Origin of the sequence: Pseudomonas sp. R1-1, from assembly GCF_051132135.1 — a bacterium.
Classification (GTDB): Bacteria; Pseudomonadota; Gammaproteobacteria; order Pseudomonadales; family Pseudomonadaceae; genus Aquipseudomonas.
In genome coordinates this window covers 2,638,945-2,752,427 of sequence record NZ_CP071663.1, presented here as the reverse complement: position 1 = coordinate 2,752,427, position 113,483 = coordinate 2,638,945, and the positions used below count along the sequence as shown (strand labels likewise).

General features: G+C 60.7%; 108 protein-coding genes, 1 tRNA gene and 1 pseudogene (1 of these 110 running past the window's edge). 68 read left to right on the top strand and 42 right to left on the bottom strand.

What is annotated here, in order from left to right:
* Positions 1–621: 621 nt before the first annotated feature.
* Positions 622–5,763, bottom strand: coding sequence for a trifunctional serine/threonine-protein kinase/ATP-binding protein/sensor histidine kinase (locus J3P75_RS12545; protein ID WP_434710826.1), 5,142 nt, complete (start codon positions 5,761–5,763; stop codon positions 622–624).
* Positions 5,764–6,021: 258 nt separating this feature from the next.
* Here J3P75_RS12545 and J3P75_RS12540 point away from each other — a divergent pair, with 258 nt between their 5' ends.
* From J3P75_RS12540 to J3P75_RS12515, 6 genes are all read left to right on the top strand, one after another.
* Positions 6,022–7,014: a response regulator gene (locus J3P75_RS12540; protein WP_434710825.1), complete on the top strand. Its 993-nt coding sequence runs from the start codon at positions 6,022–6,024 to the stop codon at positions 7,012–7,014.
* The gene (locus J3P75_RS12535) at positions 7,011–7,421 is read left to right on the top strand and encodes a response regulator transcription factor (RefSeq protein ID WP_434710823.1); all 411 of its coding nucleotides are present in this window, start codon (positions 7,011–7,013) and stop codon (positions 7,419–7,421) included. The genes J3P75_RS12540 and J3P75_RS12535 overlap by 4 nt, the downstream gene beginning before the upstream one ends.
* Before the next feature lie 190 nt (positions 7,422–7,611).
* Positions 7,612–9,471, top strand: coding sequence for an ABC transporter ATP-binding protein (locus J3P75_RS12530; RefSeq protein WP_434710821.1), 1,860 nt, complete (start codon positions 7,612–7,614; stop codon positions 9,469–9,471).
* Positions 9,472–10,119: 648 nt separating this feature from the next.
* Entirely contained in the window at positions 10,120–10,362 is a 243-nt protein-coding gene (locus J3P75_RS12525; RefSeq protein ID WP_434710819.1) for a hypothetical protein, read from the top strand.
* Positions 10,359–10,526: a hypothetical protein gene (locus J3P75_RS12520; protein ID WP_434710817.1), complete on the top strand. Its 168-nt coding sequence runs from the start codon at positions 10,359–10,361 to the stop codon at positions 10,524–10,526. The genes J3P75_RS12525 and J3P75_RS12520 overlap by 4 nt, the downstream gene beginning before the upstream one ends.
* Positions 10,523–11,056, top strand: a complete 534-nt coding sequence (locus J3P75_RS12515; RefSeq protein WP_434710816.1) for a DUF4142 domain-containing protein — start codon at positions 10,523–10,525, stop codon at positions 11,054–11,056. Before J3P75_RS12520 ends, J3P75_RS12515 begins: the two co-directional genes overlap by 4 nt.
* Before the next feature lie 12 nt (positions 11,057–11,068).
* On the opposite strand, the gene J3P75_RS12510 is transcribed toward J3P75_RS12515, so the two are convergent.
* A complete protein-coding gene (locus J3P75_RS12510; protein ID WP_434597810.1) occupies positions 11,069–11,299 on the bottom strand; it encodes a hypothetical protein in 231 nt (76 codons plus the stop codon).
* A 399-nt stretch (positions 11,300–11,698) separates the two neighbouring features.
* Between J3P75_RS12510 and J3P75_RS12505 the strand changes: the two genes are divergently transcribed.
* A complete protein-coding gene (locus J3P75_RS12505) occupies positions 11,699–13,111 on the top strand; it encodes a homospermidine synthase (protein ID WP_434710815.1) in 1,413 nt (470 codons plus the stop codon).
* 21 nt (positions 13,112–13,132) lie between these two features.
* Positions 13,133–14,122, top strand: a complete 990-nt coding sequence (locus J3P75_RS12500; protein WP_434710814.1) for a ribonuclease Z — start codon at positions 13,133–13,135, stop codon at positions 14,120–14,122.
* A gap of 55 nt (positions 14,123–14,177) precedes the next feature.
* Here J3P75_RS12500 and J3P75_RS12495 read toward each other — a convergent pair whose 3' ends face one another.
* On the bottom strand, positions 14,178–14,687 hold the full coding sequence (locus J3P75_RS12495) for a ferritin-like domain-containing protein (protein ID WP_090283019.1): 510 nt from the start codon (positions 14,685–14,687) through the stop codon (positions 14,178–14,180).
* 101 nt (positions 14,688–14,788) lie between these two features.
* Positions 14,789–15,673 (bottom strand): manganese catalase family protein, encoded by an 885-nt coding sequence (locus J3P75_RS12490; RefSeq protein ID WP_434597801.1) that lies wholly within the window; start codon positions 15,671–15,673, stop codon positions 14,789–14,791.
* 861 nt (positions 15,674–16,534) lie between these two features.
* Between J3P75_RS12490 and J3P75_RS12485 the strand changes: the two genes are divergently transcribed.
* Together J3P75_RS12485 and J3P75_RS12480 are read left to right on the top strand one after the other, a co-directional pair.
* On the top strand, positions 16,535–16,813 hold the full coding sequence (locus tag J3P75_RS12485) for a hypothetical protein (RefSeq protein ID WP_434710812.1): 279 nt from the start codon (positions 16,535–16,537) through the stop codon (positions 16,811–16,813).
* Positions 16,810–17,931 (top strand): carboxylate-amine ligase, encoded by a 1,122-nt coding sequence (locus J3P75_RS12480; RefSeq protein WP_434710811.1) that lies wholly within the window; start codon positions 16,810–16,812, stop codon positions 17,929–17,931. The genes J3P75_RS12485 and J3P75_RS12480 overlap by 4 nt, the downstream gene beginning before the upstream one ends.
* Before the next feature lie 21 nt (positions 17,932–17,952).
* Here the strand turns inward: J3P75_RS12480 and J3P75_RS12475 are convergent, their stop codons facing one another.
* Positions 17,953–18,123, bottom strand: coding sequence for a KGG domain-containing protein (locus J3P75_RS12475; protein WP_206416421.1), 171 nt, complete (start codon positions 18,121–18,123; stop codon positions 17,953–17,955).
* Between the two features lie 348 nt (positions 18,124–18,471).
* On the opposite strand from J3P75_RS12475, the gene J3P75_RS12470 reads away from it, so the two are divergent.
* The 5 genes from J3P75_RS12470 (at position 18,472) to J3P75_RS12450 (ending at position 21,456) form a co-directional block, all read left to right on the top strand.
* The gene (locus J3P75_RS12470) at positions 18,472–18,651 is read left to right on the top strand and encodes a general stress protein (RefSeq protein WP_093101985.1); all 180 of its coding nucleotides are present in this window, start codon (positions 18,472–18,474) and stop codon (positions 18,649–18,651) included.
* A gap of 254 nt (positions 18,652–18,905) precedes the next feature.
* A complete protein-coding gene (locus J3P75_RS12465) occupies positions 18,906–19,253 on the top strand; it encodes a general stress protein (RefSeq protein ID WP_203421840.1) in 348 nt (115 codons plus the stop codon).
* A gap of 160 nt (positions 19,254–19,413) precedes the next feature.
* The gene (gene msrA, locus J3P75_RS12460; protein ID WP_434710809.1) at positions 19,414–19,923 is read left to right on the top strand and encodes a peptide-methionine (S)-S-oxide reductase MsrA; all 510 of its coding nucleotides are present in this window, start codon (positions 19,414–19,416) and stop codon (positions 19,921–19,923) included.
* 137 nt (positions 19,924–20,060) lie between these two features.
* Positions 20,061–21,272 carry an MFS transporter gene (locus J3P75_RS12455; RefSeq protein ID WP_434710807.1) on the top strand — a complete coding sequence of 404 codons (1,212 nt, stop codon included), beginning with the start codon at positions 20,061–20,063 and terminating at the stop codon, positions 21,270–21,272.
* Positions 21,247–21,456, top strand: coding sequence for a hypothetical protein (locus J3P75_RS12450; RefSeq protein WP_434710805.1), 210 nt, complete (start codon positions 21,247–21,249; stop codon positions 21,454–21,456). The genes J3P75_RS12455 and J3P75_RS12450 overlap by 26 nt, the downstream gene beginning before the upstream one ends.
* Before the next feature lie 9 nt (positions 21,457–21,465).
* Here J3P75_RS12450 and J3P75_RS12445 read toward each other — a convergent pair whose 3' ends face one another.
* Both J3P75_RS12445 and J3P75_RS12440 read right to left on the bottom strand, forming a co-directional pair.
* Entirely contained in the window at positions 21,466–21,876 is a 411-nt protein-coding gene (locus tag J3P75_RS12445; protein ID WP_434710803.1) for a cupin domain-containing protein, read from the bottom strand.
* 120 nt (positions 21,877–21,996) lie between these two features.
* Positions 21,997–22,896 carry a transcriptional regulator GcvA gene (locus J3P75_RS12440; RefSeq protein WP_434710801.1) on the bottom strand — a complete coding sequence of 300 codons (900 nt, stop codon included), beginning with the start codon at positions 22,894–22,896 and terminating at the stop codon, positions 21,997–21,999.
* A gap of 109 nt (positions 22,897–23,005) precedes the next feature.
* On the opposite strand from J3P75_RS12440, the gene gstA reads away from it, so the two are divergent.
* The 3 genes from gstA to J3P75_RS12425 all read left to right on the top strand — a co-directional run bounded on the left by gstA (position 23,006) and on the right by J3P75_RS12425 (position 26,835).
* The gene (gene gstA, locus J3P75_RS12435) at positions 23,006–23,617 is read left to right on the top strand and encodes a glutathione transferase GstA (protein WP_434710799.1); all 612 of its coding nucleotides are present in this window, start codon (positions 23,006–23,008) and stop codon (positions 23,615–23,617) included.
* Positions 23,618–23,703: 86 nt separating this feature from the next.
* Positions 23,704–24,084 carry a RidA family protein gene (locus J3P75_RS12430; protein ID WP_434710798.1) on the top strand — a complete coding sequence of 127 codons (381 nt, stop codon included), beginning with the start codon at positions 23,704–23,706 and terminating at the stop codon, positions 24,082–24,084.
* A 762-nt stretch (positions 24,085–24,846) separates the two neighbouring features.
* Positions 24,847–26,835, top strand: a complete 1,989-nt coding sequence (locus J3P75_RS12425) for a peptidase U32 family protein (protein ID WP_434597758.1) — start codon at positions 24,847–24,849, stop codon at positions 26,833–26,835.
* Between the two features lie 112 nt (positions 26,836–26,947).
* Here J3P75_RS12425 and J3P75_RS12420 read toward each other — a convergent pair.
* Positions 26,948–27,022: transfer RNA gene (locus J3P75_RS12420), tRNA-Gln, on the bottom strand.
* A gap of 318 nt (positions 27,023–27,340) precedes the next feature.
* On the opposite strand from J3P75_RS12420, the gene J3P75_RS12415 reads away from it, so the two are divergent.
* Positions 27,341–28,369: an alpha/beta fold hydrolase gene (locus J3P75_RS12415; protein ID WP_434710797.1), complete on the top strand. Its 1,029-nt coding sequence runs from the start codon at positions 27,341–27,343 to the stop codon at positions 28,367–28,369.
* 227 nt (positions 28,370–28,596) lie between these two features.
* Here the strand turns inward: J3P75_RS12415 and J3P75_RS12410 are convergent, their stop codons facing one another.
* The 4 genes from J3P75_RS12410 to J3P75_RS12395 form a co-directional block, all read right to left on the bottom strand.
* A complete protein-coding gene (locus J3P75_RS12410; protein ID WP_258449014.1) occupies positions 28,597–28,953 on the bottom strand; it encodes a DUF6124 family protein in 357 nt (118 codons plus the stop codon).
* A gap of 50 nt (positions 28,954–29,003) precedes the next feature.
* Positions 29,004–29,378 (bottom strand): DUF6124 family protein, encoded by a 375-nt coding sequence (locus J3P75_RS12405; RefSeq protein WP_434710795.1) that lies wholly within the window; start codon positions 29,376–29,378, stop codon positions 29,004–29,006.
* A gap of 832 nt (positions 29,379–30,210) precedes the next feature.
* Entirely contained in the window at positions 30,211–31,221 is a 1,011-nt protein-coding gene (locus J3P75_RS12400; protein WP_434710793.1) for a GlxA family transcriptional regulator, read from the bottom strand.
* A gap of 71 nt (positions 31,222–31,292) precedes the next feature.
* Positions 31,293–32,198, bottom strand: a complete 906-nt coding sequence (locus tag J3P75_RS12395) for a LysR substrate-binding domain-containing protein (protein ID WP_434710792.1) — start codon at positions 32,196–32,198, stop codon at positions 31,293–31,295.
* 115 nt (positions 32,199–32,313) lie between these two features.
* Here J3P75_RS12395 and J3P75_RS12390 point away from each other — a divergent pair, with 115 nt between their 5' ends.
* The 9 genes from J3P75_RS12390 to J3P75_RS12350 all read left to right on the top strand — a co-directional run bounded on the left by J3P75_RS12390 (position 32,314) and on the right by J3P75_RS12350 (position 39,825).
* Entirely contained in the window at positions 32,314–32,715 is a 402-nt protein-coding gene (locus tag J3P75_RS12390; RefSeq protein ID WP_434710790.1) for a RidA family protein, read from the top strand.
* A 72-nt stretch (positions 32,716–32,787) separates the two neighbouring features.
* On the top strand, positions 32,788–33,345 hold the full coding sequence (locus J3P75_RS12385; RefSeq protein WP_434710788.1) for a helix-turn-helix domain-containing protein: 558 nt from the start codon (positions 32,788–32,790) through the stop codon (positions 33,343–33,345).
* Positions 33,346–33,420: 75 nt separating this feature from the next.
* Positions 33,421–34,011, top strand: coding sequence for an HD domain-containing protein (locus J3P75_RS12380; protein WP_434710786.1), 591 nt, complete (start codon positions 33,421–33,423; stop codon positions 34,009–34,011).
* 365 nt (positions 34,012–34,376) lie between these two features.
* Positions 34,377–35,240 (top strand): putative selenate ABC transporter substrate-binding protein, encoded by an 864-nt coding sequence (locus tag J3P75_RS12375; protein WP_434710784.1) that lies wholly within the window; start codon positions 34,377–34,379, stop codon positions 35,238–35,240.
* The gene (locus J3P75_RS12370; protein ID WP_434710782.1) at positions 35,237–36,034 is read left to right on the top strand and encodes a phosphonate ABC transporter ATP-binding protein; all 798 of its coding nucleotides are present in this window, start codon (positions 35,237–35,239) and stop codon (positions 36,032–36,034) included. Before J3P75_RS12375 ends, J3P75_RS12370 begins: the two co-directional genes overlap by 4 nt.
* Positions 36,028–36,852: a PhnE/PtxC family ABC transporter permease gene (locus J3P75_RS12365; protein ID WP_434710780.1), complete on the top strand. Its 825-nt coding sequence runs from the start codon at positions 36,028–36,030 to the stop codon at positions 36,850–36,852. Before J3P75_RS12370 ends, J3P75_RS12365 begins: the two co-directional genes overlap by 7 nt.
* Complete coding sequence (gene phnE, locus J3P75_RS12360) at positions 36,849–37,616, top strand: phosphonate ABC transporter, permease protein PhnE (protein WP_434710779.1); 768 nt, start codon at positions 36,849–36,851, stop codon at positions 37,614–37,616. The genes J3P75_RS12365 and phnE overlap by 4 nt, the downstream gene beginning before the upstream one ends.
* Positions 37,617–37,805: 189 nt before the next feature.
* Positions 37,806–39,485 carry an MFS transporter gene (locus J3P75_RS12355; RefSeq protein WP_434710777.1) on the top strand — a complete coding sequence of 560 codons (1,680 nt, stop codon included), beginning with the start codon at positions 37,806–37,808 and terminating at the stop codon, positions 39,483–39,485.
* Positions 39,486–39,603: 118 nt separating this feature from the next.
* Positions 39,604–39,825: a hypothetical protein gene (locus J3P75_RS12350; RefSeq protein WP_434710775.1), complete on the top strand. Its 222-nt coding sequence runs from the start codon at positions 39,604–39,606 to the stop codon at positions 39,823–39,825.
* A 246-nt stretch (positions 39,826–40,071) separates the two neighbouring features.
* Here the strand turns inward: J3P75_RS12350 and J3P75_RS12345 are convergent, their stop codons facing one another.
* Both J3P75_RS12345 and J3P75_RS12340 read right to left on the bottom strand, forming a co-directional pair.
* Entirely contained in the window at positions 40,072–40,809 is a 738-nt protein-coding gene (locus tag J3P75_RS12345) for a DUF72 domain-containing protein (RefSeq protein WP_434710774.1), read from the bottom strand.
* Complete coding sequence (locus J3P75_RS12340; protein WP_434710772.1) at positions 40,806–42,593, bottom strand: thiamine pyrophosphate-requiring protein; 1,788 nt, start codon at positions 42,591–42,593, stop codon at positions 40,806–40,808. Before J3P75_RS12340 ends, J3P75_RS12345 begins: the two co-directional genes overlap by 4 nt.
* 238 nt (positions 42,594–42,831) lie before the next feature.
* Between J3P75_RS12340 and J3P75_RS12335 the strand changes: the two genes are divergently transcribed.
* The gene (locus tag J3P75_RS12335) at positions 42,832–43,335 is read left to right on the top strand and encodes a cupin (protein WP_434710770.1); all 504 of its coding nucleotides are present in this window, start codon (positions 42,832–42,834) and stop codon (positions 43,333–43,335) included.
* Between the two features lie 3 nt (positions 43,336–43,338).
* On the opposite strand, the gene J3P75_RS12330 is transcribed toward J3P75_RS12335, so the two are convergent.
* Positions 43,339–43,608 carry a DUF2798 domain-containing protein gene (locus tag J3P75_RS12330; protein WP_434710769.1) on the bottom strand — a complete coding sequence of 90 codons (270 nt, stop codon included), beginning with the start codon at positions 43,606–43,608 and terminating at the stop codon, positions 43,339–43,341.
* Between the two features lie 127 nt (positions 43,609–43,735).
* On the opposite strand from J3P75_RS12330, the gene J3P75_RS12325 reads away from it, so the two are divergent.
* From J3P75_RS12325 to J3P75_RS12315, 3 genes are all read left to right on the top strand, one after another.
* The gene (locus J3P75_RS12325) at positions 43,736–44,668 is read left to right on the top strand and encodes a LysR family transcriptional regulator (protein ID WP_434710767.1); all 933 of its coding nucleotides are present in this window, start codon (positions 43,736–43,738) and stop codon (positions 44,666–44,668) included.
* Between the two features lie 72 nt (positions 44,669–44,740).
* The gene (gene yghU, locus J3P75_RS12320; RefSeq protein ID WP_434710765.1) at positions 44,741–45,580 is read left to right on the top strand and encodes a glutathione-dependent disulfide-bond oxidoreductase; all 840 of its coding nucleotides are present in this window, start codon (positions 44,741–44,743) and stop codon (positions 45,578–45,580) included.
* A gap of 1,006 nt (positions 45,581–46,586) precedes the next feature.
* Positions 46,587–47,783 carry a GAF domain-containing sensor histidine kinase gene (locus J3P75_RS12315; protein WP_434710764.1) on the top strand — a complete coding sequence of 399 codons (1,197 nt, stop codon included), beginning with the start codon at positions 46,587–46,589 and terminating at the stop codon, positions 47,781–47,783.
* 749 nt (positions 47,784–48,532) lie between these two features.
* On the opposite strand, the gene J3P75_RS12310 is transcribed toward J3P75_RS12315, so the two are convergent.
* The gene (locus J3P75_RS12310) at positions 48,533–48,874 is read right to left on the bottom strand and encodes a hypothetical protein (protein ID WP_093101244.1); all 342 of its coding nucleotides are present in this window, start codon (positions 48,872–48,874) and stop codon (positions 48,533–48,535) included.
* A gap of 86 nt (positions 48,875–48,960) precedes the next feature.
* Positions 48,961–49,605: an ATPase gene (locus J3P75_RS12305; protein ID WP_434711275.1), complete on the bottom strand. Its 645-nt coding sequence runs from the start codon at positions 49,603–49,605 to the stop codon at positions 48,961–48,963.
* 165 nt (positions 49,606–49,770) lie between these two features.
* On the opposite strand from J3P75_RS12305, the gene J3P75_RS12300 reads away from it, so the two are divergent.
* The 3 genes from J3P75_RS12300 to J3P75_RS12290 all read left to right on the top strand — a co-directional run bounded on the left by J3P75_RS12300 (position 49,771) and on the right by J3P75_RS12290 (position 51,898).
* Complete coding sequence (locus J3P75_RS12300; RefSeq protein ID WP_434710762.1) at positions 49,771–50,019, top strand: hypothetical protein; 249 nt, start codon at positions 49,771–49,773, stop codon at positions 50,017–50,019.
* 218 nt (positions 50,020–50,237) lie between these two features.
* A complete protein-coding gene (locus J3P75_RS12295; protein WP_434710760.1) occupies positions 50,238–51,395 on the top strand; it encodes a GGDEF domain-containing protein in 1,158 nt (385 codons plus the stop codon).
* An 8-nt stretch (positions 51,396–51,403) separates the two neighbouring features.
* The gene (locus tag J3P75_RS12290) at positions 51,404–51,898 is read left to right on the top strand and encodes a PaaI family thioesterase (protein WP_434710758.1); all 495 of its coding nucleotides are present in this window, start codon (positions 51,404–51,406) and stop codon (positions 51,896–51,898) included.
* Between the two features lie 261 nt (positions 51,899–52,159).
* Here J3P75_RS12290 and J3P75_RS12285 read toward each other — a convergent pair whose 3' ends face one another.
* Together J3P75_RS12285 and J3P75_RS12280 are read right to left on the bottom strand one after the other, a co-directional pair.
* Positions 52,160–52,618, bottom strand: coding sequence for an REP-associated tyrosine transposase (locus tag J3P75_RS12285; protein ID WP_434710756.1), 459 nt, complete (start codon positions 52,616–52,618; stop codon positions 52,160–52,162).
* Between the two features lie 203 nt (positions 52,619–52,821).
* Entirely contained in the window at positions 52,822–55,017 is a 2,196-nt protein-coding gene (locus J3P75_RS12280) for an OsmC domain/YcaO domain-containing protein (RefSeq protein ID WP_434710755.1), read from the bottom strand.
* 219 nt (positions 55,018–55,236) lie between these two features.
* Here J3P75_RS12280 and J3P75_RS12275 point away from each other — a divergent pair, with 219 nt between their 5' ends.
* Positions 55,237–57,858 carry a bifunctional diguanylate cyclase/phosphodiesterase gene (locus J3P75_RS12275; RefSeq protein ID WP_434710753.1) on the top strand — a complete coding sequence of 874 codons (2,622 nt, stop codon included), beginning with the start codon at positions 55,237–55,239 and terminating at the stop codon, positions 57,856–57,858.
* 2 nt (positions 57,859–57,860) lie between these two features.
* Here the strand turns inward: J3P75_RS12275 and cydB are convergent, their stop codons facing one another.
* From cydB to J3P75_RS12255, 4 genes are read right to left on the bottom strand one after another with little or no spacing between them, the layout of a single operon-like run.
* Positions 57,861–58,862 carry a cytochrome d ubiquinol oxidase subunit II gene (gene cydB / locus J3P75_RS12270; RefSeq protein ID WP_434710751.1) on the bottom strand — a complete coding sequence of 334 codons (1,002 nt, stop codon included), beginning with the start codon at positions 58,860–58,862 and terminating at the stop codon, positions 57,861–57,863.
* A gap of 12 nt (positions 58,863–58,874) precedes the next feature.
* Positions 58,875–60,251, bottom strand: coding sequence for a cytochrome ubiquinol oxidase subunit I (locus J3P75_RS12265; protein ID WP_434710749.1), 1,377 nt, complete (start codon positions 60,249–60,251; stop codon positions 58,875–58,877).
* Positions 60,252–60,259: 8 nt separating this feature from the next.
* Complete coding sequence (locus tag J3P75_RS12260; RefSeq protein WP_434710747.1) at positions 60,260–60,649, bottom strand: VOC family protein; 390 nt, start codon at positions 60,647–60,649, stop codon at positions 60,260–60,262.
* Between the two features lie 22 nt (positions 60,650–60,671).
* Positions 60,672–60,887, bottom strand: a complete 216-nt coding sequence (locus J3P75_RS12255; RefSeq protein WP_434710745.1) for a hypothetical protein — start codon at positions 60,885–60,887, stop codon at positions 60,672–60,674.
* Positions 60,888–61,149: 262 nt separating this feature from the next.
* Here J3P75_RS12255 and J3P75_RS12250 point away from each other — a divergent pair, with 262 nt between their 5' ends.
* From J3P75_RS12250 to J3P75_RS12240, 3 genes are all read left to right on the top strand, one after another.
* Positions 61,150–63,276 (top strand): TonB-dependent receptor family protein, encoded by a 2,127-nt coding sequence (locus tag J3P75_RS12250; RefSeq protein WP_434710743.1) that lies wholly within the window; start codon positions 61,150–61,152, stop codon positions 63,274–63,276.
* 94 nt (positions 63,277–63,370) lie between these two features.
* A complete protein-coding gene (locus J3P75_RS12245) occupies positions 63,371–63,730 on the top strand; it encodes a hypothetical protein (protein WP_434710741.1) in 360 nt (119 codons plus the stop codon).
* A 54-nt stretch (positions 63,731–63,784) separates the two neighbouring features.
* Positions 63,785–64,816 carry an alpha/beta hydrolase family protein gene (locus J3P75_RS12240; protein ID WP_434710739.1) on the top strand — a complete coding sequence of 344 codons (1,032 nt, stop codon included), beginning with the start codon at positions 63,785–63,787 and terminating at the stop codon, positions 64,814–64,816.
* 67 nt (positions 64,817–64,883) lie between these two features.
* Here J3P75_RS12240 and J3P75_RS12235 read toward each other — a convergent pair whose 3' ends face one another.
* Positions 64,884–65,465, bottom strand: a complete 582-nt coding sequence (locus tag J3P75_RS12235; RefSeq protein ID WP_434710737.1) for a TetR/AcrR family transcriptional regulator — start codon at positions 65,463–65,465, stop codon at positions 64,884–64,886.
* Positions 65,466–65,582: 117 nt separating this feature from the next.
* Here J3P75_RS12235 and J3P75_RS12230 point away from each other — a divergent pair, with 117 nt between their 5' ends.
* Positions 65,583–67,025, top strand: a complete 1,443-nt coding sequence (locus J3P75_RS12230) for an amidase (protein WP_434710736.1) — start codon at positions 65,583–65,585, stop codon at positions 67,023–67,025.
* Between the two features lie 91 nt (positions 67,026–67,116).
* On the opposite strand, the gene J3P75_RS12225 is transcribed toward J3P75_RS12230, so the two are convergent.
* A complete protein-coding gene (locus tag J3P75_RS12225) occupies positions 67,117–67,743 on the bottom strand; it encodes a hydrolase (protein ID WP_434710735.1) in 627 nt (208 codons plus the stop codon).
* Positions 67,744–67,967: 224 nt separating this feature from the next.
* On the opposite strand from J3P75_RS12225, the gene J3P75_RS12220 reads away from it, so the two are divergent.
* Entirely contained in the window at positions 67,968–68,864 is an 897-nt protein-coding gene (locus J3P75_RS12220; protein WP_434710733.1) for a LysR family transcriptional regulator, read from the top strand.
* A gap of 18 nt (positions 68,865–68,882) precedes the next feature.
* On the opposite strand, the gene J3P75_RS12215 is transcribed toward J3P75_RS12220, so the two are convergent.
* Positions 68,883–69,320 carry a DNA methylase gene (locus tag J3P75_RS12215; protein ID WP_434710731.1) on the bottom strand — a complete coding sequence of 146 codons (438 nt, stop codon included), beginning with the start codon at positions 69,318–69,320 and terminating at the stop codon, positions 68,883–68,885.
* 271 nt (positions 69,321–69,591) lie between these two features.
* Here J3P75_RS12215 and J3P75_RS12210 point away from each other — a divergent pair, with 271 nt between their 5' ends.
* The 3 genes from J3P75_RS12210 to J3P75_RS12200 all read left to right on the top strand — a co-directional run bounded on the left by J3P75_RS12210 (position 69,592) and on the right by J3P75_RS12200 (position 73,534).
* On the top strand, positions 69,592–71,157 hold the full coding sequence (locus tag J3P75_RS12210) for a sensor domain-containing diguanylate cyclase (RefSeq protein ID WP_434711273.1): 1,566 nt from the start codon (positions 69,592–69,594) through the stop codon (positions 71,155–71,157).
* Between the two features lie 83 nt (positions 71,158–71,240).
* The gene (locus tag J3P75_RS12205; RefSeq protein ID WP_434710729.1) at positions 71,241–72,218 is read left to right on the top strand and encodes an AraC family transcriptional regulator; all 978 of its coding nucleotides are present in this window, start codon (positions 71,241–71,243) and stop codon (positions 72,216–72,218) included.
* A gap of 188 nt (positions 72,219–72,406) precedes the next feature.
* Positions 72,407–73,534, top strand: a complete 1,128-nt coding sequence (locus tag J3P75_RS12200) for a mechanosensitive ion channel family protein (RefSeq protein WP_434710728.1) — start codon at positions 72,407–72,409, stop codon at positions 73,532–73,534.
* 48 nt (positions 73,535–73,582) lie between these two features.
* Here the strand turns inward: J3P75_RS12200 and J3P75_RS12195 are convergent, their stop codons facing one another.
* On the bottom strand, positions 73,583–75,502 hold the full coding sequence (locus J3P75_RS12195; RefSeq protein ID WP_434710726.1) for a tyrosine-protein phosphatase: 1,920 nt from the start codon (positions 75,500–75,502) through the stop codon (positions 73,583–73,585).
* 801 nt (positions 75,503–76,303) lie between these two features.
* Positions 76,304–76,540: a hypothetical protein gene (locus tag J3P75_RS12190; RefSeq protein WP_434710724.1), complete on the bottom strand. Its 237-nt coding sequence runs from the start codon at positions 76,538–76,540 to the stop codon at positions 76,304–76,306.
* A 155-nt stretch (positions 76,541–76,695) separates the two neighbouring features.
* Between J3P75_RS12190 and tspO the strand changes: the two genes are divergently transcribed.
* From tspO to J3P75_RS12145, 9 genes are all read left to right on the top strand, one after another.
* A complete protein-coding gene (gene tspO, locus J3P75_RS12185) occupies positions 76,696–77,139 on the top strand; it encodes a tryptophan-rich sensory protein TspO (protein ID WP_434710723.1) in 444 nt (147 codons plus the stop codon).
* The gene (locus J3P75_RS12180) at positions 77,136–78,092 is read left to right on the top strand and encodes an alpha/beta hydrolase (protein ID WP_434710722.1); all 957 of its coding nucleotides are present in this window, start codon (positions 77,136–77,138) and stop codon (positions 78,090–78,092) included. The genes tspO and J3P75_RS12180 overlap by 4 nt, the downstream gene beginning before the upstream one ends.
* A 195-nt stretch (positions 78,093–78,287) precedes the next feature.
* On the top strand, positions 78,288–79,283 hold the full coding sequence (locus J3P75_RS12175) for a TRAP transporter substrate-binding protein (protein WP_434710721.1): 996 nt from the start codon (positions 78,288–78,290) through the stop codon (positions 79,281–79,283).
* Positions 79,284–79,345: 62 nt separating this feature from the next.
* On the top strand, positions 79,346–79,978 hold the full coding sequence (locus tag J3P75_RS12170) for a TRAP transporter small permease (protein WP_434710720.1): 633 nt from the start codon (positions 79,346–79,348) through the stop codon (positions 79,976–79,978).
* Positions 79,975–81,258 (top strand): C4-dicarboxylate TRAP transporter large permease protein DctM, encoded by a 1,284-nt coding sequence (gene dctM / locus J3P75_RS12165; protein ID WP_434710719.1) that lies wholly within the window; start codon positions 79,975–79,977, stop codon positions 81,256–81,258. Before J3P75_RS12170 ends, dctM begins: the two co-directional genes overlap by 4 nt.
* Before the next feature lie 69 nt (positions 81,259–81,327).
* On the top strand, positions 81,328–82,278 hold the full coding sequence (locus J3P75_RS12160) for a TAXI family TRAP transporter solute-binding subunit (protein WP_434710718.1): 951 nt from the start codon (positions 81,328–81,330) through the stop codon (positions 82,276–82,278).
* An 81-nt stretch (positions 82,279–82,359) separates the two neighbouring features.
* Positions 82,360–84,387, top strand: coding sequence for a TRAP transporter permease (locus tag J3P75_RS12155; protein WP_434710716.1), 2,028 nt, complete (start codon positions 82,360–82,362; stop codon positions 84,385–84,387).
* The gene (locus J3P75_RS12150; RefSeq protein ID WP_434710714.1) at positions 84,384–84,773 is read left to right on the top strand and encodes a DUF1850 domain-containing protein; all 390 of its coding nucleotides are present in this window, start codon (positions 84,384–84,386) and stop codon (positions 84,771–84,773) included. The genes J3P75_RS12155 and J3P75_RS12150 overlap by 4 nt, the downstream gene beginning before the upstream one ends.
* An 88-nt stretch (positions 84,774–84,861) precedes the next feature.
* A complete protein-coding gene (locus tag J3P75_RS12145) occupies positions 84,862–86,187 on the top strand; it encodes an SDR family oxidoreductase (RefSeq protein WP_434710712.1) in 1,326 nt (441 codons plus the stop codon).
* 35 nt (positions 86,188–86,222) lie between these two features.
* Here the strand turns inward: J3P75_RS12145 and J3P75_RS12140 are convergent, their stop codons facing one another.
* The 4 genes from J3P75_RS12140 to J3P75_RS12125 form a co-directional block, all read right to left on the bottom strand.
* Positions 86,223–87,167, bottom strand: coding sequence for a methyltransferase (locus tag J3P75_RS12140; protein ID WP_434710710.1), 945 nt, complete (start codon positions 87,165–87,167; stop codon positions 86,223–86,225).
* 14 nt (positions 87,168–87,181) lie between these two features.
* A complete protein-coding gene (locus tag J3P75_RS12135) occupies positions 87,182–88,555 on the bottom strand; it encodes an iron-containing redox enzyme family protein (RefSeq protein WP_434710708.1) in 1,374 nt (457 codons plus the stop codon).
* A gap of 201 nt (positions 88,556–88,756) precedes the next feature.
* Entirely contained in the window at positions 88,757–88,909 is a 153-nt protein-coding gene (locus J3P75_RS12130; protein WP_157720699.1) for a hypothetical protein, read from the bottom strand.
* A 35-nt stretch (positions 88,910–88,944) separates the two neighbouring features.
* Positions 88,945–90,120, bottom strand: coding sequence for a zinc-dependent alcohol dehydrogenase (locus J3P75_RS12125; protein ID WP_434710706.1), 1,176 nt, complete (start codon positions 90,118–90,120; stop codon positions 88,945–88,947).
* A gap of 364 nt (positions 90,121–90,484) precedes the next feature.
* On the opposite strand from J3P75_RS12125, the gene J3P75_RS12120 reads away from it, so the two are divergent.
* Together J3P75_RS12120 and J3P75_RS12115 are read left to right on the top strand one after the other, a co-directional pair.
* Positions 90,485–90,739, top strand: coding sequence for a DUF6555 family protein (locus J3P75_RS12120; protein WP_394502883.1), 255 nt, complete (start codon positions 90,485–90,487; stop codon positions 90,737–90,739).
* Complete coding sequence (locus J3P75_RS12115; RefSeq protein ID WP_434710704.1) at positions 90,736–90,978, top strand: hypothetical protein; 243 nt, start codon at positions 90,736–90,738, stop codon at positions 90,976–90,978. Before J3P75_RS12120 ends, J3P75_RS12115 begins: the two co-directional genes overlap by 4 nt.
* 59 nt (positions 90,979–91,037) lie before the next feature.
* Here the strand turns inward: J3P75_RS12115 and J3P75_RS12110 are convergent, their stop codons facing one another.
* Positions 91,038–91,265, bottom strand: a complete 228-nt coding sequence (locus J3P75_RS12110; RefSeq protein WP_090283861.1) for a PLD nuclease N-terminal domain-containing protein — start codon at positions 91,263–91,265, stop codon at positions 91,038–91,040.
* A gap of 207 nt (positions 91,266–91,472) precedes the next feature.
* On the opposite strand from J3P75_RS12110, the gene J3P75_RS12105 reads away from it, so the two are divergent.
* A complete protein-coding gene (locus J3P75_RS12105; protein WP_434710702.1) occupies positions 91,473–91,703 on the top strand; it encodes a hypothetical protein in 231 nt (76 codons plus the stop codon).
* A gap of 32 nt (positions 91,704–91,735) precedes the next feature.
* On the opposite strand, the gene J3P75_RS12100 is transcribed toward J3P75_RS12105, so the two are convergent.
* Positions 91,736–92,629 carry a LysR family transcriptional regulator gene (locus J3P75_RS12100; RefSeq protein ID WP_090283865.1) on the bottom strand — a complete coding sequence of 298 codons (894 nt, stop codon included), beginning with the start codon at positions 92,627–92,629 and terminating at the stop codon, positions 91,736–91,738.
* A gap of 95 nt (positions 92,630–92,724) precedes the next feature.
* Between J3P75_RS12100 and J3P75_RS12095 the strand changes: the two genes are divergently transcribed.
* Complete coding sequence (locus J3P75_RS12095; RefSeq protein WP_434710700.1) at positions 92,725–93,891, top strand: MFS transporter; 1,167 nt, start codon at positions 92,725–92,727, stop codon at positions 93,889–93,891.
* A gap of 99 nt (positions 93,892–93,990) precedes the next feature.
* Here J3P75_RS12095 and J3P75_RS12090 read toward each other — a convergent pair.
* The 5 genes and pseudogenes from J3P75_RS12090 to J3P75_RS12070 form a co-directional block, all read right to left on the bottom strand.
* Positions 93,991–94,088 (bottom strand): annotated as a pseudogene (locus J3P75_RS12090) (transporter); the annotation flags it as partial.
* A 94-nt stretch (positions 94,089–94,182) separates the two neighbouring features.
* Entirely contained in the window at positions 94,183–95,478 is a 1,296-nt protein-coding gene (locus tag J3P75_RS12085) for a DUF1254 domain-containing protein (RefSeq protein ID WP_434710698.1), read from the bottom strand.
* An 89-nt stretch (positions 95,479–95,567) separates the two neighbouring features.
* Positions 95,568–96,575, bottom strand: a complete 1,008-nt coding sequence (locus J3P75_RS12080) for an NAD(P)-dependent oxidoreductase (RefSeq protein ID WP_434710696.1) — start codon at positions 96,573–96,575, stop codon at positions 95,568–95,570.
* Positions 96,576–96,705: 130 nt separating this feature from the next.
* Positions 96,706–97,938 (bottom strand): NADH:flavin oxidoreductase/NADH oxidase family protein, encoded by a 1,233-nt coding sequence (locus J3P75_RS12075; protein WP_434710694.1) that lies wholly within the window; start codon positions 97,936–97,938, stop codon positions 96,706–96,708.
* A 56-nt stretch (positions 97,939–97,994) separates the two neighbouring features.
* Positions 97,995–98,234 (bottom strand): hypothetical protein, encoded by a 240-nt coding sequence (locus J3P75_RS12070; protein WP_434711404.1) that lies wholly within the window; start codon positions 98,232–98,234, stop codon positions 97,995–97,997.
* Here J3P75_RS12070 and J3P75_RS12065 point away from each other — a divergent pair.
* Positions 98,166–98,903 (top strand): type 1 glutamine amidotransferase domain-containing protein, encoded by a 738-nt coding sequence (locus J3P75_RS12065; protein WP_434710692.1) that lies wholly within the window; start codon positions 98,166–98,168, stop codon positions 98,901–98,903. The genes J3P75_RS12070 and J3P75_RS12065 overlap by 69 nt on opposite strands.
* Positions 98,904–98,940: 37 nt before the next feature.
* Positions 98,941–99,945 (top strand): acetoacetate decarboxylase (ADC), encoded by a 1,005-nt coding sequence (locus J3P75_RS12060; RefSeq protein ID WP_434710691.1) that lies wholly within the window; start codon positions 98,941–98,943, stop codon positions 99,943–99,945.
* Between the two features lie 15 nt (positions 99,946–99,960).
* Here the strand turns inward: J3P75_RS12060 and J3P75_RS12055 are convergent, their stop codons facing one another.
* Positions 99,961–100,440, bottom strand: a complete 480-nt coding sequence (locus J3P75_RS12055; protein ID WP_434710689.1) for a MerR family transcriptional regulator — start codon at positions 100,438–100,440, stop codon at positions 99,961–99,963.
* 342 nt (positions 100,441–100,782) lie between these two features.
* Between J3P75_RS12055 and J3P75_RS12050 the strand changes: the two genes are divergently transcribed.
* The 3 genes from J3P75_RS12050 (at position 100,783) to J3P75_RS12040 (ending at position 105,526) form a co-directional block, all read left to right on the top strand.
* Entirely contained in the window at positions 100,783–103,494 is a 2,712-nt protein-coding gene (locus tag J3P75_RS12050; protein WP_434710688.1) for an AAA domain-containing protein, read from the top strand.
* Positions 103,495–103,673: 179 nt separating this feature from the next.
* Positions 103,674–104,795 (top strand): SMP-30/gluconolactonase/LRE family protein, encoded by a 1,122-nt coding sequence (locus J3P75_RS12045; RefSeq protein ID WP_434710686.1) that lies wholly within the window; start codon positions 103,674–103,676, stop codon positions 104,793–104,795.
* 371 nt (positions 104,796–105,166) lie between these two features.
* Positions 105,167–105,526 (top strand): DUF6124 family protein, encoded by a 360-nt coding sequence (locus J3P75_RS12040; protein WP_434710684.1) that lies wholly within the window; start codon positions 105,167–105,169, stop codon positions 105,524–105,526.
* Between the two features lie 345 nt (positions 105,527–105,871).
* Here J3P75_RS12040 and J3P75_RS12035 read toward each other — a convergent pair whose 3' ends face one another.
* Positions 105,872–106,882, bottom strand: coding sequence for a zinc-dependent alcohol dehydrogenase family protein (locus J3P75_RS12035; protein ID WP_434710682.1), 1,011 nt, complete (start codon positions 106,880–106,882; stop codon positions 105,872–105,874).
* Between the two features lie 172 nt (positions 106,883–107,054).
* Here J3P75_RS12035 and J3P75_RS12030 point away from each other — a divergent pair, with 172 nt between their 5' ends.
* Positions 107,055–107,969 carry a LysR family transcriptional regulator gene (locus tag J3P75_RS12030; RefSeq protein WP_434710680.1) on the top strand — a complete coding sequence of 305 codons (915 nt, stop codon included), beginning with the start codon at positions 107,055–107,057 and terminating at the stop codon, positions 107,967–107,969.
* A gap of 169 nt (positions 107,970–108,138) precedes the next feature.
* Entirely contained in the window at positions 108,139–108,768 is a 630-nt protein-coding gene (locus tag J3P75_RS12025) for a DUF3885 domain-containing protein (protein ID WP_434710678.1), read from the top strand.
* Between the two features lie 106 nt (positions 108,769–108,874).
* Here the strand turns inward: J3P75_RS12025 and J3P75_RS12020 are convergent, their stop codons facing one another.
* Positions 108,875–109,447, bottom strand: a complete 573-nt coding sequence (locus J3P75_RS12020; protein WP_434710676.1) for a TetR/AcrR family transcriptional regulator — start codon at positions 109,445–109,447, stop codon at positions 108,875–108,877.
* Positions 109,448–109,631: 184 nt separating this feature from the next.
* Between J3P75_RS12020 and J3P75_RS12015 the strand changes: the two genes are divergently transcribed.
* The 4 genes from J3P75_RS12015 to J3P75_RS12000 form a co-directional block, all read left to right on the top strand.
* Entirely contained in the window at positions 109,632–110,291 is a 660-nt protein-coding gene (locus J3P75_RS12015) for a glutathione S-transferase (protein ID WP_434711271.1), read from the top strand.
* Between the two features lie 301 nt (positions 110,292–110,592).
* Positions 110,593–111,048 carry a (2Fe-2S)-binding protein gene (locus J3P75_RS12010; protein ID WP_203418363.1) on the top strand — a complete coding sequence of 152 codons (456 nt, stop codon included), beginning with the start codon at positions 110,593–110,595 and terminating at the stop codon, positions 111,046–111,048.
* Positions 111,048–113,303: a molybdopterin cofactor-binding domain-containing protein gene (locus tag J3P75_RS12005; protein WP_434710674.1), complete on the top strand. Its 2,256-nt coding sequence runs from the start codon at positions 111,048–111,050 to the stop codon at positions 113,301–113,303. Before J3P75_RS12010 ends, J3P75_RS12005 begins: the two co-directional genes overlap by 1 nt.
* Before the next feature lie 17 nt (positions 113,304–113,320).
* Positions 113,321–113,483, top strand: partial view of a c-type cytochrome gene (locus tag J3P75_RS12000; protein ID WP_434710672.1) — the 5' end (the start) only. 1,190 nt of this gene lie beyond the right edge of the window; only the first 163 of its 1,353 coding nucleotides appear in the window; its start codon is at positions 113,321–113,323; its stop codon lies beyond the right edge, outside the window.

Below are 113,483 nucleotides of genomic sequence, written 5' to 3'. Positions count from 1 at the left end.
GGGTTCCGCCCTGACGGCGGGTCACCTTTTTCAAACGCCAAAAAGGTAACCCAAAACGCTTGCTCCTACGTACGGCCCTCGCAGGCTCGGGTCCCTTCGCTGCGGGATCGCTCCGGGCGCAGCGGCTACGGTTTGCTTCGCTGCACCTACTTCCGCTGTGTACGACTTCGTCGTACGGTCGCTGCGCTCCCACGCCCGGATCAATCCCTCCGCTCAGCCTTCCGATGTCGCTGGTTAGGCAAGATCAAGATCAAGAGCACTCGAGCTGGCGCTCATTGTAATGAGTGGTTAGGAGCGGGTGGTTGGCTTGGGATTTGCGGTGGATTCGCCCCTCACCCCAGCCCTCTCCCGAGGGAGAGGGAGCCGATTTTGGTTGGCTTCGAAGTTGAGTACGACTCGGTATTGCACGTTGGCATCTCTCTCACATCCACCGCAGTCAGTCCCCTCTCCCTCCGGGAGAGGGTTAGGGTGAGGGGCTGTTGATTTTCAAAAGTCGCATTCAGCTCGGTATCGCACGTCAGCGTATCTCTCACATCCACCCCGGTCAGTCCCCTCTCCCTACGGGCGGTCCGACGTTTCGGGAGGGTTAGGGTGAGGGGCTTTTGATCTTCGTCGCGGGTTTCAACTGTCGCCCGGCAGCCCAAGCGGCAACGTGAACCCGATCCGTGCGCCCTCTTCGCTGTCTTCCACTTGCAGTGTGCCGCCGTGGGCGTGGATGACGGTTCGGCAGATGGCGAGGCCCATGCCCATGCCGTTGCCTTTGGTGGTGTAGAAGGCGTCGAAGATGTGTTCGCGCTGGGCTTCGGCGATGCCGGGGCCGTTGTCGTGGAAGGTGATGTGGAGGTGTTGTTCGAGTCGTGTGGATTCGATGATCAGCTGGCCGGGGCGGTCGTGGCTGGCGATGGCTTCGAGGGCGTTGGTGATCAGGTTGTAGATGACTTGCTGGATCTGTACGCGGTCGACGGCGACGTTGCAGCCGGCGTTGAGGCGGGTTTGCAGGGTGGCGTTGCGGTTGTGCAGGTCGGTGGCGGTCAGCTGGATGACTTCGCTGATCAGTTCGTCGATCGCGGTGGGCAGGCGTTTGAGTGGGGCCTGTTTGGCCAGGGCGCGCAGGGCCTGGACGATTTCGCTGGCGCGGGCGCTGTCGGCGCGGATGTCTTCCAGGCCTTGAATCGCTTCGTCCAGGTCCGGCGTGGTGCGTTTGAGCCAGCGCAGGCTGGCCGAGGCGTTGGAGGTGATGCCCAGCAGCGGCTGGCTGATTTCGTGGGCGATCGAGGCGGACAGTTCGCCCATCATTTTCAGGTGCGAGTTGCGCGCCAGTTCGGCGCGCGAGCTGCGCAAGTCGGCTTCCATCTGTGCGCGCAGGCGGTTGTCTTCGACCAGTTGCGCATAGAGCCGGGCAGTCTGCAGCGACACCGCGGCCTGGGAGGCGAGGATTTCCAGCATGGTCAGGCGTTCGGCGTTGAACAGTTTCGGCACCAGGCGGTTTTCCAGATATACCAGCCCGATCAGCGTGCCCTGCTTGAGCAGCGGCAGGCACATCATCGAGCGTGTCTGCCGTGGTTGCAGATCGGCGCTGTAGGCCTCGGGGCATTGCGCGCTGGCGTCGTCGAGCACCAGTGGCGTGCGCGTGCGCATGGTTGCGTTGAGTACCGAGACCGGGGCCATGTGTTCGAGGGGGTGGTCGGTGGCCTGGGTCACGCGCACGTTGCCAGACTCGATAAACGCCGCCGCGGCCGGTTGCAGTTCGCCGTCGGCCACCAGCATCAGCACACCCTGATCGGCACCGGCATGGATCATCAGGTGATTTATCAGGGTTTCGACCAGGCGGTCGAGCAAGACTTCCTGCGACACGGCGCGAGCGGCCTCGATGCCCACTTGCAGATCGAGGCGTGCGCGGGTGACCGGAGTCACCGTTTCCAGCGAATGCTCAGTGGCCAGGAAAGGATGCAACGACTGCAACTGCTGCGCCTTGGCTTCTGCGCCCCACAGCGCATAACAGTCGCGGGCGACGCGCAAATGGTGATGGGCGCCGGACACCAGATCATTGCGCAGGCAGATTTGCGCCAGTTGTTCGTGGGCCAGCGCCTGTTCGTGGATGAACCCGGCAGCGGCCGCGGCGATCTGCGACTGGTCGAAGCAGCGGATGGCGACCAGGCCTTCGCCGCGCACCCGGGCGATGGCGCCCTCGATCAGCAGTAACTTGTTGGCGAAGGTCGAGGGATTGAGCTCGACCCACGGCAGGAATCGCTGCCGGTGCTGCTCCAGCCGTTGCAGTTTTTCGCGAGCATCACCCGGTGCTTCGTCACTGGCCAGCGCCAGACTGTAAAACAGGTAGTAATCGGCCAGGTTGATGTGCGCCGGCAGCGACCAGGCCAAGGCGCCGGCCGCTTCGAAGCGCCGCAAGGCATACGCCATGTCGCCAAAATAAAACGCGGACATGCCCGAGTACAGCCAGCGCCAGAACAGCGTGGGCTGCGACACGCGCTCACGGTCCAATGGGCCGAAGCGATCATGTTCCAGCCCGTCGAGATCAGTGATCGCACGCGGCGCCGGGCCGTTGCGCAACTCGCTGGCGAAGGCCTGCTGTGCGAGCAGAATGCGCTCGATATCGATGTAATGAAACTGGCGGACCCAGGCCAGACCGTGCTCCAGTTCGTTCAGCACGCTGGGCAAGGGCTCGCCCATGAACAGCAAATCGGAAGCGATGTGGTTGCAGGCATAACACGACATGCCGAGGTCACCGCCCGCCTGCCCGCACTCGAACGCGGCGAAGGCTTTTTGCCGGGCGTAAGCCAGTGGCCGGGTCCACGGGCTGACCTGATCGAGCGCGACCAGCGTCGCCGTGCGCCCGGCTTCATAGCCATGCAGATCGGTGAGTTGCAGCGCCAGTTCGGCATAGGCCTGACCGTCAACATACTCGCCGTAGCGATCAGCGATCATCACGCCAAACCAGGCGAATCCGTAACCACTGCTGGGCGTGGTGCCATGCAGCAGCGTCAGTTCGACCATTTTTGCCAGGTGCAGAAACGAGATGTCGTCGTTGACGAAGAATGAAGAAATCAGCGTACTGAGCAGTTCCATGGCCGCTTCGATACGCGGATCGTCTGCCGGCGACAGCGCGCTCAGATCGGCGATCCGACGCGTGCCGCGCAACTGGCGCACGCGCTCGCAAGCCTCGGTCATCTGCGCCCGTGAAGGCTTGCGCGCAAGGGCGATATCCAGCAGCGCCAAGCCGCTAAGCGCTTCGCTGATCGCGCCTTGGTAATCGGAATGCAAGGTGCGCAAACTGGCACGCAATCGATAGGTTTTCGCCCGGTCCAGCGGCGTGGCCGCGTGGTGCAGGCAATCGTCGAGACGCTGCTGCGCGCTCGGCAGATCCGCCAGCAGCATCACGCATTCGGCAGCCAGCCAACGGCTGGCGAAAGCCTGCGGATACAGCTGTGTCCAACCGTTATCGCCGAGCAGTCGCTCGGCGGTGTGCAAATAGTCCAAGGCCTGATCGACGGCGGCGGTGTCGCGGGCGCGCTCGGCGGCCAACACCAGTAACCTGATGAAATCGGCGCGCCGCTGGCTTTCGAGCGTGGCGGTGTCGATGTGCTGAATCTGGCTGGCGATTTCGAAGACGTGCTGATCGATCTCCTCGCTCCATTCCTCAAGCATGGCGACGGCGATGCGTGCGTGCTCGGCGGCACGGCCTCCGGGCGCTAGCAGTTGCGCCGCGGCCTCGAGCACGCGGTCGTGAGGAAACAGCAGTTGGCTGTTTTCGCGCAGAAGGAATCCGCCATTGAGCAGATATTCGACGTCGCGCGCCAGTTGCGGCGGATCGCCCGGCAGCAAACGCTGCAGCAACGCTTCGTCACAGCGCCCACCGACATAGCCGGCGCTGCGCAAAACCTCCCGCGCCGAGGCAGGCAGGCGCTGCAAGCGCTGCACCATCAGGTCGGCGACGTTGTCGGCGTAGCGATAGCCAGCCAGAGCGCTTGGCGCCCACGCCCAGCGATGCTGCGCCGCATCGAATTGCAGCAGGTGCTCATCCATCAACGCCCGCGACACCTGGCTGACGAACAGCGGATTGCCGGCAGTCTTGAAATGTACCCCTTCGGCCAGGGCCTGGAGGTTGTCGACCTCGGCGTCGAGTTCGGCCTCGATCAATTGCGCGACCGCCTGCACCGACATCGGACCCAGCTCGATACGCGACACCGGCAATGCCGACTCGCGACACAACTCACCGAGCAAGCCGCCCTCACCGCTCAGCACGGCGCTTTCATCGTCGCGATAGGCCAGGATCAGCAGCAGATGCCGCGGCGGGCGCGCGATGAAAGCCTTGAGAAAGGCCTGGGTCGAATCGTCGGCCCATTGCACATCATCGATAAACAACACCAGCGGACGCCCCGGCTGGGCGAACACTTCCAGCACATCGAGCAGCGTGCGGCTGACGCGATCGAGTGCATGGCGGGCCGGCATGTTCGGCAGTTCAGCAGTGACGCCGATCAGCAACTCGGCCTCCGGGACAAGGTCCACCAGCAGGCGGCCGCGACCTTTGAGCACCTCGCTCAGTTGCGCGCTGAGCGCCTGCATTTCCAGCGCCGGTTTGCCGAGCAACTGCGTGACCAGCGAACGAAAAATCTGTGCCAGCGGGGCAAAAGGAATGTCGTTGTGCAACAGGTTGATCTTGCCGCTGGCCCAGTAGCCCGGCGCCTGCCCATGAATACTCTGATGAATCAGTGTCGACTTGCCCGCCCCCGGCGCGCCGGCGACCAGCAAAACCCGGGCGACGCCGTCGCTGCGTACGCGCTGGATCTGTTCGAGCAGTTGCGCGCTCTCCGCCTCGCGACCGAACAGCAACTCGCCACGGGTGGTTTTCGTCAGCGCATCGAACGCGCCCAGGCGAAACGCGTCGATCCGTCCGTGTTCACGCCACTGGCGCAGGCACCAGGCCAGATCCGCGGCCAGTGACTTGAGGCTTTGGTAACGCGCGTCCGGCTCTTTGGCCAGGCCCTTGAGCAGCACCTGACAAAAGCCTTGCGGCAAATCCGCGACGTAGACGTCAGGCGACACTGGCTGGACGGCGGCGTGCACGTGCCGCCATTGCGCCGCATCGCGGGCCGTCAGCGGTGTGCGCCCGGTGAGCGCCTGATAGAGCATGGCCGACAAGGCATACACGTCGCTGCGTTCGTCGTTGCCCGCCACGTCACGCTGGACTTGCTCCGGGGCCAGATAAGGCCAATGCTCGATGCCGGGCACCTCGTCGCTCGACAGCTCGGACGCGGCGGTGTGTACGCCCAGCAACCGGACCGCGTCGTCGGCGCTGACCATCAGGTGCCATGGCAACAGACCGACACGACGACAATCCGCCTGGCCGCTCAGTGCCAGCGCGTTGGCCGCCGCCACGGCAATGTTCAGCACCCGAGCCAACGGCAGGCCATCGTCAGTCATCAACTGCGCCAGCGGTATCCCCCACGCGGGATACACCAGCAGCGGACCGTCGACCGAGCCGACATGCGCAACCGGGGCAATCACCCACTCGGCGGGCAGGCGCAGATGAAAATCGCGCTCCAGGCGCTTGCACACGGTCGGGCGCTGAATCGGCGCGCGCACGGCGAACCAGCGTTTGAACGTGCGGCCGTCTTCGAGGCTGTACCACGTCAGTTCGCCATCGCGCCGCCACAGACTGAACCGGCAGCTGTCGAGCCATGCTTCATCGTGCCGCAAGGCATCGGGCGGACAAGACACTGGACTGGCAGGAGGTGTGGCGGGCATTGGAATCACCGCTGGAAACAGGTTTCGGGGCCGATCCGTGAGTATACGCAACGGCTTTTGTGCATGGGCCACTCGTCGCCCGGGTGTCCGCCTGCGGCCCCACAATGGCCGTCCAGAGCCTCGCGCCGCGGTTGGACAAGCCGAAAACTGCGGCTGTTATCCCTCGGGATAATTGCAATATGCCGAGCGCTCACCTAGCGTACGGCTCTCATGAACCGGCGCCCCGCCGCTCATTTCCATCGCAGCGCAGAGGCAAGCATGATCCGACTCGGCCAGGCCACGATCTCCCTGGAGCGGCGCGAAGCCTTTCTTGATGGCCGGCCGTTGCGTGTCGGCGGCCGCGCGTTCGAAGTACTCTCGGTATTGATGCAGGCCGACGGCCGGATTGTCAGCAAGGACGAGCTGATCAATCAGGTCTGGCCCGATATCGTCGTCGAGGAAAACAACTTGCAGGTGCAGATTTCCGCGCTGCGCAAGCTGCTCGGGGCCAAAGAAATCATCCAGACGGTTGCCCGTCGAGGTTACCGATTATTGAAAGACCGCGAACCCAAACCGCCCGCCTTCAGCACCGTCGCCCCGCCCGTGCCTTTAGCGCAACAACGGCCGCCGGTCGATGCGCAATCGGTGCCGGTGTTCATCGTCGATGACGAGGCGTGCGTGCGCACGGCGCTGAGCCGACTGCTACGTGCCGAGGGCATCGAACACCGGATTTTCGAGTCCGCCGAAGCACTGCTCGAAGCGCCCCTGCAAAACGGTCCGGCGTGCCTGCTACTCGATGTCAGCCTGCCGGAAACAACCGGGCTTCAGCTGCAAGCGACGCTCACCGAGCGCGGGCATCCTTGGCCGGTGGTCTTCATGACCGGCCACGGCACCATCCCGATGTCGGTGCAGGCGATGAAAGCCGGGGCGGTGGAGTTCCTGACCAAACCGTTCAACGACGATGAACTGCTCGATATCCTGCGCACCACCCGCCAACACGCGGCGACTGCCTACGAGCAATGGCAGCGCGTGCAACAGACCCTGCAACTGGCCGCGCTGCTGACCCCGCGCGAGCGTGAAGTACTGCCGTTGATTGTCGCGGGGCTTGCCAACAAGCAGATTGCCAAACAGTTGGGCACCAGCGAAGTCACCGCCAAAGTCCATCGCAAACACATCATGGCGAAGATGCAGACGCGCTCGCTGGTCAACCTCGTCGAACTCTACGGGCTGATCAGCAGCGCGCGGCCACCCGGCCCATCGAGCTCGTCGTGAACAGCGCGACTGACCGCCCTGCGGCGGTCGACAGCCGTCACGCGACCGTTGTCTGCATCGTCGATGATGATGCTTCGGTGCGCAAAAGCCTGTGCAATCTGCTGCGCTCGGTGGGTTACCACGCGCAGGTCTATGACAGCGGCGAAGCCTTTCTCGCCGAACAGCGTTTCGACGAAATCGCCTGTCTCCTGCTGGATTTGCGCATGCCCGGGCTGTCCGGCATCGACGTCATGCGCGAGCTGCAACGCCGCGCCCGACGCTTCCCGGTGATCTGCATGTCGGCCCATTGGGACGAGGCAACGCTGGCCGAATCCGGCCACTATCAAGCCGTGCACTGCCTGAGCAAACCGTTCGAAGAAGAAGCCTTGTTGCAGGCGCTCGAGTCGGTGGTGCATCGCCAGCACTGAGCATTGGCCCTTCAGCATTGCGGTTTTTTTCGCCTCCGAATCCCCACGCGTCAGCCTCGGCAAGCGCAATCAATTGGCACTGCGGACACGTTTCAGGGTCAGTTCAGGTGACCTGACGTTTACCGGCATACCCTCAAGGGCGCCGTTAAATGGCAGAATCCCCCGACCTTGATCCTTTTCGGAGAGCGCAATGCTTCGCGTGTTTGAACGTAGACTCGATCCCTTCCCGCCTGATGAATTGCCGCCACCGCCGGTGGGCCTGACGCGTTTTCTGTGGGCGTGCACCCGCGGCGCGCGCGGTTATATCCTCGCGCTGGCCCTGCTCAGCGCCGGTGTGTCGATCTACGAAGCGTGGCTGTTTTCCTTCCTCGGCCAGGTGGTCGACCTGCTTTCGACCTGGCAGGCCGGTGGCGGCGTCAGCCCAGAGGAAAGCCGCGTGTTGTGGGGCATCGGCATCGTCCTGCTGGTGAGCATCGTGCTGGTTGCGCTGCGCACGATGGTTCAGCACCAGATCCTCGCGATCAACCTGCCGCTGCGCCTGCGCTGGGATTTTCACCGCTTGATGCTGCGGCAAAGCCTGTCGTTCTTCTCCGATGAATTTTCCGGGCGAGTCACCACCAAGGTCATGCAAACCGCGCTGGCAGTGCGTGAAGTGCTGTTCACCCTGATCGAAATCGCCCCCGGCATCGGTGTGTACTTCATCGCCATCATCGCCCTCGCGGGCGGCTTCGCCCTGAAGCTGATGCTGCCGTTTATTGCCTGGGTCGCGCTGTTCGCGCTGGCGATGGTGTACTTCGTGCCACGCCTGGGCAAAGTCGGCCAGGAACAGGCCGACGCGCGCTCATCGATGACCGGGCGCATCGCCGACGCCTACACCAACATCACCACGGTGAAACTGTTCTCGCACTCCAAACGCGAAGCGCATTTCGCCCGTGCGGCAATGGAAGATTTCAAGCTCACCGGGTTTCGCCAGATGCGTCTGGTCAGCCAGTTCGAGATCGTCAACCAGGCCTTGGTGGTCGCACTGATCATCGGCGCCGGCGGCTATGCCCTGTGGCTCTGGCACCAGGGCCAGGTCGGCGCCGGCGCGGTCGCGGCGATCACCGCCATGGCCTTGCGCATCAACGGCATGTCGCACTGGATCATGTGGCAGATGACCTCGCTGTTCGAGAACATCGGCACCGTGCAGGACGGCATGGCCACCCTCACCCGTGGCCCGAAAGTCCAGGACGCAGCGAACGCCGGCGTGCTGGTACCTGGCGGCGGCGCGGTGTCGTTCGACAACGTCAGCTTCAATTACAACGGCGAACGTCAGGTCCTCGACGGCTTGAGCCTGCACATTCGCGCCGGCGAAAAAATCGGCCTGGTCGGCCGCTCCGGCGCCGGCAAATCAACGCTGATCAACCTGTTGCTGCGTTTTTACGACGTCGACAGCGGGCAGATCCGCATCGACGGCCAGAACATCGCCGAAGTGACCCAGGACAGCCTGCGCAGCGCCATCGGCATGGTCACCCAGGACACCTCGCTGTTGCACCGCTCGATCCGCGACAACATCGCCTACGGCCGCCCCGACGCCAGCGACGAAGACATCCGCCGCGCCGCCGCCAACGCCCAGGCCGACGGCTTCATCAACCAACTGAGCGACCGCCAGGGCCACAGCGGCTACGACACCCTGGTCGGCGAGCGCGGCATCAAACTCTCCGGCGGCCAGCGCCAACGCATCGCCATCGCCCGAGTCATGCTGAAAAACGCCCCGATCCTGCTGCTCGACGAAGCCACCAGCGCCCTCGACTCCGAAGTCGAAGTCGCCATCCAGGAAAGCCTCGACGAAATGATGCAAGGCAAAACCGTCATCGCCATCGCCCACCGCCTCTCCACCATCGCCGCCATGGACCGCCTCATCGTCATGGACGAAGGCCGCATCATCGAACAAGGCACCCATGCCGAACTGCTGGCCAGAAACGGGATTTACGCAAGGTTGTGGCAGCATCAGAGCGGCGGGTTTCTGGGCGAAGATCAGGGGTTTGCGGCGACGGTGGATCAGGCTTGATCCGGCCTGTTCAAGTCAAGATCAACAGCCCCTCACCCTAACCCTCTCCCGGAGGGAGATGGGACTGATCGAGTTGGATGTGAGAGATACGCCGAGCAGGGATATCGAGATGAATCCAGCACTTGAAAAGCACACCGATCGGCTCCCTCTCCCTCGGGAGAGGGCTGGGGTGAGGGGCAGTCACACCACCAATCCAAAGCCATGCGACGCTTCTCACCACTCAATAGGCCGAGTGTCAGCTCGCCTGCTTTTGATCTTGCGTCACCGGCGACGTCGGAAGGCTGAGCGGAGGGATTGATCCGGGCGTGGGAGCGAAGCGACCGTACGACGAAGTCGTACACAGCGGAAGTAGGTGCAGCGAAGCAAACCGTAGCCGCTGCGCCCGGATCGATCCCGCAGCGAAGGGACTCGAGCTTGCGAGGGCCGTACGTAGGAGCAAGCGTTTTGGGTTACCTTTTTGGCGTTTGAAAAAGGTGACTCGCCGTAAGGGCGAAACCGCCAGAAACACCACCCGCAGCAACGGATATTCACCCAAAACCCGACGTCACCGCCCCCCAAAAAAAATCAGCCAAAACCAACCGTACGTCGCCCCCAAGGAACACCCCGCCAACCCCCTCCTCTACCCAACAAAGGCCGAGGAGAAACGCCATGTACAACGAAACCAAAATGCTCGCCTACAGCCAATGGCACGACCTGCTCACCAACACCACCAGCTTCAGCGAACCCGAAGACCGCTACGACGAACTGCTCCGGCTCGCCGACGACTACCGCAGCCGCGGCATCATCGACACCCCCGAACGCAACACCCTGATCGAAATCGCCACCGCGGCCTACACCCGCTCGGTAACCGCCGCCACAGCCCATTCAAACCACTCAGGAATCAACCTATGACCGGTGAAAAATCCAACCAGGCCCCAACCACGCCGAGCACCGAAGCCGATGGCCTGACCGACGATCAACGCGTACGCCGCGAAAACAACGACCAGCAACAAGGCGCCCGCGTAACCCCAGGCCCGGCTGATAAAGAGCGTGAACCGGAGGTTGGCCGAACATGAACAAGCTCGCAGTAAAAGCCTTCGCCACGCTGGTCCTGAGCCTGCAGACCATCGCCTTGTGTTACGCCGTCACGCTCAACGCTTTTGTCGAAGAAGCGGCGCAACAAAGCCTGTTCCAGAACAACGCCTCACGCATCGCTCTGGAAAACAGCGCCTTGCCCGAAGTACGCGAGTTCGCCAAGAACCAGATCACTGAACACGGTCGGTTTTATCCGAAGCTGCAACAGCTGGGGCAGACGCTGCGCATGGACGTTCCCGCCGAACCGTCGGCAGCCGGGAAAGCCAAGCAATTGCGCCTCGAATCGCGCGATGAATCTTTCGACCGCACCTACATCGACAGTCAGGCCGAGACCCTCGAACAGAAGGTCATGCTGTTCAAGAAAGAGGCGATGTCTTCGGAAAACCCGCAGCTCAAGACCTTCGCTCAATCAGCGCTGCCAGGGATCGAAAAGCAGGCGCAAGCGGCCAAGGCGCTTCAGGAAAAGCTCAAGCCTTCGGCCGGGAAACTGATTGCCCCGACCAAGCCTTGAGCGGCGGCGCTCTCAGTCGATAGGCCCAACGTTGATGGTCATGTCTTCGCCCAATCCCTGGACTTTGGCGAGGACGTCGACCGGGGTTTCGCTGGAAAAATGCACGACATAGCCCATGCCGCTGCCGTCTTCCTCGATGGCGCTGACCCAAAGTTCAACCTCGTCGGCGTCCAGCCCCAAGGCCTGGCCGAACTGGCGGTTGCGGTGGTCTGAATCGGTTTCGTCCATTGGGTAGCGGGTCATTGGGTGATCTCCGGTTTTTTGGGGGGTTATGGCGATGGACGTTCTGGTTGGGTGAGCGTTCGATTTTTTTGGGTTGATTGTTGATTCGTTGTTGCGGGTAGAGGTGTACGGCTTTGGTGACGGCAGTGAGGCTTCCCCTCATCGGAACGCCGCCCGCCCCGCCCTCTCCCCCAGGACAGGGAGCCGATTTGGGTGGTGTTCAGAATTTGTATTCGACGCGATATCACCGAAACAGCGCGCCTCGCCCATTCACCTCGATCAGTTCCCTCTCCCCTTGGGAGAGGGCTAGGGTGAGGGGCTTTTGATTCTGGCGCTCGATCGACCAATTTTTCGCACCGCCAAGCCTGCCCATGGTCGCAATTAAAACAGCCCACGCCTCGCAGCTTCAGGGAGACGACCATGCCCTCAATCCAACGACAACCGTTCGCCGGTCGCTTGCTGATGATCGGTTATGGCTGCATCGGCCGTGGAGTGTTACCGCTGTTGTTGCGCCATATCGAGATCGACCCAGAGCAAATAACCGTAATCTGCCCTGCCGACAGCGCCGGCCAAGCGGTGGAAGAATATGGCGTGCAGGTAGAGAAACTGGCCCTGACCGAAACCAATTTTCACCCGTGTCTGGCGCCGAAATTACGCGCCGGGGATTTCCTGCTGAATCTGTCGGTGGAGGTGTCCAGCCAGGCGCTGCTCGCGTTTTGCCAGGCACGCGAAGTGCTTTATCTGGACACCTGCACCGAGCCGTGGGCCGGCGGTTACGACAGTCAGCAACAGCAACCGCAAGCCTGCACCAATTACGCGTTGCGCCACGGCATCCTGGCGCTGCGCGGTGCCGATGACACCACTACTGCGGTGCTGACCCACGGCGCCAACCCAGGCCTGGTATCGCACCTGCTCAAACAGGCGCTGGAAAACCTGGCAGCCGACAGCGGCTATCACGGCCCCGCTTGCACCACGCGCGAGGACTGGGCACGGCTCGCTCAGGCCTTGCAGGTCAAGGTCATTCACATCGCCGAATACGACTCGCAGTACAGCGCGCAACACAAGCAGTTGGGCGAGTTCGTCAACACCTGGTCAGTCGAAGGTTTCATTGCCGAAGCCTGTCAGCCGGCGGAACTCGGTTGGGGCAGTCATGAACGGGCGCTGCCTGCCGATGCGCGGCGTCATCCTTATGGCAGTCAGGCGGCGATCTATCTGCAACGGCCGGGTGCGGCGACGCAAGTGCACACCTGGACGCCGAGCGCCGGCCCGACCCTTGGCTATCTGGTCACCCACAGCGAGGCGATTTCCATTGCCGAATACCTGACGCTTGGCGATGGCGCGCACCCCGATTACCGCCCCACCGTGCATTACGCCTACCGACCTTGCGACGATGCGCTGCTGTCGTTGCACGAACTCGCCGCACGGCAGTGGCAAGCGCAACCGCAGCAACGCTTGCTCGACGATGACATCGTCAGCGGGCGCGACGAACTCGGCGTACTGTTGCTGGGGCATGACAAAAGTGCTTACTGGTACGGTTCGCGGTTGAGCATCGATGAGGCCCGCGCGTTGTGCCCGCACAACAGCGCGACGTCGCTGCAGGTCACCGCGGCAGTCATGGCCGGTGTGGTCTGGACAATGCGGCATCCCAACCGGGGCATTCTCGAGCCCGATGAAATGCCGTACCGTGAAATCCTCGAACTGTGCCGGCCCTACCTCGGCCAGGTGCAAGGTATTTACAGCGACTGGACGCCGTTGCAAGGTCGGAACTCAGGCTGGCAGGCGGCGGTCGATGGCGACGATCCGTGGCAATTTGCTCATTTCCGTTTCACCTGATGATTGCGAGAGAACACTATCGTGGACTTGTTGTTTCTGGGCACCTCTGCCGGCGTGCCAACCCGTGAGCGCAATGTCAGCGCCACGGCATTGATCGAGGCGTCGGGCAGAGGCTGGTATCTGATCGACTGTGGTGAAGGCACGCAGCACCAAGTGCTGCGCACGCCGTTGTCGCTGAGCGAATTGCGGGGAATTTTCATCACCCATGTCCATGCTGACCATTGCCTGGGCCTGCCCGGTTTACTGGCAAGTACCGGCATGTCCGGACGATCGCGACCGCTGGATATCATCCTCCCGGCGGCATTGCATCCGTGGCTGACATTGAGTCTCGCGGTGACTCATTCCCACTTGCCGTTCGAAATCCATCTGCACGCCGTCGAGACGCTGGATCACTGGCGCAACGGCAACGTTGAAGTCAGCCCGGTCAAGTTGTCGCACCGCGTGCCGTGTCACGGTTACGTCTTCACCGAAGCCGATCCGGCGCCGCGTCTGGATGTACAACGCCTCGACGCTGAAGGCATCGAACGCGGTCCGCTGTGGGGTGAACTGGCCCACGGCCAGGATGTGCTGCACGACGGGCGATGGCTGCGTGCCCAGGACTATCTTCTGCGGGCGCGCCCGCCGCAGCGCATCATTGTCTGCGGCGACAACGACCGCCCGGAACTGCTGGCAGAGGTTGCCGCCTCGGCCGATGTGTTGGTGCACGAGGCGACGTTCATCCAAGCGGCCATCGATAAAACCCGCGCCAGCTACGGCCATAGCAGCGCCGCAGCGGTCGCCGGTTTTGCCGAAGCGGTGGGCGTGCGCAATCTGGTGCTGACGCACTTCAGCGCGCGCTACCAGGCCAATCCGGCGCAACATCCGTCGATCGAAGACGTGCGCAACGAGGCGGCAGCGCTGTACAACGGGCACTTGATTCTGGCGCGTGACCTGCAGCGCTATCACTTCGATCAGCACGGTCAGTTGCAGCCGGTGATGCGAAACCCTGTGCCCCGCTCGCACGATAAATGAAAATTAAAAAACGTCCGCTCGCCTGGCGAACGGACGTTTCGGTTCCACGGTGGGGTTACTTCTTGGCTTCCTTGTCGGGGTCAGCCGAGCGAGCCAGAAACGCCTCGGTCAGCTGTGGCAGGTGCTTGAGCAGCCAATCGGCCATGGCCACTTCCTGCGGCAGAATCGACTCACAGGCCTTTTTCGTCTGCGTATCGCCAGCCGCTTCGGCGGCAGCAATCAACACGGTGTAGCTGGCGATTTCCATGTTCTCGAACACGTAACCGGCCATCGCGCCCTTGATCACCTCATCGCTCATCAACGAGCCGCCCACGGCCTGACCGAACGCCATCAACTTGCCGCCCAGATCCTTGATCGTCGACGAATCGCCGCCCAGTCGTTGCAGGCATTCATCGATGAGTTTCTGCTGACCGAGGGTTTCTTCAATGTGCTGGTCAATCCGCGCTTTCAGCTGCGGGTAGTGTTCCAGACGCTTGGATTGCGCCTTGAGCATTTGCTCGGCCTGTTGCTCCATGGCATGAGCGTCACGCAGCCAGTCGAGCAGATTTTCCTGTGGAGTGGCCATGGTGGAATCCTCTTCTTGATGGTTTCACAGTGGTCCCGCTCAAGCGCGCCACGGGATGATGTGGCTCGCTTGAGCGGAGTTCGGCGGGCAGTGTTGCGCTGTCACAGCGACGGCGGAACCTGCGTACCGGCGCCCAGATCCGCACCGGTGACCGGCTCGCTGTTGGGATCGGACATGGTGCGGGTTTTCATTTTCTCCAGCAGCGCTTCGTCGGCAGTGTCCAGCTCGACGGTCGCCAGACCATCGCCGCCATCCACCGCCGGTGTTGGGCTTTCGACAAACTCCCAATCGTCACCCTGATTCCATGGCCCGCGCATGCTCTCGGTGCCATGGGACATGTTGAAGTAGACGTTGGTGAACTCCGGCATGCCGGGTTTCTTGCCTTGCGGGAAGTTTGGCTGAATCGCATGCAGGGCTTTTTCAAAGGACAACTGGTGCGCGATCTCCCGGGTCATCAAGAAGCCCAACGCTTCCTTCACGCCGGGATCGTCCGTCACGTTCATCAACCGCTCATAAACAATCTTCGCCCGCGCCTCAGCCGCGATGTTGGAACGCATATCGGCGGTCGGCTCACCAATGGTGTCCACGTACGCCGCGGTCCAGGGCACGCCCGCCGAATTGGTCAACGGCGAACCCGCGCCATACAACAGGCTGGTGATGTGCGAATCGTTACCGGCACCGTTCAACGAACGATACAGCTCCCCCTCCTCTTCAACGCCTTCGGCCATCTTGCCTTTGGCGCCCTTGTTGAGCATGACAATGATCGAACCGATCACCTCCAGATGGCTCAGCTCCTCGGTGGCAATGTCCAGCAGCAAATCCTTGCGCCCCGGATCATCCTCAGCCAACGCCTGAGTGAAATAGCGCGTAGCCGCCGCCAACTCACCCTGCGCCCCCCCGAACTGCTCCAGCAAAAGATTCGCAAGTCCAGGATTGGGTTGCGCAACACGAACGGTGTATTGAAGTCGCTTGTTATGTAGAAACATGACAAATCTCCTCAGTCTGAATGAGTGTGGCGGTCTCAACGGTTAAGTCACTGCCCACTCCTTTGTGAAGCATTGGCTGCGGAGAAAATTTCAAAAAATATTCGGGTTCAGGACAAATGGTTATGTCGTGGGAACAAGCGAAACGGGGGTTGCGGGTTCGCTTGTTTGGGTGATTTGCGTCATTGAAAGCAGAGGTCTCATGAGTGCAAATCAGGCAAGAGGAGACAGCAAGATCAAAAGCCCCTCACCCTAGCCCTCTCCCGGAGGGAGAGGGAACTGACCGAGTTGGATGCAAGAGATCCGCCGACCTGAACTACCGAGTCGAACGCAAATTTCGAATCCAACCAAAATCGGCTCCCTCTCCAGGGGGAGAGGGCTGGGGGGAGGGGCAGCCACACCGTAACTCTCAAGCCAACCACGCGCTTTTCACCACTCCTTACAATGAGCGCCAGCTCGAGTGCCCTTGATCTTGCCTAACCGGCCCCATCGGCAGGCTGAGTGGAGGGACCGACCCGGGCGTGGGAGCGCAGCGACCGTCTGGCGCAGCCAGACACAGCGGAAGTAGGTGCAGCGAAGCAAACCGTAGCCGCTGCGCCCGGATCGGTCCCGGAGCGAAGGAACCCGAGCCTGCGAGGGCCGAACGCAGGGGCCCAGACCTTTGGTTCCTTTGGGGCGTTTGCCAAAGGGACTCGCTGTAAAAGCGAAACCGCCAGACGGCACACCCGCAGAAATGGATATACACCCAAAACAACCAAAGCCTGGTCGGCCCAGAGGCCGCCAAGGCACCCGCCTCATCACTTCCCTTGAACCTCCACGAACCCCGAGCGCTCACAAAGAAAACAACCCGCGAGCCAGCCCCTCATGAATGCCTATAAAAACCTGCTGACAGCCGAACAACAAACCCGCCTGCAAGCCCTCGATACCTGGCATCGAACACTGCAAGACCGCAGCCTGCGCATGGACTGCCCCGATCGCTACCACGAAGAACTCCTGCGCCAATGCGACGAAATGGACCGCCTTGGCATCATCACCTGGCAAGAATGGCAAGAACTGCGCAGCGAAGCCGACCAGGCCTACCTGCACGCCATCGCCGGCCACGACTACCACGGCCCCAACAATGCCCAGCGAGCCCAGCCATGACCGAACCGCGCTTTGGCATCGAAGAAGAATATTTCGTCACCGACCTGCACACCCGCAAAATGGTCGGCGCCCCTGCTCCCGAGGCTCGTCAGGCCTGCCAGCAAGCCATCGGCGCATCATTCGCCAGCGAAATGTTCCAGGGCCAGTTCGAAATCGCGTCCCCCGTATTCACCGACTTCGTCGAAGCCAGCGATTACCTGACCGGCGCACGTCAGGCCCTGAACAACACCCTCAAACCTTTCGGCCTCGGCCTGCTCAGCGTCGGCAGTCACCCACTGGCCGACTGGCGCGAACAGATCCCCACCGACGAACCGCACTTTCACCAACTGTTCGACACCTACGGCCACGTCGCCCGGCGCAGCGTGCTGTCGGGCCTGCATGTGCATGTCGAAGTACCCGAACAACACGACCGCATCAAAATCATGAATGAAGTGCTGGCATGGACGCCGTTGCTGCTGGCCCTGAGTTGCTCATCGCCGCTGTGGGACGGTGCCGACAGCGGCTACAAAAGTTATCGCCAGGCCGCGTGCGACGAGTGGCCACGCATGGGCGTGCCGCCGTTGTTTGCCGATCAACAGGCGTATGACGATCACGTTGGTTTTCTGACCCGCGCCGGCGTGATCAACCAGCCCAGCCAATGCTGGTGGGGCATTCGCCCGGCCGTGCGCTACCCGACCCTGGAACTGCGCATGACCGACGCCTGCCCTCGCGTAGAAGACGCGCTGACCCTCGCCGCATTCTTTCGCGTGCTGGTTACACATGCGTGCAGGCAGCCGCACCCGGGCTCGACCTATGACGCCTCAGCACGCTGGATACTCGAGGAAAACCGCTGGCGCGCCAAGCGCTGGGGACTTGATGGACAGTTCATTGTCGCAGGCCAGGACAGCCCTTGTTCGATCAGCCAATGGCTAGCGCTGGCTGAGGAACGCTACGCCGAAATCGCCGGCGACCTGCGCATGCCGACCTTGTTCGAGCGCGCCAACAGCATCATCAATGAAGGCACCAGCGCCGACCGGCAATTGGCAGTGTTCAATCAAGCCCTGCAGCAACCACACGGTTCAAGTTCGGCACTGGCGCAAGTGGTCGATCATTTGCTGGAGGAAACCTCGCGCAGTTGACCGACCTTCAAGCACACCGTCTCAATCACCCTTGCCGGTGCGAGTGCCGCCATGGCTGTTCTGCCCGCCCGTGCGCGCCTTTTCGGCTCGGTCGAGTTTGACATCGACCGCCGTGCCGCCCTTCTTCCCGGCTTCCTTGATTTTTTGTGGATCGTCGGCGAATGAATGTCCACTTTGATGTTTGCTGGTCATGGCAATGTCCTCGCGATCAGTTCCTGACTGTCAGTTTCCTGTGCTGCACTTGCACCCTATCAACCGAACTTTGCGCTTGCCACCCATGCACTCACCCTACTGACGAAAGGCAATTAAACGCAACGAAGCGAAGCTCTAACATGCACAGCGACAATCATTTCAATATCATCAAACTTATACGAAGCGGCGCTTCAAACAGCGCCCTGTATAAGTTTCATCGCGAACGATACCGTTCATCGGGCACCGAAAAAAATCTTCAAACGTTTTTCCCCGGCGCGTTATCCGAGTAAGTGTCCGTTGCATAAATGGGCAACTAAAGAAATCCTTCATTGATATTGGAGAGCTATCATGACTACAGGTAATAAAAACCCGGGCAACTTCGCCAACGATCGTGAGAAGGCATCCGAGGCGGGTAAAAAAGGCGGCCAGGCTTCCGGCGGCAACTTCGCCAATGACCGTGAAAAAGCTTCCGAAGCAGGCCGTAAAGGCGGCCAGAACAGCCACGGTGGCGGCCGTAAGTCGTCTTGACCGGCGGCATAAGGGCAGCCTTGCTGCCCTTCGAAATCAAACAGCTGGAACGGTCATCAGCGTGAAAGGCAGTTTTCATGTCTGATGAGCGTTCCAACTGATTGACAGTCGAACCCAAGCCAACCGGCAAGTAACGAGCATTGCAACAAACAACATCAGGCAGTATCCACGGCATTTGTCCGAACAACTTCAGCGCGCAACTAAGCGCAGCCTGAATTCGAATCAATGCTTATATATGCAAGAGGTGTTTTAAAATGGCTCAAGACAAACAAGGCAGCATGTCCGTAAGCGAAGCAGGTAAAAAAGGTGGGGAAGCAACATCGGCTTCGCATGATAAAGAGTTCTACCAGGAAATTGGCAGCAAAGGCGGCCAAAACAGTGGAGGCAACTTCAAGAATGATCCGGAGCGTGCAGCCGAGGCCGGTAGCAAAGGTGGCCAGAACAGCGGCGGCAACTTCAAGAACGACCCGCAACGCGCGTCCGAGGCCGGCAGCAAAGGCGGCCAGAACAGCGGTGGCAACTTTGCCAATGATCGCGAAAAAGCCTCCGAAGCCGGGCGCAAGGGTGGCGAAAACAGTCATGGTGGTGGGCGCAACAGCTAATGCGCCATTTGCAGGGGAGCATCGCTCCCCTGCCGTTTATCCAACGCAAGACAACTTCCCTCGCAATCCCCCACCGCTTTCTACATCGCCGCACCTTGGAATTGGCCAACTCGCCCTCATAACCATGACAATCCCCAACGTTGTCAGAGGAACCCGCGCCATGACCCATCAAACCGAAACTGCGATTCTTGCCGGCGGCTGCTTCTGGGGCATGCAAGACCTGCTGCGACGTTACCCGGGCGTGCTGCAAACCCGCGTCGGATACAGCGGCGGCGATGTGCCGAACGCGACCTATCGCAACCATGGCACCCACGCCGAAGCCATCGAAATCACCTTCGATCCCGCAGTGATCAGCTACCGCCAGATTCTCGAATTCTTCTTCCAGATTCACGATCCGAGCACGCTCCACCGTCAGGGGAATGACCTTGGCCTGAGCTATCGTTCGGCGATCTATTACCTCAACGACGAGCAACACGCCGTTGCCAAAGACACCGTCGCCGACGTCGACGCCTCAGGTTTGTGGCCAGGCCGGGTGGTGACTGAAATCGAACCGGCCGGATCTTTCTGGGAAGCGGAACCTGAACATCAGGATTACCTGGAACGGATTCCCAATGGCTACACCTGCCACTTCATTCGGCCGAACTGGAAACTGCCCAAGCGCAGTAGTTGAAGACAACTCCAGGTGCTTGCACAGGTGAACGATTGATCGCGCGGCGGTGAGCGACGTAATCTCAACTCCGGCCAAGGATTGGTGTACTGTCTCACGGCTCGTCGCACGGCCAGACAGGCAATAAAAGGGAGCTCATCTTGCGCAAGGATTATCTGGCGTTCTTCACGTCGCTGTTTCTGTCGCGCCTGGCCGATCAGATTTTGCTGTTCATTGTGCCGCTGGTGGTCTTCCAGACGACCAACAGCGCTTCCTGGGCCGGTCTGGCATTTTTCGTCGAATCGCTACCGCGTTTTCTCGCATTTCCACTATGTGGAGCGCTGTGCGATAAGTTTTCACCGATAAAGATCCTCCATATCAGTCAAATCTATCGCGCACTGCTCTGCCTGCTGGCCGTGGGCATGTTCACTGTTTTCGGCGGCATGGCCTGGGTTGTGGTGTTGTCAGCGGTGTGCGGCGTGCTGACCACTCAGGGAATCATGGCGCGCGAAGTGCTGATGCCGCATATCTTCCAGCACTACAGTTACACCAAGACGTTGTCCTATTCGCAAATTGCCGACCAGACCGGATTGGTTCTCGGGCCGTTGGTGGCAGCGCTGCTGCTCGAAGTGTGGGCCTGGCACAGGGTGGTGCTATGGATCGCCGGTCTGTTTCTACTCGCGGATCTGAGCATGCTGGTATGGCAACGCCTCAGCCGAATCACCCTGCAAGTGTACGAACAGCATCAGGACATATGGCTACATCCACTGCGCATCGCGTTCAGGCATATACATGAGCTGGCAGAGTTGAAAAAAATCATCTTGCTGGCCGTGGGGGTCAATTTGATCGTTGGGGTCACGCTGGCGACTTCAGCCGCGATGGTGCTCGGCGAGTACGGCGCCGGCAAAGACGCTTACGCCGGTTTGCAAGCGGCCGGGGCTATAACAACAATCGTGATTCTGTTTTTCCTTGCCAGAGTGGAACTGCCGCAGCGGCTACTTGGCGGGCTCGCGTATTCAATGATCGCCGCTGGCGCTCTTGTCAGTGCTCTGAGTCCGAATCTGGCCGGTTATGTAGTGGGGTTTCTGCTGATTGTCGGCTTCGACAAGATGTTCAATATCTACATGCGCAGTATTCGTCAGCGCGTAATACCGCCCAAAGACTTCGGCAAAACCGTCGGTGTGATCACCTTGTTCAACAACCTGTCGCAACCCTTGGCGGGTTTGCTGGTAGCCCTGCTGGCCTCCAGCGCAGGCACACAAGGCGTGATCCTCATCCTGGCTGCGCTGACTATGCTGCTGGGCGTCACAGCGCTATGGTGGTTTGCTACCAGCCGAGGAACCCTGAATGCCGAAAAATCCCCTCACTCCTAAAGAGCCGGCCAGCGCCGCCGATATCGAGCGCTCGATCCAGGCCCTGAACCGGCTGGCCGAGCGCCTCTGGGGCGAGGATCGTGTCGCCGAGGCCAAGGCTCTGCTCGATGCGCTCGATGCCTTGAACCGCGCACTCGATCGCATCCGCATCGGCGAAAGTCGCCGGGCGGCGACTCTGCATTGAGGCATCGGCTTACGGCTTGAGGATCAGCACCGGTTCGCCCTTCTTGAGGATATAAGTCGCCAGTTCCGACGCCTTGTCCTTGCCGACGTTTTTCGCGACATGCGCCACGCCTTCCGGAATGAACAGCGACTCCCCCGCCTTCAACGTCACCGGCGCCCTGCCCTCCAGTTGATATTCGAACGTGCCGCTGATCACGTAAGCGACTTCAACGCCCGGATGTGCATGGCGCGGCGAGGTCACACCCGGTTCGAAATCGACGCGGGCCTGAACCACTTCGCGGTCGGCGGCACCGAGATCCTGCTTGACCAGATCGGTGCGGCTCAAGCCTTGCTGCCAGCTCTTGGCCGGGGCGTCGGCCGCGTGGGCGATGCCGATCATCGAAGCGAAAATGGCGCTGGCGAGTAACAGTGAACGTTTCATATGTAGCCCTCTCAATCAGTGATGTGGTGAGGGCTACTGTGCAGGTTGCGTGTAGGGTGGATGTGTCGTGGAACCTGAGTTTGGTGTTCAGCCGTGTACAGCGTGCAAACAGATACACGCTTATACAAAAGTGCCAGTGGTTTTCGGCAATGCCAACAGCCAGGACCTGAACGCAGCGATCTTTTCGGCCTGCGCGGTCTCAACAGGCGCGACCAGATAAAAGCCCAGCGCATCCCGCAAGCGCAATTCGAAAGGGATCACCAGGCGCCCGGCGCGCAGATCGTCGGCGACGTAGGTTGAGCGGCCGATGCACACGCCCTGCCCGTCCACCGCCGCCTGCACGGCCATCAGCGCCAGATCGAATGTCAATCGCGGCCCCTCCGCCAGTTGCGGCGCCTGGCCGACGGCGCTTAGCCAGCTCGCCCAGTCTCCCGCCGTCACGCCGCTGACTTGCAGCAAAGTGTTATTCGCCAGATCCGCCGGCGAGTTCAGGCTCTGGGCCAGTGCCGGACTGCACACCGGAAAGATTTCATCGGACATCAGGAAGTCAGCCTGCAAGCCCTTCCAGTCGCCGTGCCCGTAACGAATCGCGGCATCGATGCCGCCGCTGCGAAAATCCACCCAATCGGTCGACGCACTGATGCGCACATCGATAGCGGGAAAGGCCCGCTGAAACGCAGGCAGTCGCGGCAACAACCATTTCGATGCGACCGATACCAGTGTGCTGATGGTCAACACGTTGTTGTTGTCGAACGCCAGTAGCTGTTCAGTGGCAAAGCGCAAATCCTGAAAGGCCGAGCGCACGCCGGGTAAATAGGCCTGCCCGACCTCGCTCAGCGCCAGGCCGTCGTTGCGCCGCAAAAACAGCGGGCTGCCCAGTTCCGCCTCGAGTCGGCGGATCTGATGGCTGACCGCAGTCTGGCTGACGTTCAGTTCTGCGGCAGCCTTGGTGAAACTCATGTGCCGGGCGACGGTTTCGAAGGCGCGCAGGCCATTGAGCGAGGGAAGTCTGACAGTCATGGGGTTGGGCTGGCTCATGAGATTTTGTCATACGCTAGCACTGCAAATGACCTTTGCCAAAGCGCTTGCCGCAACCGATTCTGGCGGCCCCGCTCAACAAGGAGTTGCCATGAAACTGTATTTCGCCCCGATGACCTGCTCGCTCTCGCCACACATCGTGCTGCGCGAGTTGGGTTTGCCTTTCGAACTGGTCCGCGTGAATAACCAGAGCAAGCGCACCGCCGACGGCCACGACTTTCGAGAGATCAACCCGAAGGGTTATGTCGCCGCGCTGGTGCTGGATAACGCTGAAGTGCTGACCGAAGGGCCAGCGATCCTGCAGTTTCTGGTCGATCAAGTGCCGGGCAACTCGCTCGCACCGGCGGCTGGCACCTGGCAACGCGCACGCTTGCAGGAACACTTGAATTTCATCAGTTCGGAGATTCACGGCGGCAGTGCGCCGCTGTTCAACGCGGATATTCCTGAGCCGGTCAAAGCGATATTTCGGCAAAAGCTGTCCAAGCGCCTCGACTTTCTCAATCGCCAGCTGACGGATCAGGATTATTTGATGGGCGGTTTTGGCGTGGCGGACGCTTACCTGTGTACCGTGCTGATGTGGTTGCCGACGTTCAATATCGCTATCGAGGACTGGCCGGCGTTGGCCGTCTATATGCAGCGCATCGGTGATCGGCCCAGCGTGCAGTCAGCGCTGGCGGCTGAGGCCGCGGCGCTGCCGGTCTGAGCAAACGTTGGGTGATCGGAACGGGCCTTGTCGACGTCGAGTCTGTAAACTGCCGCGATCTTCACTCGCTCAAACAAGGGATTCCCATGGCCAACCAAGACATCACCTTCACCCCCGATCCGGACGCCGACTCGATTTCTTCCGACGTGGCGACCTTCGGCGGAATCATGGTTTCCACCCAGATCCCGACCCGCGCCGACGGCAGCCTGGAGCTGGGCGATATCACCACCCAGAGCGAATGCACCCTGCAAGCGCTGAAAGTCGCGCTTGAACGTGCCGGCAGTTCGATGGACCGGGTCATGCACCTGACCATTTACCTCACCGATATGGCCGATCGCGCGGCATTCAACGAGGTGTACCAGCGCTTCTTCGCCAAGCCATGGCCGGTACGCGCGGCAGTGGGCGTGGCGGCGCTGGCGGTTGAGGGGATGCGCGTGGAAGTCACCGCGATGGCGGCCAAGGGCTGACCTGACCTCTGCAACACCCTACAACCCTGTGGGAGCCAGCCTGCTGGCGGTAGCGGTCTGACATTCAACATCGATGTTGGCTGAACCACCGCTATCGCGAGCAGGCTCGTTCCCACAGGTTTCGCGGTGAATTCGAGCTCCGGGGCAATACACAAATCCACTGTGGGAGCCAGCCTGCTGGCGATAGCGGCCATGCGCTCAACATTTATGTTGGCTGAACCACCGCTATCGCGAGCAGGCTCACTCCTACAGGGGTTTTGTGTTGGGCTTGAATTTTGTGGCAGCGCAAGGCCCTTGTGGGAGCCAGCCTGCTGGCGATGGCGGCCTTGCATTCAACATAGATGGTGGATGAACCACCGCTATCGCGAGCAGGCTCACTCCTACAGGGGTTTGTGCTGGGCTTGAATTTTGTGGCAGCGCAAGGCCCTTGTGGGAGCCAGCCTGCTGGCGATAGCGGCCATGCCTTCAACATTTATATTGGCTGAACCACCGCTATCGCGAGCAGGCTCACTCCTACAGGGGTTTTGTGTTGGGCTTGAATTTTGTGGCAGCGCAAGGCCCTTGTGGGAGCCAGCCTGCTGGCGATGGCGGCCTTGCATTCAACATAGATGGTGAATGAACCACCGCTATCGCGAGCAGGCTCACTCCTACAGGGGGTTGTGTGATTCTTGAGTTCTGTGCCATCGGGCAGCGCGGGCGTGCCGGCCGCGCGTTTCGCGGGTAGAATGCGCGCCTAACCGTGACAGCCTGACTAAAAAAACTATGTCCTTGCCCAAGCATCATCTGGAATTGCTCAGCCCTGCCCGCGACGTGGCCATCGCCCGTGAGGCGATCCTGCACGGCGCTGATGCCGTGTACATCGGCGGCCCGAGCTTCGGCGCGCGCCACAACGCCTGCAACGAAGTCAGCGAAATCGCCGAGCTGGTGGAATTCGCCCGGCGCTACCATGCGCGCATTTTCACCACCATCAACACCATCCTGCACGACAACGAACTGGAGCCGGCGCGCAAGCTGATCCATCAGTTGTACGACGCCGGGGTCGACGCGCTGATCGTTCAGGACCTGGGCGTGATGGAGCTGGACATTCCGCCGATCGAACTGCACGCCTCGACCCAGACCGATATCCGCACCCTGGAGCGGGCGAAGTTCCTCGATCAGGCCGGTTTCTCGCAGCTGGTACTGGCGCGCGAGCTGAACCTGCAGGAAATCCGCGCCATCGCCGACGAGACCGACGCTGCCGTCGAGTTCTTCATCCACGGCGCGTTGTGCGTGGCCTTCTCCGGCCAGTGCAACATTTCCCACGCGCAGACCGGGCGCAGCGCCAACCGTGGCGACTGCTCGCAGGCCTGCCGTCTGCCGTACACCCTGAAAGATGAAAAGGGTGGCGTGATCGCTTACGAAAAACACCTGCTGTCGATGAAAGACAACAACCAGAGCGCCAACATCCGCGCACTGGTCGAAGCCGGTGTGCGCTCGTTCAAGATCGAAGGCCGCTACAAAGACATGGGCTATGTGAAAAACATCACTGCCTATTACCGCCAGCGCCTCGACGACGTGCTGGAAGATCGCCCGGACCTGGCCCGCGCATCCAGCGGCCGCACCGCGCATTTCTTCCTGCCCGATCCGGAAAAAACCTTTCACCGTGGCAGCACCGATTATTTCGTCACCGATCGCAAGATCGACATCGGCGCCTTTGACTCGCCGACCTTCACCGGCCTGCCAGTCGGTACGGTCGAGAAAGTCGGCAAGCGTGACATGCAAGTGGTCACTCATGAGCCGCTGTCCAACGGTGACGGCCTCAACGTGCTGGTCAAACGCGAAGTGGTCGGTTTCCGCGCCAACATCGCCGAAGCCAAGGGCGAGTTCGAAGAAGATGGCGAGAAGCGCTACCGCTACCGCGTCGAGCCGAACGAAATGCCCGAAGGCCTGTTCAAGCTGCGCCCGAATCATCCGCTGAACCGCAACCTCGACCACAACTGGCAACAGGCGCTGCAAAAGACCTCGTCGGAACGTCGCGTGGCCCTGAGCTGGCTGGCGCGCCTGCGCGAGGAACAGCTGGAAATCACTGCCACCAGCGAAGAAGGCATCAGCGCCAGCGTCACCCTCAACGGGCCGTTCGGCGTGGCCAACAAGCCTGAGCAAGCGCTGGAACAGTTGCGCGATCTGCTCGGCCAGCTCGGCACCACCCAGTACCACGCCACCGACATCAAGCTCGATGCGCCGCAGGCATTCTTCATCCCCAACTCGCAGCTCAAAGCCCTGCGCCGTGAAGTGATCGAAGCCCTGACCGCTGCTCGCGTTGCCGCGCATCCACGGGGCAGCCGCAAGGCCGAAACCAGCCCGCCGCCGGTGTACCCGGATTCGCACCTGACCTTCCTCGCCAATGTCTACAACCAGAAGGCGCGCGACTTCTACCACCGTCACGGCGTCAAGCTGATCGACGCGGCGTACGAAGCCCACGAAGAGCCGGGCGAAGTACCGGTGATGATCACCAAGCACTGCCTGCGCTTCTCCTTCAACCTGTGCCCGAAACAGGCCAAAGGCGTGACCGGCGTGCGCACCAAAGTCGCGCCGATGCAATTGATCCACGGCGATGAAGTGCTGACGCTGAAGTTCGATTGCAAGCCGTGCGAGATGCACATCATCGGCAAGATGAAAGGACACATTCTCAACCTGCCGCAACCGGGCAGCGTGGTCGGCCACATCAGCCCCGAAGACCTGATGAAAACCATCCCGCGCGCACCGCACTGAGTGCCTGGTCTGCGCGGTGCTTCGCCGCCGCGCAGGCTGGTTTGCTGTGCCTTGCCAAATCGCAGGCATAAAAAAACGCCAACTTCTTGCGAAGTTGGCGTTTTTTCGAATATGGCAGGGGCGGCTGGATTCGAACCAACGCATGGCAGGATCAAAACCTGCTGCCTTACCGCTTGGCGACGCCCCTACTGCTCTTTCCAGCGGCCCGTTGGGTTCGCTGTGAGAACGGGGCGCAATTTACCAACATTGTTTGGCTTTGGGAAGCCCGGCGTGAAATATTTTTTGTTTTAAAACAGCGACTTAATTTTTACCCCCGTAAAACCGCCCGCGCCCGCCCCGTTCCACCCGTCGTGTATCACAGTGTGTACCCGCGCATCGACGATACGGCGCCTTGCAACACGGCTATTGTTCGACACAGCCCGGATACGTCCATCCGCTCAAATGCACTCACGGTTTCAAGGTTTCATTCAGCCCCTTGACCAAGGCATGCACAGGAGACGTCCCCATGAAAAAGGCACTGCACACCCGTAAAACCGCACTCGGCTTGTCGATACTGGCGCTGTCGCTGGTCGGCACTGTCGCCAGCGTTCAGGCGCAAACCGCCGAACCGGCTGCGATCAGCTATTCCGCGCCCTCGCCCTTCGGCCCGCTGAAACATGTGAAGGCCGGCGTGCTCGACGTCGCTTATGCCGAAACCGGCCCGGCAAACGGCCCGGTGGTGATCCTGCTGCATGGCTGGCCCTACGACATTCACAGCTACGACGAAGTCGCGCCGCTGCTGGCCGTCAAGGGCTATCGGGTGCTGATGCCCTATGCGCGCGGTTACGGTGATACGCAATTCCTGTCCAAAGACACTCTGCGCAACGGCCAACCGGCGGCGCTGGCCAGTGACGTCATCGACTTCATGGACGCACTGAAGATCAAGCAAGCCGTGCTCGGCGGCTACGACTGGGGCGCGCGTTCAGCGGACATCGTTGCGGCGCTGTGGCCGGAACGCGTCAAGGCGTTGGTGGCGGTCAGCGGTTACCTGATCGGCAACCAGGCCGCCGGGCAAAACCCGCTGCCGCCAAAAGCCGAATTGCAATGGTGGTACCAGTTCTACTTCGCCACCGAACGCGGTCGCGCCGGTTATGCGAAGAACACCCATGACTTCGCCAAACTGATCTGGCAAACCGCCTCGCCGCAGTGGAAATTCGACGACGCGACCTTCGATCGCAGCGCCAAGGCCTTGCAGAACCCGGATCACGTCGAGATCACCGTGTTCAATTACCGCTGGCGCCTCGGCCTGGTGCAGGGTGAAGCGCAATACGCGGCGCTGGAACAGAAACTCGCCACCGCGCCGTCGATCAGCGTGCCGACCATCACCCTCGAAGGCGACGCCAACGGCGCACCGCACCCGGCACCGGAGGATTACGCCAGGCGCTTTACCGGTAAATACCAGTTCCGCTTGATCAGCGGCGGCATCGGGCACAATTTGCCGCAGGAAGATCCGAAGGCGTTTGCCCAGGCTGTCATTGATGCCGATCATCTGTAGAAACAAAAAGCAGTCAGCCGCAACGGCTGACTGCTTGATTGTTTAGTGGCGGGGTCGAGGTTCGAGGGATGGTCAAGCGCAGTGTAAAAGCTTGCAGATTCTTTGCCTGAACTGGCGTTATCGCGAGCAGGCTCACTCCTACAGTTTGAAATGCGTTCCCCTGTAGGAGTGAGCCTGCTCGCGATGACGCCCGTTCAGACACCCTCAAGCCCGACAAGCGTTCGCGATCACTCGGTTGGCACAACCAGATCCAGCGCCTTGTTCACCGCCAACTCACCCAACATGACCACCTGCGCAATGCCCAGCAAGGTCTGGCGGTGCGAGCCCTCCAATACCCCCGCAAAATTGCCGAGCATGACCGTAGCGGATGCCAGGGAACCGCTAGCATTGGTCAGCAACGTCTCGGCGTCCGATTGCGGGTTGACCATAAACAGCGGGCTGGGCGTATAGGGCGTGGCCATGATCGCGGCGGGCAACAGGTAATGGTCAAGCGCACGCTCCGCCGCTTCGTGAAGCTTTCGCGAGTTGGGGGATGCGTACGGCGAGGCCGGGTCAGTGAGCGGTGCTTCGGGTGGCTTGGACATCAGCTGCAACTCCAGACAGGAGCCCCTCGAGGCTCGTTGACAGATAATCGTCACTGCGACGAGTTGGGCAAGCGCTGATTGTCCAGCACGCGGTTTACCGTCAGCTCGCTGAGCATGATCACCTGTCGCAGGATGAGCATTTTTTTGCGCTGGGAACTGTCAATCGAATCGGCAAGCTCACGGGCCATGTCACTGGCCGAGGACAGCGTTTCCGTCGCCTCGACGAGCAGCGTTTCGTTATCCACGGTGGGGTCGATGAGGTAGATCTTGCCGGTATTGCGCGTGGGTATCGAAATCTTGTGCGCCCCGGGACTGAGGTAGAAGTTGATGGCGCGATCGGCGGCGTCTTTGATGTTTTGGGGTTCGAGCGCGGCGTCGTAGGGGATTGGATCGGTGTCTGGCGGGTTGGGCGTAACTTTGAACATGGCTAATTCCAAATTAGGGCTGCGACCGATCTCTACTAAAAGAAGGGTGGCAGCTGTGCGCAGGTTAGTAGACCGGTGGAATTAGCAAAACCGGCGCGCCCGAGAGCGCCCTACGCACAACCGCCATCAAGTGCAGGAATAGACGTACCTGACTGATGGGCTTATGCGCCGCTAATACCATACGGGCTACTAAACCCGACCACTGATGGGCAGTGGCAGGTAAACGATAGAGTCCCGGGCTTAAGCGCACAAGCCGGCGGATTCTGGCGTACGCGTAGGCAACGGCGCAAGGAGTTGTAGCCGCTATGGCGTAACAGTTGGTGTGGTTTAAACGCTGGCGCGCGGTGACGTTTAAGAGCCACCCTCACCCTCATCCCCTTGGAGAGGGAGCCGATTTGGATTGGCTTTGAAGTTCGCGTTCGACTCGATATTTCTTGTCGGCCAGTTCGCGCATCCACCACGGTCAGTTCCCTCTCCCTTTGGGAGAGGGCTAGGGTGAGGGGCTTTTGATCTTGCACTTTTTTTCTTCCTGCCGATGAGGCCGGCACGGCAAGATCAAGGGCACTCGAGCTGGCGCTCATTGTAAGAAGTGGTGAGCACAGCGCTTGGCTTGGTTTTGTGGTGGATTTGCCCCTCACCCCAGCCCTCTCCCCCTGGAGAGGGAGCCGATTTGGATTGGCTTTGAAGTTTGTGTTCGACTGGTATTTCTTGTCGGCGCAGCTCGCGCATTCACCACGGTCAGTCCCCTCTCTCCGGGAGAGGACGGGGTGTTTGGGCGAGGTACGCCGATTTGAGATACCGAGGTGAACTGGGAAAAGTAAAAGCGTTGGTGCTATTTGACCAAGCGCTTCTCTTTGGAAGGCCGATACCCGAAATAGGCGCTGTAACACTTGCTGAAATGACTCGGCGAGACGAACCCGCAGGCCACCAGCACTTCCACTTGCGACAGTTCGGTGTGTTGCAGCAGGCGGCGTGCTTCGGTGATGCGCAGTTCCAGGTAGTAACGCTGCGGTGTGGTGCCCAGTTGCTCCTTGAACAGGCGCTCCAGTTGCCGGCGAGAACGTCCGGCGTACACCGCCAGTTGCTCCAGCTCCAGCGGTTCTTCCAGGTTGGCGTCCATCAGTTTGACCACTTCACGCAACGGCGCGCTGACGCAGAGGTTTTCGTCCGGTTTGATCCGCCGGTAGCGCGATTCCTCGAACGCGAGAATGTCCTCGACACCCTCGACCAGCGCCTTGCCGTGCAGGCTCTTGATCCAGTCCAGCGCCATATGGAAAGCCCCCGACGGGCTCGACGCGGTGAGGCGATCACGATCGATTACATAAGGTTCGCTGCTGACATGGGTGGCCTTGGCGATTTCGGTCAGTGCCGGACGATGCTCCGGGTGAATCGCGCAGCGGTAGCCGTCAAGCAGCCCGGCGCGGCCGAGGAACCACGAACCGTTCCACAACCCGGCCAGACTGACGCCCCGCTCCGCTGCCAATCTGAGCAAATGCACAAACCCATCGCTCGCGCGCAGCTCGGTGCGATAACCGCCGCACACCACCAGCAGATCCAGCTCTTCGAGCGCAGCGGCGTCAAGGCGTGCATCGGGACGGATCACCAGCCCCAGATCGCTGATGACCTCGCCCTCGCCTAGCCCGAAGGTGCGCGAGGTGAACAACCCCGGGCGCAACAGATTGGTGGTCACCACGGCGTCCAGTGTCTGTGTGAAGGCCGGCAGTGAAAAGTGTTCAAGCAGCAGAAAACCGGTGCGCGTCAGCTGCACGCTATCGCTATGTTCATTCAGATAGCGGAGGTTTTTGCCCTTCATGCCTCCGCTGAATTGGCGTCGTTCGGTCAAGTTTCAGTCCATCGGTCATGTTGTTGTGCGCCGATAGTTGGTCGGAAGCGGTAAAGAGTCAATCGGGCTGTTCACGTTGACGTATTGCCGACAACCTCGACCACCCAATCAATGAACACGCGCAACTTCAGGCTGACATGCCGGTTGGGCGGATACGCCACGTACAGCGGCATCGATTCGAGCTGCCAGTCTTCGAACAGCGGCACCAGTTCGCCCCGCGCTTCGTGGGCGGCGGACATGTATCTGGGCAACCACAACACGCCCATCCCGGCCAGGCCCGCGGCGAGATAGGCATTGCCATCGTCGACCGCCAGGACGTGGCGTCCCCTGATTTGCAGCCGTTCCTGAGCATTGTGCAAGGCATACGGCACCGGTTTACCGGTGCGCGCCCAGAGAAACCCGACCACCCGGTGGTGCGAGTCTTCCAGATCTCGAGGATGCACTGGCGTGCCTGCACGGGCCAGATAGGCCGGTGCAGCAAATACCCCCAGCTGTAAATCGGCCAACTTACGCGCCATCAACGACAGATCCAGCAATTCGCCCCCGCGCACCACGCAATCAACGTTCTCATCAATGATGTCGACGATGCGGTCGCTGACGCCCATGTCGATCTGAATGTCCGGATACCGCGCATGGAACTCCGGCAGTGCGGGCACCAGAATATGCCGCGCGAAGGGGCTCGGCACATCGATACGCAATCGCCCCGACGGCACCGCCGCAACGCCCGGCAGGCTGGTCTCCGCGTCGTCCAGTTCGGCCAGCAGCTTGACCACTCGCAGGTAATAAGCGGCGCCATCGGCGGTGACGTTGACCTTGCGTGTGGTGCGGTTGAGCAGTTTGACCCGCAAGCGTGCCTCCAGCTGTTGCACCAGCTGGGTCACAGTGGTCTTGCTCATGTGCAGGGTTTCTGCCGCTTTGGTGAAGCTCCCCGCCTCGACCACCCGGGCGAAGGCCTGCATTGCGTCAAAACGATCCACGGTGCGCGCCTCGATTGTTTGGAATTTACAAACAGTGAACGCCAAGCTTGCGCGTTTATCGGCCCGCTGCAAATACCTAAAGTGGCGCCATCACCTCACTGATGGAGACACCCTGATGACTCAGCGCGACGTTGTTTTCCCGCCCACCCGCCGCACGCTCTACGAGCGCCACCGCTATTCGCCGGCGATTCGCTCGAACGGTTTCCTGTTTGTGTCCGGGCAAGTTGGCAGCACCGAAGACGGCACGCCAGTACCGGATCTGAAAGATCAGGTACGCCAGGCGTTCCATAACCTCAATGCGATACTGGATGAGGCCGGCGCCAGCTTCGAGGATGTGATCGACGTGACGATATTCATCGTCGACCCACAATCGAAATTCGAGACGATCTGGAATGTCGTTCTGAGCGAATTCTGGGGCGATGCACCGCACCCGACGGTGACGGCGGTGGGCGTGACCTGGCTGTACGGGTTCGATTTCGAGATCAAGGTGATCGCCCGGTTGCCGGACGCTGGCTGATCGTCAGGTCGATTTGCAGCAGGGGCCGCGATTCTTCAGACTGTCGGCCCCTGCTGCTTTCTGACCATCGACATGCCTGAAGCCTTGCTCAAACCCGCCCTGCCAGGCACTGCCCTGCGACGCTGGCGCCGGTTGCACCGGATCAAGCAGGACCATGCTGCGCAACTGTTCAACGTCACGCAGTCGACTATTTCGCGTTGGGAAAGCGGCGCTTTGCTGATGGATCCGTCGGCGCACCTGCAGTTGGAGCAACTGCTGACCGCGCGCCTCGACACGGCTGGCGATCAAGCCCTTGCCCGGCTTATTTGCGATAGCGTGCGGCCAGTGCATCTTGTCTGCGACCTTACGCACCGGTTACTCGCCTGTTCCCCTGCCCGTGCCGCGCAATTCGCCAGTCCGCTAAGCGAACTGCTCGGTCAGTCGCTCTGGCGTTTTGTCACGCCTGAAATTGCCCGCCATGAACGAGCACTCGATGCCCTTGGCTGGCGGGAAGTCCAGGCACCGCCGGCGCTGGAGTTCGCCACCGGCAGCAACGATTCCGAGCTCGTGCCGATTCGCCAGAGCCTGTGTCGCTGGACGCGCATCGCCTTGTCCGACGGCACTGCGGCACGGCTGGTCGAGACGCTCTGAACGCATATTTTATGCGTGGACGCTGCAGCCTCCCGGTCCTAGGCTTGCCTTTCGGTCAACCCCAAGGGCAGGTTTATGGATCTTGAAAAAATCAGCGGGCGTCTTGAATTTCTCCGCGAGGCTGAAAGACTCAAGGACGTGCTCAGAAGCGCACACACCTCCAGCGGCCGACCCGAAAGCACCGCCGAACACAGCTGGCGCCTGTGCCTGATGGCAATGGTGTTCGCTGACGAATTGCCCGGGCTTGATCTGCTGAAAATGCTGAAAATGTGCGTCATTCATGATTTGGGCGAAGCGCTTAACGGTGATATCCCGGCCGTCGATCAAGCGGCGTTCCCGGACAAGGGCGCGCAGGAGCGAACCGATTTGCTCTTGCTGATGCGCTCACTCGACGAACCGCTGAGAAACGAGATTCTGGCGCTCTGGGATGATTACGAAAACGCTGAGTCCGCCGAGGCAAGAGCGGTCAAGGCGCTGGATAAGTTGGAAACCCTGCTGCAACACACTCAGGGGTTCAATCCGGCAGATTTCGACTACCGCTTCAATCTCACCTACGGCCAGAAACACACCAGCGTCGCGCCGGTTTTCGCTGCATTGCGCACGCTTATCGACCGCGACACCGAAGGCAGAATCAGCGAGCGCATGCCGCGCCACGACCAGGACTAAATACCCGGACATAGCCGACCGGTTGCCAAGGCCAGCCGTGTCTGGTTGCATAGCCATCCTCAATCACGGGCTCACCTGAGGCATCTGATCGTTCCCACGCTCTGCGTGGGAATGCAGCCCGTGACGCTCCGCGTCACTGGACGCAGAGCGTCCCTTGAGGCATTCCCACGCGGAGCATGGGAACGATCGCATCTTTTTATCTTCAACAAAAAGGCCCCGAAGCTTTCACTCCTGGGCAGAGCGCCTGACCAAGGCGCTGGCCTTTGTGCGTGTACATACGTATAACCTCGCCGACTCGTCTACCCTGAGTGTGCGTCACACGTCGCGACTTCAGTCTTTTGGACGCTTACGAAACGGAGAATTTCATGCTCAAACGAACCCTGGCACTGACCGCCGGCCTGGCCCTGTCTATGTCTGCGCTGATGGCGCAGGCCGCTGATGTGTTGCGCGTCAGCGCCATTCCCGATGAAGCGCCGACCGAACTGCTGCGCAAGTTCGAACCGCTGGGCGCGTATCTGGAACAGCAACTGGGCATGAAGGTGCAGTTCGTGCCGGTGGCCGACTATCCGGCCGTGGTCGAAGCCTTGGCTACCGATCGCCTCGACATGGCCTGGCTCGGTGGTTTCACTTTTGTTCAGGCACGTTTGAAGACCGAGTCGACGACGCCAGTAATTCCGCTGGTACAGCGTGAGCAGGACGCACAGTTCACCAGCAAATTCATCACCGCCGACCCGAACGTCAAAAGTCTCGCTGATCTCAAGGGCAAGACCTTCGCCTTTGGTTCGGTGTCGTCGACCTCCGGCAGCCTGATGCCGCGTTACTTCATGCTGAAAAATGATGGCATCAAGCCGGAAGCGTTTTTCAGCCGTGTCGCCTATTCCGGCGCCCACGACGCCACCGTCGCCTGGGTGCAGGCCGGCAAGGTCGACGCCGGTGTGCTGAACGCCAGCGTCTGGCAGAAACTGGTGGCTGCCGGCAAGGTCGACACCAACAAGGTCAAGGTCTTTGCCACCACGCCGACCTACTTCGATTACAACTGGACCGTGCGCGGCACCCTTGATCCGGCGCTCGCGGCGAAACTCAAGCAAGCCTTCCTTGATCTCGACCCTGCCAAGCCTGAGCAGAAGAAGATCCTCGATCTGCAGGCCGCCAGCCGCTTCATCGACACCAAACCCGAGAATTACAAGGGCATCGAGGAAGCCGCCCGCGCCGCCGAATTGTTGAAATGACTCTACGCCTCAACCAGGGCAGCCTGCGCCATGCCAATGGCGTCGATGCCCTTCGTTCTGTCGATTTACAGATTGCCGCGGGCGAGCAAGTCGCGATCATCGGTCCGTCCGGCGCCGGTAAATCGAGCCTGCTCAACCTGTTGGCCACCGCACTGCGGCCCAGCAGCGGTGACATCGAAGTGCTCGGCGAACGCGCCTGGCACTTGTCAGCCCGCCAGCGCCAACGCCTGCGTGCGCGGATCGGCCTGGTGCATCAGGCGCCGCCGCTGCCGCCGCGTCAGCGTGTGGTCACAGCCGTATTGGCCGGCAAGCTCGGCCAATGGAGTCTGGGCAAAAGTCTGTTGAATCTATTGCATCCGCTGGATGTGGCCGGCGCGCGCGCGGCATTGGCCCGGCTGGATCTGGGCGACAAGCTGTTCGCACATTGCCAGCAATTGTCTGGCGGCCAGTTGCAGCGCGTCGGCATCGCCCGCGTGCTGTATCAGGCGCCAGAAGTGTTGCTGGCCGACGAACCCGTGTCGGCGATGGACCCGGTGATGGCCGGGCATACCTTGTCGGTGCTGTCGCGCCATGCCCGCGAGCATAACGTCACCCTGGTGGCGAGCCTGCATGCAGTGGACCTGGCGCTGTCGCACTTCCCACGCATCATCGGTCTGCGCGACGGACAGATTCTGTTTGATAGCCCTTCGGCGGACGTCAGCCACGAAATGCTCGACGCGCTGTACGCCAACGAAAAATTGCAGTCGCCGACTGCGGCGGTGGCGCCGCTGACTGTGCAGATCCCGCGATGCTGAAGGCCGATTCACGCGACCCGGCCGCCTGGCCGAGACTGCTTCTGACGCTGTTGGCGATTGCCCTGCTGTGGCCGGGCATTCATTTGAGCGAACTGAATCTGGGCGTGTTGCTGCCTGACAGCCAGAACGAGATGGGCCGCTTCGTCGCGCAGTTCTGGCCGCCGGCGCATGACGCCGCGTTCATACAGATTCTGCTGACCGCGACTCTGCAAACCCTGGCCATTGCCACGGCCGGCATGGCCTTGGCGCTGCTGCTGGCGGTGCCGGCCAGCCTGATCGCCAGCCGCGCGTTGTCACTGTCGGCGGCGTCACGGGGCGGCGTCCCGAGTCGCTGGGGACGGCTGCTGCGCTGGCCGGTGCGCGGCTTGCTGATTTTCCTGCGCAGCGTGCCGGAGATCGTCTGGGCGCTGCTGTTCGTGCGTGCGGTCGGCCTCGGCCCGGCGGCAGGCGTGCTGGCGATTGCCATCACGTACAGCGGCATGCTTGGCAAGGTCTACGCGGAGATTTTCGAGTCCACCGACCAGCGCCCGGCCCACGCTTTAATGCAGGCCGGCAGCGGTCGACTGGCGGCGTTCGCCTACGGCACGCTGCCCAATGTCGCGGCGGAGCTGCTGTCTTACAGCGTTTATCGCTGGGAATGCGCGATCCGCGCTTCGGTGGTGATGGGCTTTGTCGGCGCCGGAGGCTTGGGTCAGCAGATCGACTTGTCGATCCGCATGTTCGCCGGTGGCGAAGTGGCGAGCATGCTGCTGATGTTTCTGCTGCTGGTGCTGATGGCTGATCAGTTCAGCCGTTTGCTGCGCTGGAGGCTGGCATGAATCGCCTGATCAACCTGCTGCTGATCGCGGCGATCGCCGTCGCGGTGGTTGCTTCGTTCAGCTATCTGGGGCTCAACCTCGGCGAACTGGGCAGCGCGGCCAGTCTCAAGCAGATGGGCGCTTATGTGCAGCGCTTTCTCAGCCCGGACCTGAGCGCGGACTACCTCAAAGCGATTCTCCACGGTTCGCTGGAAACCCTGGCCATGTCGGCGCTCGGCACGTTGCTCGCCGCGGTGTTCGGCATCGTCGTGGCGCTGCCCGCCGCCGGGCGTTTCGGCTGGCCGCTGCAAAGCCTTTCGCGCCTGTTGCTCAATGGTTTGCGGGCGATTCCGGAACTGGTCTGGGCGGCGCTGATGGTGTTGGCCGCCGGCCTCGGGCCCAACGCCGGCACCCTCGCCCTCGCCTTGCACACCACCGGCGTGCTGGGTCGGCTGTTCGCCGAAGCGCTGGAAAACACCCCGCCGCAGCCGGCCGAAGCGATCCGTTTGCAGGGCGGCAATCCGCTGCTCGCGTTCTGCTACGGCACCCTGCCGAACCTTGCGCCGCAACTGCTCGCGTACATGCTGTATCGCTGGGAAAACAACATCCGCATGGCCAGCGTGCTGGGCTTTGTCGGCGCCGGCGGGCTGGGGCAGATGCTCTATGTCAGCCTCAGTCTGTTTCAGGAAGCCCAGGCCAGTACGGTGATTCTGGCGATGCTGGTGCTGGTGTTTCTGGTCGACTGGCTGAGTGCCTGGAGCCGCCAGCGTTGGGTCAAGGCCTAGCGTTTACAGGCAGCTCAGTGGATATCTGGCAAAAGCTGATTATGCTTGAGGAAACCTCGCCGCCCGGCGAGGCGGTCAGACTGTGCACGCGACACGCGACAGCAAGGGCGATTTTTGCCACAAGGCCAGAGTGAACAAGCAGTAACGGGGGACTCCGGCCTACAACAATAAGCACAACGGAGAACACCCATGGCCTCAATCGACACAGCATCCACCGGCAGTCCACCGCGCAGCGGCGGCATCACCAAGGAAGAGCGCAAGGTTATCTTCGCTTCGTCCCTGGGCACGGTTTTCGAGTGGTACGACTTTTACCTCTACGGCTCACTGGCGGCGATCATCGCCAAGCACTTCTTTGCCGGCGTCAACGAAACCACTGCATTCATCTTTGCCCTGCTCGCCTTTGCGGCGGGCTTTGCGGTGCGGCCGTTCGGCGCGATCGTGTTCGGCCGGCTCGGCGACATGATCGGGCGCAAACACACTTTTCTGATCACCATCGTGATCATGGGCGTGTCCACCGCCATTGTCGGGTTGTTGCCCAGTTACGCGACCATCGGCGTCGCCGCACCGATCATCCTGATCATCCTGCGTTTGCTCCAGGGTCTGGCGCTGGGCGGCGAATATGGCGGCGCTGCGACTTACGTGGCCGAGCATGCGCCGCGCAACCGTCGCGGATTTTTCACCTCGTGGATTCAAACCACCGCCACGCTCGGGCTGTTTCTGTCGTTGCTGGTGATTCTGGCCTGCCGCACCGCGCTGGGCACGGAAGCGTTCGAAGCATGGGGCTGGCGGATTCCGTTTCTGCTGTCGATCCTGCTGCTGATCGTCTCGGTGTACATCCGTCTGCAACTGAGCGAGTCGCCGGTGTTCCAGAAAATGAAGGCCGAAGGCAAGGCGTCGAAAGCGCCGCTGACCGAATCCTTCGCCCGCTGGGACAACCTCAAAGTGGTGATCATGTCGCTGCTCGGCGGCACGGCCGGGCAAGCGGTGGTCTGGTACACCGGGCAGTTCTACGCATTGTTCTTCCTGTTGCAGACACTGAAAATCGATGCGCAGACTGCCAACCTGCTGATCGCCGGTTCGTTGATCATCGGCACGCCGTTTTTCGTGATCTTCGGCAGCCTCTCCGACCGCATCGGGCGCAAGCCGATCATCATGATCGGTTGCATTCTGGCGGCGCTGACTTACTTCCCGATCTTTAACGCGCTGACCCAGTACGGCAATCCCGATGTGTTCGTGGCGCAGGATAAAAACCCGGTCAAGGTGATCGCCAATCCCGACCAGTGCTCGTTCCAGTTCGACCCGGTGGGCAAGGCCCGATTCACCAGTTCCTGCGACCTGGCGAAGACGCTGCTGGCGAAGCGCGCGATCCCTTATGAAAACGTCGACGCCGAACCGGGCACCGTGGCGCAAGTGCGCATCGGCGACAAGGTCATCGAAAGCTTCGAAGGCAGCGCCCTGCCCGCCGCCGAGTTCAAGGCGCGCAACGACGCCTTCACCGCCAATCTCGCCGCCGCGCTGAAGGAAGCCGGTTACCCGGAAAAAGCCGATCCGGCGAAGATCAACTACCCGATGGTGCTGCTGTTGCTGACCATCCTGGTGATCTACGTGACCATGGTCTATGGGCCGATTGCGGCGTGGCTGGTCGAACTGTTTCCAACGCGCATCCGCTACACCTCGATGTCGCTGCCCTACCACATCGGCAACGGCTGGTTCGGCGGCTTCCTGCCGACGGTGGCCTTCGCCATGGTCGCGGCCACCGGGGATATCTATTACGGCCTGTGGTACCCGATCGTCATTGCCGTGATGACAGCGGTGCTCGGCACGTTCTTCCTGCCGGAAACCAAGGACCGCGACATTCTCAAGGACTGATCGGCGTCACGGCGCCCGCTTGCAACGAGCGGGTGCCATTCGCTCTCAACCGGCTGAAAAAGATCGAACCCGCCGCTTTGTGATGCCTCCAATGGTTACACCAATGGAGGTCATCACCATGAACAGCAACCACAACGACAAAACCCCGAACGGCCCACCTACCGACACCTCTGGCAAACCGGTGAATGTGGTCGAGCGTGCTCTTGAAGATCGCGATGAAACCACCGAGGGCGTGGACAAGGTCATCACACCGTCGTCGACTCGTGTGAAGGAGCAGGATGCCGGAGAGCTGCAGCGCAAGGTGGATGAGATCGAGCGCAAGGTGGCGGATGGCAACTGAGGTGGTTTGGTCAGTGTGAGTTGGAATGGGCTCGGCGCTGAATGTTCTTCGGGTTCGAGACCGTCGGCCCTCACCCTAGCCCTCCCGAAACGTCGGACCGCCCGGAGGGAGAGGGAACTGACCGCGATGTCTTCCGTCCTACATCGACCTGAAAGACCGAGTCGATTATGGATTCAAAGCCGATCGTTCAAGTCGGTGCAGCTCTCGAATAATCCCCATTCGGTCCCCTCTCCCCCTGGGAGAGGGCTAGGGTGAGGGCTTTCGCAGGCTCAACGCATTCCCCAACGCAGCCCCACCCGCCGTGTTATCAAAAATGCACCACGTCTCCACTCCTTGCGCCGCCTCGGCCAACAACCGGCGCCCGAGCACCTGCAGAAAATCCGCCGAATAATCGCTGAAATAAATCCGCGGCGATCCATGCAACCGCCAATACCGCACCCCCGCCCAGCCGCGCGGTTCGCTGTCGGTACTGATGCGCGAGGGATCCACCGCTGCCTGAGCGATTCGATGACTGACCAGCATCGGCTCAGCCGCCACCCAGGATTCGTGACGCGGCTCCAGCACCACCGCACCGTCAAAGCGCTCACGCAACGCACAGAAAAACCCGTCTGCCTCAACCGCATCAAACCCCAGCGACGGCGGCAACTGCACCAGCAGACACCCGAATCGATCCCCCAGCCCGCCGCACTGCGCGAGAAATTCGTCGAGCAACGTTTCGCAATCAAGCAAGCGCCGCTCATGGGTGATCTGTTTGGGCATTTTTACCGAAAAGCGAAAACCGTCCGCCACCGAGTCAGCCCAGCGTTCGTAGGTCTCGCGTCGATGCGCACGGTAGAACGAGCTGTTGATCTCCACGGCATTGAGCCGCGCCGCATAGCGCTGCAAATGCGTGCCGACCGAGGGAAATTGCGGCCAGTATTCACGGCCCAGACTCCAGCCGGCACAACCAATCAACAGTTTTGCTTGACGCTCATCGCTGTTCATTTCTTGCCTGGCAACACCGCGCCGAGGACTTGCTTGGCGGTTTGCACAATCACGCCGGCCTCGTCCGGGTCGCCTTTGAGCAGCGTGCTCGCAAACTTCTTCGCCTGCTCCAGCTTGATGTGTGGCGGTAGCGGCGGCACGTTCGGGTCGGTCTTGAATTCGATCAGCACCGGCACGTCCGAGGCCAGCGCCTGCTCCCACGCGGCGGCGACGTCCTCCTCACGTTCGACATAAATACCCTTGAGGCCAATCGAGATGGCGAACAGGTGATACGGCACATCGGGAATGCTTTGCGAAACCTCGAACTTCGGATCGCCCTCCATCACCCGCTGCTCCCAGGTCACCTGATTGAGGTCTTCGTTGTTGAACACCGCGCAGATCCATTTCGGGCTTGCCCACTGCCGCCAGTATTTGGCGACTGTGATCAGCTCGGCCATGTTGTTCATCTGCATCGCGCCATCGCCAACCAGCGCGATGACCGAACGTTCGGGGTAGGCGAACTTGGCAGCAATCGCGTAGGGCACGGCGGCGCCCATCGAGGCAAGACCGCCGGACAGCGAGCATTTCATGCCGCGGCGGGTTTTCAGATCGCGTGCGTACCAGTTGGCGCACGAGCCGGAATCGCTGGTGATGATCGCCTGCTCGGGCAGGCGTGGTGACAGCTCATAAACCACGCGTTGAGGGTTGATCGGATTGGCTTTGGCCATGGCGCGTTTTTCCAGGGTTTTCTCCCAGGTGCCGCGCCAGCCTTCGATTTTCTTGCGCCATTTGCCCGCGTCTTTTTTCTCCAGCAGCGGCAACAGCGCGGCGAGCGTTTCTGCTGCGTCGCCGACCAGGTTGACCTCCATCGGGTAGCGCAGGCTGAGCATGTCCGGTTGCAAATCGATCTGCACGCCACGGGCCTGGCCCTCTTTGGGCAGGAATTCCGAATACGGAAAACCTGAACCGATCATCAGCAAGGTGTCGCATTCGCTCATCAGCTTGTAGCTCGGCTCGGTGCCGAGCAGGCCGATGCTGCCGGTGACCCACGGTAACTCGTCGGGTAATACGGCTTTGCCGAGCAACGCCTTGGCCACCCCGGCGCCGAGTTTTTCCGCCACGGCAATCACCTCATCGGTCGCCTGCAACGCCCCGGCGCCGACCAGAATGGCAACTTTCTCGCCGGCGTTGAGCACCTCGGCGGCGCGCTGCAGATCCGCCTCGTAAGGCAGCACTTTCGGCTTGCTGTAACCGACGCCGGAATGCGCGGTGCCGTGGGCCCTCGCCGGTGCTTCGTAGGGCAGATCCTGCAAATCATTGGGCAGAATAATCGCCGTCACTCGCCGTTCACCGACCGCAGTGCGTACCGCGCGATCAAGCAGATGACGCACCTGCGACGGCGCTGAGGCCTGCTGCACGAACGCGCCGGCGACGTCCTTGAACATCGACACGAGATCGAGTTCTTGCTGGTAGTGACTGCCCAGCGCGGTGCGTGCCTGCTGACCGACGATGGCCAGCACCGGCATATGGTCCATCCGTGCATCGTAAAGACCGGTGATCAAGTGAGAAGCGCCAGGGCCGGACGTGGCGATGCACACGCCCAGTTCTCCGGTGAATTTGGCGTGGGCCGAGGCCATGAACGCGGCCATTTCCTCGTGCCGCGCCTGGACGAATTCGATCTTGCCCTGCGCCCGGCTCAGCGCACCGAACACGCCGTTGATTCCGTCGCCCGGGTAGCCAAAAATGCGCGTCACGCCCCACTCGCTGAGCCGTTCGACCAGAAAATCTCCCACTGTCATCGTCATCTTGATCCTCGCCTTTCACCGTTTAAGGGTGCATTTGCGACGCGGCACGCGCCGGCAGGTGTATGGGTCTGGACCATCGACGGAACGGCGAAGTTTCGATGAATTTGCACTGGCGAGCGATTCGCCAGCGAGACTGGATGACGCATCGGTGAGCCTTTTGTCAGCCACTCGACGAGTTTTTCTGAGGCGTTTGCCCTCCCCTGCGGTCGACAGCACAACGACCGCCGGAGGACGAACGATGACTGACGTAACTAGCTTTTTGCTCGAGCGTAACGACTGGGTACCGAACAATCCGCAATTGCCGGTGCTGGTGTATTCCAACGCATTAGCCCTCGAAGGCGACGACCCGGCCGCGCTGTTCGAAAAGACCTTTCAGGCCAACGGCTGGCCGCCGCAGTTTCGCTACCACGTCTACGATTTTCACCACTATCACACCCAGGGCCATGAGGTACTCGGGGTCGCCCAGGGTCATGCGCGGCTGATGCTCGGCGGGCCCGGTGGACGTGAGGTGCAAGTCAGTGCCGGCGATGTGTTGCTGCTGCCGGTCGGCACTGGCCATTGCAGCCTTGAATCCAGCCCTGACTTTCTCGTGGTCGGCGCGTATCCGCCGGGGCAGCAAGGCGATATCTGCACGGACGCGCCGAGTGCCGAGCAACTTCAGAACCTCGCGAACCTGGAGTTCCCGCAGCGGGATCCGATGCAGGGCGAGCACGGCGCGCTGTTGCAGCACTGGGCCAGATAGCGCTCAGCGATGCGGGTGCACGGTCAGCGCGACGAGTCTGCTCACCACTGGCCGAACCACCAGAATGCACAGAAAGGCCACCGGCATCGCCAGTTTGTAGGCGTGCAAGGCATTGCTCAGGTAATCGTTATCAATGCCGGCGTTCGCTGCGGTGATCACCAGCGACATGAGAAAGGCCATGATCGTCGCCATGTACAACGCAAACAAATACGGCGTGGCGCGCGGCGAGAGCTTGGGGCGGCTGGAAATGGCGGTTTCGGTGGCTTCACTCATAGGGCTTTTTTCCATTGGCGTTGACAGGGAGCCTGCACCTTAGCAACGCCGCAGACAGGCAACTAGACGGCTAGCGGCAGGTACTTTATAAAGCACAACTTACGAATCTGCGGTGCACACCTCCTGAATGAATCTTCTCGCGGCGATTGCCAGTTTTATCAAAGTGGTGGAATCCGGCTCGATTGTCGGCGCCGCCAAATCGCTGGGGGTCAGCGCGGCGGCCGTGAGCCAGACGCTCAACCGTCTCGAAGCGCATCTGGGCGTGCGCCTGCTGCAACGCACCACGCGGAGCATGGCGCTGACTGAGAACGGCGCGGTGTATTACGAAAAGGTCAGGCAGATTGCGGCGGATCTGGAATCCGCGCAGAGTTCGATCTGCGGCGATCAGGAAGAACTCAAAGGACGTCTGGTCATCGCCTCCACCGCCGCGTTCGGCCGGCACGTGCTCGCGGGCCTGATCGCTGGATTCGCCGCGCAACACCCAGGCCTGCTGATCGAGCTGTCGACCACCGACGGCAAGATCAACCATATTCAGGATGGCATCGACCTGAGCTTGCGCATCCGCCCGCAACTCGAAGACGGCATCGTCGCGCGCAAGCTGGTCTCGCTGCCCTTCATTCTTTGCGCCGCGCCGGCTTATCTTGCGCGCGCCGGTTGGCCGCAATCGCCTGATGACTTGCAACACCACGCCTGCCTGGCCTTTCGTTACCCGCTGGACGGGCGCTTCCTGCGCTGGGGTTTTGTCCGCGACGGGCAGCGTTATGACGCGCCCATCCAGGCCAGCGCGATCAGCGACGATATCGACGCGCTGACGCAAATGGCCGTGCATGGCGCGGGTATCACCCGTCTGGCCGAGTTCGTCGCCGCGCCGTATCTGGCCAGCGGCCAATTGTTGCCGTTGTTCGACAACCCGCACAGCGCAGTCACCGAGCCGATGGATATCTTCGCCTGCGTGCAGGAACGCGCCGCGATGACGCCCAAAGTCCGCGCATTCCTCGCGTACCTGACACAGCAACTGGCCGCACGCTGGCCGATGCACGAGTCAGCTGCCAGCAACTAACTCTGGCATGCGCCGGCAATTTTCCTTACGGTGATCATCTACTTTCAGCCTGCCCACGATGAGGTCCGATTCATGAGCAATGCGCCTTACGTTCCGCCCAAAGTCTGGAAACACGAAGCCCCGTCCGGCGGCCACTTCGCCAGTATCAACCGCCCGATCGCCGGGCCGACTCACGACAAGACCCTGCCGGTCGGCAAACATCCCTTGCAGCTGTATTCGCTGGCAACGCCCAACGGCGTGAAAGTGACCATCCTGCTTGAGGAATTGCTGGCGCTGGGGCATGCCGGCGCCGAATACGACGCGTGGCTGATCCGCATCGGCGAGGGCGATCAGTTCTCCAGCGGTTTCGTCGAGATCAACCCGAACTCGAAGATTCCGGCGCTGCTGGACCGTAGCGTCGAACCACCGATCCGCGTGTTCGAATCCGGCTCGATCCTGCTGTACCTGGCGGAAAAATTCGGCGCCTTCCTGCCCAAAGAACCCGCCGGACGCACCGAAACACTCAACTGGCTGTTCTGGCAGATGGGCTCGGCGCCTTACCTGGGCGGTGGCTTCGGGCATTTCTACGCGTATGCTCCGGAAAAACTCGAATACCCGATCAACCGCTTCACCATGGAAGCCAAGCGGCAACTGGACGTGCTCAATCAGCGTCTTGCAGAGAACGCCTACCTGGCCGGTGACGAGTACAGCATCGCCGACATCGCGGTGTGGCCGTGGTACGGGCAACTGGTGCGCAACAACGTCTACTCCGCCGCCGAATTCCTCGCCGCGCACGAATACACCCACGTGCAGCGCTGGGCCGAAGCCATCGCCAAACGCCCGGCAGTGATGCGCGGCCAGCGGGTCAATCGCACCTGGGGCGACGAAGCCAGCCAAGTGCCTGAACGCCATAGTGCAGATGATCTGAACTGAAATCGCCATCGTTACAGGCTGACCGCGTTCCGGCTGAAAGAACGCGGTCAAACTGTAGGAGCTTGCCTGCAAGCGATAGCGGTTGAACATTCAACATCGCATTGACTGAAAGAAAGCCATCGCCAGCAGGCTGGCTCCCACAGTTGGGCCAGGTACATCTGACAGATTTTGATTGGCTGTCAGACCGTCATCGCTGGCAAGCCAGCTCCCACAGAAACCGAGTACAGCCAGCAGGCCGAGTGCCCAGCTCGCCTGCCTTTGATCTTGATACCAGCGATGTTGAAGGCCGAGGCTGAAATCAGTCTGAAAATCAAAAGCCCCTCATCGGAACGCCGCCCGCCTATCCCTCTCCCGGAGGGAGAGGGGACTGATCGAGGTGGATGCGAGAGTTACGCCGACAAGAAATACTGAGTCGAATACAAATTTCCAAGCCAACCCAAATCGGCTCCCTCTCCAGGGGGAGAGGGCTGGGCGGGCGGCGTTCCGATGAGGGGCAAATCCACTGCAAATCCAAAGCCATGCGCCGCTTCTCACCACTCAATAGGCCGAGTGTCAGCTCGCCTGCTTTTGATCTTGATCCACCGGCGACATCGGAAGGCTGAGTGGAGGGATTGATCCGGGCGTGGGAGCGCAGCGACCGTCTGGCGTAGCCAGACACAGCGGAAGTAGGTGCAGCGCAGCAAACCGTAGCCGCTGCGCCCGGATCGATCCCGCAGCGAAGGGACCCGAGCCTGCGAGGGCCGAACGTAGGAGCAAGCGTTTTGGGTTACCTTTTTGGCGTTTGAAAAAGGTGACCCGCCGTAAGGGCGGAACCTTAAGCCGCCGTTACCGCAGCAACGGATATGTACCCACATCAAAAAGTGTGAAAAGTCCGCCAACAGTTCCCAACATCAATAACAAGGGCGCCCCGGAACCGCCCGCAGGGCCCTGTTTCCGCTACCCACTGTTAGTCATCAACCGCAATCCGCGATAGTCTCCCAGCGAATTCCTCAAGAAGCATCGCACCATGACCGACCCGGCATTTGCCCCCGACATCGAAGCCATCAACCGCATTGACGCGGTGCCGGTGATCCTGAGCATGGTCAAACACCTCACCGGCATGCGTTTTGCCGCAGTGGCCCGGGTTACCGAGCGCAACTGGGTAGCCTGCGCCGTGGATGACTCGATCGATTTCGGCCTGTTGCCGGGCGGCGAACTGGTGCTCGAATCGACCATTTGCCATGAAATCCGCCAACACCAGCAACCGGTGATCTTCGGCCAGGCCAGTGCCCACCCGATCTTCTCCGTGCACCACACGCCGAAGGCCTACGGGCTGGAAAGCTATATTTCCATCCCGATCATTCAGGCCAACGGCAACTTCTTCGGCACTCTTTGCGCGATCGACTCGGTGCCGGCAAACCTCGACGAACCGGCCATCGCCAAGACACTCACGCTGTTCGCGCAACTGATTGCCATGAGCCTCGACACCCAGAATCGTCTGGAAGCGACCACCGTCGAGCTGAGCAACGCCAACGAACTCGGGCGCCTGCGCGAGCAATTCATCGCCGTGCTGGGCCACGACCTGCGCACCCCGCTGAGCGCCGTGCGCATGAGCGCCGACCTGCTGCACAGCAGAACCGAGGACAAGCGCTCGCTGAACCTGATCGCGGCGATTCGCAACAGCTCGGTGCGCATGGGCGTATTGATCGAGAACATCCTCGACTTCGCCCGCGGTCGCCTGGGCAGCGGCATCCCGGTGCAGCGCAAGTTCGTGCGCGACCTGAATCAGGTGTTGCAACTGAGCGTCGCCGAAGCGCAGGCGGCTTATCCGCAGGCAACGTTTGTTAATGATCTGGATTTGCCGACAGGGGTCTACTGCGACGCCCTGCGCATCAGCCAATTGCTCTCCAACCTGCTGAGCAACGCCGCCACCCATGGCTCGAACAGCGCGCCGATCGTCCTCAAGGCCTGCGCCGAAAACGACGAGATTGTCATCACCCTGACCAACCACGGCACCCCGATTCCGGCGCAATTGTTGCCGCGACTGTTCGAACCCTTTACCCGCGCCGAAGCCGAGCAAAGCCGCGAGGGTCTGGGCCTGGGGCTGTACATCGCCGCGCAGATAGCAGCCGCGCACAACGGCACGCTGCACGTGACGTCAGACGCCGAAGCGGGAACCTGCTTCACGACAAAATTCCCGGCCCGCCTCCATCCCTCACCCTAGCCCTCTCCCGAAGAGAGAGGGAACAACCGCGGTGGATGGACGAGATACGCCGACGTGAAATACCGGGTCGAATGCAGACTTTGAAAGCAAAATCAAAAGCCCCTCACCCTAGCCCTCTCCCAGAGGGAGAGGGGACTGACCGTGGTGGATGCGAGGAATACGCCGACCTGGGATACCGAGTCGTACGCAATTTTCAAAGCCAAAGCAGATCGGCTCCCTCTCCTAGGGGAGGCGGCTGGGCGGGCGGCGTTCCGATGAGGGGCCGCCACACCACAAACCCAAAGCCATCACACCCGCTCCTAACCACTCAACAATGAGCGCCAGCTCGAGTGCTCTTGATCTTGATCTTGCCTAACCAGCGACATCGGAAGGCTGAGTGGAGGGATTGATCCGGGCGTGGGAGCGCAGCGACCGTACGACGCAGTCGTACACAGCGGAAGGAGGTGCAGCGAAGCAAACCGTAGCCGCTGCGCCCGGATCGATCCCGGAGCGAAGGGACCCGAGCCTGCGAGGGCCGTACGTAGGAGCAAAGCCTTTTGGTTCCTTTTTGGCGTTTGAAAAAGGGACTCGCCGTAAGGGCGAAACCGCCAGAAGCCACCCCCGAAGCAACGGATATGGCCCCAAAACAACCAGAGCATGGTCGGCCCGAAGGCCGCCAAGACACAAAAAAAAACCCCACAACCAAAAGGCGTGGGGCAAAGGAATTGGTTGGTTGCGGCCAACCAAAGGAGCTCAGCCAAATCAAAAAATCAGATGCAATCCTGCGCCGCCCGCTCAAAACTCGACGGCAACAAATTCGACGCCAGCAAATGCCGCTCATAAATGAACACCTTGCCGCCATTCCCCGCCTTGTAAGCCTCAAGCACGTTGTCCGCGGAAATCTTGCTCGGCACCACGATCCGATAACTGCGCTGGGTCTGCGAAACCGTCGGGTGCAGCGCACTGCCCTGCAACTTGGGCACCACGCACTCGGCGTACTGCTCAGGAGTCTTGCTGGTCTGCAAGGTCAGGCTCGGATTGTTCGGTGCCGAAGCACAACCGGCGAGCAACAAGGAAGCGACAGCCATGGCAGGAACGAATAAAAGACGCATCGGGGTAATCCTGAAAATAAAGGTTCGGTTCAACCGGCAACGGTCCAGCCTCACGGAGCCGCCGTTGCCATTTATGTTTTGAGAGATCAGCTCGACGCCACCAGGGCCTTGAGCGACACATCGAATTGCTTCAAGGCATCGAATTGCAGGTCGCGCTGTTTGTCGATCTGCGCCGCAATCGCCGGCGCGGCCTGGTCATGCACCCACACCGAAGGCAGCTGTTTTTCCACCGCCCCTTCAGCCTTGCCAATGTACTGCAGGTCGGCGTCGTAGAAACGTGCGGTAAAGCGCGCCTCGACCAGGCTGTTACGCTGGGTCAACAAGCGGTTGAAGGTGTCGAGCTTGACCACCACGTCCGGATGCGCCTGCACCAGCGCATCGAGGTTGTCGTAGACCGTCACCGACAGAAACTGCTGTTGCAACGAACTCACCAACCAGTCGATCGCCAGCTCCGGATCGGAGCTGCCGACAAACGCTTCGCGAATCCGCGAATCCAGCGCATCTTTCGCGCCGTTGGCCGCCATGTCGTGGTACCGCTCGAGGTATTGCAGGTTGTCCAGGGTGTTCGCACTGAGCAACACGCCGACGGTTTGCGAAGGCTGCAAGGTCGCGCTGCTGCCACCCAGGCTCTGGAAGTGGCACGCCCCGGCGTCGGCTGCGTAGGTCGGTGCGGTAAACATCGCACCCGCGGTCAGCAGGGCGAGCAAAGCCAGTCGGGGCAGGATGTTCATCGCGCAATTTCCTTGAGCGGCGTGGTCGATGGAGGCGATTTTCCACCGATTGCCGGCAAAGCAGAACTTGCGTTTCTTGATGGTCACTATTACTTCTAGCAATAGTTGCGCTCGCGCAGACTGCGAGACACTCCAATACAACGACAAAGACCCGTGAGGTTTGCCTTGAGAACGTTTGACCTGATCCGTGACGCCGTTTTTCCCGAATATCGCGAGCGCGTGGCCGAGTATCTGGTGCAGTACGAAAGTGTCTTGCTAGACAAAAACCGTCGCGATCCACAACTGATCAAAGACACTGCCAACCAGTTGCGCGGTTACCTGCGCGGGCTCAACACCACGCGCGTGTTGGGTATGGCTTATTGGGAGGAGCTGGATCGCCGAGTGGTGGACACCTGGCTCGCGCCCACGCCATGACCGTCTAGACTTGCCGGCAGGTCGAGATTCCCGATGAGCAAGGTCAACGAGGCGGTCGACCACCTGCGCAGCGGCAAGGCGCGCTATCGCGTGGTGCTCGACTCCAGTCAATAAAGCCAAGGCGCGGCGGTGCACGCCGACCGCGCCCTCTGCGAAAAATCTGCCCGAACGCTTACAATCGCCGGTCTTACCGCCCAATCAGACAGGCCCGCCCGGAAATGCTGCTCGACCCGCCAACGATGCTCACCATCACCATCGCACTTGCAGCCGCTGCCGCGCTGTACCTGGCGGTCGAATGGCGCAGTATTCGTGAATCTTCGCTGCTGTTCTGGAGCGCCGGTTTCGCCACTATCAGCGTCGGCTCGACGCTCGCCCTGATGCGCAGCAGCGGCTTCCTGTGGCTTGGCATCTGGTTCGCCAATGGCCTGCTGATGACCGCGCACTTCTTTTTCCTGCTGGGCGTTGCGCGCTTTACCCAGACGCGGCTGTCGCCGGCCTGGTATCTGGTGTTCCTGATCTGGCTGGTGATGCTCCTGTTACCGGACGGGCCGCTGTGGTCGAAAGCCATGCTGGTGGCCAATTCGCTATTGGTGGCGATCCCGACGCTCAAGGCCAGCTCACTGCTGCGCCCGCACGGCAAATCGCTAAGTGTCGGCGCGGTGCAACTGCGCTACGTGCTGCTCGGTCATGGCCTGTTCTACGTGGCCAAAGCGCTGACCGTGGTGATACCCGGCACGTTGATCGATCTGGCGGCGTTTCGCGGTGAGATCATTCAGATTTCCCTGGTCGAAGGCGCGATGGCGATCATGTTGATCGCGTTGTCGATGACCGGCACCGAACGCTATCGACGGGAAGAGCAGATCGCCCGCCTCGCCGAGCGCGACCCGCTGACCGCCCTGTACAACCGCCGCGCGCTGGAAAAACGTGCACCGCGCCTGCTGCAACAGGTGTCGCCGCAACAGCCAGGCGCCCTGCTGCTGATCGACATCGACAACTTCAAACTGGTCAACGACCACTACGGCCACACCGCTGGCGACCGCTTGCTGATCGCCCTGAGCGAAATGATTCTTGCGGCCCTGCCGCGCAATGCACTGACCGCGCGGCTCGGCGGTGACGAGTTTGTCATTCTGTTGAACAACGCTTCCAGTGAGCGCATCGTCGAACTCGGCGACACCCTGCGCGACCAATTTCATGCCATGGCGTCACAGAGCTTCCTGACGCCGTCCGCCGTCACTCTGAGCATCGGCGCCACCGCGTTCGACACGGCCCCGGCCAGTCTCACGGCACTGATCGAACAAGGTGATCTGGCGCTATACGAATCCAAACGCGGCGGACGCAATCGCCTGCGTCTGACCGGGCTCACCACTCCAGGATAATAAAAACTATGTCCAGCCTCGACACGCCACTGCAAGATCTCGCTGCCCCCGAAGGCGTCTGCTACGGCTGCGGCGGCCGCAACCCGCATGGCCTGCACGTCAAGAGCCGCTGGCACGACGACGGCGTCCACGTCATCGCCGAGCACCTGCCGGACGGCCAATATTGCGGCTGGCCGGATCTGGTCTACGGCGGCCTGATCGCCATGCTGGTCGACTGCCACTCCAACTGGACAGCGATGGCCTACCACTACCGCGCAGAAAACCGCGAAGCCGGCAGCCTGCCGCGCATCGACTGTGTCACCGGCAATCTGGGCATCAAATTCATCAAACCGACACCGATGGGCGTGCCGCTGATCTTGCGAGCCAGGGTTGATGGTGAAGTCGGGCGCAAGACGCGAGTGATTTGCGAAGTGTATGCCGGGGAAGTGCTGACGGCAGTGGGCGATTCGGTGTTTGTACGCGTGGATACTGGGCAGTTGGCGGATGCGGCGCATGGGCGTTGAAGCCTGGTATCAAAATTCTTTGCGACAGACTGACAGACCGGGTTGCCTTCATCGCTAGCAGGGCTAGCTCCCACAGGTTATATGAGCGCCTCAGGCAATGTGTTCCGATCCCGGGAGCCATCACAACATTCTGATCGACGCATACCTTGTGGGAGCGCCTCAGGCAATGGGTTCCGATCCCGGGAGCCATCACAACATTCTGATCGACGCATACCTTGTGGGAGCTAGCCCTGCTAGCGATGGCGGCAACCCGGTCTCAGCTCAAACCCAGATAGCGCCCCACAGCGGATAATCGGCAAGCTTTTGAACCAGCCCTGCTCGCAACGGGTTGGCTACAACATAGCGCGCGACGTTCACCAGTTCCTCCTCACGCCTCAAGGCCCGGTCATGAAATCCTTTCTGCCAAAGCACCATCCTAGAGCCGGAATCCTTGTTCACCGCTTTAGTACTCAACGACTTGGTTTTCTGCATCAGATCGCCCAACGACCCTTGCTGTAGCTCTACCAACCAATGGAAATGATCAGGCATGACGACCCATGCCAATGAATTGACCACGCCATGATCATGCGCACTCTGCAACTGCTCCGCTACCAGGCGCCCCAGAGCGAAGTCCCGGAATACCGGGATGCGGCGGTACGTGTTGGTGGTCAGCAAGTAGATGCGGTTGCATTCAGCGTAGCGGCCGTGACGCAGACGGTGTGATGAAGGTGAATCGGGCATTCCGTGCCCCTCCCTTAAGTGTTCAGGAGAAGGCTAGTTGGCTTGAATGACTACGCATCGGCAGACGTTTGGCAGGATGTGTCTGGTGAATGGCAATCGCTAGCAGGCTCGCTCCCATAGGGATTTTTGGAGTATTGACGGGATGTGTCAGAAAATGAATAGGGCGTTAAAGAAGCACCCGACGGTGCTTCTTTAACGGGGAATCAGCGCGCAAATGCCGCCCGCGCCGAGTGCAACTTCCTGTAGCTCTCAATCAAACGCAAATGCCGATCCAGCCCTTCCAGCTTCATGCTCGTCGGGGTCAGTCCGTAGAAGCGTACGCTGCCGTTGACCGAGCCAATCGCTGCGTCCATGCGCTCGTCGCCGAACATGCGGCGGAAGTTGGCTTCGTAGTCTCCCAGCTCTAGATCCTCGTCCAGTTCCATTTCCAGCACGACGTTGACTGCTTGATAGAACAAGCCGCGTTCGACGGTGTTGTCGTTGTATTGCAAGAAGGCTTCCACCAGATCCTTGGCTTGTTCGTACTTCTGCAGGGCGAGGTAGATCAGCAGGCGCAGTTCGAGGATCGTCAGTTTGCCCCACGGCGTGTTGTCGTCGAACTCAATGCCGATCAGCGTAGTGATGTCGGTGTAATCGTCCTGTTCGCTGTTTTCCAGACCTTGGGCGAGGTTGCGCAGGCCGACTTTGCTCAGGTTGTGCAGGTTGAGGATGTCGGCGCGAAATTGCAGGGCTTTGTTGGTGTTGTCCCAGATCAGGTCTTCGATCGGGTAGATCTCCGAATAGTCCGGCACGAGGATGCGGCAGGCCTTGGCACCGATGTGTTCGTAGACCGCCATGTAGACTTCCTTGCCCATGTCTTCAAGGATGCCGAACAGCGTCGCGGCTTCTTCGGCGTTGGAGTTTTCGCCCTGGCCGGAGAAGTCCCACTCGACGAATTCGAAGTCCGGTTTGGCACTGAAGAAACGCCACGACACCACACCGCTGGAATCGATGAAGTGCTCGACAAAGTTGTTCGGCTCGGTCACTGCCTGGCCGGAGAACGTCGGCTGCGGCAAGTCGTTGAGGCCTTCGAAACTGCGGCCCTGAAGCAATTCGGTCAGGCTGCGCTCCAGCGCCACTTCGAGGCTCGGGTGCGCACCGAAGGAGGCGAACACGCCGCCGGTGCGCGGGTTCATCAGAGTCACGCACATCACCGGGAATTCACCGCCCAGCGAGGCATCCTTGACCAGCACCGGGAAGCCCTGCTCTTCCAGGCCTTTGATGCCGGCGAGGATGCTCGGGTATTTTTCCAGCACTGCTTGCGGCACGTCCGGCAGGGCCATTTCGCCTTCGAGAATTTCGCGTTTCACCGCGCGCTCGAAAATTTCCGACAGGCACTGCACCTGCGCTTCGGCCAGGGTGTTGCCAGCGCTCATGCCGTTGCTCAGGTAAAGGTTTTCGATCAGGTTGGACGGGAAGTACACCACTTCGTTGTCCGACTGACGCACGAACGGCAGCGAGCAGATGCCGCGCTGGGTGTTGCCGGAGTTGGTATCGAACAGGTGCGAGCCGCGCAGCTCGCCGTCGCGGTTGTAGATCTTGAGGGTGTAGTCGTCGAGGATCTCGCTCGGCAACTCGTCTTTCGCGCCCGGTTTGAACCATTGTTCGTCCGGGTAATGGACGAACTCGGCGTTGGCGATCTCTTCGCCCCAGAACTGGTCGTTGTAGAAAAAGTTGCAGTTCAGGCGTTCGATGAACTCGCCCAGCGCCGAAGCCAACGCGCCTTCCTTGGTGGCGCCCTTGCCGTTGGTGAAGCACATGGGCGAATGCGCATCGCGGATGTGCAGCGACCAGACGTTAGGCACGATGTTGCGCCACGAAGCGATTTCGATCTTCATGCCAAGGTCGGCGAGGATGCCCGACATGTTGGCGATGGTCTGCTCCAGCGGCAGGTCTTTACCGGCGATGTAGGTGCCCGCTTCAGAATCCGAATGTGGCATCAGCAAGGCCTGAGCATCGGCATCGAGGTTGTCGACTTCTTCGATGATGAACTCCGGACCGGTCTGCACGACTTTCTTCACGGTGCAGCGATCGATCGAACGCAAGATGCCCTGGCGGTCCTTGTCGGAGATATCCGCGGGCAATTCGACCTGAATCTTGAAGATCTGGTTGTAGCGGTTTTCCGGGTCGACGATGTTGTTCTGCGACAGGCGAATATTTTCCGTGGGGATATTACGCGTGTCGCAGTACAACTTCACAAAGTAAGCCGCACACAACGCCGACGATGCCAGAAAGTAATCGAACGGTCCCGGTGCCGAGCCATCGCCTTTATAGCGGATAGGCTGATCGGCGATCACCGTGAAGTCGTCGAACTTGGCTTCAAGTCGAAGGTTGTCGAGAAAGTTGACCTTGATTTCCATGCGGGATTACCAGAATACGGCTAAACGAATGGCCGCCATTATCCGGCTTTTGCGCCCGATGTCTTGTGCTTTCGGGATTCGCCGCCGGCCGGCGACACTGGCAATTTCGGCAAATTCGCTACACTTCCAGGCAACGCGTCGTCATCCATGACAACAATCTGAACAATGTCCCCGCGCCGTTGTTCTAGATTCAGAAGACACCGGATCAAGGACGAGCACATGGCCGTTTCTGCTTCTGCGCCACCTCTGCCGAGCCCGCAACGTGCGGTCACCCGCCGCCTGGCCATCGCCGTCGGCGCACTGTTCATTGCTGGCGTCATCGCCGCGGTCAGTGCCCTGCTCGGCATTGCCAGCCAGCTCGATAAAAAAGACGTCGAACAAAACCAGTTCTACTCGGCGCGAGCCCTGGAGAACCGCATCACCACTTCGAAAAACTACATCACCAGCTACGCCTACTGGACCACCGCCTATGAGCGTTTGAGCGGGCCGGTGGATACCGACTGGGCCTACACCGAGCAGAACATGGGCAAAACCATGTTCACCAGCGACGGCTATGACGGTGTCTTCGTGATCGATCGCAATCGCACCAAGTACTCGGTGATTCGCGGGCAAATGGTCGACACCGATATTTCCGAGGTGTTGCAGGTACCGGCCGCCGCTCTATTGGAGCAGGCGCTGAGCCAACCCGACCTGACCAAACCGGTCGCCACCTATTCGCTGTTCGAAGGCTGGCCGGCGCTCATCACCGCAGCACCGATCATCCCCAACGACGAACGCCCGCGCGATGAGCCGCAGAACACCTCAGTACTGATATTCGTCGACAAGCTGACCCCGACCAAACTGCGCAAGATCGGCAGCGGCTACGGCCTGACCAACCTGACCCTGGCCCCGGATGACACCATCGAAAGCAGCCAGCCAAGGGTGGCGCTCGACAGCACCGGTTACAGCCTGGTCGCCGACCTGCAGCGCCCCGGCCAGCAATTGTTGTGGTCGCTGATCCCGCCTCTCGGCGCGACGCTGGTGGTGCTGATGCTGTTGACGGCGTATTTTTTCCGCCATGCACTGCGCTCCTCGCAGTACGTGGATAACAGTATCGAAGCGATGCAGGCTTCCAACCTCGCTCTCGAAAGTGCCAACCATGCCCTTGAAGCCAGTGAAGAGCGTTTTCGTGCCGTGGCCGAGGCCGCTTCGGACTGGATCTGGGAAATCGACCGCAATTTGTTGCTGACTTATCTGTCGGCACGTTTCAGCGAAGTCACCGGTTACCCGCAAACCCTGTGGCTGGGTCAGCCCATCGGCGAACTGCTGACCTGCGACACCACACCGCTGGACCAATGGCTGCGCAAGCTCAGCGAAGAAACCAGCAGCGGCGATTTGCGCTGCACCTACCGCGACCATTCCGGCCAGCCGCGTCATTGTCGGCTGTCGGCGCGGCCAATCTTCCATCAGCACGATGTCGTCGGCTATCGCGGCACCGCCAGCGACATCACCGATGAAGTGGCTGCCCATGCGCAGATCCAGCACTTGTCGATGCACGATGCTTTGACCGGCCTGCCGAACCGCAACAAACTCGCGCGTTATCTGGATGACGTCCTGCTGCTCAAGGAACACGCGCTGCCACTGACGTTGCTGATGATCGACCTCGACAACTTCAAACCGATCAACGATTCACTCGGGCATCCGGCCGGTGACGCGGTATTGCAGGAAGTCGCCGCACGCCTGCGCGAATGCACCCGCGAACATGACCTCGTCGCGCGTCTGGGCGGCGATGAGTTCATCGTCGCGCTCAACGGCATGGACAGTCATCATGAGATCGACAAGTTCTGCACGCGCCTGATCGGCAGCCTGCACCAGCCGATCCTGTTCGAAGAACATCCGCTGCACATCGGCGCCAGTATCGGCATCGCGCTGAGTCGGCGCCATGGCTACGTGCCGAGTGATCTGATTCGGTATGCCGACATTGCCTTGTATCAGGCCAAATCCGACGGCAAGAACACCTGGTGCTATTTCGAAGCGCACATGAGCGATCAGATCCAGACGCGTCGGCAGATGGAAGACGACATGCGCCACGCGCTCAAGCACAACGAATTCATCCTGCATTACCAGCCGCGCTACAAGGTCGATGGCAAGCAGATTGTCTCGGTCGAAGCGCTGGTGCGCTGGCAGCATCCGACCAAGGGGCTGCTCGGCCCGGACGTGTTCATCCCGCTGGCCGAACAGACCGATCTGATCGTGCCGCTCGGGCGTTGGGTGTTGCGCGAAGCCTGCGAAACCGCGCTGGCGTGGCCCGAGGATGTGCTGTTGTCGGTGAACCTGTCGCCGGCGCAATTTGCCGTCAGTGATGTGGTCGAGGATGTACGCGAGGTGCTGGTCGCCACGCGCTTCCCGGCCAGCCGCCTGGAGCTGGAGATCACCGAGAACGTCATGCTCAACGACACCGACGGCGCACTCGCGACCATGAACGCTCTGAAGCTACTCGGCGTGCGCCTGAACATGGACGATTTCGGCACCGGTTATTCCTCGCTCGGCTACTTGCGCGCCTATCCCTTCGATGGCATCAAGATCGACAAGCGCTTCATCGCCTCGATCAGCAGCGGCGCCAACGATCGCGCGGTGGTGCAGGCGATCATCGGGCTGGGTAAAGCCATGGGGCTGACCGTGACCGCGGAAGGTGTCGAAACCGAGGAGCAACTGGATATCCTTGGCGTCGACCAATGCAACGAAGTGCAGGGCTACTTCATGAGTCGGCCGATCGACAAAGCCGCGTTTGCCGAGTTGTTGCGGGCCTCACGCCTGTCGCCAGTCAGCGGTACGACTGGTAGAAAGGGCCGGGTGACCTGAGCTCAGCCCTGCCCCGCCACCCGCACCTTGCCGCTGAAGACTTTGAAGCCGAACGTGTTATAGGCCAGCGTCAGCGGTACCAGCACGGCAAAACCGATCAGCATGAATACCTGGCTGTTCGGGCTGGACGCCGTGGCGCTCAGGGTCAGGTCCGGCGGGATGATGTAGGGAAACAGCGCGACCAGCATCACGGCGAAGGCCAGCACGAAGACACCGAGTGCAGCGAATAACGGCAGGAAATCCCAGCGGCTGTTAAAACCCATGACAAAGACCAGCAATAAAAAGCCGAGGAGCAACCCCGCCGGCAACCACAGCCGAATATCCATCAAGCGTTGCGCGTATTGCGGATACAACGTGGCCGTCCACGCAACCAGCGTCAGCAGCGACAGCACCACGATCAACGCCAGAACCCGCGCCTGGCGCGCCGAGCGCTGCTGCAACTGATCCATCGTCCGCCAATAAAGCCAGCAGGCGCCCAGCCATAGATAGCCGAGCACCAGCACCCCACCGCAGAACAGCGCAAAAGCACTGAGCCATTCCCGGCCGTCGCCGCTGTACTGGCCGTTGTGGTGCGCGACCCCCTGCACCAACGTACCGAGGACCACGCCTTGCAGGAAACCGGTCAGCAGCGATGCGCCCATCAACACACTGTCGATCGCCCGTTTGCGCCGTTCGCTGCACGCATGATCGCGAAACTCCAGCGCCACCGCCCGCGCAATCAACGCCAGGAACATCACAATGAACGGTACATACAGCGCCGGCAGCAAAATCGCGTAAGCCAGCGGAAACAACGCGAGCAACCCACCGCCACCGAGTACCAGCCATGTCTCGTTGGCGTCCCACACCGGCAGAATCGTCACCGCCATGGCCCGGCGCTCGCGGCTGCAAGCGGTCACGCCCATGAGCATGCCGACACCCAGATCGGTGCCATCGAGAATCACGTAGTTCATCACCGAGAACGCCAGCGCGGCGGCGCACAGCAGGGTCAGCCAGTCAGTGTCCATGCAGACGCGTCCTCATGAATGCCCGGTTTCGTCAGCCAGGGTCGGTTGCGGCCCCGGCTCATCGGCTTGCGGCGGCTCACGCAGCAAGCGCAGCAACACCCACAGGCCAATCGCGAAAATCAGCAAATAAAACAGCAGGATCAACCACGTCGAACCGAGCACTTGCGCCCGCGAGACCGAGGACAGGCTGTCCGCCGTACGCATCAGCCCGTAAACCGTGAACGGTTGTCGGCCAACCTCGGTGACCACCCAGCCGCTGAGCATCGCCAGAAATCCCGCCGGGGCCAGCCACACGCAGCCGTTCAGCCACCAACGCGTACTGTACAAACGTCGACGGCGGCGCAGGATCAGGCTGATCACGCCCTGCGCCAGCATCAACAGGCCCAGCCCGACCATCAGGCGAAAGGCAAAAAACACCGGTGCCACGGGCGGGATGTCTTGCGGCGGGAATTCATCCAGCGCGGCGATGCTGCTGTATAAGTCGTGATGCAAATACAGCGAGCCCGCGCGTGGAATCGACAATTCCCACAGGTTGCGTCGCTCGTTCATGTCCGGCCAGGCCAGCAGGCGCAACGGTTCGCCGGCGCCTGGGGGTGGTCGGGTCCACGACCCTTCGATCGCGGCGACCTTCTGCGGCTGGACCTGCAAGCTGTGCCGGCCGTGCAGATCGCCGACCACGATCTGCAGCGGGATCAACAGCACAATCAGCCACAACGCCATGGAAAACTGCACGCGGGCGCGGGGATTGTGCGCGGCCTTGCGCAATTGCCAGGCGCTGACGCCAGCAATGAACGTCGCACTGCCGATGAACACGGCGAGGATCATATGCGCCAGACGATACGGAAACGACGGGTTGAAAATGATCGTCCACCAGTCCTCGGCGATGAACCGGCCGTCCGCGGCAATCGAATAACCTGCCGGCGTTTGCATCCAGGAGTTGGCGGAGAGAATCCAGAACGCACTGATCAGCGAGCCCAGCGCCACTGCGCAGGTGGCGAAAAAATGCAAGTTCGGGCCGACCTTCTTCAGGCCAAACAGCATGATGCCGAGGAAGCCCGCTTCGATGAAAAACGCCGCCAGCACTTCATAGAACATCAGTGGACCGATGACGTCGCCGGCCTGCACCGCCAACCGCGACCAGTTCAGCCCGAACTGGTATTCCAGAATCAACCCCGACGCCGTGCCCACCGCGACGTTGAGGGCGAACACTTTCAACCAATAGCGATAAACATCCAGGTAAACCGTGCGCCCGGTTTTCAACCACAACGCTTCCAGCACCATCAGAAAATTCGCCAGACCAATGCTCAACGCCGCCAGCACAATGTGGAAACCGATGGTGATTGCAAACTGGGCGCGGGCCGCCATCAGGGCGGAATCAACGGACTCCATGCGCGCATTCAGCCGCTGAAGAACAACGCAAGCTTGTTGCCCTCGGGATCGCGCAGGTACGCCACATAGAAGTCCGGCGTGTAAGCCTCGCGAGTTCCCGGCGCGCCTTCATCGCTGCCGCCATGCTCCAGCCCGGCCTTGTGAATCTGGTCGACCTGCTGCCGTGATTCGGCACGAAATGCCGGCATCATGCCGTTACCCGCGGTCGCGGGCTCACCGTTGAAAGGCTTGGCGATGTGCACACTGCCCGGTCCATTGGACTTGTCGGCGGCGCCAGGCAGGTAAAAGCAATCATGTTCTTCGCGATCATGCTGATAGCCCAGCGGCGTCAGGATCGCGTGATAAAAGGCCGCCGAACGTTCCACGTTATTGGCGCCGATAAACAGATAACTGAGCATGGGATGTTCCTCCGCTGGCCATTCAACCGTGGGTTTGTTCTTCGTTATGGGTAAACAGGTTGCCGGCCTCGCGCACCAGTTGCCGCCATTCTGCAGGGGTGATCAGGCCTTGTTCCTCCATCGCATCGGCAGCCTTGAGCAGTTCGTCGTAGCGGTGTTCGGGGTCCGGATCCTCCTGTGTTTGCGCCGCCAGTTCGCGCCAAGCCGCCAGTGATGCCTGTTTTTGTTGATCGAACATGGGGGTATCTCCTGAAAGACTCACCCGGTAGAAAGAATCGGCCCGGCGCAGGTTCAGGGCAGTCGACGGATGGACGGTCTGTTTGAAACGGCTCAACGGCGTTGCGGTATTTGTTTATTGACCGTGCAGTGCCGATCCGCGAACTTATTCCCCGCCCGGTTGTGGACCATGACCGGGAAAAAAGCCTGCGCGCCATGTGTTTCCCCGCTGGCTTCCTGCGTCGCACTGTTCACTGTTCATCCCTGTTCGCTGGAGTTTTTCGATGCCGTCGCCCAAATCCCTGCCCGCCGCCCTGCTCGGCCTGGCCCTTGCCTGCCCGGCGCTGGCCGAGACCCAAGGTCTGGAACTGGGGCAAGTGCTGATTTCGGCGGATGAGCGCAGCGGTGCAGACGCCAGCGTCGAAGAAGCCGAGGCCCGTCTCGAACAAGTGCCGGGGGGCACCAATGTGGTCGACATGCGCCAGCCGTTGCAGGGCCGCGTGGCAAGCAATCAGGATGTGCTGGCCTACCAACCGGGCGTCTATGCGCAGTCGGCGGGCAACGAAGGCGTGAAGATTTCCGTGCGTGGTTCGGGCATCAACCGCGCGCCGGGGGCGCATGCATCGGGGCTGTACACGATGCTCGATGGCTTGCCGCTGACCGGCCCCGGCGGCACGCCGTACGAGTTGCTCGAACCGTTGTGGGTCGATCACGTCGAGGTGCTGCGCGGCGCCAACGGTTTCGATCGCGGCGCGCTCGCGCTGGGTGGGGCCATCGATTACGTCAGCCACACCGGCTACACCGCGCCGAAGCTGCAAGTGCGCTATGCGACCGGCAGCCACGGTTATCAGCAGCGTCAGATCAGTTCCGGGCAGGTGCTCGGCGACTTCGACTACTACGTGTCGCTGACCGATGCCAACGCCGATGGCTATCAGGATCACACCGCCAGCGAAAGCAAAGGCGTGATCGCCAACTTCGGCTATCGCTTCAACCCGAATCTGGAAACCCGCTTCTATATCCGCTACCGCGAAACCGACAACGACCTCGCCGGCCGTGTGACCAAGCATTCCATCGAGCACCATCCGCGGGATGCCAACCCGTCCTACGTGGCGCGGGACGACAGCCGCAAGCAACCCGGCAGCACCTTCATCGGCAACAAGACTACCTTCTATATTGACGACGATTCGAGCATCCAGACCGGCCTCGTCTATCACGACTATCCGATGGATCTGCGCGAAGGCCCGAACCGCTTGAAAGTCGCCTACACCGACGTCAGCGGCACCTTCGACTACAAGCGCCGCGACACCCTGTTCGGCATGGAAAGCCGCAGCAATGTCGGCCTGCGCGTGACCAAACACCTGCCCAACGACGGCGCCAGCGAATTCGTCCGGGTGCCGAGCGGCAACACGGCCGGTTATGCGCCGGGCACGCGCATGCGCAACTTCACGTATCAGGGTTCGGACACCGTCCTGCATGTTGGCAACGACCTGAAAATTGCCGACGACCTGTGGCTGACCACCGGCCTCGCCGCCATCTATACCCGCCGCGAAAGTGCCGTGACTTATCCAAACAGCGGCGGTAAAACCAGCCTCAACGATTGGGACTACGCGCCGCGAATCGGCCTGCGCTACCAGATCACCCCGGATGTTCAAGTATTCGGCAACCTCAGCCGCTCGGTCGAGGCGCCGCACCCGTGGTCGCTGATCTACAGCTCCAACGTGCGTTTCCCGGCTGGTAACGGCGCGGCCACCGGCACGCAAAAAGACCCGACCACCCTGCAAAACCAGACCGCTACCACCCTCGAACTCGGTGGCCGTGGCGACAGCGCCTTCGGCGAATGGAGCCTGGCCTGGTACTACGCGCAAGTGCGACATGAACTGCTGTCCGTACTGCCCGACGCCACGGCGGTCACCCCGTACGAACTCAACGCCAGCCCGACCGTGCATCAAGGCGTCGAAGCCAGCCTCACCAGCCCCCTCTGGTCGGCGGCGGATGGCCGTCGGTTGACTTTGCGTCAGGCCTACACCTTCAGCGATTTCCACTATCGTGATGACCCGCGTTTTGGTGACAACCGTCTGCCGGGCTTGCCGATGCACTATTACCAGGGCGAGTTGCGTTACGACTGGCCGCAAGGCTTCTTCGCCGCCGTGAACACCCAACTGGTTTCGAAAGCCGCCGTGGATTACGCCAACAGCTACTACGCTGATCCGTACGCGCTGTTCGGTGCAACGCTGGGCTACAACGCACCGAAGGGTGACTGGCAAGGTTGGGTCGATATGCGCAACCTGACCAACAAGCATTACGCCGCCACCGTCACGCCGGGGTATGACGACAAGGGGCTGGATGCGGCGCGGTCGACGCCGGGTGAAGGGATGGGGGTGTATGTCGGGGTTTCGTGGAGTTTGCTCTGACCGATTGCCCTTGGAAGCAAGTACTGCGGGTTGCTCAGAGTCAGTCTCGCCAAGCTGACTTTGATTTCACCCGCCTCCGATGATGGATCGTCCGATGAAATCTCGATGCCCTGACTGTGGTTATATTGCCAGCAGTATTCCGCCAACCCACAAGTGCCCCGAGTGCGGCAATTTTTCCCACGAGTGGCTGATCTATGACTGGGACACCTTCGCTTCGATCAAGCGTCGGCACTTCGGCTATAACGTGGCGATCGTCTGTCTGGCGCTTGCTGGCGTGCTGACGGCCGTGTTTGTGGGGTCATCCCCGATGCTGCCGTGGATGCTAGCCTTGCTGGTCGCCCCCGCGATGATCAGCGGATGGCGTTGCCGCAGGCAGCTGAGAGACCAAGCAAAATACCAGGGACACAAGGCTGGCATTGTGTTCCCCTGGTTTAGCGGTTTCGGGGGATTGTGAAGCGTCCAGACAACGAGATCCGCTTCACCCTACTCATCAAGGAAGATAACAACATTGAACACAACTCTGCGCCTCCTGCTTTTGATTGGCGTTTCAACCAGTGCTTTGGCTGACGTCGAGCAGATCGGCTTCCAGACCACCACCTTGCCCGACCCGCACGATCAGCGCCCACTGGAGCTGGTCGTGTGGTACCCGAGCCCGACAACCGACGCGCCAGAGCTGATCGCCGACGATGTCGTGTTTACCGGCGCCAGTGCCGTTCGCAACGCGCCTCCTGCTACGGGCGAACATCCCTTGGTGGTGCTGTCTCACGGCTATCGCGGCAACTGGAGCAATCAGATCTGGCTGGCAAGCGCGCTGGCTCATCAGGGCTACATCGTTGCGGCCATCAACCACCCTGGCAGCACGACCCATGATCGCAGCGCACAAGCAGCAGAACAGTTGTGGCAGCGACCCGTCGATGTCAGCCGGGCGATTGATGCAGTCATGGCGCAACCGGACAAATTCGGTGCGACCGCCAAGCGGCGGATCGCAGTCGTCGGGCATTCCCTCGGTGGCTGGACTGCGCTGGAAATCGCCGGTGCACGCTTTGACCCACAGCTGTTCGCTGGCGATTGCAAAGCCCATCCGCAGCTGTCCAGTTGCAGGGTTTACCAGACCATGAATCCCGTAAGCACTGCGCAATTGAAAACAGCATTGGCAAGCGATCTGCGCGATCCTCGGGTCAGTTCCGTTGTGACACTGGACCTGGGGCTTTCGCGCGGCATGACCGACGAGAGTCTTGCAGCTCTGCCGGTGCCGACTCTGGTGATAGCAGCTGGCGCCCCTTCGCTGGATTTACCAACAGAACTGGAATCCGCTGACCTCGCCAAACGCTTGCCCAAAGCGACCAGCCGATATGTCGAGATCGGCGACGCCAGTCATTTCAGCTTTCTGCCAACGTGCAAAGCGGGGGCGGTGGAACTGCTGGAGGAAGACTCGCCGGGGGACGGGATTATTTGCAGCGATGGCGAAAACGCCCGTCCAAGAGAGGTGATTCAGCAGCAGGTCACTTCGCTGATCAGCGTTTTTTTAAGCAAGCGATGATTGCCAAAGCTGAACGTTGAATAGCAAAACGGCAGGCCCGAATTGGCCTGCCGCTGCGGACAGGCCGCTATACAAGCCGCCTGCGCACCATCCGTAACAACTGCCCCGCTACATCGTCCATCCCGTTGTTCTGGGCCACCACCTGCGCCCCTTCGAGCAACAAGGTTAATTCTTGAGCCGTGTCGAGCGGTTCATTCAGTTGCGCTTGCTCGCACAATGTAGCGATTCGCTGAAACTGCCGGCGCTTATGAGCTTCGATCAACTGCCGTGCCGGATGCTGCGGATCGGCGAGCTCCGCCAGGCTGTTGGTGAACGGGCAACCGCGGTAACCCGCTCTTTGAAGGTCCAATGCGATAAATTCGGCGAACCCCATCAATTGCCGGGTCGGCCGATCCGGCAGACGTGCGGCGAGGTCGTCGAGCACAGCGCTGTACTGCTCGGTCAGTAGGCGCAACCACTCCAGCACCAGCACATCCTTGGTCTCGAAATGCCGGTACAGGGTCATTTTCGTCGAGCCCGCCAGTGCGGCGATCGCGTCGACGGTCACCCGGGCGATGCCCTGTTCAAAAAACAGCGCCTGAGCGGCATCGATGAGTCGTTCACGCGGCGGTAGCTGCGCGACGCGTTCTGGGCGTAGGGGGGTGTCCACGGGGCGAGCACTCTCTGAGTTGAATTCTGCTTGACATCGATACTACACAGTATCGCATGATACCAACAAGTATCGTTCGATACTCAAGCGTATAGTTCACTCTCAACGGAGACACCCATGCACCTTTGCGAATACGCCGAACAAGACGCCGTCGGCCTCGCCACCTTGATTGCCAAGCGCCAGGTCAGCGCGCTCGAAGTGCGCAGCGCCGCCCTTCGCGCGATTGAAACGCTGAACCCGCAAATCAACGCGATCATCGAAACCTGGGACGATGAACCGCAACCACCAGCCGGGCCTTTTCAGGGTGTGCCCATGCTGCTCAAGGATCTCGGGCTCACTGCACAGGGGCGGCGCAATGAGCTAGGCAGCCGCCTCGCCGCCGGTTGCGTCGCCGCGGCCGATTCGCAATTGATGAGCCGGTTTCGCAGCAGCGGCCTGCTTCCCTTGGGGCGTACCACCACACCTGAACTGGCGGCCAGCACAACCACTGAAAACCGCATCGACGGCCCGACCCGCAATCCTTGGGATATCAGCCGCAGCGCTGGCGGCTCCAGCGGCGGATCGGCGGCCGCAGTGGCCGCTGGCATCGTGCCGGTGGCGCATGCAACCGACGGCGGCGGTTCGATACGCGTGCCCGCCGCGGCGTGCGGCTTGTTCGGCCTGAAGCCCAGTCGCGGCCGTTTGCCCATGGGGCCTGACGTCGACGAGGTCTGGGCCGGGCTCGCAGTGCACGGAGTGCTGAGTCGTTCGGTAAGAGATACCGCAAGCCTGCTCGACGGCTTGCACGGCCCGGCCGTGGGCGACGCGTTTCATATCGCACCGCCCAAACAGGCATATACCGCTTCGCTAGACCGCGCCCCCCGCCCATTGCGCATTGCCGTGCAGGAAATCGCCTCGAACGGCCAACCGACAGCACCCGAAGTGAGCGCCGCCTTGAAGCAGGTTTGTCATAGCCTGGAAAGCCTCGGTCATCATCTCATCCCAGTCGTCCCCCATATCGGCCTGAGCTGGGAAGCGTTCGTGGAACTCAACGCACGCTTCTGGTCCAGCAACACGGCCGCCTGGATCGACGCGATTGCCGCAGCGACACAACGCAGCATCGACGAGTCGACACTGGAGCCGGCAACACTCGCGCTCTACCGACTCGGTAAGGAGCTGAGCGCAACCGAGTTGCTCGGCGCCATGTACCAGCGCAATGTCGTGACGCGACACGTCGGCCAATTGTTCGTCGACTACGACGTGCTGCTGACCCCGACCTTGCCGAAAGCCCCGCCCGTCATCGGCACTTATAACGCAGGCCAGGAATCCCTCGATGGCCGTGGCTGGATCGCGCGAGTATTTGACCAATCACCGTTCACCGCTGTTTTCAATGTCAGCGGATGCCCGGCAATGTCGATGCCGCTGGCACAGGATCCATCCAGTGGTCTGCCGATCGGCATGCAGTTTGGCGCCGGTTACGGTCGCGAAGATCTGTTGCTGCAACTGGCTGCGCAGTTGGAGCGGGCACTCCCTTGGCGAGCGCGGCGCCCTGCGATCTGGGCAGGGAATGAGCGCGGCTGAACAACCGCAGCGTGCACCCAGAGCTGAAAAGTGAGGCCCGCAAACACAGGCCTCACTTCATCAACGGACTGAATCGCTACTGATTACAGCCTCACAGCGCTTTTTCCGCATTGTAGCCATCGGCATTTTCAAATACCCCCATGAACCCCGCGACTGTCGACTCGCGTGCCCAGTCGCGCTGAAGCTCGCAGTACAACTGCACACGGCTGATCAACCGGGCACCCGCCTGCTCCATGCGCCGTAACGCCGCTTCGTGAGCAACAACCGACGTACCGCCCACGGCATCAATCGGTATGTAGACCTCATATCCCTCCTGAATCGCATCGAGCACCGGGAAAGTCAGGCAGGCTTCGGTCCAGAGCGCTGTCATGATCAGCTTCGGTCGGCCAAGTGCCTTGACGGCTTGCTTGAACTCCGCGTCTTCCCAGCTGTTGATCGAGGTACGGTCATAGGTGGGCAAATGCCCGAGAACCCCTTGCAGCTCTGGAATCGGTGGTTTGTTGCGACCGGTCGCGACGTTGACCGTTGAATGGATGATCGGAAGGTTATAGTTGACGGCCGCTTTGGCCACGCTGGTGATGTTGAAAACCAGCTCGTCGCGCGGCATCGAGCGTATCGAGGACACCTGAATCGGCTGGTAATCAATGACGATCAGCGCCGAATTCACCGGCGACAACAGTTGATCGGTCAGAGGGTTGCGGATTGTCTCGCTTGCCATTTGCTGCTCCTGCTTTTAGTTGTCATGTACGCAAGCGCCGACCCGATAGCTCGCTCGAACAAGCGGCGAGTCCTTCGTAGCCTGCACTGCATTGAGGAAGACTGCATGTCCCGGCTACGTACCCGGTTGGGCCGTGTTGCCAGAGAGAGGATTGTGCTGTTGCTCGACTCAACGCAGTAGTAGCATCCCGAGACTAGCTGTGTTGCAGAATGGGGAACGCTGGTTTGGATATCGAAGAACTGCAAACCTTTGTAGCAGTCGCTGATGCGGGCGGAATTTCATCGGCGGCGACTCGGCTGGGCGTGTCCAAATCCATCGTCAGCCGCCGGCTCGCGCGACTTGAGGCGGATCTGGGCATTCAGCTGCTCGCGCGCACGACTCGCGGCGCGGCGCTGACCGAAGCGGGTATTGCGTTTCGCGATCATGCCGCGAAGGTCTGCGCCGAAATGGACATGGCGAAGGAAACACTGCTGCCGGCCGGCCCGCTGCGCGGCCGACTGCGGATTGCCGCGCCGCTGTCTTTTGGTCCGACGCACTTCGCCCCGATGCTGGCAGAGATGGCGCGCCGTCATCCGTTGCTGCAGATGCAGACTTGCTACAGCGATCGCTTCGTTGATCTGATCGGTGAAGGTTATGACTGTGCGATACGCGTAGGCTATCTACCGGACTCGAATCTGATTGCGCGCGGCATCGGCCCGATCTTCACCAAGCTCGTCGCCAGCCCCGGTTACATCAAAGCCCATGGCGAACCGGAATCTCCACACGACTTGCTCGCTCATGAGGCGCTGATGCAGGGCACCGAAACCTGGCAGTTCATGGACGGCGGCAACGTGGTAACGGTTCGTCCGCAAGGGCGCTTCAAGGCTGACAACGGCACAGCGTTGGTCGCCGCTGCAACTGCCGGATTGGGCATTGCCTATTTGCCGGATTGTCTTACCTACGAACAGGTGAAGTCAGGCGCACTGGTGCCGATCATGATTCACTACCCCCCGCCGCCGGCAGGCGCCTATGTCGTGCGCCCCCCGGGGCCACATCCGGCGCGCAAGATCCATGCCCTCACCGAACTGTTGATCGAGTCGTTCGGACAGTCACCCCATTTCGCCAAGCCTGTATCCGTGTGAACGGGTTCGTAAAAAACGCTATTCCAAGAACAGCACCGCCGCCGCTTCCCGCATAAAAATCTCAACGGTCTTTGGCCCGATTCCGTCGAACTCGCAGAGGCGTTTTTCAAACGCCTTGCGATCACCACTCGCGGCCACGATGTTGCTCACCTTGCCGGCGTATTCAGTATTAAGTTTGCCTGCCAATGCAAGCAAACGCGCCGCCGTGCTCTCGTCGTAACGCACATATCGAGCCTGCCCGAGAAGCCCGACCAACTGGCGGTGGCTGCACTGTGCGAGTTTTTGCGGGGTATCGCTCTGATGCTGCACGACGATGATCTGGTACGCCTGCGCGGCAATCGCGCCCTGGATTCTTTTGCCCATCAGGAAACTGGCAACCAGCCATTTGAACAGTGCCGCTTCGTTGGCTCCTTGAAGGTCGATCTGCAAGTCGCTTGCGCTGATGTTTTTGCTCACCGGTCTGATCTCAATGATGACACTCGCCCAGGCATGGCTACCGGGTAAAAGCTGGTTTTCAGCCTCGCCTTGTCAATTCCGATAGGCGCAAGCAAGTGAAGGTTCGAAAAAACACCACGCGTCGAACCTGTCGCGAGTCCCGATGTATTCAACGATGTCGGCCTCGGCCGTTAAATTGAATCTCAAGCGAGCCAGCGTGGTCAGCTTGTTGAGAGACCCGATCAAATGCCACGGGAAGAAGGTATGAGCCCCACAGCCCATGAATATGCACATATCCGGTCGAAACCGGCCTGAGCAGAACACGCAGGAGACCGCAGACGCTGCCCCGATCAAGGCTGTCAGCGCTGTCGCCGCCTTCCGCCTCACCGTGGCGTTCATGCTGACGGTGATCCTGGCGTTTCTCGGCGTGGAAGGATGGCGGACCTGGCGTGACTACCACTCAGCGTTTACGTCGGCGCGCAATTCCGTCACCAACCTTGCCAGGGCGACGGCGCAGCATGCAGAGGATGCCATTCGACAGGTGGATGTACTGACTGCTGCGCTGGGCGAGCGCGTAGAAGGTGACGGACTGCAAAACATCAATGTGAATCGCATTCACAAATTGTTGGTACAGCAAGCCAGATTGATGCCGCAATTGCACGGCCTGTTCATTTATGGTCCGGACGGGCAATGGATCGTCACCGACAAGGAAGTCATCCCTGAACCGGCGAACAACGCCGACCGCGATTACTTCCAATATCACCGCTCACACACCGATCGTAATGTGCGTATCGGCAAAGTGGTGAAAAGCAAATCCACCGACGATCTCATCATTCCTATCTCGCGTCGCTTGAACAACCCTGATGGTTCCTTTGCAGGGGTTCTCCTTGGGACTATCAAAGTCAGCTATTTCGTGGATTATTACGGTGATTTCAAAATCGACGACCGAGGCGCATTGGTTCTGGCACTGCGCGATGGAACAATCCTGGTACGTCGACCGTTTATCAAATCCGTTATCGGCCAGAGCCTGGCGAGCAGTGAAATTTTCACCCGTTACCTGCCCGTCTCCAGCGACGGCATCGCAGAAGTCAAAGCCGTCGTGGACGGCACCGAGCGCCTGTATGGTTATCGGGCGCTGACCACATACCCCTTGGTGGTCGAAACCGGGCTGTCCCGTGAATCGATCATCGCGCCCTGGCGCTGGGATCTCTACAAGACCGGATTTGTGCTGTCCTCGGTGATCTGCGCGTTTACGGTGTTCGGTCTGATTGTCCTGAATCAGCTTCGCCAGCGCATGGCCATTGAAAAAGAGTTGCGGCTTGCCCATCAGGCCATGCGCGATATGGCCTTGACCGACAGCCTCACCGGCCTGGCCAACCGGCGTCGACTGGACACTGCGCTGGGCGACGAGCTTCGCTTGGCCAAGCGGCAGAACTCGTCACTGGCATTGATCATGATCGACGTCGATTACTTCAAACGCTACAACGATACCTACGGGCACGCCGCCGGTGACGAATGTCTGGCCACTGTCGCAAGGGCGATCTCTCAGGCGCTGAAACGCCCCGGGGATCTTGCCGTCCGGTATGGCGGTGAAGAGTTTGCCGTGCTGCTGCCAAACACCGACCTTCAAGGCGCAGAACGGGTCGCCCGGCACATCATCGAGACCCTTCGAGCACTGGGCATAGAACACGCCGCACACCCTCTCGGCCATGTCACTGTCAGCGCCGGAATCGCGGCGGCCAGGCCAGCCGAGCACGACCTTGGCGCCGCTATACTGATCAACGCCGCCGACAAGATGCTCTACGCAGCCAAGCAGCAAGGCCGAGACCGCTACTGCATCGCCACGCAGCTAGCGTGATCGCCATCGCTCGTCACAATCCGGTCACTGCCATTTGCTAGCCTCTGCGGCACGTATCACTTGCTCAAGGCGCGCAATTTCAAATGCAATGGAATGACTCCACACTTCGCCAGCCCATCATCCTGCGCTCCGAAAACCTCCACTCCGATGACTTCGGCGCCCTATTCTCGCGTTTTTTCGGCAACCGCTACGCCGACACCCCGCCGATTCCCGCGAACATCGTCATCAGCGGTGTCTACGGTCGACACGAAGGCGTCAGCTTTCGCCGCATGCGTTATCGCGGCGACTTCAGCGTGGCCTTTCCCGACCCACAGGACGAGATCACGTTCGTCATCCCGACCGCCGGCAAGATCCTGTTCAATCACACCAGCGAATCCATCGGCGCAAGCCATATCGGTCTGGCAATCGACAAGGCGGACATCCGTTCGATGCATTTCATCGACGATCATGCCCATCACGGCATGTCGATCAATCGCCATCAGCTCACCGAGCGTTTATCGGCGCTGCTGGATAAACCGATCGTGCAGAAGATCGTGTTTCAGCCCAGCGTGGACTTGCAGTCGCCAGCCTTTCAGGGCCTCAAGGCGTTGATCGATCTGGCGACGGGAACCGAATTCGACACCTTGCTCAACAGCGGCACCTTGATGCCCTCGCGCCTGCGCGAAATGCTGATCGATGCGGTGCTGGAGGCGTGGCCGCATAACTTTTCCGAGGCGTTGCGGCGGCCGGCCCCGCTGGTGGCGCCCAGGCACGTGAAGCTGGCAGTGGAGTTTATCCAGGCGCATCCGGAGCAACCGGTCAGCGGCGTGGAGCTGGCGCGTATGAGCCATGTCAGCCAGCGCGCATTGCAGGAAGGTTTTCGCCGCTTCGTCGGGATGTCGATTGTGGCGTATCAGCGTCAGGTGCGTTTGCAGCGTGCTTATGAAGCGTTGGCGCAGCGGCATTCGGCGTCGGTCACGGAGGTGGCGCTGCGGTTGGGGTTCAGCAATGTCGGGCGGTTTTCTCAGTACTTTCAGAGCGCGTTTGGGGTGAGCCCGGCGCAGTTGAAATCGAAGCTTTGAGACCTGCGTTTTGCCGGGTACTCAAATGCACGTCTTTCGCCGCCCGCGTAATTTGATGGAACAGCCAACTACTCAAAACGACTAACCCCTGACAGGCCACTCGATCGCCACAACGCATCGACTGGCGTCTACCTGGCTGCGACGGCCGCTGCGCATGCGTCGTCGCAGGCTTTGATAGGGGGTTTCGCATGACTGAGGACTTCACAGGATTTTTCATCCATCACGCGGTATTGGGCATTTCACTGGGAAACTGGATTCTGGCGTTGTGCGCAACGTTGCTGAGCTATTTCCTCGCGCGGACGGCCATCCGCTTCGTGTTCCGCAAGGTGCAGGCGCGCGCCGCGGCCGGTAATGGACACTTGAGTTACATGGCCAGCGAAGTGCTGTCGGCAACCAGCACCACGCTGTTGCTGCTGGCGTCGATTCTGATCGGGATCGGTTTGCTCGACTTGCCCGAGCGCTGGCTCAGTCGCGTCAGCAGCCTGTGGTTTGTGGTGGCGGCGTTGCAGGTCGGCCTGTGGGTCAACCGTGCGTTGGCGCTGGCGCTGCATCGTTACTTCTCGCGCCACAGCACCACCGGCACGTATCAAGGCAGTGCTCTGGCGACGCTGAGCCTGTGGGGCATGAAAGTGCTGTTGTGGGCGGTGATTCTGCTGGCGATGCTGTCGAACCTTGGCGTCAACATCACCGCGTTCGTCGCCAGTCTCGGCGTCGGCGGTATCGCCGTGGCGCTGGCGGTACAGAACATTCTCGGCGACGTGTTCGCCTCGCTGTCGATTGCCGTTGACAAGCCTTTTGAAGTGGGCGATTTCATCGTTGTCGGCACGCTGGCCGGTACGGTCGAACACGTCGGTTTGAAAACCACACGCATACGCAGCCTGGGTGGCGAACAGATCGTCATGGCCAACGCCGACATGATCGGCAGCACCATCCAGAACTACAAACGGCTGCAGGAACGGCGGATCGTCTTCGAATTTCGTCTGACCTATGAATGCTCGACCGAGCAGATCAAAGAGATCACCCGCCGCGTTGAAGCGATCATCAAGCACGAAAAACAGGCGCGCTTCGATCGCTGCCATTTCCGCAGTTTTGGTGAGAGCGCACTGGAGTTCGAGACGGTGTATATCGTCCTCGACGCCAGCTACAACGTGTACATGGATGTGCAGCAGCGGATCAATCTGCAGATCATGGAAGCGGTTGCCGACGTTGACGCCGCGTTCGCCTTCCCGTCGCGGACGGTGCACATCGCGTCATTGCCCGAGGCCGCTGCGTTACCGCCGAGAGCGCAGCCTGTCTCGCGTACGGAACATGCCTGAGCGCTTTGCACAACCGGCCGCCAGCAGCACTGGCGGCCGGTTGTTCATTCAGAACGCGTAGCTGGCCTTGAGCCCGCCGTTGAAGCCGTGGCTGTCACCGCCGCCGCTGGCTCCGACCTCAGCGCCCAGGCTCAGGGCGCCGAGATTGGCCATCAGGTTGACGCCGCCGCTGAACTGATCGCGGTTGTCGAAAGCTGCGCGCTGTTCAACGTCGAGGCCGAGCAGATGACTTTGGCTGTCAACCTGGTTATCACCCAAGGTGCGTTCGTAGCCAACCTGCACGCTCGGCACCAATTGCCAGGCGCCCATCGCCAGCGGAGCGAAGGCGACGTTGAGGTTGGCAATTGCGCTGCGGCGGGTAGCGCTGTTGTCGTCGACGTCCAGCGCCAGTTCGCTGCCCTTCTCCTGGAAGCCGTTAAGGTCGAGGTGGCTGATGCGCAAACCGAGGCTCGGTTCAAAGATCATGCCGTCAACCGGGGCGCGATAACCCAGCGCCAACGTCGCACCGGTGAGGTTGCCATGGCTGTCGCCTTTTGCCGTGCCGAGGCCACCGCCGAGTTCGCGTTTGCTGGTGTAGTCGACGTAACCGGCACTGGCATTGGCGTCAACGAACAGGCCGCGTTCCAGGCTGCTGAAACCGTAACGCGCGCCGACATTGAGGAAAGTAAAGTCGGTATCCGCCTCCCCACCCGCGCCGCCGACGCTGCCATTGCTGTAGCCGAACCCGCCGCGCGCACTGAATTGTTCGCTGAAGCGTTGGGTGATACCGACCATCAAGCCCTGACTGTGTTCGTTGCTGCTGTCGGCATGGGCCGAGCCATCGGTGCCGAGGTAACCAGCCAGCGCCGTGCTCCAGAGGCGGTACTGCCCGACCTTGAGGTCACTGCCGCTGGCGAACGGTGCCGCAGCTTGCTCAATCATTGCGTTCTGACGCAGCAGATAGCTCGCCGCGTCGGCGTGCACCTGACCACCGACCTGACTCTCAACCCCACCGAGGGTGCCGGCATCGATCGCCGATTGCAGATAGTAGTTATAGGCGCTGTAAGTCCCGGACAACTCGGTGTTCTGCAACTGCCGCAACAATTCGGCACCGGCCGCCGCGTTACCGATCAGCCCGGCCTGCCCCGGCAGACTGTTGTATTCGACCAGCTTGCCGCGCAACACATAGATGGTTTCCTGGGACAGACCGAGCCCCTGTTTGAGGTAATTGTCCATGCTGCCGTACTCGGCGGCGACCTGATCGAGACCGGCCTGCAAATAACTGGCCTGCACGCCCAGCAACGGCTCGTAGACCGCGGCCATGCTCGGCGGCAAGGCTTTCAGGGTTGCCGCGACCCGCGCGGCGGTGTAGTCGTTGGTCGCCAGATAGTTGGCCATGATGGTCGCCTCATCGACCCCGGCGATGCTCTGCAAAACAGCCGCGGTCCAGCCGGTGCGGTCCTTGCCGGCGGTGCAGTGAAACAGCTGCGCGGCGTCGACACTGGCGAGGGCATTGAACAACTGGCCGAACTGACTGCGCATGCCCGCGTCGCTGACGAACGCACGGTTGGTCTGCTCCATCATGGCGATGGCATCGGCAGCGCTTTTGAACGAGATATGGGTGATATCGGCACCGGAGGTGGTGCTGCCGATGATATCGATGTTCTGCCAGGTCGCGCCCGCGATCATCGTGTCAGGCGTGGCGGCAATTTCGCTCGGCGTACGCAGATCATAAATCGCCCCGATACCCAGCCCGTTGAGCGTCGCCAGATCCGCCGCCGATGGCGTCAGCGCATTGGAACGATAGAACACCCCGCCACGCATCGTGCCGTCATCGGCGGTGGCGTAAGCGCTGGTGGTACCGGCTACATCACGAAAATTATCGATGCCTTGCAGACGCGGCGTGTCGAGCACGACAGGCTCGGCAGCGTGGGCGGCAGCGATGGACAGGCTCAGAACGGACAGCGAATACAGAAGACGTTGGAACACAGTGCAGCCTCATTGAACAAGCGTTGGGCTTTTCACTATGGCGATGCGAGTGGGACGGAATATGACAGTTTCGAGTGGATGGGAAATGCCTGCGCGAATGGGCCGTGGGGTGCGTGAATGGTCTGTTTTTCGAGTCGGTGGTTTGAAATCAATCTGAAAATCAAAAGCCCCTCATCGGAACGCCGCCCGCCTAACCCTCTCCCGGAGGGAGAGGGAACTGACCGTGGTGGATGCGAGTGGTACGTCAACGCGCAGTACCGGGTCGAATGCGACTTTCGAAATCAAAAGCCCCTCACCCTAGCCCTCTCCCGGAGGGAGAGGGGACTGACCGTGGGGGATGTGAGAGCTACACCGACCTGCGATACCGAGCCGTACGCAAATTTAGAAGCCAACCAAAATCGGCTCCCTCTCCAGGGGGAGAGGGCTGGGGTGAGGGGCAGCCACACCGCAGATCCAACGCCATGCACCGCTTCTCACCACTCAACAATGAGCGCAAGCTCGAGTGCTTTTGATCTTGATCCACCGGCGACGTCGGAAGGCTGAGTGGAGGGATCGATCCGGGCGTGGGAGCGCAGCGACCGTCTGGCGAAGCCAGACACAGCGGAAGGAGGTGCAGCGCAGCAAACCGTAGCCGCTGCGCCCGGATCGATCCCGCAACGAAGGGACCCGAGCCTGCGAGGGCCGAACGCAGGAGCAAGCCTTTTTGGGTACTTTTTCGGCGTCTGGAAAAAGTGCCTCGCCGTAAGGGCGAAACCGCCAGCCGCAGCACCCGAAGCAATGGATATATACCCAGCGCGAACATCAACCCTCTCGATCACCCACCCGAATATCTGTCACCCCCACCCGCTCAGCCTGCTCGATCACCTGCTCCGGCGACGAATCTGCCGACGGCATGAGCAGACTGTTCTCCGCATCCCCCAAATGCAACTGCAACAAATGCATCGCCGCCTCATGCTCAGCCAGCTGCCCCTGCTTCAACTCAAGCTCATAACGCCGTGGCTCACCATTGAAGCGATACTCCAAAACAAAAACAGCCATCGTCTCATCCTCGAAGAAAGTCAGAACAACTGCATACCCTGACCGACCGGTCAGCTTATTGGTTCAACCGCATCGCTTGCCGGGCAAACTTTTCGCGGCGCCGGGCGTCCCTTGCATACACTTCCCGAAAAGCTGATCACAGCTAAGGACTGGCAATGACCTTCTTCATCTTCCTCTTGGCCTGCGCAGCAGCCGCCACCACCGGCATGATGTTCAAACCCGGCGCGTGGTACGAAGGCCTGAACAAACCCGGCTTCACCCCGCCCAACTGGGCGTTTCCGGTAGCCTGGACGATCATTTATCTGCTGCTGGCCTGGGCCGGTTACCGCTTGAGCCTGATCCCCGGCAGCCAGACCGTACTCGCCCTGTGGGCCGCGCAAATTGCCTTGAATACGCTGTGGACGCCGGTGTTCTTCGGCGCACATCAGGTGTTGGCGGCGATGGTCATCCTCACGCTGCTGTGGCTGGTCGTCGCGGCGATGGTCGTACTGGCGTTGCAGCTGGATGTCATCACCGGGCTGATCCTGTTCCCGTATCTGGCCTGGCTGTGTGTCGCCGCGGCACTGAACTTCTCCATCCTGCTGAAGAACCGCACATGACCGCCCCTGCGCCTTGGCCGCAAGGTGAGCGCGAACTGGCGCAAGTGCGCGCGTTCAATCGCAAGCTCGCCTGGCTGCCGCGCTTCAAGATCCGCAACCGCCTGACGCCACGCCTGATCCAGGCGCTGCTGCGCGTCAGTCAGGTCGGCGGTGCGAAAAAGCTGCGCGAGCATGGCCTGACCGCCGAGCGAAAAACTCTCGACACCGTGCCCGTGCGGATCATCCGGCCCAAAGGCCAGCCGCGCGGCGTGGTTCTGGATTTCCACGGCGGCGGCTGGGTCATCGGCAACGCGCAGATGAACGACAACTTCAACATCGCCATCGTCAACGACTGCGAGGTGGCGGTGGTCTCGGTCGATTACCGATTGGCCGTTTCTACCCCTGTCGAAGATCTGCTCGATGACTGCCTGCGCGCTGCTCGCGGGTTGCTCAATGACGCCGAGTTCGCCGGATTGCCCGTGGTGGTGGTCGGCGAATCGGCCGGCGCCCATCTGGCCGTCGCAACGTTGCTCGCATTGAAAGCATCGCCCGAATTGCTTCGGCGCATTCACGGTGCACTGCTGTATTACGGCGTCTACGACCTGACCGGTACACCGAGCGTACGCAACGCGCCAGCCGAGACACTGGTGCTGGACGGCCCCGGCATGGTCGACGCGTTGCGCCTGCTGACCCCCAACCTGAGCGACGCGCAACGCCGTCAGCCACCGCTGTCGCCGCTGCATGGCGATTTCAGCGATCTGCCCCCGGCACTGCTGTTTGCCGGTGAACTCGATCCGCTGCTTGACGATACGCTGATGATCGCCGAGCGCTGGCAGCCCTCGGCGCCGGTTGAGCTGCATGTATTGCCGGCGTCGCCCCACGGTTTCATTCATTTTCCGACGGCCATCGCTCAGGGCGTGCTGGCTTACAGTCGGCAGTGGATTTCGATGCGTGTCGAGGGCGATAAGGCGTGACACGATTTCAGTGAAGGCTGGGTACTCGGGCATCACTTATGCCCCTTGAAACAGCCTGCAATACCCGTTTTCCTCAATTTGCCGGTGTTCAGCCGCCAAGCGCTGATTTTCTGCCTAGACTTGCTTTTGTTCCGGCACCCGAATGCACGCAACGCATCGAGCCATCCGAAAACAAAAACAAGAGGAAATCCGTAGATGCTCAGATCCCTGTATACCGCGCTGGCCTGCGCATTGGCGTTAGGCACGATGAGTCCGGCCATGGCAGCCGACCCGGTGATCATCAAGTTCTCCCACGTCGTCGCCGACCAGACACCCAAAGGCCAGGGCGCCTTGCTGTTCAAGAAACTGGTCGAGGAACGCCTGCCGGGCAAGGTCAAGGTCGAGGTCTATCCCAACTCCTCGCTGTTTGGCGACGGCAAGGAAATGGAAGCGCTGCTGCTGGGCGATGTGCAGATGATTGCGCCGTCACTGGCCAAGTTCGAGCAATACACCAAAAGCCTGCAACTGTTCGACCTGCCCTTCCTGTTCAACGACATCAACGCCGTCGACCGCTTCCAGTTGAGCCCGGAGGGTCAGGGGTTGCTCAAGTCGATGGAAAGCAAGAACATCACCGGCCTGGCCTATTGGCACAACGGGATGAAGCAACTCTCGGCCAACAAGGCGTTGCGGGTGCCGGCCGATGCCCGTGGCCTGAAGTTCCGCGTGCAGGCTTCTGCCGTGCTCGAAGAACAGTTCAAGGCCGTGCGCGCCAACCCCCGCAAGATGAGCTTCGCCGAGGTGTACCAGGGCTTGCAGACCGGCGTAGTCAACGGTGCGGAAAACCCCTACTCGAACATCTACAGCCAGAAAATGCACGAGGTGCAGAAATTCATCACCGAATCCAACCACGGTGTGCTGGATTACATGCTGATCACCAACACCAAATTCTGGAATGGCCTGCCACCTGACGTGCGCAGCGAACTCGACAAGATCGTCGTCGAAGTCACCGCCCATGTGAACAAGGAAGCCCAGCAACTCAACGAGAGTGACAAACAGCGCATCGTCGCGGCCAAAACCACGGAAATCATTACCCTCACGCCTGAAGAACGCGAGCAGTGGCGCGAAGCGATGAAACCGGTGTGGAAGAAGTTCGAAGCCGACATCGGCCCTGACCTGATCTCCGCCGCCGAGGCCGTCAACAAGGCTCAGTAATCGCATGGCAGGTGCTGCCGGGGCCGCGCCTGCCAGTCTTGACTCGACGTGAGATGCCCGCCATGAAAGCGCTTCGGCGAATCTGGGAACACTTCGAGGAAGGCTTTATCGTCTTCCTCCTGGCTGCGATGACGCTGGTCACGTTCGTTTACGTGATCCTCAACAACTTCTACAGCCTGTTTTACTGGCTTGCCGATCAATGGCCCGCGGCAAGCTCGCCGCTGTTCGCCATCGGCGACGGCATCATGGGCATGGCGCAGGCGATGACCTGGAGCACAGCCCTGACCAAGGCCCTGTTTGGCTGGCTGATCTTTTTCGGGCTGGCCTATGGCGTACGCACGGCCGGGCACATCGGCGTTGATGCGCTGGTCAAACTGGCCCGCCGCTCCGTGCAGAAATACATCGGCATCCTCGCCTGCCTGTGCTGCCTGGCCTATGCCGGGGTGCTGTGCATTGCCAGCCTGGAATGGATCGCGACCTTGATGAACGCCGGTATCGGTGCCGAAGATCTGGGCCACTTCGGCATCATGCAATGGCATATCGGGCTGATCGTGCCCTTGGGTTTCGCGCTGATTTTCATCCGTTTTGCCGAAATACTCGTGCGCATATTGCGCAACCGTCAGACCGGACTGGGCCTGGCCGATGAAGCCGCCGATGCGCTGAAACTCGCCGAGCACGAGGATGACAAGTCATGACCATCGCCTTCCTGTTCGTCGCCCTTTTCGCTTTGATGTTCATTGGCGTGCCGATCGCCATTTCCCTCGGTCTGGCGGGGTCTCTGACGATCATTTTCTTCAGTCCCGATTCCGTGCGTTCGCTGGCGATCAAGCTGTTCGAGACCTCAGAGCATTACACGCTGCTGGCGATTCCGTTTTTCCTCCTCGCCGGCGCGTTCATGACCACCGGCGGGGTTGCCCGTCGCCTGATCGACTTCGCCAATGCCTGTGTCGGGCACATTCGCGGCGGCCTGGCCATCGCGGCGGTGCTGGCGTGCATGCTGTTTGCCGCCCTCTCCGGTTCCAGCCCGGCGACCGTGGCAGCGGTGGGTTCGATCGCCATCGCCGGCATGGTCCGTTCCGGTTATCCGCAGGCCTTCGGCGCAGGGATCATCTGCAACGCCGGGACCCTGGGCATTCTGATTCCGCCGTCGATCGTGATGGTGGTGTATGCCGCCGCCACCGAAACCTCGGTCGGCAAGCTGTTCATGGCCGGGGTGATACCGGGCCTGCTGTTGGGCACCGCGTTGATGGTGGCGATCTACATCGTCGCAGTGAAAAAGAACCTGCCCGCCCTGCCCCGCGCCACCCTGCGTGAATTTCTCGCCACCGCACGCCAGGCCATCTGGGGCCTGTTGCTGATGGTGATCATCCTCGGCGGCATTTATTCCGGGATGTTCACCCCCACCGAGGCGGCGGCCGTGGCAGCGGTCTACTCGGCGTTCATTGCGTTGTTCGTCTACAAGGACCTGACGTTTCGCGAGACGCCGAAAGTCCTGCTCGAGTCGGCCAAGCTGAGCATCATGCTGATGTTCATCATCGCCAACGCCATGCTCTTCGCCCATGTGCTGACCACCGAACAACTGCCGCAGCAGATCACCGCCTGGGTGATCGACGCCGGCCTGACTCCGGTCACGTTCCTTTTGGTGGTCAATATCGTGCTGCTGATTGCCGGCGCGTTCATGGAGCCGTCGGCGATCATCCTGATTCTGGCGCCGATTCTGTTCCCGATCGCTATGAAACTGGGCATCGACCCGATTCACCTGGGCATCATCATGGTGGTCAACCTGGAGATCGGTCTGATCACGCCGCCGGTGGGGCTGAATCTGTTTGTCACTTCGGCGGTGACCGGCATGTCCCTGCCCGCGACCATCCGCGCGGCGATGCCGTGGCTGACGATCCTGCTGGCGTTCCTTGTGCTGATTACCTATGTGCCATGGATTTCGCTGGTATTGCCGGCCTGGCTGGGGATGAATTGATGCCCGCACCCGTGCCGTGCAGCGCTAAAACACTCTGCTGACAACCATAACAAGACGGAGAGCTTTCCCATGCGAGTCAAAACACGCTTTGCCCTGCTGGCCGCCGCCACCCTGGCATTGAGCAGCGCGGCGCAGGCCGCACCGGTGTTCATCAATATCCTGACCGGAGGCACCAGCGGGGTGTATTACCCCATCGGCGTCGGCTTGTCGCAGATCTACAGCGACGGCATTCCCGGTTCGAAGACCTCGGTGCAGGCCACCAAAGCTTCGGTGGAAAACCTCAATCTGTTGCAGGCAGGTCGTGGCGAGTTGGCGCTGGCCTTGGGCGATTCGGTGGCGGACGCGAAAAACGGCGTGGAAGACGCCGGTTTCAAAGCGCCCCTGACCAAACTGCGCGCCCTCGGCGGTGCCTACCCCAATTACATTCAGATCGTCGCCAGCCAGGAATCGGGGATCAAGTCTCTGGCCGACCTCAAGGGCAAGACCATCTCGGTCGGCGCCCCCAAGTCCGGGACCGAACTCAACGCCCGGGCCATTTTCAAAGCGGCCGGCCTGACCTATGAGGACATGGGCAAGGTGCAATACCTGCCCTTCGCCGAATCGGTAGAGCTGATCAAGAACCGTCAACTGGACGCCACACTGCAATCCTCCGGACTGGGCATGGCGGCGATTCGCGACCTGTCTTCGGTGATGCCGCTGAACTACATCGCCATCACGCCTGAGGTGGTGAGCAAAATCGGCAACCCGGCGTATCAGAGCGCGATGATTCCGGCCAACACCTATGACGGTCAGGGTGAAGCCGTGCCGACCGTGGCAATCACCAACATCCTGGTGACCCGCGCCGACCTGCCGGATGACGTCGTCTACCAGATGACCCGCCTGCTGTTCGAGAACCTGCCGCGCCTGGGCAACTCTCATTCGGCCGCCAAGGACATCAAACTGGAGACGGCGGCGAAAAACCTGCCGATCGACCTGCATCCCGGTGCCGAGCGCTACTACAAGGAAAAAGGCGCGTTGTAACCGCCCCACGGCCAGTGGCGATTCGATGGTCGCCACTGCCCACGTTGATCCTTTCCAGCGTAGTCATGAGGCAGGCCGCCAATGAGCGATGAGCATCACGGCATTTCCGCGAACCCGCGGGACTGGCCAAAAGCGCTGTTTTACGTCGCGCTGCTGTTTTCAGTGTTCCAGATCATCACCGCAGCCTTTGCGCCGATCTCCAGTCAGGTGCTGCGCGCGGTGCACGTCGGCTTTCTATTGTGGGTGGTGTTTCTCAGCTACCCGGCTTACGGCCAGAGCCGACCCTGGCAACCACTGGCCTGGCTGCTCAGCCTCGCCGCCATCGGCGCCGCCCTGTATCAGTGGGTGTTCGAAGCGGATCTGATCCAGCGTTCCGGCGACCTGACGCCAACCGACATGCTCGTCGGTGTGGTGCTGATCGCGTTGGTCTTCGAAGCCGCGCGGCGGGTGATGGGCATTGCGCTGCCGATCATCTGCGGCTTGTTCCTCGCCTATGGCCTGTTCGGGGAATACCTGCCCGGCGAACTGGCCCACCGCGGCTACGGCGTCGACCAGATCATCAATCAATTGTCGTTCGGCACCGAAGGGCTGTACGGCACCCCGACCTACGTATCGGCCACCTACATCTTCCTATTCATCCTGTTTGGCGCGTTCCTCGAACAGGCCGGGATGATCAAGCTGTTCACCGATTTCGCCATGGGCCTGTTTGGCCACAAGCTGGGCGGTCCGGCCAAGGTCGCCGTGGCTTCGTCGGCGTTGATGGGGACCATCACCGGTTCGGGGATTGCCAACGTGGTGACCACCGGGCAATTCACCATTCCGCTGATGAAACGCTTCGGCTATCGGGCCGCGTTCGCCGGCGGCGTCGAAGCCACTTCCAGCATGGGCAGCCAGATCATGCCGCCGGTGATGGGCGCGGTGGCGTTCATCATGGCGGAAACCATCAATGTGCCGTTCGTGGAAATCGCCAAGGCTGCGTTGATCCCGGCCATTCTGTATTTCGGTTCGGTGTTCTGGATGGTCCATCTGGAAGCCAAGCGCTCCAACTTGCAGGGCTTGCCCAAAGACCAGTGCCCCAGCGCATTCGGCGCGGTCAAGGAGCGCTGGTATCTGCTGATTCCTCTGCTGGTGCTGGTCTACCTGTTGTTCTCCGGGCGTACACCGCTGTTTTCCGGCATGGTCGGCCTGGCATTGACGGCGATCGTGATCCTCGGTTCGGCGATCGTTTTCCGGGTGCACAGCTTCGGTCTGCGCTGTGCGTTCTGGATTGCGCTGGGTGTGCTGTGCACAGGCTTTTTTCAGCTGGGAATCGCGGTGATTTTCGCCGTCGTGGCGGTGCTGGTGCTGGTTTGCGCATTGATCAAGGGCGGTCGCGAGACCCTGCTGATCTGCCTGCACGCATTGGTCGAAGGCGCACGCCACGCGGTGCCGGTAGGCATCGCCTGCGCGCTGGTCGGGGTGATCATCGGCATCGTTTCGCTCACTGGCGTCGCGTCGACGTTTGCCGGCTACATTCTGGCCATCGGCCGCGACAACCTGCTGCTGTCGCTGATCCTGACAATGATTACCTGCCTGGTCCTGGGCATGGGCATTCCGACCATTCCCAACTACATCATCACCAGTTCGATTGCCGCGCCGGCGCTGCTGGAACTGGGCGTGCCGCTGATCGTCTCGCACATGTTCGTGTTCTATTTCGGCATCCTCGCCGACCTCACCCCACCGGTGGCCCTGGCCTGCTTTGCCGCCGCGCCCATCGCCAAGGAAAGCGGCTTCAAAATCAGCCTGTGGGCGGTGCGCATTGCGCTGGCTGGTTTCATCATTCCGTTCATGGCGGTCTATAACCCGGCGCTGATGCTGCAAGGCGACAATCTGTGGATGAGCGCCTACATGCTGCTGAAAACCGTTCTGGCGGTCGGCCTGTGGGGCGTCGCGTCTACGGGTTTTCTGCAACGCAAAATGGCAGTGTGGGAGCGTTTGCTCAGTTTCGCTGCGGGGGCTTTACTGATCGTCGCGCTGCCGCTGACCGATGAGATCGGCTTCGCCCTCGGCCTTCTGGTGCTGTTCCAACACGTCTGGCGATCCCGCCGCGCCGGGCTGGCGGCGGCATGATCGGCTTGTGCCTGGGGCTGGCCGGCAGCCTCTGGGCGCAACTGCCGGTGAGCCATTTCACCCTCGCGTGGTATCACAGCATCGAAAAGATTCGCTGGGAAGAAGATTACCGGGTCAGCGCCGAAGGCCTGGTGCTGCAAGAAGCGCGGGTACGCGGCAACGGTGCCGGCATGGACATCCCCGATGACGCACGACTGGACAACGGCAGCTGGCACTTCCAGCGCCGTTTGCCGCCCCAACAACCACTGAAACTGGGGCGCGCACCCGAGGCGGGCGATTATCAGTTGTGCTTCGAGGGCGACTGCCAATCGATGAGTCGATGGGTCGGCGCCCCGACCAGCGCGCAACCATTCATTGAGCTGTGGAGCTGCGAGACCGCCGGATAATCGTCATTCAGCGCCCGCTCCTCTTTTGCATGGAACCCTGCGTTCCCCGCCGTTCTCTATCGCAGAACCAACGGAGGAGGAATTCCCTATGATCGCCCCTGAAACCGGTATGAGGCCGGGTGAGCGCTATCGCATTGACAGCGTCGAGCGCGCGCCGCAGTTTCCTGGCTTTTTCCTTGATGGCAGGTATTACCTCGGCCCCGAACTGCAGACTGCGGTCGGTTGGCTCGAGGGCCAGACGTTTGTCTATGACATGCTCGATCCCAACGGCGAGCCGATCTACCCCGACCGGGTCGTCGGCCGGATCGAGGCGCTGACGCTGGTGATGGCCGACGGCTTGCGCCTGGCGGTCGAGCAGATGTCCTACGAAACTGAAAGCGTCACGCCATCTGCGCCTCCCCCGTCGCCTGAACCGCTCGCGCCCAGGCAATCGATGGCAAGTCCTCGCCTGGCCGGCAAACTGGTGGTCATCACCGGCGCCTCCAGTGGTATCGGCCGGGCGGCGGCGCATGCGTTTGCCGACGAGCATGCGCGATTGGTCCTGGCCGCGCGTGACGGCGTGGCGCTGGCCGAGGTGGTCGATGAATGCGCGGCGCGTGGCGCAACCGCGCTGGCGGTGCGCACCGATGTCACCTCCAACGAGCAAATGCAGCAACTGGCCGAGCAGGCGGCGGAATTTGGCAATGGCCGTATCGATGTGTGGATCAACAATGCCGGCGTCGGCGCAGTGGGCGATTTCGCGCAGACGCCGCTGAAGGTGCATGAACAGGTTTTGCAGACCGACTTGCTCGGCTATCTGCGCGGCGCGTATGTGGTGTGGCCGTATTTCAAACAGCAACAACAGGGGATTCTGATCAATACATTGTCGCTCGGTAGTTGGGTGGCGCAGCCGTATGCAGCGGCGTATTCGGCGAGCAAATATGGCTTGATCGGTCTCACCGAAGCCCTGCGCGGCGAACTGGTCGGCCAGCCGAATATTCATGTGTGCAACATCTATCCGGCGGTCATCGACACACCGGGTTTTCGCGACGGCGCCAACTACACCGGCCATGCGCTGAAGCCGCCACCGCCGGTTTACGATCCGCAGCGAGTGGCGAGCGCGATGGTCAGTTGCGCCCTCAAGCCTAAACCGCAGGTGACTGTCGGCAGTGCGGCAACGCTGGCCCGCGTGGCGCATTTTCTGCTGCCGGGATTTTCGCAATTGTCGGGCTGGCTGACCCGCCGCGGCATCCAGCGCAGCCCGGCCATCGAGACTTCGTCGGGGAATCTGTTCACGCCACCCAGCGGCGAACGGCGCGTCGAAGGCGGCTGGCGTCAACCGACGCGACCTTCACCGCTGTTGGTGGCGGGTGCGGCGGTGCTGGTCGGCGGTTGCCTGCTGGCGATCAACCGTTCCCGTGGACGCCACCGCTAACCTCTGTAGACCGCGAGCGGTGGCGCCAGTCAGCGTCACTGCTCGCGGGTCACCGTCAACGCCACCACGGCGATGCGCTCGGCAAGTGCGTATTCGGGTTTGACCAGTTCTTCACCGAACACGTCCGGGTCAAGCTCTTCATAGGTCCACGCATACCTGCCGCCGGCCACCAGTGGTTTGATCGCTTCGAGGAACGGATCCTGCCCGGCCTGAATCGCCACCCCGGTGTAGACCAGTAACGTCCCGCCGAGCGCGAGGCGCGGCAATGCTTCGCGCACGATGCGCACCGACAGGCCCTCTCCCAACGCCCCGCCACCATGGCGATAGGCGCGTTGATGCTGATCGTTCATGTACGGCGGGTTGGCGATGATCAGGTCGAATTCGCCCTCGACGCTGGCCAGCAGATCGCTGTGGTACGCCGTGACGTTGTCGGCCCCAGCCAGTTCTGCGTTGACTGCGGTCATGCGCAGCGCCTGCGGGTTGATATCGACGGCCAGCACCTCAGCCTCGCGCCGCGCCCGGGCCATGATTATCGCGCCTGCCCCGCTGCCACAGCCAATGTCCACCGCGCGTTTGATCGGAGCGAAGCGTTGCTGTAGCTGCGCCTGGATGGCGCGGGCGAAGCGATAGGTGTCGGGGCCGAAAAACACCGCGTCATTGGCGGTGGTGGGAAAGGCTGAATGCACGAACAAGCGGTCATTGAGGGTCGACCAGCGCACGTTGCTGCGCCACAGCGAACCTTGCTGCTCGATGATGCCCGCCTGCTCAAGCTTCCCCAGTTCATCGGCGGAAAACAGTTCGCTGGCAAACGGCATCGACCAGCCGAATACATCGCGCAGGTCCTTGGCCAGCAGGCTGGCGAAGCGTTGACAGACCCGTTCGTGGGTCAGCGGTGTCGGCGTGATAAATCGATAACCGCCGTCCTGCAAGCGTTTACCCAATTCGAATAGCGTTCGATCCGAAGTTTCCTGTAGCGACATGCAGCCTCCTGTGGTCAACGCAAACGGTCACGCAATTGAATAAAACGTCGGGTCGCAAACAGCCCGGCCGGACGCCAGTGCCGCTGCGGTTGCAGCCAGGGTTGCAGCTTGCGCATCTGTTCGACAGGCGGCAGGTTTTCCAGGCTTTTCTCCAGCGTGCGCTGCTCGGCATCGGCAATCTCGATTTGCTCTTCGGCTGCCGCGCCCCGGCGCGCAACGTAGGGCCGGTGCGCATTGTCCGGGCAGTCACCGGTGATCCAGTCGCTGAGCAATTGTTTTTCGTAACCGTTGAACACCCCGAACATCACCGCTTCGCTGCCCTCGATCAGGCGCCAGAAACGGCTTTGCTCAACCGGCTGGCCACGTTTGATCCAGCTCTTGCGCTCCAGCGCCGCGAGAAAATCGGCCATCTGCCCCGGCGCCGCCAGCCACTGATTGATGGTGCGGTCTTCGATCCGGCAATAGTCGGAATGCATGTGCTGACCGAAGATTGCTTTGCGTTCGAGCATCGTCACCACGGCATGCTGCAGATCGAATTCCTGAATGACCGCCGTCGAGCCCTTGCCCAGATCGTTCAGGCGATAACCGACGGTCATGCGCCGGTAAAAGTCCTCGCGCTCCGGGCCCGCCGGGATCAGCCGCAACAGCGCCTGCACGGCCTTGCGCGCATGGCCGGTGCTGGCGTTGTCGATGGTCACATGCAGACGGAAATATTGCGGGTCGATGCCCAGCTCGGCCAGTTCGTACGAGCTGATCAACAGGTGCAGCGGCGGCTGTTCGTAGCCAAGGTTGTAGCCGATGACTTCCGGCAGAAACTCGTCGCCGAAACGTCCCAGCGCCAGCTGCAAGGCGCCTTGCAGAAAGTATTCATCGGCCAGACCTTGCAGGTCAGCGCAATCATGTTCGGCCAGCAACTTGCGGTAGATCACCACATGGTTCTGCCGTGGGAGGCCGTCGCCCAGTTCCTCGAGATAGGTATCGAGCAGGTAGTCGAAACGCTGGTCCTGCCAGTGCGCAGGAATGCTCGCCAGCCAGGCGCCGTCGACTTCTTTGGTCGGTGCCACATGCTGAAGGAAATACAGCGCGTGGGACTTGTTGCGGAAATAGCGCCGGTCCGCACCTTGCTGGCGCGCCGACAGGTATTCTGCGTATTGCGCCGCGACATCGGCACAGTGCGCCTCGGACCATTGCGTCAGTGCCTCAGGCTCCGACGGCAGATCCAGAGGCAGCTCGGCGGCCAGCTTCAGTTGTTGACGAAGCAGATCGTAGGCAATCCGGTCAACCGCAGAATCTTCCGCCAACAGCCGATCATAGAGATCGTGATAAGAGACCGGATGCGACACGGCCCTCTGTGAAGACTTCTTGATCGGGATGTCGATCAGCGTCATGGCAGCTCCCCTCATCAAATGCATGCTCATAAACGAGAGAGTCACCGCTGGTTAAAATAATTCCTTTTTTCAGCGCAGCGACGGAGCCAACGGTACATCCCCCAATACTGCCGTCATTCGCCCGCGGAAAATGCCTGGGCAGCACAAACTGCCCAGGCAATTCCTGACTTTTTGCGGCGAAACGCGTGAGCAAAAGCGCGATTACTTTTTCTCTTCGGCCGACTCGCCTTGCTGTATCTGCAACGAAGCCTTGCTCTTGTCGCCTTCCTTGTTGGGCGCGTCGTTCGAGCCTTCAAAGCAGCCTTGCAGCAACAGCATCGAGCAGAAACCGAGGCATACGCAGAGGGTTTTCATGGGTGTCTCCTGACGAGGGTTGGGGAACAGGTTGATTACGCCGTCGCCGGTTGAGCGGTGGTGGCGCTATCGGCACCGGGCTCAAGCTTGACCTTGATCCAGCCGTGCTGATGTTTATCGAACGCCTTGAACGCCGATATCGCATCGGTCAGCGGTTCGTCCTGAGTGATGACTTTCGCCGGATCGACACGGCCGGCCAGGGTCATTTCGATCAGCTTGGGGATGTACTTGCGGTGGTGACAGTTGCCCATGTTCAGACGCAGGTTCTTGTTCATCGCCGCGCCGATCGGGAAGCTGTCGAACCCAGCCGGGTACACGCCGATGATCGACACAGTGCCGGCCTTGGCCACCGCCTGCACCGCCCATTGCAGGGCTTGCGAAGGCTCATCGCCCGGCTGCCATTGCGCCGGTTCGTGGGCACCGTGGTGGGCGTGATTGGCGTCGATGCCGACCGCATCGATGGCGCGATCCACGCCAATCTCGCCGGTCAGGCGGGCGATGGTTTCGAGCGGGTCTTCCTGTTCGAAATTGATGCACTCGGCGCCCAACGCTTGCGCGCGAGCGAGACGATCTTCGAGGCCATCGATGGCGAACACGCGACCTGCGCCCATCAGTTTCGCACTGACGATGGCGAACAGCCCGACCGGGCCGCAGCCGAACACGGCGACGGTATCGCCGTCCTTGATCTCGGCCATTTCCGCGCCAAACCAGGCGGTCGGCCAGATGTCCGACATGGCGATGGCCTGGTCGTCGCTGATGGCATCGGGCAGTTTGATCAGGCCGATGTTGGCGAACGGGATACGCGCCTTTTCGGCTTGCAGGCCGTGGAACGGACCGGTGGTTTTCGGCCCGCCGAAGAACGAAGTGCCGGCGGTTTTGCCGTTGGGGTTGGCGACGTCGCATTGGGCGAAATAACCGGCGCGGCAATAGGCGCAGTTGCCGCAGGCGATGGTCGACGGGATCAGCACGCGGTCGCCAACCTTGAGGTTGCGCACGTCACTGCCCAGCGCTTCGACGATGCCCACGCCTTCGTGGCCGAGGATGGTGCCGGGTTGCATGTCCGGTGCGCTGCCGCGGATGAAGTGCAAATCGGTGCCGCAGATGGCTGAGGCGGTGAGTCTGACGATGGCGTCGGTCGGGGCCTGGATTGTCGGGTCCGGAACATCGTCCAGGCGTATGTCGCCGATACCGTGAAAGACGATGGCTTTCATTGTCTTCTCCCGTTGGGTGGTGGGTTTATGGGTTGAGGTGCGGGTGGGCGGCAAGGTTTCATCGGGGTTTGGGGTGGGCTGATTAATGGTCGGATTTTCCGCGTGGGATTTGTGTTGGACCCGCCCCTCACCCCAGCCCTCTCCCCCAGGAGAGGGAGCCGATTCTGGTTGGTTTCAAAATTTGCATTCGACTCGATATTGCGCGTTGCCGTAGCTCTCGCATTCCCCGCGATCAGTCCCCTCTCCCTCTGGGAGAGGGCTAGGGTGAGGGGCTTTTGATCTTCTTCCACGGACCACCGGTAAACTCGTTGGAATTTTTTCCACACCCGCCAACTCCTTTGGCTATGAGCCTAAGGAGGAACTCATGAGTCGTACGGATATTTTCACCATTGAATACTTGCTTCACGGTCAACCCCGGTCGTTTGTCATCCGCGCCAAAAACATGAGCAACGCGGATGCGTGGCATTGGGCGAGTTGTGACGCGGGTATTGCGCCGATCCCGAAACCGGGGAAACCGCCGCTGAAAGCCATTTCAAAACCGCAGGCAGAACGGTTTGGCATCACTGAGGTGAAATGGCGCGAGACTACCGCTTTGGTGTGGACGGAGGCTTCATCATGACTTCAACGACGTCATCGGCTGGCTTTTCGGGTGAGGATGAGGACGACGAACCGGCGCGGATCAACGCCTTGTTCTACGAAGCGGACCGCCTCGAGGAAATCGCCTACCGACTGTTCGATGAGAGCAGTCGCAATGCGGCGATGTGGGAGCATTTCAACCAGGCCAAGGCTGTCGCCGATGCCAAGCGCACCGAGGCGTATCAGGCCTTCATGCAGTTGCGCAGACGCTCGCGAAGCTGACCGTTGCAAGCGCTGAAACAACAACACCCGTCATTCGACGGGTGTTGCAGGCGTGCCGTTCAGCCCTTGCTGTGTTCCGGCGATGACGGCCCTTCCTTGACGCCGCGCGGGCCGGCGATGCCCCAGACGATCAGGCCCAACACCGGAAACACAATCAGGCCGATGGCCCATGCCGCTTTGGTGCCGACGCTTTTCTCGCTGCGAAACACACTGACAATCGCCCACAGGTCGACCAGCAGAATGATCACGGCGACCGCTATCGAAAAGTAACTCGTTGCCTCGTTCATGGCGCACTCCTCCAATGACTGGTATGCATTGGGCTGTGCGATCAAATCAGCGTTCAAAAAATCCTGTATCAGGTGGATAGCCGTGATCTGGCAAGCCGGATGGGCCCATGCAGCAGATCCTGACCTGTTCCCGCCCTGGCGCATGTTGATGAAACTTCTGTCTTGGCCGGACGATCTCCTGAACATCAAAAAACCGGGAGAACAGCCATGAAATGCTACCTATGCGGACTAGAAGCACAGAAGACCGACGAGCCCCAAGGTGGCCAGCTCGTCGACTGTTCCGACTGCGGCATTTACCGGGTTTCAGGCCTTGTACTAAAAGAGCTGGGCGCAAAAAGATTCAACTTCGCCATGATGCGCGATGACTTGCATCGGCAGCGGCAGTTCAACGCCACTCTGGTCGCCGAAATCAATACAGAAACTGCGATATGGGCTTGAATCGCGCATCCGGGCCCTGACGCCGCCAGTGCTCACATCCGGTGATGCTCCAGCAGAAAGTCGACAAACAAACGCACTCGCGCCGGCATCGCTGGACCGCCGACGAACACCGCATGGATCGGCTCGTCATCGCCCGGATTCCAGTCTGCCAACAGTGAAATCAACTCGCCACGCTGCAGATCCTCTTTCACGCTGAACTCGCCGATCCGCGCGATGCCGGCACCGCCCCGCGCGAGTTGCGCCAGCGCTTCACCGCTGTTGCATTCGATGCTGCCGCTGACCTTCAAGGAAAACACCTGGCCGTCGCGAATGAACGGCCAGTTGGGTTCGGCGCGTCGGAAGTTGAAGCGCAGGCAGTTGTGCCGCAGCAAGTCTTCCGGTTCCTGCGGGGTGCCGTGGCGCTCAAGATATTCGGGCGAAGCCACCACCACCTGACCGGTGATGCCGAGTCTGCGCGCGGTCAACGGGCTGTCCGGCAAATGCCCGAAGCGCACGGCGACGTCGGCCTGGCCACCGAGAATGTCGACGACCTCATCGCCCAGGGTGAGGTCGACCACGATGTTCGGGTAGCGCGCGCTGAAGGCGGCAACCAACGGTACGATCGCCAGCCGCCCATGCACGAGGGCGGCGCTGACCCGCAAGCGGCCGCGTGGCACGCCTTGATCGGCGATGGCGTCTTCGACCTCGGCCATGTCCGCCAGAATACGCCGGGCGCCCCGCAGAAACGCCTCGCCTTCGGCTGTAAACGTGAGCGCCCGAGTGGTGCGCAACAGCAGGCGCGTGCCCAGACGCTGCTCGGTGCGCGCGATGATCCGGCTGACCGCCGAGGGCGTCAGCCCCAATGCGCGCGCGGCAGCCGACAAGCTGCCCTCGCGAGCCACCGTGACGAACACGTCCATTTCACCTGATCGACCACCGACGTCCATTTGTGATTCCTGCGCAAAGGTGATTGCCAAAATCGCGGTCTACCGCCGCAAACGCTCGCATCGTAGCATTGGCGGCATAGATGAGGAGATTTTCCATGCGTATCAACCCACCGCTTGTTGCACTCGCCATTGGTGCCTTCGGCATCGGCGTCACTGAGTTCGCGCCCATGGGCATGTTGCCCGGCATTGCTGCCGATCTCGGCGTTTCCATTCCGGCTGCTGGCCTGCTGGTTAGTGCTTACGCGCTGGGCGTTCTGCTCGGCGCACCGCTGATGACCCTGACCACCGGCAGGATTCCACGACGCTATCTGCTGATCGGGCTGATGGCGATTTTCACCCTGGGTAATCTGATGTCGGCGCTGGCCACCGACTACTACAGCCTGATGGTCGCCAGGGTGGTGACTTCACTCAATCACGGTGCGTTCTTCGGTGTCGGCTCTGTCGTCGCCGCCAGCGTCGTCGTTCCGCAGAAACGTGCGGGCGCCGTGGCGGCAATGTTCATGGGCCTGACCCTGGCTACCATCGGCGGTGTGCCGCTGGCGGCGTGGTTCGGTGAAATGTTCGGCTGGCGCACCGCGTTCTGGGGCATTACCGGCCTCGGCGTGATCACCATGGCCGCGCTGTGGTTCGCCCTGCCCAACCTGCCGGCACCAAAAGGCGCCGGAGCACTGGCGGAGATTCGTGTGTTGGGCCGCGGCCCGGTGCTCGGCGCACTGGCCCTGACCGTGGTCGGTTCGAGCGCCATGTTCACCGTGTTCACTTACATCGCGCCGATCCTCAGCAGCGAAACCCACGCCTCCACCGCTTACATCACCGCGATGCTGGTGCTGTTCGGAGTCGGACTGACCTTGGGCAACATGTGGGGCGGCAAGGCTGCCGATCGCTCGATCGATCGCACCCTGATCGTTTCGCTGAGCGCGCTGATTGTGGTCCTGCTGGCGTTCACCGTGCTGATGCGCTGGCCATTGCCGGCCGCTATCGCCATCCTGATCTGGGGCATCGCCAGCTTCGCTCTGGTTCCACCGTTGCAAATGCGCGTGATGGAAGCCGCCAAAGACGCCCCCAACCTCGCCTCGGCAGTCAACATCGGCGCCTTCAACTTCGGCAACGCGATCGGTGCGGCGCTGGGCGGCGCGGTGATCAACGCGGGGCTGGGTTATCCGGCGATCTCCCTGGCCGGCGCGGCGATGGCGGGGCTGGGGTTGTTGATGGTGTTGGGGTTTGTCTGGCGGTCCCGGGCTGCTGCGGCTGCGGTGGCGTAAGAAAGCCGCAGGCTGGCTACCGAGTCGGATCCGTCATCGACACGAATCCCCTGTGGGAGCCAGCCTGCTGGCGATGACGGCCTGAGCAGCACCTCAATTTCAACGCGGAAACAACAACGTCACCGCAAACCGAAACCCCCACCCTTGCGGCCCGTCATCCGGCTGTCGAGCCAACACCGCGGCCCCGCTTGCACTGTCCGTTGGACTCATTGCACTCCCTTGCAGCCATTCGCTCGACGCCAGCGGCTCAGCGGCCCTGATACAGCCAGGACCGCTGAGCATCAGCGCTGACTATTTGGCTACCGGCTCGATAACAGGGAATTTGTATCCGCCCTCCTGCACGGCTTTGCTCGGGCCGTACAGGCGCATGATGATGTACGCGTCTTTCTCCGGAATCGGCAGATAGTTGGGGTTGCTGGCATCGCCCTTGGCGCTCAGCTCGATGGTGTACATGCCATTGGCATCGGGTTTGAGCGTGCGGTCGCCGCGGCTGTGGCGGTTGATTGCGTTGTGGGCCATCAGGCGGTTGTCCGAGGCATACACGGTGAACGACCAGAACTGGCTGACATCCGGCGCTTTGAAATGCATGCGGTATTTTTGACCGTTGGCGCCGCTGAGGCTTTTGCCGTTGCTGGCAGTTTCGGCTTTGAGGTACACGCTTTCATCCGGTGGCAGGCCCCACTGGCCCACGTAAGTGCCTACGGCGAACAAGTCGCGCGCACCGTTACCCAGCTGCTCGCGAGTGCCGAGCGACTTGCCGCCACTGGTCAATTTTGGCGCCAGTTCCTTGATGTGTTTCAAACCCAGCTCTTCACCTTTTTTCGCCGCGCTGAGCTGCTCGGGGGTGAAGGTTTCGTTGCATGGCGCCAGGCCGATGTCCTTGTACTGGTCCAGCCACTTTTTGTCGGCGGTGCCCATGCTGCCGTCGCACAGCATCGCGTTGACCCGTTGCAGCCAATTGCTTTTTTCCGGGTCGAGATAGGTACGCTGTTTCTCCTTTGGCCCCGGTTCGCCCAAGTACGCAGAGAGCGTGCGCACGTTCCAGTCGTCCATATAGTTGAGGGCGACTTTTTCATCTTCGGGACTCGTGGCCATGATCCGGCCCATCACCTTCAGCAGGTTGGAATCCACCCGGATCACCTCGTCGACACTGGCCGGCACTTCGCCTTTCCAGCCGTTGGCGGCGAACATGAAATGCCCGCCCTTGGTGCCGCGGGTGCGCGCACCGATCATCGAAGTGGTGTAGTGGCCCATGTCCATGGTGTGCAGCACCCAATAACGGCCCTTGTCCATGTCGGGCACGCTGATGATCACCGGCTCCGCGGCCACGTCGAGCCAGCCCATGAGGTGCAGGGTGTCGTTGTTGATGGTCGGGTGCGCGGTGTAGGTGTCATCGGCCAGGTGGCGGATGTTCTGGAAGCGGTTCAGCGGCGTGTCGGTCTTGACGGCTGTTTCGTAGAAGAATTTGTACGCCTCATCAATCGAGTAGGCATAGATGTAGGCGTCTTCTGCAACTTTGTCCGAAACCTGGGCAAAGACCGGTACCGCTAGCGCCAGCAGAGACGCGGCAAATACGGCTCTCTTCATGAGAACTCCCGTAACGCTTGATGGAATGGCAAGTGTAGACAGGAATCCCGAAAGGACAGTTTGATGGCTGCCGGGACGGCAAAAGCCGCCTACTGTTTGCTCAGTTCAAGCAACTCACCGCCCTCCTTGCCCAGTCGTTGCAGATACCCGGCGGCATCCAGCAACTGATAAGGAAAGTACAGACCGGGCGCAGTAGGCGGCGCCCCGTCGAGCCCGATCAGGCGCTCCAGCAGCATGGCGATACTCAGCCCGGTCAGCGCGGCGGCGCCTGCCGGATGAACGAGCGCATGACGGGCATGCAACGCTTGCCCATCGCGCCCTTCCCCGGCCATTTCGATGAGAATTTCGGTCGACATCGGCCGCCCCGCACGCCGCGAAGAACTGACCCCGCTGGCGAGATTGAACTGCACATTGGCCGCATCGGTGGCGGCGGCGAGACCGGCGACGTCGATCGACGAAAAACCGCTGGCCTGCATGAGCGTACCGTCCAGCGCGCGGAAGCTGACGTTCGCCTCCTCGCCCTCACGCCAGACATATGCCCCCTCGCGTCGGGTCAGCGCGGCGGGGAGCATTCTGTTCAGGTGTTCGAAGTCAGCGGCCACGGTCGGCCCGCCGCCGTCCTGCTCGTCGACCAACGCGTCGATGCGAATATCGCGCACCCGCGCAAATGCCTTGGCAAGGTGCAGCGTTGCCACCGTCGTTGCGCCGACCATCCACTCGTAACCCAGCACGATCGGTGCAGCATTCGGGGTGTGAATGTAGCCGGCGATCTGCGGCGCCATCTCGAATACTCCCGAGGAAATGCTCAGGTGCGGCACCTGGCGCTTCTGCGCAAACCGCAGCCCCGCCAGCGTGTGGTCCATATAGAAAACCGCCACGGCGCTGACCGGGCGATCGCCCAATCCGAGATCCTCCGCGGACGGGTCAATGACCACACCCTCGGCCCCGCCCATTTCTTCGGCGGCTTGCTGAGCCTTGGCCAAGTCACGACCGCCGATCAGCAACGGCACGTCGGGATGGGCCGCGCGCAAGGCGTTGGCAGAACGATGGCCGATAGCGCCGGAACCGCCCATGAACAGAATTGGATGCACTGACATTGGAATCCCTCCGCGTTTTTATGGGTCGCAACCTAGCGTTGGTGCGCGCCCGGGCATGAGGGTTCCAATGCGTTAGGTTGGTTGCGAGGCGAACCGACGCATGGCCGCCGCGTTCGTTCGACGGCAAGACTTACATCGAACGTTTTTCCACCCAGCGCCGATATTGCCGCGTGCGAAACGCCATACCGATCTGCTGCAAAATCAGCGCGCGTAAAGGTGACACGGTCGGATCAGGCTTTTTTGCCCGGCTGAGTCGACGTAGCTGAAACTTCACCACTGCCATGTTCGCCAGAGCGGCGATGGCCTTGTTTTTCCAGGTGATTGGCGGCAGTTGTGGAGCATTGTCCTTTCCTGACAGCCAGTCACGCGGCAGCTGCGGATCGATGGCCAACGCCGTGCCGATACCGACCATGTCGACACCGTTCTGCACAACGCTTTCGGCCACTGCACGGCGACGGATGCCGCCGGTGACCATCACCGGCATGTTCGCGACGGTCTGTATATCGCGGGCAAACTCAACGAAATAAGCTTCGCGGGCCAAGGTCCGGCCATCGCGCGCCTCGCCCTGCATGGCCGGCGCTTCGTAACTGCCACCGGACAGTTCCACCAGATCCACACCTGAGTCGTTGAGCAGTGCAACCACCTTTTTCGCATCCTCGGCGGTGAAGCCGCCGCGCTGAAAATCGGCGGAGTTCAGTTTGACTGCAACCGCGAATTCGGCCGAAACCGTGGCTCTCACAGCCTTGACGATTGCCAGCAGCAGACGTGCACGATTCTCCAGCGAGCCGCCCCACTCGTCCGTCCGCTGATTGGTCAGCGGCGACAAAAACTGGCTCAACAGATAGCCATGGGCGGCGTGGATTTCCACCCCGGTGAACCCGGCCTGCTCGCCGAGCCGCGCGGTGTTGGCGAAGCGCTGAATGACCTCGTTGATTACGCTTGGGGTCATCGCGTGAGGCGTAGCGAAACGCGTGGACAGTGTGCCCAGCTCAAGCGCTACCGGCGACGGCGCCCAGGTTTTCTGCCCAAGGCTGTGCTGCATCTGACGCCCCGGATGATTGATCTGCAACCAGAACTGCGCACCGCCGGATCGCCCGATGTGCGCCCAGCGTTTGAACTTTTCCAACTGCTGGTCATCCTGCAACACCACGCCACCGGGCCCGGTCATGGCGCGCCCGTCGACCATCACGTTGCCGGTGATGATCAGCCCGGCACCACCCTCGGCCCACGCCTGATAGAGACGCATCAGTTCGGCCGAGGGGGCATGGTCGGCGTCGGCCATGTTTTCTTCCATGGCGGCTTTGGCGATGCGGTTCTTGATGGTCGAACCGTTGGGCAGGAGCAGCGCGTCGAACACGTTCATGGGGCAAGTCCTCAAGTGGAGAGGAAGCCACCATAAGATTGAAGTCGACTTGAAGGTCAACGGTTTTTTCCAGGCGCATCGAGAATGATCGCACCGCACGCAAAACGGCTATTGACCTTAAAGTGAGGTTTAAGGTGAGCATGCGCCGGCCTGCTCGATTTGAAGATATCCCGATGATGCTCAAGACCCTTGTTTCCTCTGCGCTGGTATTGATAGGTGGTGCTTTCATGACGTTTGCAAATGCTCAATCGGCTGTTAGCAGCGATCGCCAGATACTGGTGATCATGACGAATCACGCAAGCTATCCCTCGCGAACCGATACCACCGGGCTGTGGCTGATCGAGTTGACGCACTTCACCGATGTCGTGGAAGCAGCCGGCTACACCACGGTTTTCGCCAGCCCGAAAGGCGGCGCGGTGCCGCTGGACGAACGCAGCCTTGGCTGGCTCTACATGGACAAGGGTGCCCGCCAGCATCTGCAGTCGCCGGCCTTTCGCGCCCGGCTGCAGAACACGCTGCCGATCAGCGAAGTCGACCCGTCGCGGTTCAGCGCCATCTATTTCACCGGCGGCCATGGCGTCATGTGGGATTTCCCCGATAACCCGGACCTGCGCCGCGTCGCCGAAACGATCTACAACCGCGGCGGCATCGTCGCGGCGGTGTGCCATGGCGTGGCCGGTCTGCTGGACCTCAAGGATGAGCAAGGCCAGTTGCTCATCAAGGGTAAGAACATCACCGGTTTCTCCAACCGCGAAGAGCTGTTCTCGGGCGTGAAAGATCAGGTGCCGTTTTTCCTTGAAGACCGGTTGGTAAGCCAAGGCGCTCGCTACCGCAAGGCCTGGCTGCCATTCACTGCCTTTGCCATCACCGATGGCAGGCTGGTCACCGGGCAAAACCCGCAATCGCCCAAAGCCGTGGCACACGCCGTGATGACCGTACTCAACGCTGGCGAAGGCACGCGCTGAAAGTTCTCGTAGATCACAATAGCCGGAGGAAGCCCCATTGAAACCCGCAAGCGCCGTTCTGACAGGATTACTGTTCAACTCACTGGCCAACGCTGCGTTGGCGCAGACGCCTGAAACGCCCAGCCCCACCGACACCACCGTGATCGATATCGGCGGCCATCAGGTGCCCGTGGTCAAGGCAGGCCTCTATGACCGTTTTCGCTCCAACCCGCCGTTGTCGGTGATTGCCACAGAAGATCCGGGCGTTGATCTGAGCTGGTTCAAGGGCCTGAACAAGACCAGGGTCGATATCGGCTTCGAGTCCTACTCACCCAACTTCTACTACCAGAACAGCCGCGTGACCGCCATTTATACCGCCGACCTCGAGCGCCTGCGCGCACTGATGCCGGCCGAAGTACTGGCAACCGTGCAACCGCTGCAAGTCTGGCCGGGGCGCGGCCTGATCGCGTTCACCGCCTACACCTACGAGCATTGCGATAACGACGCGTATAACGAGGTGGCCGTGTCGATCGTCACTAACCAACCCGGCAAGGCCAATCTGGGCCCGGTCACACTGGTTGGCCAGTCGCTGTCGCAAGACTTCTGGGGTTATGTGCTCAAGTTGCCGGTCAATACCGAGCTGGCGCGGGTGCGCGGTGTCGTCGGTTACAACCTGCCGAAATGGTTGACTGGCATCGACCGCCGGGAGGATGGGCAATCGGTGATCTACCACATCACCGACAGTCAGACCGGCAAGCCGGACGTGACTTTCACGACGAAGAAACTCGACACGTTGTCCCGCGATGTCGAGATGATCACCAGCAGTTTCACCAACCTCGATCATCAGGGCCAATTGGCCTATGGCTACGCTGTCTCCCGCCAGCTCAGCCATGCTTCGAGCCGTGACGCCGAGTCAGCCACTCTGACGCTGGGCGACGGCGACCTGTCGAATTACCTTCGCTCGCTGGGGCTGGGAAGAATGTTGAAGTACGAATACGTGCCTGAATTCCAGAGTGCGCTGTATGCGCCAAAACCCCTGTCGGCGCTGGTGGGCGAGCGCTGAGACCTGTTGCGCCCGTCAGGCTTGGGAAGCCCGGCGGGCGGTTATTTTCTTCACCACTTCGGCCGCACTTTTGCCTGAAGCACCCGCCACGCCCTCCTCGCGCAGACGATTGATCAGCAGTTGCGCGTTATCCGCACAGGCCATGCCCTCGGGCTTGCCTTCGATACCCTTGATCACCTGCAGCAATTGTTGTTTGTTGCGTGCCAGCCGTTGTTGCAGAACTTCGATTTCCGCGACCTTTTGCTTGAGGCCGCTGAGCAACTGATCATGCTGCCAGCCATTGGCGTTCATCGGCATCAATTGGCGGATTTCGTCGAGGGAAAATCCGGCAGCCTGCGCGCCAGTGATGATCTCCAGCACCCACTCGGTATCGGGGGCGTAATCGCGATAGCCATTGGCTTTGCGCGCCACCGATCTGATCAGACCGCTGGCCTCGTAGAAGCGGATGCGTGACGGTGCCAAGCCGCTGATTTTCGCCAGTTCGCCGATTCTCATGCCATTTTTTCCCAAAATAACTCCTGACTTTGAAGATGATGTTAAACCTGAAGTAATCAAGTGGCCAGGCAGCACGGCTGCAAACGTCGCTCTGCTGGGTAAACCAATGTACTTTTCGGAGATTGGCGCCCGAGTACAAGGCTGGAACTGACGATGTCGAAATAACCCGGTTTACGACGGGATCTGGTCGGCTTTATTCGAAGCCGTCGTTAACGAACACCGGTCGACCAAGCGCACGAATCGACTATCGACCCAGCCTGCAATGATGGCAATATGCGCCCTTACGCAAAAAGTAAGTATTCGGCGCGGACGCCGAATGTCATGCACATAGGGATATGGAAGATGGCTTCGATTCAGGTAAAGGGTCAGGACAAGACCGCATCGATCAGCGACTGGGCGATTCGCTGGAGCGACCAGTCTCAGGCGCTGGAATTGACTTGTCGTTCCCCCTCGAAGGAAAAATCCAGTCACCCACTCAGCGATTGCCAGGTCTCTCCCACTCGGGAGTTGACCGATGTGATGCTGCACAAGGCCGGTACCAGGTTTCTCAAGCCCATCGCCAAAGCTACGATTTACGGCGAGCGATACGCCGTTGTGCACTACCCGGGCGGGAAAAAGCCGTATGTCTTCAAGATGAACGGCATCAGCTTTGCCGCCCTGACATCAATGAAGGACTCGCCGGTATTTCGCTACTTCACCACCGTGGCGAATGCCCGACAGGATCAGGCGCAGTCCAAGACCGATCGTGACATTGCTAGCAACGTGCTGCGCCAGCTCGAATCACTGCCGCCCATCGCTGGCACTGCCTTGCAAGCCTATTGTTCGGGGCGCATCGGCACGCTAGCGCCAAGTCAGGGGCTCATCTATCCGTTCGGGCTCAACGAGAGCCAACTTCACGCGGTCGAGCGCGCGTTCAGCGCGCAAATCAGCGTCATCGAAGGCCCGCCGGGGACCGGCAAGACCCAGACGATCCTCAACATCCTGGCCAATATCGTGTTACGTGGGCAGACGGTAGCCGTGCTGTCCAACAACAATGCTGCTGTGGAAAACGTCTACGAAAAGCTGGAGAAATACGGCCTGGGCCACTTGGTCGCCAAGCTTGGCAACCAAGACAAACGCAAGGCTTTCTTCGCCGATCTGCCTGCGTGGCCATCAAGCGCGACCGAACCGGCACCGTCCCTGGATGAGATTCAGACGTTGCTGACTCGCTTGAAGCAGCATTTGCATGATCACAACAGGGCGGCACAACTGCAGATCGAGCTGGACGAACTGCTTATCGAGCGCCGTTACCTGCAGCAGTGGCAGGCAGAAAGCGATGTGAAGGTCACAGGCTCGCTCGACAAGTACGGCCTGACGCCGCGCAAGACTGCCGACCTCATGGCCTACCTGGCTTACCTCGGCGAGCAACGCATTCACCTCAAGGATCGCATCGAGCTGCTGTTCAAATTCAGGATTCTGCGCACCAGGCCATTCGCCGAGGGCGAGACGCGCATGGCCGTTTTTCACGCACTGCAAATGCACTACTACGACGAATCGCTACGGGACAAGGAAGCGCAACTGCGGGCGTGTCGTGAATCGTTGGCACGGGCGAACTTCACCACCCTGCTGAAACAACTGACAACAGCGTCCATGCATCATCTGAAGCACCATCTGCAACGTCAGGAACCGCCGTCTGACAGCTTCGATGTCAAAAATTACTGCAAGCATTTCGATGCCTTCGTGCAGCGCTTCCCTATCCTGGGCAGCGGTACGCACTCCATCGTCAACTCAATCGCCCCGGGAGCAGTGCTCGACTACGTGATCATCGACGAAGCCTCTTTGCAGGACATCGTTCCGGGCATCCTACCACTGGGCTGCGCGAAGAACCTGATCGTCGTTGGAGACAACCGCCAGTTGCCGCATATCCCGGTGGTGCTGGGGCTTGAGGCGCCCGCCGCGGGCTACGATTGCGAGCGATACAGCCTGCTCGAATCCTGCATTGCGGTGTTCCAGGACGCGCTGCCCAGAACTTTGCTGAAAGAACATTACCGCTGCCATCCGCGAATCATCCAGTTCTGCAACCAGCAATTCTATGACAATGCACTGGTGCCGATGACCGAGGACAAGGGCGAAGCCCCCCTGCGCCTGGTGGTGACCGCCAAGGGCAACCACGCCAGGCAGAACACCAACCTGCGGGAACTGGACTCGCTGCTGAAGGTGCTTGAGGACCAGGAGCACGCGGTGGGCATAGACGGCGAAGGTCGCGGTTACATTGCCCCGTTCCGCGCGCAGGTCAACCTGTCCGACACACACTTGCCGACGGACTTCGTCAAGGACACCGTGCACAAGTTTCAGGGTCGCGAATGCGACGAGATCGTCTTCTCCACTGTGCTCGACAAAAAACGCTACAACCAGGCGCGTAGACGCCTGGATTTCGTCGACGACCCACGCATGATCAATGTGGCCGTTTCACGGGCTAAAAATCGCTTCACGCTGGTGACGGGTGACGAGGTGTTCACTGACAATAATGGCCACATTGCCGCGTTGATCCGCTACATCAGCTATTACGCGCAGGACGAGCAAATCATCCGCGCGCCAGTGGTGTCGGCGTTTGACCTGCTGTACCGCGAATATGACCAATCGCTGGCACGCCTCAACGCCCGCTTGCGGTCTGAAGACTCACGTTACAAGTCCGAGCAGATCGTCGCACAGTTACTGCGCGAAGCGCTGTCAGCCCCGGCGTGTCGGGCATTGAAATACCACACGCAAATCCGGCTGGAAAAGCTTGCATCGCCGGTCAACCTCGACTGGACGCAAGCCCAGCGAGCGTTCATGAGGCGCGCCAGTTGCGATTTCGTGATTTATTTCAAAGTGGGCAAGCAGCCGGTAGGCGTGATCGAGGTCGACGGTGGCTACCATGATCACCCGGTGCAGGCAGCCCGGGACGCCATAAAAAACGAGATCCTGGCCAAAAGTGGCATCCCTGTTCTGCGGCTGCGGACGGTTGAGAGTGATATTGCGCGCAGGGTTGCCGATTTTGTCGGGCAGTGGGCGAGTCCTGCGAATGGCCCGTAAGCACTTGGGCACAGGTGTGAGCCCTGATACCTCCTTGGCAAAACAGGACTTTTGAAAGCAAATCACATGCTTCGAACGCAACCACGCGTGCCGCCCGGGCAACGGACAACTTGTACGATGTCCTACCAGAAGGTATTAATGCATCTCCCGAAAAACAATAAAACCACGGAGATCGCTACATGGACTCATCCCTGTCCGCTCTGCCTGACAGCCTCAATCAAGCGCAAGGCAACACCCGCCGCAGCTTCCTGAAAAAGTCCCTGGCGGTTTCCGCCACGCTCGCCGCCGTCGGCAGCAGCGCCTTGAGCCGACTCGCCGACGCCGCCGAACCGTTGAGTCAACGCTACCCGGACCCACTGATTCACATCCTCGACGACAGCTTCCTCGAGTTACGGATTTTCAACGCCAGCGTCGAGAAACTTGCCACCGGCATGCGCTGGGCCGAAGGGCCGGTCTGGGTCGGTGATGGCCGCTACTTGCTGGTCAGCGACATCCCCAATAACCGCATCATGCGGTGGGACGAAATTACCGACACCTTCAGTGTGTACCGCGAACACTCGAACTTCTCCAACGGCATGTGCCGTGATCGCCAGGGCCGACTGATCGTCTGCGAAGGCTCGACCACCACCAGCGAAGGCCGGCGCATCACGCGCACCGAAGCCAATGGCACGCTCACCGTGCTGGCCGACATCTACGACGGCAAGTCCTTCAACTCGCCCAACGACGTCGTCTGCAAAAGTGACGGTTCGATCTGGTTCACCGACCCGCCCTTCCAGACCGGCAACAACTACGAAGGCCACAAAATCACCCCGACCCAACCCCACGCCGTGTACCGCATCGACGGCGAGAGCAAAAAAGTCACCCGGGTGATCGACGATCTGAGCGGCCCCAACGGCCTGTGCTTTTCCCCCGATGAAAAAACCCTCTACGTCGTCGAAGGCCGCGCCAAACCCAATCGCCTGATCTGGGCGATTGCCGTGAAAGACGACGGCACCTTGGGCGAACGCCGCAAGCACATCGAAGGCCTGGACTACGCGGCCATCGACGGCATCAAGTGCGACGAAGCCGGCAACCTGTGGTGCGGCTGGGGCGGCAATGGCGACCCGAAAGCCGACCTGGAAAAACTCGACGGCGTGCGCGTGTTCAATCCGCAGGGCAAGGCCATCGGGCACATTTCACTGCCGGAACGCTGCCCGAACCTGTGCTTCGGCGGGCGTGAAGGCAATCGGTTGTTCATGGCCAGCAGTCATTCGATTTATTCGCTGTTTGTGAATACGCGGGGGGCTACGTTTGGGTTGTAGAACCACGGCGTTTAGATAATTTGCGCTGCTGTTTAAACGACACGCCGCTTACTGGCGCGAGGCTACAACGTCTTGCGCCATTGCCTACGACTACGCCAGAATCTGCCGGCTTGTGCGCTTTGGGGGCGAACTCTATTGTGGTCCGGTCGCTGACGAATCAGCGATCGGATTTGACCGTCCGCCCAATATCAAGGCGCACCAGCGTTCTGCACGTGTTCAGGCATTGTCTGCATCATGTCGCGGTGGCTGTGCGTGGGACACCTTCGGGTGTGCCGGATTCCTTGATGTCCGGTCGGTCAACCCGCGTACAGCTGCCACCCTGTTTGTTTGACCGCGAACGGTGGCAGCTCCAGTCATCAAGGAGCTTCACCATGATCAAACCAACCCCCAACCCACCCGAACCCAGCCCCACATCCCCCTACGAATCCACTAACTCCAAAAAACTCCACGAAGCTGCCGACCGTGCGCTCGACCATTATCTCTGTCCGCCCGGATCCACGCCGCCGCCACGTAAACACCGTGGCATGTATGCCGTGACTGCGGATAATAAGAACGAAGAGCTGCTGATCGATGCCAGTGAAACACTCGCTTCGGCCCAGACCATCGCGCAGAACGTCGCCAGCTTGTTGCCGGCGTCGCAGCGTCGGGCGTTGTTGGGGATTTCGCAGTTGATCATGCTCGGGGAGCTGGCGGTGAATCGGGCTTTGGATAATTTGCAGTTACCGGAGTGATGTAAGTGCTGGGGTTGGCTGGCGGATGACTTCGGGGCTGTGAGCAAGCGCGGCCCTCACCCCAGCCCTCTCCCGGAGGGAGAGGGGGCCGACCGAGGTGTCTTTCGTGATGCGTCGACCTGGAAGACCTTAGTGATTATGGCTTTAGTGAGTTCAGCGATTCTGGATTCGAAGCGTTACGTTCAGGTCGCTGTCACTCTCGAATATCCCCGAATCGGTTCCCTCTTTATTTTCCGCTGTCGGCCAACACCGGCCGTCCGGGTCCGAGTTTCGATTGGCTTAGCCTCCAGAATTGAACCTGCTGACCCAGACGAAAAAAGGCGCCAACTTGGCGCCTAAACACTATCAAGCGATCTTGATCACGACCTTTCCAAATGCACCCCTCGCCAGATGCTCATAAGCCTTGCGTGCGTCCTCGAACGGATATACCTGATCAATAACGGGACGGATTTTGTGTTCGTTCAGAAACGCGTTCATCCGATCAAAGGATGAACGCGGCGCCACGGCGATACCGCGAATGGTCGTCTGGCGGAAAATCAGTGGCATCAGATTGAGTTCAACGGTTTGCCCTGTCAAAAAGCCGATCTGTGCAATACGCCCAGATGCCTTGGTTGCTGCGACTGATTGATTGATGCCACTGCCGCCGGCCACATCGAGTAGCAGATCCACGCCCTTGCCGTCGGTCAGTTTCAACACCTCGTCCGCCCAATTCGGCGTTGTTCTGTAATTGATTCCTGCCACAGCCCCGAGCGTCTTCACGGCTTGCAGGTTTTGGTCGCTACTCGACGTTGCGATTACCTTCGCGCCCAGCGCAGTAGCGATCTGCACGGCAAATATTGATACGCCCCCGGTGCCTTGAACCAATACGGTCTGGCCCGACTGGATTTGTCCAAAGTCGACCAGCGAATACCAAGCCGTAAGCGCAGCAATAGGAAGTGTTGCCGCCTCTACGTCACTCATGTTGTCCGGGGCACCGACGGCGCTATCCTCATGAATGATCATGTATTCGGCCAAACCGCCAGGCAACGGCGAACCGAAGCAGTAATCGGGTTCGTTCGGCCCTGGCTCGCCATCCAGCCAACGCGAGTAAAGATGGGAGTTGACGCGATCACCGACCTTAAAGCGCGTAACGTTGTCACCAATGGCTACCACCGTGCCGGCTGCATCGCTCACTGGAATCAGTGGCTTGGGCACCATGTGCGGTTCATAAATGCCGTCGACGATAGCCTTGTCGCGAAAGTTGAGCGAAACAGCACCGACCTTTACCAATAACTCGCCAGCCTTGGGTTGCGGGGTCTCCACCTCCCCCAATTGCAGGTTGTCGAGTCCGAAATCTTTCAATAACCAAGCTTTCATTGCGAGTCTCCCAATACATATCAATGGTGATGAACCAAGCCGGTTCAGCCTTGGGTGCATTTTTCGCTGTTGAGGGCGCGCAATAAATGCGTGGAAAAAGACATGATTGTTCTATTCTTGGGCAACAATCACTTTCAACTTCGTGCGTCAGACGGATACACAGGAAAGCGTCATGGATTTGCTTCAATCAATGCGACTGTTTGCCAGGCTTGCCGAACTCGGCAGTTTTACCAAAGCTGCAGAATCACTGGACATTGGGCGACCACAAGTCACTCGGTACATCCAGGAGTTGGAGACGTCGTTAGGCGTGCGCCTGTTCCAGCGCACTACGAGGAAAGTGGCGCTTACTGCCGAGGGCGAGAGGTTCTACGAGCGGGTACAGGAAATTCTGGCGGGCATTTCTGCTGCGACCTCGATGTTCGATCGATCAGGAGCAACCCTCACAGGACGACTTCGCGTCGATATTCCAAGCGCCTTCGCGCAGATGAAATTCATCAACAGCCTTAAAGAATTCACCGTCTGCTACCCAAACATCAACATGATTCTGGGCGTGACTGATCGGGCCGTCGACTTGATCGGCGAAGGCGTCGACTGTGCGTTGCGTATCGGCGATCTACCGGATTCGACCTTGATCGCTCGCCCTGTTGCGATGGCGACCATGGTGACGTGTGCCGCGCCCGATTATTTGAACGAGCATGGCGAACCCAAGACACTCGGTGAGCTGGCCTCCCATCGAGGCGTCAACTTCTTATCCGGCCAGAGCAACAGAACATTACCCTGGCATTTTTCGGTGAAAGGTCAGGATCGATCCTTTGTGCCTGATGCCGGCATCACCGTCACCGAGTCGAATGCGTACGTTCAGTGTGGCGTGTCGGGTTTCGGAATCATCCAGGCACCCGGGATTACCGTGTCCGAGCATTTGGTCAGTCGCGGTTTGGTGGAGATTCTAAAACCCTATCGGCCAGCCCCTCGTCCTGTGTCGTTGCTATACCCGAGCCGGGCTCATCTCGCTCCCCAGGTTCAAGTTTTTATTGAGTGGCTGCAAACGCGTATTCCGCAGCTTCATTCTGACTGGCTGGAAGCATAGCGATCATTGAGCCCCGTAAAAGTGACAGCGGGTCCGGAGTGCTCACATCATTAATGTCCGCTTATGCGCCGCAGACGCCCACGTCTTAGCCATCAAATCATGTATGACGTAGTATCCGTCCGCACCGCTCATGGCTAATGAGTCGGGCAGTCAGTCATCAAGGGATCCAGTGAATCTACATTCTGAAATTGAAAGAATCTTTGCTGGCAAAGCATTTGCCAGACCGCTTTTCTATTCATGTCCAGGAGGCCTGCGTTTTGCGCTATCCGGATCCGGTGGGGTGCTAGAGCAATTCCTTACAGCACTTCTGAAGGCAAAAGAAATCTGCAGCGATATCTTCCTGAACGATACAACACTTGTCGCTTGTCTTCGCTTTCATTCGGGCGCCAACAAATTTGCCCATCGGCCCCGTATCCAGGCTCTGCGGTCAGCCGGGATCGACTTACCCTCGGAGTGCTCAGTCTGGAGCGAGGAGATAGACCCACAAGAATGGTTTTGCGCCGGAGAGCCGGAGTTCTGGATCAACGTCGCGTTTGAAGCGCCTGCGACTTTGCTTCAGTCATTGCTATGGTGCGCTTTGACCAAGGATTTTGCCGCTATCCAGCCTAACCCCCAATGCGCGGTTTACCTGTTCAATCTGAACAAGCAAGTCATGGTTTTTCCGTACGACGATAGAGGTATGGATGTGGTCGGCCCTAACAAAGATCTGCTTGCGAAGCTTTATCGTCAGTATCCTGGATACTTGCTGGATTATGACCGACACACGATGGACGCTACATTCGAAAAGTTTTTGCGCTAGCGTCTTTGCTGGATTTAGCGCGGCGACCACTGCCAGGCGGTCTTTGATTGACCATTAACGACAAGGCAGGCTTTGCATCAGCGTTGCCGCGACGTGAAGCGTCTGTTCACTCGGTCAAAGGACCGATCAACCCCGCCTCGACATAACTGCCAATCAACTCGTCAAACAACCCAATATCCCCCCGACTGCGCGCAATCAACTGCGCACCAGCCACCGCCGCGTAAATCGCCCGGGCGCGCGCCTTGCAGCGATCTTCATCCGCCCCGCCGGCGCTGACCAACACCTCGGTCAGCCACTCAATATTAGCCTCTGCAAACCGTTTGACCTGCGCTTTGACCTCGTCCGGCAGGTCTTGATATTCGGCGGCCATGAAGCTCGCCAGGCATAGCCGGTTGCCGCTTTCGAGAGAGGTGCGGAAGATCGACGGATATAGCATCAGGCAGCGTTGCGCATCGAGATTGGCCTGGCGAATGCCTTCGAGCACTTGCGCCGCGTCCTGCCAATAGCGTTCGGCGACGGCTGCGCCCAGATCTGCCTTGCTCGGGAAGTGGTAGTAAATACTGGCGTTCTTGATGCCCACCACTTCGCCGATGCTGCGGAAATTGATGCCGCTGTAGCCGTGTAATTGCGCGGCTGTCTTCGCCGCCTCCAGAATCGCTTCACGCGCGTTCACGCTCATTTTCAGGTCCTCAATGCCTTCGATCATGGCGTGGAGTGTACGCGCAGAATGTTTACCTGCCAATTGGCAGGTAGGGGTTGACACAGTGCAAAACTGGTCGCAATCTCTCACCTACCAAATGACAGGCAGGTAATCCGAAATGACTTATTCCAATGCTGTGATCGATCCTGCTTCGCTGCCGATGATGAAAATCTACGACTGGTACAACGGCCCCTACCCGGCCCGTGTGCGCATCGCACTGGCAGAAAAATCGCTGCTGTCGCGCATCGATTTCGTCTCGGTCAACCTGTGGACCGGCGAGCACAAGCAACCTGAATTTCTGCGCCTGAACTACTCGGGCACGCTGCCCTTGCTCGAGTTGCAGGACGGCACGCTGATTGCCGAGTGCACGGCGATCACTCAGTACCTCGACAGCCTCGATAACAACCCGATACTCACCGGCCGCACGCCGGTGGAGAAAGGCCTGATCCACATGATGACCAAACGCGCCGAGATCGAATTTCTCGACGCGGTCAGCGTGTACTTCCACCACGGCACACCGGGCCTTGGCCCAGAGGTCGAGCTGTATCAGAACGCCGAATGGGGCCTGCGCATGCGCGACAAGGCTGTACGCGGCATGCGCTACTTCGACAACATTCTGCGGGATCGGCCTTATGTCGCCGGCGAGGACTTTTCCATGGCCGATATTGCCGTGCTGGGCGGGATGATTTTCTCCGCGCTGGTCGATCTGCCAGTGCCGGATGAATGTGTGGCGTTGAAGGCCTGGCATGTGCGGGTGCAGGCGCGGCCAAGCGTGCAGCAATGGCGGGCGATGGTTGAGCAAGGAGACGCGCAACGCCGATAAACCCACAGTTGCCGCCCCGCTTCAGGGGCGGCAGCGCTCACGCCTCCCGCCACATTCTGCGAGCGGATGGCCTACGCTCTAGCGCAATCCTCTTGAATGCTTGCCTGATCCTCTGGACTTGCATGGCGACGGATACCCAACGCGCGCGCGACGCCATACAGTCCGATAACAACCGCAACCGCGCCCACACGCGCGCGCGCGGACTTCGCAGCGCGCCAACCTCAGTGACAAACACGCTCACTGGCGCTGCGGCCCATGCTTATAAAAATGCACGTCAACCGATGATCAGGCGGGTGAACCCATGGAACTACGAATCAACCAGAAGACCGTTCAGGTCGATGCCGACGCTGATACGCCTTTGCTCTGGGTATTGCGCGATGACCTCGGCATGACCGGCACCAAATATGGCTGCGGCCTGGCCCAATGCGGCGCCTGCTCGGTGCTGGTGGATGGCAATGTGGTGCGCTCGTGCGTCACGCCGGTGGCCGGTGTGGTTGGCCGCGATATCACCACCATTGAAGCCATCGAATCCGACGAGGTGGGCAAACGTGTGGTCGCGACCTGGGTCGAGCTGCAAGTGGCGCAATGCGGTTATTGCCAGTCCGGGCAGGTCATGGCCGCGACCGCGCTGCTCAAGCACAACCCCGCGCCGAGCGATGCGCAGATCGAAGCAGCGATGGTCAATCTGTGTCGCTGCGGCACTTACAACGCCATTCATGCCGCCGTGCATGAGCTGGCTGGCAAGAGGGACGCCTGATGAAAGTTTCCAGCGAAACCCCAGCTCAATCCTCGTTGCCTGACCTGACCATGCCGATCAACCTTTCCCGCCGCCGCTTTCTCACCGGCACCGCCGTCGGCGCGTTGGTGCTGGGCTTTGGCCTGCCACTCGGTACACCTCGGGCATTGGCCGCCGCTGCGGCTGCCACGACCAGCGAACGCGGTACGCAAGTGCCGGCGTTTCTGGAGATTCGCCCGGACAACCGCGTGCGCCTGATGTGCCCGTTCATGGAAGGTGGCCAAGGCACTTTCACGGCGATGGCGCAGATTGTCGGCGAAGAACTCGACGCCGATCCGGCGACGTTTCTGGTCGAAGCCGCGCCGCCGGGTGAGGCGTATGTGGTGATGGACAACGGCATGCGCATCACCGGCGGCAGCATGTCGGTGCGCATGAGCTATCCGGTGATGCGCCGCCTCGGCGCCCTCGCCCGCGCCATGCTGTTGCAAGCGGGCGCCGAACGGCTCGGCGTGCCAGTGAGCGAACTCAGCACCGAACCGGGCAAAGTGCTGCACGCCGCATCCGGCCGCGCGCTGACCTACGGTGAGTTGGCCGAACGCGCGATGGATTTGCCGGTGCCCGACCCGGCCAGCGTCAAGCTGCGCGATCCGAGCCAGTTCCGCTGGATCGGCAAGCCGGTCAAGCGCATCGACGCATACGACAAGTCCACTGGCAAGGCGCTCTACTGCATCGATCTTACGGTCGACGACATGCTCCACGCCGCTGTTCAGCATGCGCCGCGTCTGGGCATGACCGTGGGCAATCTGCGCAACGAAGAGCAGGTCAAAGCCATGAAAGGCGTGCATTCGGTGCACCGTCTGCCCGGCGCCGTGGCGGTGCTCGCCGAGCGTTGGTGGCACGCCAAACGCGCGGTCGAGGCCATTCAGGTCGACTGGCAGGAACCGGGCGCCGACAGCCCGGTCCGCGTGATGCCGGCGGATTTTTCCAGCGATGAGTATTTCAAGCGTCTGGCAGCGGAAAAAGGCCCGGCCCGTGACGATGAAAACGAGGGTGACGTGGCCGCGAGTCTGGCCATCGCGAAAACCCGCGTCGATGCGACGTATCACAACCAGTACCTCAATCACGCGCAACTCGAACCGCCGTCGGCGCTGGCCCGCTTCAATGCCAATGGCTCGCTGGAAGTCTGGCTGCCGAATCAGGCACCCGATCTGTATCGCGCCGACATCGCCAAACGCACCGGTCTCGAGCTTGGGCAAATCACCCTGCACTCGCCGCTGCTGGGCGGGTTTTTCGGTCGGCATTTTCTCTACGACTCGGCCAGTCCGTACCCGCAGGCCATCGAGCTGGCGAAGGCAGTCGGGCGACCGGTCAAACTGATCTGGAGCCGCGAAGAGGAATTTCTGCGTGACGTGCTGCGCCCAGTGGCAGCGGTCAACTTTCGCGCGGCGCTGGATAACGACGGCTGGCCGTTGGCAATCGAAGCGATCAGCGCCACCGAAGGCCCCACCGAAGCCATCGCCGGCAAGCAAGGCGAAAAGCTCGACCCGACGGCCCTGGAAGGCTTGTCCGGCAAGTCGTATGCGATCGCCAACAAGCGCATCGCGCAGATCTACGTCAAAGGCCCGGCCATGCTCGGTTACTGGCGTTCGGTGGGCAATTCGCTGAACGACTTTTTCTATGAATCGTTCCTCGACGAACTGGCCGACAAGGGCGGCAAGGACCCGTTCGACCTGCGCCTGCATTTGCTGCGTGACAATGCTCGGCTGACCACCCTGCTGCAAGCGGTGGCCGAGTTGTCGGGCGGCTGGAAGCGCGGACCGTTCACTGCCGAAGATGGCAGCCGGCGTGCGCGCGGTGTGGCGATGGCGTCGCCGTTCGGCACCGAGACGGCCGTGATTGCCGAAGTGTCGATCGAAAATGGCCAGGTCAAGGTGCACGACATCTGGCAGGCGATCGACCCCGGCAGCATCGTCAACCCGGCGATTGTCGAGGCGCAGGTCAACGGCGCCGTGGCGTTGGGGCTGTCGCAGACGCTGGTCGAAGAAGCCGTGTGGCTCGATGGCAAACCGCGTGCGCGCAATTACGACCTGTATCCGATCCTGGCGCCTTCGCGCATGGCCAGGGTGCATGTGCGGGTGGTTGAAAGCGGGGAAAAAATGGGTGGCATCGGTGAACCGCCACTGCCCGCGGTCGCGCCGGCCGTCGCCAACGCGGTGGCCGCACTGACCGGGCAGCGAGTTCGCAGCCTGCCCATGAGCCGCCACACTTTCGCCTGATCAGCGCCGGAGCGTTTATGAATAACAGCCGATTCGCAAGAACCGCTGGCTGGCTGGCCGTGCCGTGTCTGATCGCGGCAGGTCTGCTGGCCTGGTATGTCACCCGCGAGCCTGTCTCGCCCCTGGAAAAGCCACCGTTCAGCGTGGCCGACATCGACCCCGGGCTGGTCACTCGCGGCG

Excerpts from the sequence above, each read along its gene's own strand:
- J3P75_RS12475 (WP_206416421.1), bottom strand. The coding sequence starts at position 18,123 with ATGACCAGCAAACATCAAAGTGGACATTCATTCGCCGACGATCCACAA.
- J3P75_RS12290 (WP_434710758.1), top strand. The coding sequence starts at position 51,404 with ATGTCCAGCCTCGACACGCCACTGCAAGATCTCGCTGCCCCCGAAGGC.
- J3P75_RS12415 (WP_434710797.1), top strand. The coding sequence starts at position 27,341 with ATGAAAAAGGCACTGCACACCCGTAAAACCGCACTCGGCTTGTCGATA.
- J3P75_RS12035 (WP_434710682.1), bottom strand. The coding sequence starts at position 106,882 with ATGAAAGCTTGGTTATTGAAAGATTTCGGACTCGACAACCTGCAATTG.
- J3P75_RS12330 (WP_434710769.1), bottom strand. The coding sequence starts at position 43,608 with ATGAGTGAAGCCACCGAAACCGCCATTTCCAGCCGCCCCAAGCTCTCG.
- J3P75_RS12095 (WP_434710700.1), top strand. The coding sequence starts at position 92,725 with ATGCGTATCAACCCACCGCTTGTTGCACTCGCCATTGGTGCCTTCGGC.
- J3P75_RS12245 (WP_434710741.1), top strand. The coding sequence starts at position 63,371 with ATGAAATCTCGATGCCCTGACTGTGGTTATATTGCCAGCAGTATTCCG.
- J3P75_RS12380 (WP_434710786.1), top strand. The coding sequence starts at position 33,421 with ATGGATCTTGAAAAAATCAGCGGGCGTCTTGAATTTCTCCGCGAGGCT.
- J3P75_RS12440 (WP_434710801.1), bottom strand. The coding sequence starts at position 22,896 with ATGACTGTCAGACTTCCCTCGCTCAATGGCCTGCGCGCCTTCGAAACC.
- J3P75_RS12075 (WP_434710694.1), bottom strand. The coding sequence starts at position 97,938 with ATGAACGTGTTCGACGCGCTGCTCCTGCCCAACGGTTCGACCATCAAG.
- J3P75_RS12375 (WP_434710784.1), top strand. The coding sequence starts at position 34,377 with ATGCTCAAACGAACCCTGGCACTGACCGCCGGCCTGGCCCTGTCTATG.
- J3P75_RS12520 (WP_434710817.1), top strand. The coding sequence starts at position 10,359 with ATGACCGGTGAAAAATCCAACCAGGCCCCAACCACGCCGAGCACCGAA.
- J3P75_RS12015 (WP_434711271.1), top strand. The coding sequence starts at position 109,632 with ATGAAAATCTACGACTGGTACAACGGCCCCTACCCGGCCCGTGTGCGC.
- J3P75_RS12405 (WP_434710795.1), bottom strand. The coding sequence starts at position 29,378 with ATGTTCAAAGTTACGCCCAACCCGCCAGACACCGATCCAATCCCCTAC.
- J3P75_RS12085 (WP_434710698.1), bottom strand. The coding sequence starts at position 95,478 with ATGAAGAGAGCCGTATTTGCCGCGTCTCTGCTGGCGCTAGCGGTACCG.
- J3P75_RS12365 (WP_434710780.1), top strand. The coding sequence starts at position 36,028 with ATGCTGAAGGCCGATTCACGCGACCCGGCCGCCTGGCCGAGACTGCTT.
- J3P75_RS12100 (WP_090283865.1), bottom strand. The coding sequence starts at position 92,629 with ATGGACGTCGGTGGTCGATCAGGTGAAATGGACGTGTTCGTCACGGTG.
- J3P75_RS12190 (WP_434710724.1), bottom strand. The coding sequence starts at position 76,540 with ATGGCTGTTTTTGTTTTGGAGTATCGCTTCAATGGTGAGCCACGGCGT.
- J3P75_RS12225 (WP_434710735.1), bottom strand. The coding sequence starts at position 67,743 with ATGGCAAGCGAGACAATCCGCAACCCTCTGACCGATCAACTGTTGTCG.
- J3P75_RS12350 (WP_434710775.1), top strand. The coding sequence starts at position 39,604 with ATGAACAGCAACCACAACGACAAAACCCCGAACGGCCCACCTACCGAC.
- J3P75_RS12010 (WP_203418363.1), top strand. The coding sequence starts at position 110,593 with ATGGAACTACGAATCAACCAGAAGACCGTTCAGGTCGATGCCGACGCT.
- J3P75_RS12150 (WP_434710714.1), top strand. The coding sequence starts at position 84,384 with ATGATCGGCTTGTGCCTGGGGCTGGCCGGCAGCCTCTGGGCGCAACTG.
- gstA (WP_434710799.1), top strand. The coding sequence starts at position 23,006 with ATGAAACTGTATTTCGCCCCGATGACCTGCTCGCTCTCGCCACACATC.
- J3P75_RS12260 (WP_434710747.1), bottom strand. The coding sequence starts at position 60,649 with ATGCTCAGTTATCTGTTTATCGGCGCCAATAACGTGGAACGTTCGGCG.
- J3P75_RS12485 (WP_434710812.1), top strand. The coding sequence starts at position 16,535 with ATGAATGCCTATAAAAACCTGCTGACAGCCGAACAACAAACCCGCCTG.
- J3P75_RS12345 (WP_434710774.1), bottom strand. The coding sequence starts at position 40,809 with ATGAACAGCGATGAGCGTCAAGCAAAACTGTTGATTGGTTGTGCCGGC.
- J3P75_RS12445 (WP_434710803.1), bottom strand. The coding sequence starts at position 21,876 with ATGAAACGTTCACTGTTACTCGCCAGCGCCATTTTCGCTTCGATGATC.
- msrA (WP_434710809.1), top strand. The coding sequence starts at position 19,414 with ATGACCCATCAAACCGAAACTGCGATTCTTGCCGGCGGCTGCTTCTGG.
- J3P75_RS12430 (WP_434710798.1), top strand. The coding sequence starts at position 23,704 with ATGGCCAACCAAGACATCACCTTCACCCCCGATCCGGACGCCGACTCG.
- J3P75_RS12135 (WP_434710708.1), bottom strand. The coding sequence starts at position 88,555 with ATGACGCTGATCGACATCCCGATCAAGAAGTCTTCACAGAGGGCCGTG.
- J3P75_RS12450 (WP_434710805.1), top strand. The coding sequence starts at position 21,247 with ATGCCGAAAAATCCCCTCACTCCTAAAGAGCCGGCCAGCGCCGCCGAT.
- J3P75_RS12065 (WP_434710692.1), top strand. The coding sequence starts at position 98,166 with ATGACGTTTGCAAATGCTCAATCGGCTGTTAGCAGCGATCGCCAGATA.
- J3P75_RS12310 (WP_093101244.1), bottom strand. The coding sequence starts at position 48,874 with ATGCGTCTTTTATTCGTTCCTGCCATGGCTGTCGCTTCCTTGTTGCTC.
- J3P75_RS12125 (WP_434710706.1), bottom strand. The coding sequence starts at position 90,120 with ATGAAAGCCATCGTCTTTCACGGTATCGGCGACATACGCCTGGACGAT.
- J3P75_RS12470 (WP_093101985.1), top strand. The coding sequence starts at position 18,472 with ATGACTACAGGTAATAAAAACCCGGGCAACTTCGCCAACGATCGTGAG.
- J3P75_RS12340 (WP_434710772.1), bottom strand. The coding sequence starts at position 42,593 with ATGACGATGACAGTGGGAGATTTTCTGGTCGAACGGCTCAGCGAGTGG.
- J3P75_RS12200 (WP_434710728.1), top strand. The coding sequence starts at position 72,407 with ATGACTGAGGACTTCACAGGATTTTTCATCCATCACGCGGTATTGGGC.
- J3P75_RS12145 (WP_434710712.1), top strand. The coding sequence starts at position 84,862 with ATGATCGCCCCTGAAACCGGTATGAGGCCGGGTGAGCGCTATCGCATT.
- J3P75_RS12480 (WP_434710811.1), top strand. The coding sequence starts at position 16,810 with ATGACCGAACCGCGCTTTGGCATCGAAGAAGAATATTTCGTCACCGAC.
- J3P75_RS12040 (WP_434710684.1), top strand. The coding sequence starts at position 105,167 with ATGATCAAACCAACCCCCAACCCACCCGAACCCAGCCCCACATCCCCC.
- J3P75_RS12140 (WP_434710710.1), bottom strand. The coding sequence starts at position 87,167 with ATGTCGCTACAGGAAACTTCGGATCGAACGCTATTCGAATTGGGTAAA.
- J3P75_RS12540 (WP_434710825.1), top strand. The coding sequence starts at position 6,022 with ATGATCCGACTCGGCCAGGCCACGATCTCCCTGGAGCGGCGCGAAGCC.
- J3P75_RS12385 (WP_434710788.1), top strand. The coding sequence starts at position 32,788 with ATGCCTGAAGCCTTGCTCAAACCCGCCCTGCCAGGCACTGCCCTGCGA.
- tspO (WP_434710723.1), top strand. The coding sequence starts at position 76,696 with ATGACCTTCTTCATCTTCCTCTTGGCCTGCGCAGCAGCCGCCACCACC.
- J3P75_RS12355 (WP_434710777.1), top strand. The coding sequence starts at position 37,806 with ATGGCCTCAATCGACACAGCATCCACCGGCAGTCCACCGCGCAGCGGC.
- dctM (WP_434710719.1), top strand. The coding sequence starts at position 79,975 with ATGACCATCGCCTTCCTGTTCGTCGCCCTTTTCGCTTTGATGTTCATT.
- J3P75_RS12265 (WP_434710749.1), bottom strand. The coding sequence starts at position 60,251 with ATGGAGTCCGTTGATTCCGCCCTGATGGCGGCCCGCGCCCAGTTTGCA.
- J3P75_RS12490 (WP_434597801.1), bottom strand. The coding sequence starts at position 15,673 with ATGTTTCTACATAACAAGCGACTTCAATACACCGTTCGTGTTGCGCAA.
- J3P75_RS12005 (WP_434710674.1), top strand. The coding sequence starts at position 111,048 with ATGAAAGTTTCCAGCGAAACCCCAGCTCAATCCTCGTTGCCTGACCTG.
- J3P75_RS12325 (WP_434710767.1), top strand. The coding sequence starts at position 43,736 with ATGAATCTTCTCGCGGCGATTGCCAGTTTTATCAAAGTGGTGGAATCC.
- J3P75_RS12110 (WP_090283861.1), bottom strand. The coding sequence starts at position 91,265 with ATGAACGAGGCAACGAGTTACTTTTCGATAGCGGTCGCCGTGATCATT.
- J3P75_RS12045 (WP_434710686.1), top strand. The coding sequence starts at position 103,674 with ATGGACTCATCCCTGTCCGCTCTGCCTGACAGCCTCAATCAAGCGCAA.
- J3P75_RS12425 (WP_434597758.1), top strand. The coding sequence starts at position 24,847 with ATGTCCTTGCCCAAGCATCATCTGGAATTGCTCAGCCCTGCCCGCGAC.
- J3P75_RS12205 (WP_434710729.1), top strand. The coding sequence starts at position 71,241 with ATGCAATGGAATGACTCCACACTTCGCCAGCCCATCATCCTGCGCTCC.
- J3P75_RS12525 (WP_434710819.1), top strand. The coding sequence starts at position 10,120 with ATGTACAACGAAACCAAAATGCTCGCCTACAGCCAATGGCACGACCTG.
- J3P75_RS12175 (WP_434710721.1), top strand. The coding sequence starts at position 78,288 with ATGCTCAGATCCCTGTATACCGCGCTGGCCTGCGCATTGGCGTTAGGC.
- J3P75_RS12545 (WP_434710826.1), bottom strand. The coding sequence starts at position 5,763 with ATGCCCGCCACACCTCCTGCCAGTCCAGTGTCTTGTCCGCCCGATGCC.
- J3P75_RS12335 (WP_434710770.1), top strand. The coding sequence starts at position 42,832 with ATGACTGACGTAACTAGCTTTTTGCTCGAGCGTAACGACTGGGTACCG.
- J3P75_RS12050 (WP_434710688.1), top strand. The coding sequence starts at position 100,783 with ATGGCTTCGATTCAGGTAAAGGGTCAGGACAAGACCGCATCGATCAGC.
- J3P75_RS12055 (WP_434710689.1), bottom strand. The coding sequence starts at position 100,440 with ATGAGAATCGGCGAACTGGCGAAAATCAGCGGCTTGGCACCGTCACGC.
- J3P75_RS12275 (WP_434710753.1), top strand. The coding sequence starts at position 55,237 with ATGGCCGTTTCTGCTTCTGCGCCACCTCTGCCGAGCCCGCAACGTGCG.
- J3P75_RS12105 (WP_434710702.1), top strand. The coding sequence starts at position 91,473 with ATGAAATGCTACCTATGCGGACTAGAAGCACAGAAGACCGACGAGCCC.
- J3P75_RS12180 (WP_434710722.1), top strand. The coding sequence starts at position 77,136 with ATGACCGCCCCTGCGCCTTGGCCGCAAGGTGAGCGCGAACTGGCGCAA.
- J3P75_RS12250 (WP_434710743.1), top strand. The coding sequence starts at position 61,150 with ATGCCGTCGCCCAAATCCCTGCCCGCCGCCCTGCTCGGCCTGGCCCTT.
- J3P75_RS12530 (WP_434710821.1), top strand. The coding sequence starts at position 7,612 with ATGCTTCGCGTGTTTGAACGTAGACTCGATCCCTTCCCGCCTGATGAA.
- J3P75_RS12255 (WP_434710745.1), bottom strand. The coding sequence starts at position 60,887 with ATGTTCGATCAACAAAAACAGGCATCACTGGCGGCTTGGCGCGAACTG.
- yghU (WP_434710765.1), top strand. The coding sequence starts at position 44,741 with ATGAGCAATGCGCCTTACGTTCCGCCCAAAGTCTGGAAACACGAAGCC.
- J3P75_RS12370 (WP_434710782.1), top strand. The coding sequence starts at position 35,237 with ATGACTCTACGCCTCAACCAGGGCAGCCTGCGCCATGCCAATGGCGTC.
- J3P75_RS12390 (WP_434710790.1), top strand. The coding sequence starts at position 32,314 with ATGACTCAGCGCGACGTTGTTTTCCCGCCCACCCGCCGCACGCTCTAC.
- J3P75_RS12495 (WP_090283019.1), bottom strand. The coding sequence starts at position 14,687 with ATGGCCACTCCACAGGAAAATCTGCTCGACTGGCTGCGTGACGCTCAT.
- J3P75_RS12160 (WP_434710718.1), top strand. The coding sequence starts at position 81,328 with ATGCGAGTCAAAACACGCTTTGCCCTGCTGGCCGCCGCCACCCTGGCA.
- J3P75_RS12170 (WP_434710720.1), top strand. The coding sequence starts at position 79,346 with ATGAAAGCGCTTCGGCGAATCTGGGAACACTTCGAGGAAGGCTTTATC.
- J3P75_RS12305 (WP_434711275.1), bottom strand. The coding sequence starts at position 49,605 with ATGAACATCCTGCCCCGACTGGCTTTGCTCGCCCTGCTGACCGCGGGT.
- J3P75_RS12155 (WP_434710716.1), top strand. The coding sequence starts at position 82,360 with ATGAGCGATGAGCATCACGGCATTTCCGCGAACCCGCGGGACTGGCCA.
- J3P75_RS12515 (WP_434710816.1), top strand. The coding sequence starts at position 10,523 with ATGAACAAGCTCGCAGTAAAAGCCTTCGCCACGCTGGTCCTGAGCCTG.
- J3P75_RS12465 (WP_203421840.1), top strand. The coding sequence starts at position 18,906 with ATGGCTCAAGACAAACAAGGCAGCATGTCCGTAAGCGAAGCAGGTAAA.
- J3P75_RS12285 (WP_434710756.1), bottom strand. The coding sequence starts at position 52,618 with ATGCCCGATTCACCTTCATCACACCGTCTGCGTCACGGCCGCTACGCT.
- J3P75_RS12410 (WP_258449014.1), bottom strand. The coding sequence starts at position 28,953 with ATGTCCAAGCCACCCGAAGCACCGCTCACTGACCCGGCCTCGCCGTAC.
- J3P75_RS12020 (WP_434710676.1), bottom strand. The coding sequence starts at position 109,447 with ATGAGCGTGAACGCGCGTGAAGCGATTCTGGAGGCGGCGAAGACAGCC.
- J3P75_RS12115 (WP_434710704.1), top strand. The coding sequence starts at position 90,736 with ATGACTTCAACGACGTCATCGGCTGGCTTTTCGGGTGAGGATGAGGAC.
- J3P75_RS12510 (WP_434597810.1), bottom strand. The coding sequence starts at position 11,299 with ATGACCCGCTACCCAATGGACGAAACCGATTCAGACCACCGCAACCGC.
- J3P75_RS12315 (WP_434710764.1), top strand. The coding sequence starts at position 46,587 with ATGACCGACCCGGCATTTGCCCCCGACATCGAAGCCATCAACCGCATT.
- J3P75_RS12030 (WP_434710680.1), top strand. The coding sequence starts at position 107,055 with ATGGATTTGCTTCAATCAATGCGACTGTTTGCCAGGCTTGCCGAACTC.
- J3P75_RS12120 (WP_394502883.1), top strand. The coding sequence starts at position 90,485 with ATGAGTCGTACGGATATTTTCACCATTGAATACTTGCTTCACGGTCAA.
- J3P75_RS12295 (WP_434710760.1), top strand. The coding sequence starts at position 50,238 with ATGCTGCTCGACCCGCCAACGATGCTCACCATCACCATCGCACTTGCA.
- cydB (WP_434710751.1), bottom strand. The coding sequence starts at position 58,862 with ATGGACACTGACTGGCTGACCCTGCTGTGCGCCGCCGCGCTGGCGTTC.
- J3P75_RS12230 (WP_434710736.1), top strand. The coding sequence starts at position 65,583 with ATGCACCTTTGCGAATACGCCGAACAAGACGCCGTCGGCCTCGCCACC.
- J3P75_RS12280 (WP_434710755.1), bottom strand. The coding sequence starts at position 55,017 with ATGGAAATCAAGGTCAACTTTCTCGACAACCTTCGACTTGAAGCCAAG.
- J3P75_RS12080 (WP_434710696.1), bottom strand. The coding sequence starts at position 96,575 with ATGTCAGTGCATCCAATTCTGTTCATGGGCGGTTCCGGCGCTATCGGC.
- J3P75_RS12505 (WP_434710815.1), top strand. The coding sequence starts at position 11,699 with ATGCCCTCAATCCAACGACAACCGTTCGCCGGTCGCTTGCTGATGATC.
- J3P75_RS12130 (WP_157720699.1), bottom strand. The coding sequence starts at position 88,909 with ATGAAAACCCTCTGCGTATGCCTCGGTTTCTGCTCGATGCTGTTGCTG.
- phnE (WP_434710779.1), top strand. The coding sequence starts at position 36,849 with ATGAATCGCCTGATCAACCTGCTGCTGATCGCGGCGATCGCCGTCGCG.